The following is a 105,179-nucleotide window of genomic DNA, read 5'->3' as shown; positions in this document are numbered from 1 at the left end:
GGAATGGTGTGGAGCGTCATCTCCATCCCCGCATTGGTGATTTCGGCGCGGGTTTCATCCAGCGCTTCGTCGATCATCTGGGGCAGATCAAAGGGCGCGGGGTTCAGTGCCAGCTGTCCGCTTTCGGAACGGGCGACGCGGAGCAGGTCGTCAATCCGGCGGTTCAAACGCAAAGCACGGGACTCGATGGTGGCAAAGGCCGCTTGTGGATCGGGCCCACCGGCGCGGCCTAGTTGGGATTCCATCAAGATCACTGTCAGGGGCGTGCGCAACTCGTGGCTGACATCGGCAAAGAAGCGGCGGCGGTCTTCGTCGGTTTTGGCAAGCTTGGCGTTGGCATCGCTGAGTTCCTGCGTGCGGTCCGCGATGATGTCGTTCAGCTTGGCCCATTCAGAGGCGACCTCGGCCTTGCGATCTGACAGGGCGGCGGCCATGCAATTGGTTTCGGAAAACACGCGCCCGATTTCGTCGGTTTTGTTGTCGGGCAGGGCGACGGCGAAATCTTCGCGCCCGATGCGTTGGGCCGCATCGCGCAGCATGTCGAGCCTGCGGAACTGGGGCCGGATCAGCGCGAAATAGTAGGCCAGCAACAGGATGATGGTGACTGCGGCCACGACAGCGGCGATCAGGGTCAGGCGCTGGCGCAGGGTTTCGATGCCCGACAGGATCGTCTGACGGGCGCGCATTTCTTCGACCACGACCTCGTTCAGCAGGGGGTCAAAGCTGATCGAGAAGATATCAAGGAAGCCTTGCAGGCGATCAGGGTCTTGGGTGTCGGACAGGAACCCGTCGCGGGTCGAGGTGAACATCGCCTCCATCCGCGCGATGCCAAGGGATTGGGTGGCGCGGCGGGATTGTTCGTCGATCCCTAAGGCGCGGGCTTCAAGCACGGCGTTGTCGAGATCCTGCCGGATCTGGGTAAGGGTGCGCATGATGTTGCTGGTCACAGATTCCAGACGAAGGGCGCGATCATCTGGTGGCATGCGGGTCTGGATGGATTCGGCGGCGATGACGATGAAGGTCGACACCTGAGTCGAGAGGGCCGCGTAACGTTCGACCCGCTTTTCCGCCATGAGCGCGGCATCCAGCCGCTGGGATACGCGATCCATCGCGACCACCATCATGCCTGCCGTCACCAGCGTCACCAAGCCCAACAGCAACGCACCAAGGCCCAAGCGTACCTTCAGCGACAGGCTGAGCGCCTTGCGCGGTGGGGCATGTTGGGACAGATTTGTTGACATAAATTGCCGGTTTTTTGTGCAGACACGGAACAAACCGGTCGATTTCGCGCCGAAATGCTGCATTGCAGCAATCGGGCGTGCGTTGCGTTTAGGGAAAGCTACGGAGTTTGGCGCAATCCTAGCATTAAGACTTTAGTGGTAACTTAACAGGAGAAGAAAATGATCGAACTATTATTTGTCGCCTGTCTCAGTACAGCGCCGGACCAATGTGAAGAACGCAGTATGATTTTCACCGATGCCACGCCGATGGCCTGCATGATGGGCGCGCAGCCCCAGTTGGCCAAATGGGCGGCAACGCATCCTGCCTTTCGCGTAGCGGGTTGGAAATGCCAACAGGTGCGCACGGCCGAAAAAGAGGCCTGATTTACGAACCGACCCTGCCTTAGAGGAGGGGCAGGATCAGGCCGCTGAGTGCCATGGGCACACCCATCGGAACGCTTCTGGGGGTATTGATCGCGGCGAACCGCGTGGTTCCATGCCGGAACACAGCACGCACTGCCATCAAGAGCAGTGTGACGAACAGCAGACTGATCGCAAAGACCAGCACAAATTGGGACAATGATCCGGGCGGCACGAACAGCAGCAGCGCCGGGAACATTTTGGCGTCCCCCCCACCGACAATCCGCGTGATGAAGGCCAGAAAGCCGATGGCAAAGGCGATGCCTGCGTTGATCACGCGCGGAATGATTTCTTCCGACGGCACCCACGGCAGCATCAGAATGAACACCCCGATGGTGGCAAAGACCAGAAGGTTAGGGATGCGAAGGTGGCGCATATCGCCGTAGCCGAGAACCAGAAGCAATGGGGACAAAACAATCAGTGGCGTCATGCGCAGTAGGCCCTTTCCATATGGGATGCGGATCTGACCGGCTCGTTGCCGCTCATGAGGAAGAAGACGAGTTCGCGTTGGCCGGTGCAGCCGGTCTTGGCGTAGATGTTGCCCAGATGGGTGCTGAGGGTGGATTGGCTGATGCCCAGCTCTTCTCGGATGGCGGCGCTGTCCAGACCACGGCTGAACATCACGCAGATGCGGTATTCGGCGCGGCTGAATTTGCAGGGATTTTCAAAGCTGAGCGCCATGGGCTGATGGGCCGCGTCACGCTTGGGTTTGGAGTGGCGCAGCAGGCTGTCGGTAAAGGTGCCTGCGGCGCGGGTTTGCCATGTGGCGGCCAGCGTCGGCGCGATCATGTTCAGGTGGGCAAAGGCGTTCGACGATGTGGCGCGGGGGAAGTGGAATTCCAGAAAGTCGCCGTGTTTGTCGGTGCTTTGCAGCGGGATCAGAGCGAGTTCGTGAAACTGGCGCATGCGCTGGAAACGGGCGAGGTCTTCGTCGTGGTCGGGGGCGACCACGGATTGCACCCAGACCGAACCCGGTTTCGCGCCGGTCAGGTAGCCGCCCATGATGTTGCGGGCAAAGCTTCGGGCGCTGGCAGAGCCGTAGTTGTCCGGGCGTGTTTCGGACGACAGCGCACGGCTTGGCATGTTGGGGTCTTTGGGAACGCGGGTCAGCAGGACCAACCCTGCGCCCATTGCGTTGGCCAGTTCGTCCAGAATGCGCAGGATCGGTTTCTGCCCCTGAAGGCAGCTGCACCAGTTGGCGGTTGTTTCGATGAAATTGGCGCTGTTTACCAATGTCTGCCCCTGTGCGTAGGGGGCGTAACTTTCAATAGGTTGTTGTATCTGTTGGACCACGACTTGCTCCACCCGTGAAATGATTTTCACGGATGGTCATTCAAGTTCCGCGCCATTTGCGCGGGCGGTCACGAAGCCGTGTAATGGGGATGCTTTTGGGTGGGGTCAGTCGCCTCCGAAAAAGCGGATGTAGCGGATGAGAACGGGGCCGACGGTCAGCAGGATCAGTGCGGGCAACATAAGCGAGGCCAGAACAGCAGACATTTTCACCGGCAGTTTGTTGGCCATTTCCTGCGCGCGCAGTTCACGGGTTTCGCGCAGTTCTTCGGCGTAGGTGATCAGGGCTTCGGACATGCCTGTGCCGAATTGCATGGATTGCTGGACCACGTTGGCAAAGGCGCGGACGGTTTCGACGCCGGTGCGATCGGCCATGTCACGAAGGGCTGCTTCGCGGGCGCGGCCTGCCTGCACCTGACGCTGGACCGACAGGAATTCAAAGGCGATGTCGGGGGACACATCGGCCAGTTCGTTGCCCACACGGGTCATGGCGGCGTCAAATCCCAAGCCCGATTCCACCGAAATCTGCATCAGGTCGAGCGCGTTTGGAAAGCCCTCTTCGATGCGTTGTTTGCGTTCGGCCACGCGGGATGCCAGCCAGCGCACAGGGCCGAAAAAGCCGATGGCGACAGTGATGGTCAGAAGCTGGAAAACCTGCATCGACGTCAGACTGCCCAGCCAGATCAGAATGGGCAGCGGGGCCTGTAGTTCGGGCATGCGCGAGAGCATGATCATCACCAGAAGCGTCGAGGGCAGGCCGAAACCCAACATCGCGCGGATCAGGGTAAAATCGCGCAGCGCATTGCGTCCGCTATAGCCAGCTTGGGCCAGTTGTTTTTGCAGCTTGGTCCGCTCGGCCTCGTCACTGGGCAGCAGGGTTTTCATCAACCCTTTGGGCGCAGTGGTGGGCGACTGCAGGAATCCGCGGTCGCGGCGGTCGATCTTGGTTTTTGCAGCAGCTTCGATCCGCGCGGCGGCGGCGTCGCGGTTGGTGACAAAGGTCACGAGCGCAAAGAAGATCAACAGAGCACCCGCACCGATCCCGTAGGGCAGGATCGTGGTGGCTGTCATACCTTGAAGAAACGCGAGTTGGGTCATGGGCGCGGACTTTTACTAGATGCGGAAGTTGGTCATTTTCCGCAGGACAAGGAAATTGAGGACCGTGAACAGAACGATCCCGGACATCATGGGAATGAACAGGGGGTCTTCGGACACGCCGCCGTAATAGTCGGGTGACGAAATCGAGGTGATCACGAAGATCGCCACAGGAAGGCCGGACAGAAACCAGGCTGTCAGGCGTCCCTCGGACGAGATCGCGTGGATTTTGCGGCGCATGGCGATGCGGTTGCGGATGACTTTCGCCAGAACCGCGATCACCCGTGCCAGATCACCGCCGGTGCCGTACTGGATGCCGATCGAGGCGGACAGATAGTGCACGTCTTCGATATCGACACGTTCGGCAAATTCAGAGAAGGAATCTACCAGATCATCGCCATAGCTGATGCTGTCAAAGACGATGCCGAATTCGCTGCCGATGGGATCGGGCATCTGTTCGGCAACGCCCTTGATCGAGGTGGACAACGGGTGCCCGACCTTCAGGCCACGCGCCATGATATCCAGCGCATCGGGCAGCTGGTTTGTCAGCGCCTCGGTCCGTTTGGAACGACGTTGGCGCAGAACCGTGACGGGCAGGATCCACCCCACGGTCAGGGTCAGGGCAAGCGCAGGCAGCGGATCGAAGAACCGCAGGCCGGCGGCCAGACCGGCGGCGGCAAGGGCGCCGCAGATGATCAGGAACCGCGTGGGCGACATGGTGAGGCCCGCTTGCACCAGAAGCGAGGGCAGATCGCCCGAGAAGGGCAGGTTCGGCAGGATGCCGTTGGCCTTTTTGGGCTTGAGTAGAGCCAGAAGTTCAGAGGTGGACTTGCCGTCGGACAGCATCTTGATCCGGCGGTTGCGGACCTCGTCAAAGTTTTCCCGCCGGCCCAGCATCTGGGCCAGACCCGAGAGCGCAAGGAACACACCCAAGGCAACGCCGATGTAGACGACGTAGCCCATCATGCGTGTGTCGACGGCAAGTTCCATGATCAGTTGCTCCGGTGGATGAAGGATTCAGGCGACAGCTGGCAGCCTGCGGCGATCAGCTTGTCCCAGCAGGCGGGGCGGATGCCGGTGGCAACGAATTCACCCAGAACCTTGCCATCATCCGTTTTGCCGTTTTTGCGGAAACAGAAGATGTCCTGCATGGTGATGATGTCGCCTTCCAGACCGGTGATTTCCGAAATCGACATGACCTTGCGCTGACCATCGGCCAGACGGTTCAGCTGGACGACAAAGTTCAGACCCGAGGCGATCTGAGACCGGATCGCAGACAGCGGGAAGTCGATGCCGATCATGGTGACCATCTGTTCCACACGGCCGATCGCGTCGCGCGCGGTGTTAGCGTGGACTGTGGTCATCGACCCGTCGTGACCGGTGTTCATCGCCTGAAGCATGTCGAATGTTTCGGCGCCGCGCACCTCGCCTACGATGATGCGGTCGGGGCGCATACGCAGGGCGTTTTTCAGCAGGTCGCGCTGATCGACCGCGCCGCCGCCAGAAGGCGTGGGGGTCTTGGTTTCCAGACGCACCACGTGGCGCTGTTGCAGCTGGAGTTCGGCGGCGTCTTCGATGGTGACGATGCGTTCGGTTTTGCCGATGCTGGCGGACATCGCGTTCAGCATCGTGGTCTTACCAGAGCCTGTACCGCCTGAAATCAGGATATTCATACGCCCGGCCACGATGGCCTGCAGGAATTCGGCGGCAGCACCGGACAGCGCGCCGTGACCGACCAGCTTGTCCATCGTCAGCGGCGATGCCGAGAATTTACGGATCGACATGGACGGTCCGTCGATGGCACAGGGGCGGATGATGGCGTTGACACGGCTACCGTCGGCAAGGCGGGCGTCAACCCACGGGTTGCTTTCGTCGATACGGCGGCCAACGCGGCTGACGATCTTGTCGATGATGCGCAAAAGGTGCTTTTCGTCGCGGAATCGTGTCGAAGTCACCTCGAGCATGCCGCCGCGTTCGACGAACACATCGCGGTGGCCGTTGACCAGAATATCGCTGATCGTGGGATCTGCCAGAAGCGGCTCCAGCGGGCCGAGGCCCAGCACTTCGTCGATCAATTCATCGATCAGTTTCTTGAAGGCGTCCGACGACATGGAGGGGCCATCCTTGGCCAGCTCTTCGCTGACCAGAGCGGCGACTTCCTGTTTCAGCTCGCCCGGCTGGATTTTGTCGATAACGGCAAGGTTCATCCGGTCCAAAAGCATGTCGTGCAGACGGCTTTTCAGTTCGAGGTTCTGTTTGTGTGCGGTGTCCTCGGGGCTGGGTTCGCGCGCGGCTGCGGGGGCCGCAGGCGGCGGTGTCATGCCCTTCGGCTGAAGAGGAACGACATTCCCGTTTTTGGGGCTTTGGGCACGTGTGAAATTACCGAACATGGGGGCTCCTTTCAGCTGGATTGGGTTTGGGCTGTGTGTTCAGCCGGAAGAGATGTGCTGATCGACGAGGCGATCTTGCGGATGGATTTGCACAGGCCCGAACGGGGGGCGCAGGACAGAAGGGATGCGCCGCGATCGCAGGCCTCAAGCGCGGCCTTGCTGTCGGGGGGCAGCCAGTGCGACAGGGGCATTTCCAGAAGGCGGGCGGCGGCGCGGTGGTGACGCTTCAGCGAGAACGGTTTGCGTTCCTGGCTGACAACGATTTCCACCGGCAGGTTCATGGCGTCTTCGCGGTAGGCGTCCAGCAGGCGGCGGGCCTGACGGATCGAGGGCACAGTGGTGTCTGTGACCAGAAGCAGGCGGTCGCTTTGGGCCAGAAGCGGGCTGATCCAGTCGACCAGCAGGTGGGGCAGGTCGATGATCACATAGTCAAAGCGCGCTTTCAGAAGTTCGATCAGGCGTTCTGTCTGGCTGCGGTCCATCGACTCGAACGGAACCATCTTTTCAGGCGCGCTGAACAGGGTCACGCCGTTCGACATTTCGCAGGCCCAGTCTTCGAGAATGCGGTCGTCGGGCATGGTGCCTTTCATCGCCAGATGGAACAGCGTGTCCGAGGCATTCTGGTCATAAAAGCTGGCGATGGCGCCGAACTGCAGGTCGAGATCGACCAGAGCCACGCTGGGGGCGGCATCACCGCCTTTGCCTGTATCGACCAGCGCGTGGGCCAGATTGACGGCCACTGTGGTCGCGCCGATCCCGCCACGGGATTTGGTGATGGTGATGACCTTGCCTGTTTTGCGCGGGGCAGGGGCCACGGGCACCAGCGCGTGGTGCTGGGCGATGTAGCGCTGGATCACCTGCCAGAGATCTTCTGATGTGATGATATCGGCCAGCACATCGTCGGCGCCCGCGCGTTTGTAATCCATCACATCGGTCAGCGTGGTGTTGCTGCTGGAAATCGCGATCACTGTGCAGGTGGGGGACAGCCCCTTGCGGATGGTCGAGATGGCCGAAGCGGGATGCGCGCCTTCGCCGGACAGCGCGATGATCGCACAGTCGAACCCTTCAGGGCTGCTCAGATCGGTTTCCTCGGTCAGACGGGTCACCTTGGCCCGTCCGTCGATACCCTTCAACGACGGGACCGTTTCTGTGTCACGGTCTGTCACCAGCAGGATGCGGGCGGATTGGGTGGAGGGGATCATCTGGTTCATCGAGTACATCATTTCGGATCACAAGCTAATGCCGCCGGACAGGTCTTCGGCAGGCATCGAGACACTGAGGGGCGGGAACGGAAGGGATTGTTCGGGCATGGTTTCGGCGGTTGATCCGGTCAGGGACAGGATCGATCCAAGCGGCGAGACAAAGGTGAACCACGCATCTGTCAGCGTGATGGTTACGATCGGCACATAAGGACCGCCAAGGAATCCAAGGTTCGGATCGTAGGAGTAGGTGATTTGCAGATTGGCGGGTGTGGTACCCATAGGCAGGGCGCCATCGATCATTGGCCAGATTTCGGCCATGGTGGGGTTCGTTAGGCTGCCCGTGCAGGTGATATCGCCCGGGTTCGAGCAGATATTCGATCCTTGGTTGCAGTCGATGCCAAAGGGAACAGGCGCCGATCCGTTGGTCGAGGGGCCGCGCGTGTTGACGGTGGGCACATTGGGGCAAAGCGTGCTGCGCACAATGGCCACGCGGGTCGCGTTATACAGCGCCTTTTCCGTGGTCACGAGGTGGAAGGCCAGACGCCCGAAGTCGATCAGGCCGAAATAGAGCAGCAGAAAGATCGGCATGACCACAGCCAGTTCGACCAGAACGGTGCCGTCTGTTTTGCGGGCAAAGCGCGACAGGAAGGGAAGGGGACGTTTCATGTTCCGAACACCCTGCTGCTGTCTGAAATGGTGGTGGTGCGGGTGGCCAGCGTGTCGCCCGATCCGAAGAACAGCATGTTTGCAAAGATCGGGGTCACTTCGAGCCGCGCGCTGACACGGGCAATGGGCAGAACCGCGCCGCGGTAGTTGCCTGTTGTGCAGGTCAGACCGGCGCTGACGCTGAGAAGGGTGATCTGGCCTGCGGTGACGGGATCGCCGTTCAGGCGGGTGCGCACGATGGTTTCCAGTTCGGACTGATAGCTGCTGAGCGATGCGCTTGTGTCGCAGATGTCATAGGGTGCGCGGCGGGCGATATAGCGTGTGGCATCGCGAATGCCGGCCTCGGCCACCTGATAGGCCCAAAGCAGGCGCGCGCCTTCGATGATCACGGCGAACAGCAGAACCATCATTGGCAAGAGGATCGCGAATTCGACCAGCGCCGCGCCGCTTTCGTCTTTTCTGAATTTATGAAAACCGAAGCGCATGGATCACCTGTACAGCTGGACAAAGTCGCGGACGTTGCCGGACGACATGCCGGTGCCTGCGCCACCGTCGTTTGCAGGGCCGATGATTTCGCCCCAGATATCGAGCGTCGGCGGTGACAGACCGTCAGAGGCGACAGGTTCGGTCAGGAAGATTTTGACGAATTCGTGGACGGGCACGTTGGTGGCGGCACCCGCGATAGCGTTGCCGACGCAATCGATGCCAGCGGCCACCACGACGCGACGGTTGGGATCGTCGCTTTGATGCGGGCTGCACTGCGGGCGGCCCGTTTCCGAGCGGCGGGTGAGGATCGAAGTGGTCGAGGCGCCCCCGCCTGCGGCTTCGATTTCGGCCTTGTAGTAATCAAATCGTGTGACCGCCTCGGGGTGCGGATCAACCACGCCGTAGTTGGCCGCGACATAGGCCAGACGGCCCAGCGTCCATGTGCCATCGCCATAGCGGGTGCACAAACCGGTGGAAAAGCAATCGTCGCGGGGCAGGCCCACGGTGTCATTGGACAAGGACGGGTTCGGTGCGGTGCAGCCGTTGTTGCCCAGCTCCAGCCCGCGGATGACGTTCGGGGCGGGCGCATAGGCGGGGTCGTTTTTGGCCCCGTTCATGATGGCTGAATACATGTCAAAGCGGACGTTGAACGACGCGTCTTCAATGCCGACCTTCTGGCCCGGTTCGATATCGACACCGTTGATCGAAAAGCACTGGGTGATCGTGCCGGTCGCGCCGATCAGGCAGGCGTCAAGGTTGACACCATTCAGACCAGCGCAGGGGCCGGTGGCATCGACAAGGTTCTTCGATGGGTCAAGAAAGCCAAAGTCGCCGGGGCCCCACATCGACCCGACACCACCCGAACGCAGACGGACCATGTGGCCTTCGGCGTCTTCGGCGGAAAAGGACGGATCGGGGATGCAGAACATCAGCGGGCTGATGTCGCAGGCAAGCTGGGCGAAACCCGCTGTTGCGCTGGCTTTGACACTGCCTTCGGGGCCTTCTTTTCCTGTGAGTGATGCAAAGGCCGCTGCAAATGTCATGGGCACTTCGCCCGGCGTCATGGTGGCTTTGACATAGCGCGCAAGGCGGGGGTCAGTGGTGACCGCGCCCATGGCGGTTGTGTCGTTTTCCGGCAGGTCGCTGTAAAACGTCAGCGTCACATCGGCCGAGGTCAGCGCCTTATCGCCCTGCGCGTAGGTCTGGATGTCGGTCAATTGGGCGGCGGCGTTTGTGGCGCGGGTGATCGCATCGCTGCGGCCGTCCAGTTCGCCAGCGGCGGTCAGGGCGACCTGATCGGCATAGGCCTGAAATTCGCTTTGCGTGGCACCGACGCGGCCCAGATCAAAAGACAGGGCCACGATGCCGAAGAAGACAACAAAGGTCACCGCCCAAACGGGCAGAAGTGTGCCTGTTTCGTCTGTGATGAGGGTTCGGGCGGTGCGGTTCATTTTTGGGGTCCGTTAGCGGATTTCTTCTTTGAACATGACATTGGCGCGGCGGACCTTGATGGTCTTGACCGGCTCGGTGACGGGTACGGGAGAACGTTCGATCAGCAGATCCGACAGGCGGATGGAATCGAGCGGTGCATCTTCGCTGGCTTCCAGCGTGCGCAGCGTCAGGGACAGGGTGCCTGCCTCCTGCGCAAGGGCCAGACGCTGGCCTTGCTCGGGCGAGACCTCGACAGTCACGGTGCGCGCGACCTCGGGCATGTCGGATTGTTCGTCCGAGTCCTGATCAACGCCGATGACGCGGATGTTCTGAAGGATGGTGACGGCCCGCAGGCTTTCTTCGCGGCCCTGGGTCAGCAGCACGTCGACATAGTCGCCCGGCGTGACAAAGCCGCCAACGGCGGTTTCGGCATCAACCTTGATCGCCATAGCGCGGCGGTTCGGGCCGAGCGTTTGGACGATGGTGACCTTTTCGCCGAAGTTCGACACTTTGCCCGCAAGGACCAGTTCGCCCTTGCCGATGGCGCGACGGGCGCGGCGGCCTTCGTCTTCGCCTTTGGGCAGAAGATCGGTGAATTCTGTGTACACACCCGGCGGAAGGGAATCTTCCGGCCATTTTATGGTGCTTAGCATGGTGCGTTCGATTTCCTGACCAAAGCCGATATCGCTGGCCGCAATAACGACCGGAACCAGCCGGACGGCTGGGGCGGGCGAGGATTCGGCTGCGCTTGTGTTGATCAGGGTTTGAGCGATGTAGGCTGAACCACCTGCGACTGTCAGGCCTGCAGTGGCCAGCATAAGGGCTTTGATACGCATGGGTCAGCTCCTGCTGTGTTAGGTTGGGGGGAAGGCTGCATTCCAGACTGTGGAGGTGCGGAATGCAGCCTTTGGTGATCCGGTAGGTGGATCAGTTCGGCATAGCTGTGCCGGCTGCGCCCATTGCGCCGCTGACTTCGCCGCCCAGCGTGGACAGGGCTGCAACGCCCAGAGTCACCGCCAGCGCCAATGCGATACCGTATTCAACAAGCGTCACGCCCCGCTCATCGGCTTGGAACGCAACCATGGTCTTCAAAATCATGTCTTTCATCGTTTTTTCCTCGGAATAGATGGCTCAAGGCCGACCAAATCGGTCCTGCGGATTATCCGGCAGGTTGGAACAGGCTATTCCTTGGGAAAAATTCGCGTATCAGGGCGATCTGCCAATTTTTCAACTAGAAGGAGAAAAAACAGCAGAGGACCTGCTTGGACGCAGGGTTTTGGCGGGATTATGGAATCGATTCCGGTGTGATTCTGCGGATCAGAGAAACAATCCGGCCAGAACGAACAGGCCGATAAACACCGTCTGCGAGGCAATCATGATCATCGGCGCAGGGCCGACGAATCTGAGCTGTTCGAGCGAGGTTTTCATGCCGACGGCGGCAACGGCCACCACAAGCGCTGCGCGGGAAATGACGTTGGCGGCATCGGTGACAGGCGTTGGGACCAGATCGTAAGAGTTCAGCGCGGCCAGTATCAGGAACGCCAGAATGAACAGCGGCAGAAGCGGCGGGCGGTCTGCGCCGTTGCTTTGATGTTTCCGCAGGATCAGCGCGCCGATGAACACGACGGGGGCCAGAAGCGTGACGCGGAACAGTTTCACGACGGTCGATACGTCGCCTGTTTCCTCGGAAATCGAATAGCCCGCGCCGACGACCTGCGCCACGTCGTGGATCGTGCCGCCCATAAAGATGCCTGCCTGTTGCGGATCAAGGCCCAAGGTGTTGGCAAGGATCGGGTAGAGGATCATCGCGACCGTCGACAGGACCGTGACCGAGATCACGGTGAAGGACAGGTTCTGGTCGCGCTCGGGCGATTTCGGCAGGATAGAACTGATCGCCAGCGCGGCGGACGCCCCGCAGATCGCGACGGAGCCACCGGTCAGGAACCCGAACAGACGGTCTTTGCCCACCAGCGGCGCGATGGCGACGGACAGGAGGATCGTTGCGGCCACTCCCGCGGTCAGGATGGCGACTTGGGTCCAGCCGATGGCGGCGACCATGTCGACACTGATGCGCAGCCCCAGAAGGGCGACCCCGACGCGCAAAAGGACCCGCGCGGCAAAGTGGATGCCGGGGGCGGTTTTAGGATCTTCGGACAGGAACTGAAGCGGGATTCCCAGAAGGATCGCCATCAGCATCACCGGCGCGCCGTAGTGATCGGCGATGAACTGCGCCGCCATCGCGACCGAGGCCACGATCAAAAGGCCCGGCATCAGCGTGCGGGCGTGGGTGGCGGCGACGGCGGGGCTCATGCGGCGAAGGCGGGAACCGCCAGACCGTTGTCGCGGCGGAACAGGTGGATGCCGTCCGTGTCCGGTGTCAGCGCGATCTGGTCGCCTGCTTTGACGGTGGTTTGACCCGCCATGTGGACGGTCAGGGTTTCGCCCGTCGCCAGCGTGCCGAACACATAGCTTTCGGTGCCAAGCTGTTCGACCTCGGACACGGTGGCCTTGATCGGGCCTTCTGGATCGATCAGCAGGGAACGGGGGCGGATGCCCAGTTCGAAGTCTGTGCCTTCGTCGTTCAGGTGCGTGTGGCCTTTGGACACGACGGTGCCGTCTGCCAATGCAAGGCTGTCGCCCGTCCGGGTGACGTTGACAAAGTTCATGGCGGGCGAGCCGATGAAGCCCGCGACAAAGCGGTTGCGGGGATTGTTGAACAGCTCAAGCGGTGTGCCGAATTGTTCGACGCGGCCCGCGCGCAGAACGGCGATCTTGTCGGCCATGGTCATGGCTTCGACTTGATCATGGGTGACGTAGATCATCGTGTTGCCTAGGCGGCGGTGCAGCGAGGCGATTTCACGGCGCATGGTGACGCGCAGTTCGGCATCGAGGTTGGACAGTGGTTCGTCGAACAGGAAAATCTTAGGCTCACGCACCACGGCGCGGCCAATGGCGACGCGCTGGCGCTGGCCACCCGACAACTGGCCGGGGCGGCGGTTCAGATAGTCGTCGATCTGCAGCATGGTGGCGGCGTCGTTCACGCGCTTGGCGATTTCGGCCTTGGGCATGTTCAGGTTCTCAAGGCCGAAGGACAGGTTCTTTTTAACCGACATATGCGGGTAAAGGGCGTAGGACTGGAACACCATCGCCAGCCCGCGCTGTGCGGCGGGGACGTGGTTGACCACATCGCCGTCAATCACGCAATCGCCCGATGTGATTGGCTCAAGCCCCGAGATCATGCGCAGCAGCGTGGACTTGCCGCAGCCCGACGGCCCGACAAACACACAGAATTCGCCGGATTTGATCTCCATATCGATGCCGTGGATCACATCCACATCGCCATAGGATTTCTTGACGTTTTTCAGGGTCAGATCGGCCATTATTTCAGTCCTGTATTGGCGATGCCGGCGGTGATGTATTTCTGGAGGAACACAAAGACGAGCGTGGACGGGATCAAGCTGACCATAGTCATCGCAAGGCGGTAGTGTTCCTGACTGATGTGTTCGCCGCGGAATTCCAGCAGGCAAAGCTGGATGGTGTAGGCCTCTTTCGTGGTGGCGATGGCGACCAGCGGCAGGATCAGATCGTTCCAGCGCCAGATCACCGACAGGATACCGAGCGCGGCGAGCGCGGGCAGGGTCAGGGGCAGCATGATGCGCCAGTAGACCTTCCATTCTGATGCCGCGTCCATACGCGCGGCTTCGATCAGCTCGTCAGGGATCGACAGCATGTATTGCCGCAGAAGGAAGACGCCTGTGGGGGTGGCGGCACCCGGAATGATGACGCCCCAGATTGATCCCGACAGGCCCGTGGCGTGGATCGCCTTGAACACGCCCACCAGAGTGATTGTGGGCGGCACCATCAGGGTTGCGAGGATGACGATAAAGAACAGCACCTGACCACGGAATTTGTATTTCGCCAGCGCGAAGGCGGCCATGGAGTTGATCAGCAGCGTCAGGATCGTGGCGATCACGGTCACAAGGACCGAGTTGGTAAAGCAGGTGGCAAAGTTGACGTTCACGCCAAAGGCCTGACCTGAAAGCGGTTCGGAATAGTTCGACCATGACGGGGCGAAACGGCGTTCGGCGGTGATGGTGTCGGTGGGCAGTTTGACGACATCGGTGCTGCGGTTATCGACGTAACGTGCAGGGGTGATGTCGCGGTTGGGGCGGATGTTCGACACGGCGAACTGTGTTTTCTGGCCGGTCTCCGGATCGGGCGCGGTGACAAGGATTTGGGTCGCAAAGCGCGATGCCTCATACGGGGGCAGGCCAAGGTATTCGGACAGCAGGCGCTGATCGTCGGGGGACAGGCGCGACAGGATCGCGTCCACATCGTTTTCCGCCTTGGCATCGTCGGACATGGTCACATAGCGGGTGATCCAGTCGGGCAGGTTTTCGCGGGCGATCAGATCATTCACTTGCACCTGCAACTGCCCCAGATGGGTGCGCAGGGCGTAGTAGGTCAGACCGTCAAAGCCTTCGATAAAGGCGGCGGGGTCATGTTTGGCCTGTTCTTCCTCGCTCAGGTCCTGCCAGTTCAGCACCCATTCCGGCAGATCGCCGATGATAAAGATTTCCTTGCCGTCGGCTGTATTCACCGTCGCCCGCGCCACGCGTTTGTATTCAGTGGGCAGCAGGGCGAGGTCCTGCTTTTCCAGCTGCGATTTGGTTTTCAGCGAATTCAGACCCAGCCACGCGACGGGGATCACGATCATCAGGAAACCGAAGGCCAGATAGGCGTAGGTCAGATAATCCAGCCAGTTCGCCCGCTGTCCGCCGGACTTGCGCGTCAGGAATGTGAGGATACCGCTCATTTGTTGGCCCTTGACGATAGATAGACCTGCAACAGCGACAGGATGATCAGAACCACAGCCACCAAGAGAGAGGCCGTCGCCGCGATGCCCAAACCGTTCGCCGTGGGCTGGCCGCGCAGGCCCGAGGTGTCGAAGATATAGGACACCAGCGAAATCCAGCGGACAGACATCGCGTAAAGCTCTTCAAAGGCCTGAACGGCTTTGATCAGCGACAGGACCGTGACCACCAACAGGGTGGGGGCGAGAAGCGGAATGGTGATGCGGGTCAGTTGGCGCCATGCAGGGGTGCCGTCCATTTCGGCGGCTTCATAGACGTCGCGGGGGATCGCCTGAAGGCCTGCCAGCAGGATCAGCATATAGAACCCGAGGTGCGCCCATGTGTAGACAAAGACAGACCAGAACATGGTCCAGCTTGGGTCGGTCAGCCATTGGATCGGCTCTGATATCCAGCCCCAGTTGATCAGCGTCTGACTAAGCGCGCCTTGGCGCTTCAGGATCAGGGTCCAGAGGAAACCGACGACCACGGGCGACAGCATGACGGGGTAGAAGAACACCGCCCGCCACAGACCACGACCCTTGATATCGCGGTTCAGCGCAAGCGCGGTCATCAGCGCCACAACGATCATGATCGGGACCTGGAAGATCACAAAGATCGCCGTGTCATAGACGGCGGCCATGAACTTATCATCTTCGCGGTTTTCGCCGCCCGTATCGATCTGGGTTTCAGACAGCAGACGTTGCAGGTTGTCGTCCCCTGCCCATGCGCGGTCTGCGAAATTGATGGACTGCCCTTCGGTCACCGAGAAACCCATGTTGATGAACAAGGGTGCAAAGGTGAACAGGCCGAAGACGATCATGTTCGGGATCAGGAAAATGTAGGGAAGGCCCGTTGCGCCGGACAGACGCTGGACCATTTCCACGGGCCAGCCCACGACGGTGGCCAGTCGTCCCCAGAAAGGTCCGGTCGGGCGAAGGATCGCCCAACCGATCAGCAGGTAGATCAGAAGCGCAAGGGGCCACGAAGACCCTGCGAATGCAGCAACTAAAGCGTCATGCATAATTCGGGTTCCGTGGCCTTGTGCGTTTCGACTTTATTCTGCGATCTTCGCGGCAACATCCGCGTCGATGGCTGCAAGCGCTTCGTCCAGCGTGATTTCACCGGTGATTGCCTGTGTCAGGTAATCGGGGATGACGCCGTAGATGACAAAGTTCTTGTTGTAGCCTTGGAACGTGTAGGCCTGCGGTGTGGTTTCTGCCGCTTTGCCTGCGTTGGACGCGAAGGTGGACAGGGCCGCAGCCACAGCCGGATCGGCTTTGGCATAATCGATGCCGGAGGCCTGAAGCGCCTGGTTGGCCGAGATGTTGTTGGTTTCAACCGCGAACTTTTCGGCGTTTTCGGTGCTGGCCATAAAGTCGATGAAGGCTGCTGCGGCCTCGGGCGACTTGGTGGATTTGAACGCAGTCAGTGCCGCGCCGCCGGGCATCGCGCCACAGCCACCGTCACCACAAGGCGCAGGGACGGCTTTCCAGTCGAAATCGGTGATGTTGGCGGCGTAGTTGTTGATCATCCACGACCCCGACATGTGCATCGCGACGTCACCCGACTGGAACAGCGGGGCAGCGTTGCGGTACTGGGTGCCGGACCCTGCAGGCCAGCCTTCGGCAGGCATCAGGCCGGATTTGTGCCAGCCGACGAATGTTTCGGCGAACTTGCGGAAGCCGTCATCGACCAGAATGGGGTTGCCTGCGTCGTCAAAGAACTTGGCACCATAGCTGAACGCCGGACCCGCGATGCGGTGTGCGGTGCGGTCGATCGCCAGACCACCCAGAATGCCGGTGGCGTCTTTGACTTCCATGAGCGCTGCCGCCCAGTCATCCCATGTGGCCCCTTCGCCCGGCATGTCGACGCCAGCGTCGTCAAACAGGGACACGTTCACATAAGGGCCAGTCACTGTCAGCTGTGTCATCCAGCCGTAGACGCCTTTGTCTTCGCCACCCGGTGCGCGGAACCACGGCAGGGTCGCGCCATAGTTGGCTTCCCATGCGGCTGTGTCCACGTAAGGGGCCAGATCAAGGTAATACTGGTTCAGACCGCCAAGGTTTGTAACGCGTGCCACATCGGGTGCGGCGTCTGTCTGAAGCTGGTTTTCCAGCTGGTCACGGATCACGTCATAACCGACGGTGTCCATTTTCACGGTGTGGCCTGTGGCCTCGGTGAAGGCGGGGATCATTTCGCCGATCACGTCGCATTCATTGCCGTCCTGATAGCACAGGAAGGTGATTTCATCTGCCTGCGCAACCGATGCGCCCGCAAGGATCGTGGTTGCAAGCGCAACCGTCTTGGTCGTTTTAAATGCGCCTTTCATGGTGTCCTCCTCTGTACACGTGTAGGCCCTCTTTTCCGTCTTGTTCTTGCCCTGCCGTCCCCTCCCAGAGTGGCAGGGAAGGTCTTAGTCGGGTTTCGGGGCGAATGTGCCGATTTGGCCCCCGAAAAACCCCAACGCTTGTCGTTCTTTGGCGAAAGAGGCGCGTTTGACCCTGCCCACAACAATGGCATGGTCGCCCCCTTCGAACACTGCGTGTTGTTCACAATCGAACCGCGCAAGGCAGTCTGTCAAAACCGGAATGTCGTCCCCGTCCAAATGATAATCTTCGGAACGTAATCCATATGCGTCCCGCGCGATGCGCCAGCACAGGTCTTCCTGATCTGCCGCAAGTACATGAATGGCATAGGTGCGGGCCGAAGCGAAATGCCCAAAACGACGGGAATTCTTATCTGGCGACCACAGGACCAGTGGCGGGTCCATGGAAACGGACGAAAACGAATTGGCCGTGGTGGCCACAGGTCCGCTGTCGGTCAGGGTGGTGATGACGGTGACGCCGGTGGCAAAACGGCCGTATGCATCGCGAAGCAGGCGGCCGTTGGTGGCGTCCGGTTCGAAGGCGGTGTGCTGTTTTGCCGAAAGCGCGTTCATCACGGCACCTCGGTTCCAAGGGCGGCCTCGTACAGCATGAACCAGCTTTCGCGATCCAGCTTGACCTTCAAGGCATCCGCCAGTGTGGCGATGCGGTCCAGATTGTTGGTGCCCATCACCGGTAGGATTTTGGCCGGATGCGCCAGAAGGAAGGCAACCGCAATCGCGGCGCGGTCCACGCCATGTTCCTTGGCAAGTGCAACCATCCGGTCGGCCAGTTGTCCGGAAGCGGTCATCAGGTTGCCGCCGCCAAGGGGCGACCATGCCATGATCGGATGATCGTGCTGTTGGTGGAACGCCAGATCGCCGTTGGTGAAGGGGCGGATTTCGGCCAGCGAGATTTCGATCTGGTTGGTGACCAGCTGGTTCTTCATCGCCGATTGCAGCAGCGACCAATCCCACGGGCGGAAGTTCGACACACCGACGGTGCGGACCTTGCCCTCGGCCACCAGTTCATCCAGTGCTGCTCCGGTTTCGTGGTGGTCCATCAGCGGATCGGGGCGGTGGATTAGCAGCAGGTCGATCACATCCAGCCCCATCACCTGAAGCGAGTTTTCGACCGACGCGCGGATGTGCGCGCGGGATGTGTCGTAGTATTTGACAGGCTTGTCCGAATACTTGCCGATGGGCGCAACGATATCGCATTTCGTCACGATTTCCATCTGCTGGCGCAAACCCGGATTGGCGCGGAGCGCATCGCCCAGCACAGCCTCGGCCCCGTAGTCGCCATAGATGTCGGCCTGATCGAAGGTGGTGATGCCCTGATCCAGACAGGACCGGATTTTGGTCGCGACATGTTCGGGCGATGTGTTGGCATCATCGGCCACACGCCACATGCCGTAGACAATGCGCGAAAAGCTAAGGTCGGATGTAAGGGCGACGCGATCCATCAGCGACGTTCTCCTACGCCAAGAGGGGTTGCAGGGGTTGAGGAGGGGACACGACCATATTCGTGCGGGAGGGAACAGGTTTTCATAGTTGGCAGGATGTGCTTTCCGACGTGAAGCGCCTCTTCCTTGTGGGGGTAGCCCGAGAAGATAAAGGCGCGGATGCCCATTTTCTGATAGGCCTCGATTTTCGACATAACCTGATCGGCGGACCCGACCAGTGCCGCGCCGCAACCGGACCGGGCACGACCCACACCTGTCCAGAGGTTGGCTTCGATAAAGCCGTCGTCATCGGCCATATCGCGGTTCTTGGCCTGATGGCTGACACCCAGCGATGTGGAATCTAGCGCCCGTTCGCGGATCGCGCGGCCCTGTTCATCGTCCAGTTTGGATACGATGTAATCGGCGTATTCGCGGGCCTCGGCCTCGGTATCGCGAACGATCATGTGAACGCGCAGGCCGTAATCCAGCGTGCGGTTGTAGCGGTCGGCCACGGCATGAACGGCTTTCATCCGGCCTTCCAGCATGTCCATCGTTTCGGGCCACATCAGATAGACGTTGCAATGCTGGCCACAGAGTTCCAGCGCGTCGGGTGAATAGCCGCCGAAGTACAGCAGCGGTCCGCCGGTTTGATAGGGGCGGGCGGGATCGGTGCTGAGGCCGGTGAAGTTATAGATCTGGCCGCGATGGTTGATTTCGTCCTGCGTCCACGCCTGTTTCAGGATTTCGATGACCTCGCGTGACCGCTGGTACCGGTAGCGGCTTTCGTCCTTTTCACCGGGGAAGTCGGACGAGATGATGTTGACCGTCAGGCGGCCTTCCAACATGTGATCCAGCGTGGCAATGGTGCGGGCCAGCATGATGGGCTGCATTTCACCACAGCGCACGGCGGCCAGCATGTTGATCTTATCGGTGATCGGTGCGCAGCCCGCGACAAACGACAGCGTGTCCTGTCCAACCTGATAGGACGACGGGCAGAGGATGTTGCGAAATCCTTGGTCTTCGGCGGTTTTCACAAGGCTTGAACAATGCGACCACGATGACCGCAGTGACCCGTCCGGCACACCCAGAAACTGGTAGTCGTCCGAGCAGAGCGCTGCGAACCAGGATACCTCGGCTGCATCCAGATCTTCGGATGTCACGGGGACGACGCCCATACGATTCCTCCACTAAATCGTCTGTCGATTTCCTCTTGCGTATCAAGCGCATTGATGTAGATCAATGGTGTATCAATAATTTTTGCGACAAAACGACCCGACACACGATGCAAAGACGCGAAAGCAATACTGCGCTGCCGATATACCTTCAGATCAGTGAATCGCTGATGCGTGACATCGCGAGCGGTCGCTATGTCGTGGGCGAACGCCTGCCGCCGGAACGGGAACTGGCCAAGACCTATTCGACGACCGTTCGGACCTTGCGCAAATCGCTGTCCGAGCTTGAAAACAAAGGCATGTTGGAGCGGATTCAGGGGTCGGGCAACTATGTGCGCGACAATACGAATGCGCGGTCGGTCTATTCGATGTTCCGGCTGGAATTGCCCGGTGGTGGTGGCCTTCCGACGGCGGATATTCTTGGGGTCGACTATATGGCGAAACCCGATGATCTGCCGCGCTTCGGGACCTCGGATCATGCATCGCGAATCCGTCGTCTGCGCTATCTGGACCAGACGGTCATCGCGGTTGAGGAAATCTGGCTGGATGGTGATTCCGGTCGTGTTGATCCGGCGGCTTTGTCCGATTCGCTGTATTTCTACTATCAGAACAAGCTGGGTTTCTGGGTGTCCCACGCCGAAGACAGCGTTTGGGCGGCACCCGTTCCCGATTGGGCGCCTGAGGCCTTTGGCCCCAACGCGGGCGACACCGCAGGCTATATCGAACGGTTCAGCTGGGCGCAGGTGCCCGAACCGGTCGAATTTTCACGCACATGGTTTGACACGAACGCCGCACGCTATGTGCAGCGGATGAAATAGGATCGCTTATGTCAGAGCTTACGCGCTACGGCGTCATCGGTTGTGGAATGATGGGGCAGGAGCATTTGCGCAATATTGCGTTGTTGCCGGACACGCAGGTTGCAGTGATCTTTGAACCGGACGCCGATATGCGGACTGCTGCGTCTGAGTTTGCGCCCGAGGCAGTGTTTGTCGAGACGCTGGATGAATTGCTGGCCTTTAATGGGTTGGACTGTCTGATGATCGCCAGCCCGAACCACTGCCATGTGGAACAGCTGGAACGGATCGCTGCGGCGCGGCCCCTGCCGGTGCTGGTGGAAAAGCCGCTGTTCACCGCTTTGGACGATCTGACCCGTTTGGCCGATTTCGCCGCCCGCTATCCCGCGCCGGTTTGGGTCGCGATGGAGTATCGCTATATGCCGCCTGTCGCCGCGTTTCTGAAACAGGCGCAGGGGGCGACCGGCGGGATCAAGATGCTGACGATCCGCGAACACCGCTTTCCGTTTCTGGATAAGGTCGGGGCGTGGAACCGGTTCAATGCCCAGTCCGGCGGGACGTTCGTTGAAAAATGCTGCCACTTCTTTGATCTGATGCGCCTGACGCTTGGGTCCGAGCCTGTGCGCGTGATGGCATCCGGTGGGCAGGACGTGAACCATATGGATGAAGCCTATGACGGGCAGGTGCCGGATATTCTGGACAACGGCTATGTCATTGTCGACTTCGCCGACGGCACCCGCGCAATGCTGGATCTGTGCATGTTCGCCGAAGGGGCCGAGTATCAGGAAGAAATCAGCGCCGTGGGTCCGGCGGGCAAGATTGAGGCGTTTGTGCCCGGTCCCGGACGGTTCTGGCCCGATGATCTAGGCGCGCCGCCTGTGCCGAAACTGGTGGTCAGCCCGCGCAGCCCCAAGGGGCCTATCACGCATGATATCCCAGTGGACCCGACCCTGCTGGATGCAGGGGACCACAACGGATCGACGTTTTACCAGCACCAGAAGTTTCTGGAACTGGTGCGCGGTGAACGGGATGTGCCCGAGGTCAGCATGGCGGACGGACGCATGGCTGTTTTGATGGGAATCGCCGCACAAATCGCCATGCAGGAACGGCGCGTGGTGGAAATTTCGGAATTTCTTTGACGGGTGTCTTGACCTTCCAGTGACTGGAAGGCCCATGTATGATCCAAACTCCGGCTATGGGGACTCGGATCATGTCACAAAACCAGTCAGCAACCTTAATCGTTGATCGTATGTCCTGCGCGTCTTGCGCAGGTCGGGTCGAGGCCGGCGTCGGCACGCTTGAGGGCGTGTCCGAGGCATCGGTGAACCTTGCCGCCGAAACGCTGCGCGTGGCGGTGGACGACAGCGCGCGCCTGCCTGATATCAACAAGAAGCTGGATGAGCTTGGCTATCCAGCGCGCAAGGCGTCGGTGGAACTGAGCGTCAAATCCATGTCCTGCGCGTCCTGCGTGGGCCGCGTGGATAAGGCGCTGGCTGCCGTGCCGGGTGTGATTGATGTGGCGGTGAACCTTGCGTCCGAGACGGCCAAGGTGACCTACTTACAAGGCGTGACCACGCCGAACGCCTTGGCGCAGGCGGCGACCGATGCAGGCTATCCCGCGTCTGTTGCGGGCGCAGATGCGGCGCTGGATCGCGAGGCGGAAAAGGAAGAAGAGGCCAAGGGCCTGACGCGGCAGGTGATCATCGCGGCCTGTCTGGCGGTGCCTGTCTTTATTCTTGAAATGGGTGGGCACATGTATCCTCCGTTTCATCATTTCATCGGACAGACCATCGGCCATCAGGCCAGTTGGATCATTCAGTTTCTGCTGACCACCGCCGTCTTGGTCGGGCCCGGTCGTGCGTTTTACACACGCGGCATCCCCGCCTTGCTGAAAGGCGGGCCGGATATGAACAGCCTTGTCGCGGTCGGCACGCTGGCGGCCTACGGGTTTTCGGTGATCGCAACCTTTGTGCCGTCGCTTTTGCCCGACGCCGTGCGCGCCGTGTATTTCGAAGCCGCCGCGGTGATCGTTGTTCTGATCCTGATCGGTCGTCTACTTGAGGCCCGCGCCAAGGGCCGGACCGGCGCGGCCATCCGCAAGCTATTGCGCCTGCAATCGCGCGAGGCGCGGGTGGAGCGCGACGGTCAGGTGATCGAAGTGTCTGTCGATGACCTGAAGGTCGGTGACGTGGTCATCGTGCGCCCCGGTGAACGGATCGCGGCGGATGGCGTGGTGCTGGAAGGGGCCAGCCACGTTGATGAAAGCATGATCACCGGCGAACCTGTGCCAGATGAAAAGACAGTGGGTGCCAAGGTGACGGCGGGCACTGTGAACGGGGCAGGAGGCCTGCGTATTTCGGCGACCCATGTGGGGGCCGATACCGTTCTGTCCCAGATTATCCGTATGGTGCAGGACGCCCAAGGGGCAAAGCTGCCGGTGCAGGGCTTGGTCGATAAAATTACCATGTGGTTTGTGCCTGCGGTGATGACGATTGCCGCGTTGACCGTGGCGGTCTGGCTGTTCTTTGGCCCTGATCCGGCGCTGACCTTGGCTTTGGTGGCGGGTGTGTCCGTTCTGATCATCGCCTGCCCTTGTGCCATGGGTCTGGCCACGCCGACCTCGATCATGGTGGGTACGGGGCGTGCGGCGGAACTGGGTGTGTTGTTTAGAAAGGGTGACGCGCTTCAGGGATTGGCGGACGTGGATATCGTGGCGGTCGACAAGACCGGCACAGTGACCCAAGGGCGGCCTGAGCTGACCGATCTGGTGCTGGCGGATGGCTTTGACCGCGCCGGGGTTCTGGCCAAGGTCGCAGCGGTCGAGGCGCAATCGGAACATCCTATTGCCGACGCGATTGTTCGTGCGGCCCGTGCCGAACTGGGTGGCTTTGCGGATGTGGACCAGTTCCAGACGGTAACCGGCCATGGTGCCATGGGTCAGGTCGATGGCGTGACCGTTCTGGTGGGGGCGGACCGTTTCATGGCGCGTGAGGGCGTGGATATCTCGGGCCTGACCGCGCAGGAAACGGCCTTGGCCAAAAGCGGTCGAACCGCGCTTTATGCGGCGATTGGCGGAAAGCCCGCGGCAGTGATAGGTGTGGCCGATCCGGTGAAACCCAGCAGCAAGGCGGCAATTGCGGCGCTGCGGGCGAAGGGCTTGAAGGTGGCGATGATCACCGGTGACAAACGCGAAACCGCCGAGGCGATCGCGCGGGAAACCGGCATTGATCAGGTGATTGCGGGCGTTCTGCCCGATGGCAAGGTGGCTGCGCTTCAGGCGATGACCAAGGACGGTGAAAAGGTTGCTTTTGTCGGTGACGGGATCAATGATGCGCCTGCTTTGGCGGTGGCCGATGTGGGTATCGCGATTGGGACTGGCACAGATGTGGCCATTGAATCGGCGGATGTTGTGTTGATGTCGGGTGATCTGGCGGGCGTGGTCAACGCGCATGAGGTGTCGGCCCGCACGATGCGCAATATCAAGGAAAACCTGTTCTGGGCCTTTGGCTATAACGTGGCGCTGATCCCTGTGGCGGCGGGTGTGCTGTACCCTGTGTTCGGCATCTTGCTGTCGCCGGTACTTGCGGCAGGGGCGATGGCGCTGTCGTCGGTTTTTGTTCTGTCGAACGCGCTGCGCCTGCGCTGGATCGAACCGGCCATGGCGGATGAAAAACCTGCCACGCCCGTCCCTGCATTGAAGGAGGCACACGCATGAATATCGGTGACGTAGCAACAGCATCCGGCCTGCCGGCAAAAACGATCCGTTATTACGAAGACATCGCGCTGGTGACACCCAAACGCGAGGCCAACGGGTATCGCGTGTTTTCGGAAAACGATCTGCACAAGCTGCGCTTTCTGGCCCGTGCCCGTGCGTTGGGGTTTCCCATTGAAGACTGCCGAACCCTGCTTGCACTTTATGAGGATAAGGGCCGCAGCAGTGCCGAGGTCAAGGAGTTGAGCCGCAAGCATCTGGATGAGATCGACCAGAAGATCGCGCAGTTGCAATCCATGCGGAACACGCTGGCGCATCTGGTCGAGGCTTGTGCAGGCGATCACCGCCCCGACTGCCCCATTCTGAATGATCTGGGGCAGTAGCCTGTCCGTTTGCGGTGGTTTTCATTTCCCGCGCCAGACCCTAAGAAGCGCCGGAATTGACGACATCCTCATGGTGCTGCCCGTATGAAAGAGATGATCCCGACGTGGGTTGATGGCGATCTGGTCGCCGTCGAAAAGCTTGAGGCGCATCAGCGCGGGCTTTTGCACAAGGCGATTTCTGTCTTTGTGATCTGCGATGGCGCAGTGCTGATCCAGCGCCGCGCGATGGGCAAATACCATACGCCGGGTTTGTGGGCGAACACCTGCTGCACCCATCCCCATTGGGGGGAAAGCGCGCTGGATTGTGCAAACCGCCGTTTGCAGGAAGAGCTGGGGATCACCGGCCTGACGCTGAAACACCGCGATCAGCTGACCTACCGCGCCGATGTGGGTGGCGGGCTGATCGAACATGAACGTGTCGATATTTTCCTGTGCGAATTGGCGGAACGGATCGAGGTTGCGCCGAACCCCGATGAGGTGATGGACACAGCCTGGGTCGATATCCGCGAACTGACCGTTCTGGTGCAAAAAGCGCCTGAGAATTATACACCGTGGTTGCGGATTTACCTGACCGAACACGCCGCGCGGATTTTTGGCGAAAACGACTGACGCGCGTCGCTTTCAGGCATTTCCCCAGTCGCTGGAACTGCTATCTTGATCGCTAAGGGGCAGGCGATGGCGTCGCCCTCGGCCAGCGGGCCGATACCCCCTGATCACCCATCCTGAACGCCGGGATCTTGCTTTGCTGCCTTCGGGCCGCGGGGGAAGGTTTCTGCCTTTGCCTTGTGGTCCCTGTCGCAGCCCAAGATGCGAAGGAGTCCTTTGATGGATCGTCCCCAGTTTTACCGTTTTCACCAAGGTGAAAAGACACTTCCTTTTTCAGACGCGGAATATGAGGCGCGCCTGAGTGGCCTGCGCCGGATCATGGCCGATCAGGGCGTTGATGCGGTTGTGCTGACCTCGATGCACAACGTCGCCTATTATTCCGGCTTTCTGTACTGTTCCTTCGGGCGGCCCTATGCGCAGGTCGTGACCGCGACGGAAACGGTGACGTTCAGCGCAGGCATCGACGCCGCCCAGCCGTGGCGGCGGGGCTATGGCGACAACATCACCTACACCGATTGGCAGCGGAACAATTACTGGCGCGCGATCCTGTCGGTGACGGGCGCTGGCAAGGTTATCGGCTATGAGGGCGATCACCTGACGCTGACCCAGATGGGGTTGCTGAACGACATGCTGTCGCCGTCAGCCACCGTCGATATTGCGCCCCTGACCATGCAACAGCGGTTCCGCAAATCAGAGGCCGAGATCGCCCTGATCCGTGCAGGTGCCGCTGTGGCGGACGTGGGTGGATACGCGATCCGCGAGGCCATTCGCGAAGGCACGCGTGAAATTGATGTGGCCATGGCAGGGCGCGACGCGATGGAACTGGAAATCGCACGCCGTTTTCCCGATGCGGAATATCGTGACACGTGGGTGTGGTTCCAATCGGGCATCAACACCGACGGGGCGCACAACCCTGTCACGGCGCGCACCTTGCAGCGTGGCGACATCCTGAGCCTGAACACCTTTCCGATGATTTCGGGCTACTACACTGCGCTGGAACGCACCCTGTTTGTGGGCGAGGTTGATGAGGCTTCGCTGGCCATCTGGCAGGCCAATGTGGATGCCCATGAATACGGGATGAGCCTGCTGAAACCCGGTGCGTCCTGCGCCGAAGTGACCGAGCAGATCAACGCCTTCTTCGCCGAACGGAACCTGCTGCAAAACCGCACCTTCGGCTATGGCCATTCGTTCGGTGTGCTCAGCCACTATTACGGGCGCGAGGCGGGGCTCGAGCTTCGTGAAGATATTCCGACGGTTCTGGAACCCGGCATGGTCATCTCGATGGAGCCGATGCTGACCATCCCAGAAGGGCAGGCGGGGGCGGGGGGTTACCGTGAACATGACATCCTGATCATCACCGAAGACGGCAATGAAAACATCACCGGCTACCCCTATGGGCCGGATCACAATGTGATCGGTTAATCCGGTTTGGGGCCTGTTTGCAGGGGCACGCGGGACAGCGTGTTTCCTGCCTCGGCGATCTTGCCCGCCAGACGAATGAATTCGGCCTTTTCGCTGTCGGTCAGGCCGGGAAGGATGGCGTCCTGACAGGCCTCGACCACGGGGATCAGACGGGTCAGGGCGGCGTCGCCTTCGGGCGTCAGGGTCAGAACTTTGGCGCGGCGATCCTCGGGGTTAGTGGTGCGGGCGACAAAGCCCTTGGCCACCAGACGATCCACCACGCCACCAATGGTCGGGCGGTCATAGGCGATCAGACCGGCAAGCGTGGCCTGATCAATCTCGGGGTGGTCCCGCAACATCGCCAAAGCGGCAAACTGCGGTGAGGTCAGATCAGACCCCGCCGCCTTCATCTGTTCGGCAAAGACCGAGACCGAAATCTGCTGAAGCCGCCGGATCAGGTGCCCGGGCATGGTGTAAATAATCGTCATGCGCGCAAGATAGGCGAGCGTTCGGCCCAACGCCATAGGCCAGCGTTAGAACAGCACCGACAAAGTCAGCGTCACGGTGACGGCGCCCAGCAGCGTGGTCAGCACGATGGATGAGGCGGCGACGTCTTCGACCTCGTGGCGGCTGGCGAAGGCGACGAAGCTTAGGAACAGGGGCATGGTGGCAAAGACGATGGCCCCTTTGGTTGCATCTCTGTCCCAGCCGATCAGCAGGCCAAAGGCCACGGCGACCAATGCAGGTTGCAGGAAGAGTTTGGCAGCGGACACCGCCAGAACGCGGGGACCCGAGCGGGTCAGGCGATTTTGCAGCATGGTGCCGCCGACGACAAAGAGCGCGATGAACGGTGCGGCCGAGACAATGGATTTGATGACCTGGGACGTCCAGTCGGGCAGGTCGAGCCCCGTCAGGCGGAACCCGAAACCGGCGAAGAGGCCGACCGCGACAGGGCTGCGCAGGAAGGCCATCAGCAAGGGGCCGACAGACGTGTCATCGCGGTCTTCTGCCATCAGGGCCAGCGTTGTCATGATCGGGATGATGAAGGCGATCTCGGCAATTATGATCCACGCAAAGACCTCGTTCGCGCTGTCGGGCATAAAGATGGTCAGGATTGGAAAGCCCAAGAACACGCTGTTTGCGGTGGCCGCGCCCATGGCCAGAATGACGCTTTGCGCGCCGTGCCCTTTCAGGACGAGGCGCAGAACGACCCAGAGCAGGAAGCTGCCCAAAAGCGAGGCGCCCGCATAAAGCGCCGCATTGCGCCAAGCCTCGGCCCCGAAGCTGTCGCTGCCGGTGACGGCGGAAAAGAGCAGCGCGGGGATACAGGCGTTCATGACGAACTTGTTCAGGATGGGCAGGCCTTCGGACGGGAACCAGCCTTGGTGCAGAAACAGACTGCCGATCGCGATCATCGAAAAGATGGGAAGCATCAGGATGATAATGTCGATCATAGGCCTTTGGTCCGCGTGGTACTGTTTGGTTTTGTTATGTGGGGTAAGGCCTTGGGGCGGTGCGGGCAATGGGTTTGAGATTGTGCGGGATGAAAATTCTTGCGTTGAAAGGGCTGGTGTTGCGACGTGTAAGCAGCTCGAAACTGATCCGGAGTCTGCAATAGTGCTGTGCCTAGGTCATTCCAAACGGGTTCGACTGTCCACGTAGCAGACGAATGACGGCCTTGCCTGATAGGTTCTGGCCAGATCGTCAGAGCCTCGTTTTTCGAGGTAGCCTGCCGGATCCTCATGAATTGAGGCGACCTGTCCATCCGTGTTCACAAAGGAATGGTTGTGTACCTTTGCCACGTCGCCGAACGTATACCCCTCGGGCAGTTCAAAGAAATCAAAGGAAAACGACGAGCCGTAGGAAAAGACGGAACCATCGGACATTTCGAATACCCAACCCGTCCAGCCCATCATGGTCTCGCCCTTGATTTGGCTCATGACTTCTGGTGGGAGTGCGAAAGGGCTTGGGTGGACGGATTCCACATAGAAATCGTCGATCGATGAACCAGAGGTCACGAAGTGCCGGACAATCTGCTGTTAAGGCTTTTTCGATTTGCCGAAAACACCTTTGCCATGCTTTTCGTCGTCAAACCGGCGCAGCGCGAGATCAACCGTGGGTGCGGCCTGCCTTAGGATGACGCACGGCAGAACAAGCCCATCTGTCAGGGTGACAGAGCAACGACATTGCGGCCCATAGATCGGGTCGGTGCGTTCTACGTTCTCGTCCAGATAGTTCTGAAGTTCATTGCCACCCATTAAAACGCATCTCAAAATTTCGCCGAAAAAGTCGTCTTCGAACGGTACACATCAACGCCGGTTTTGAGCAACGTTCGAGTTTGGCTAGTTGAGCTTGATCTGATCAGGCTCACTGATGACGAACCAAACAAACAATGCGACGATGGCACCGAAGCCCATAAAAACGGCTGTTAATTGAGCCAGCAATAGCCAACCGGCACCAGTAAAAATTCCGTTTGGGCCGTTTGAAACAATCCGGTCAACGACGCGTGCTGCGATGTATAGGAGTGAAAGCACGAGCGCGATGCCCGCGCCTGTGGCTGCGGCTTTTGGTGCGCTGACGGGTTTGCGCATAATCTGCTTCAATATCGGAGCTCCGACCAGCCAGCGGCAAATAAACGATGTCGGCAGGCGGAAAATGGCTGCGTAGGCCAGCATCGATAGTCCCGTTGCGGCAGATAAAGGCAGCGAGATGAGCGCCCATGCCGTCAACGCAGAAAGGTTCACCGCATGAACCCATTGTTTTCGTGAGTATACGGACCATTGTGTCATGAAACGAAGGTACGTCGTAAAGTGAGGGTTTTCTAACGGTAGCCTTCCTGTCGGTTCCTCGTGTTCTTTCAAAAAATTTAAACGGATGCGCGTATTCCTAGTCGTGCGCCATTTGCTGAGAGGGGTTGACCCACAATTATAGTATGTATACTTATTAATATAGTGTCGCGACAGGAGGAGGTGCCGCATGCAATTTTATCTGGACGGGTTTCGGACTGGTGATCCGCTGAAAACGCCGGAGGCGGACAAAGCGCCCAAAGCCAGTGATCATGTGGATGTCGCGATCATCGGATGTGGGCCTGCCGGTCTGACGCTTGCTGCGCAACTGGCGGCGATTGGTGGCATGTCGGTGCGCATCTTTGACAAAAAGGACGGGCCGCTTGAGGTCGGGCAGGCCGATGGGATCGCCTGCCGGTCGCTTGAGATGTTTGAGGCCTTCGGCTTTGCCGAAAAGGTTCTGAAAGAAAGCTATTGGGTAAACGAGGTCGCGTTCTGGCGACCTGATCCCAGTGGTTCGGGCTTGCATCGCGCGGACCGTATTCAGGATGTAGAAGACGACCTGTCCCATCAGCCACACGTCATTCTGAACCAGGCGCGAGTGCATGATTTCTATCTTGAGATGATGGAGAATTCGGCCATGGGGCTGGTGCCGGATTATAACCGTGATCTGGCCGGACTGGTCTGTGATGACAGTGCCGAGCATCCCGTGACGCTGACGTTCGACTGCCTTGATGCACCGGGTCAGCAAGAAGTGGTTCACGCGAAATATGTCGTCGGTTGCGACGGTGCCCGCAGTAAGGTGCGCGCGGCCATGGGCTATGCGCTGAAGGGAGAGGCCGCGCGGCAGCTTTGGGGTGTGATGGATGTGCTGGCGGTGACGGACTTCCCCGACTACCGCCTGAAATGCGCGATCCAGTCAGCCGAGGCGGGCAGCATCCTGATCATCCCGCGCGAAGGCGGCTACCTGACGCGGCTGTATATCGAGATGGACGCTTTGCACGGGGATGAACGCGCCGCGGATCGTGGCGTGACCGCCGAAATGCTGGAAGGAAAGGCGCGCGCCATTCTGGCACCCTACCATTTCGAAGTGAAAGAGGTTGCTTGGTTCTCTGCCTATGAGATCGGCCAGCGGGTCTGTGACTCGTTCGATGATCTGCCGTCGGACATTCGGGGTGGGGATATTCCTTGCATCTTTATTGCCGGTGATGCCTGCCACACCCATAGCCCCAAGGCGGGGCAGGGGATGAACGTGTCGATGGCGGATACGTTTAACCTTGGCTGGAAACTGGCCGCTGTTCTGAAAGGGCGCGCACAACCCAAACTGCTGGCGACCTATTCCGAGGAACGTCATGCCAAGGCGAAAGAGCTGATCGACTTTGACCGTGATATGGCGCGGCTGTTCAGTGAAAAGCCAAAGACAGCCGAGGAAAGCGCGCAGTTCCAGCGGTATTTCCAGAAGCACGGGCGGTATACTGCAGGGGTCGAGACGACCTATGATGCATCGCTGATTATCGGCGGGACGGCGCATCAGGATTTGGCCAAAGGTCAGGTTGTGGGCAAGCGTTTCCATTCGGCCCCTGTGATCCGGCTGGCCGATGCCAAGCCGATGGAACTGTCCGAGTCCCTAACGGCGAACGGGCGGTGGCGCGTGATCTGTTTTGCGGATGCGTCTGACACGGGTGGTCCGGGTGGCAAGGTCGCGGCTTTGTGCGATTATCTGTTGGAGGATCCGCAGTCGCCCCTGATGAAATTCGGGCGCGATGGCGAAGACCTTGATGCGCTTCTGGACGTGCGGGCGGTGTTCCAGCAGGCGCATCGCGATCTGGACTTGTTCACGATGCCGGAATTGTTGGTGCCGAAGAAAGGCAAGTTGGGACTGACGGATTATGAGAAAATCTTTTGTCCTGATCTGAAATCCGGCGTGGATATTTTCGATATACGTGGAATTGACCGTACCAAAGGGGCGATGGTTGTCGTGCGACCCGATCAGTTTGTGGCGCAGGTTTTGCCGTTGGACGCCTATGATGAGCTGAGCGCGTTTTTCGCTGAGTTCATGATGTGAACGAGCGATCATGTTAAACATTGACCGTCCGGTCGGTTACACATAACCTTTCCTCCAAGCCCCGCGAAAGGGGCAGGGAGGACATGACTAATGACATCATCCGACACCGTGCTGTCGCGGTTGGACGCGGGCGTTCTGTGTATAACGCTGAACCGTCCGGACCGGTTGAACGCCTTTACCGAAGAGATGCACATCGCTCTGCGGGCCGAGTTCGAGCGCGCACGGGATGACGATGCGGTGCGCGCTGTTCTTCTGACCGGTGCGGGGCGTGGTTTTTGCGCGGGGCAGGACCTTGGGGATCGTGATCCGCGCAAGGGCGAGGCACGCGATCTGGGGCAGACCTTGGACATGTTCTATAACCCAACGCTGCGGTTGATGCGGGATTTGAAGAAACCCATCGTCTGCGCGGTGAACGGCGTGGCGGCGGGGGCAGGGGCCAATGTGGCCTTGGCCTGTGATATCGTTCTGGCCGCGAAATCCGCCAAGTTCATTCAGGCCTTCAGCAAGATCGGGCTGGTTCCCGATGCCGGTGGCAGCTGGACATTGACGCGCATGATTGGTGAGGCACGGGCAAAAGCGTTGACCATGACGGCGGAGCCTTTGATGGCGGAAACCGCTGCGGACTGGGGTTTGATCTGGAAGGCCGTCGATGACGACGCACTGATGGATGAGGCGACCGCTTTGGCGGAAAAGCTGGCGGCGGGGCCGACCTTTGGATTGGGCCTGACCAAACAGCTGATCCATGATGCGGCGAGCAACGATTTCGATGCGCAGCTTGATCGCGAACGGGATTGTCAGCGCGCGGCGGGGGCGTCGGACGATTACAAGGAAGGCGTCATCGCGTTTCTTGAAAAGCGCGCGCCCAGTTTTTCGGGGCGCTGATCGTGGCACAGGAGATGACAGATCAGGAACTGGCCGAAGCCTGCGCCAAGGCACTCTGGTCCACGGATAACGCAACGCAGCAGTTGGGCATGGAGTTGGCGAGTGTCGGACCGGGCGAGGCGGTGATCGAAATGGTCGTGACCGAGCGGATGACCAATGGACACGGCACGGCCCATGGGGGCTATCTGTTCACACTGGCCGACAGCGCCTTTGCCTTTGCGTGCAATACCTACAATCAGGCCACCGTCGCGCAGCATTGTTCGGTCACCTACATCACGCCCGGCGCTTTGGGGGATCGTCTGACCGCCCACGCGCACGAGATTTCGCGCAAGGGCCGGTCGGGCATCTACGACGTCACGATCACACGACAGGACGGCACCGTAATTGCCGAATTCCGCGGGCATTCGCGTAGCTTGGGCCAGCCGCTTTTGCCGGACGTAGGCGCATAAGGATCAGTGGAGGAGAGACCATGAAAGACCTGACACCACCAAAGGACATCCTTGACCCGATCGAGATTGCAAGCCGTGATGAAATCGCCGCGCTTCAGGAAAAGCGGATGGCGTGGTCCTTGCGCCATGCCTACGACAACTCGCCCTTCTTCAAAGCGAACTTTGACAAGCACGGCGCGCATCCGGATGATTTCAAAACGCTGGCCGATCTGGCGAAGTTTCCCTTCACGATGAAGCAGGACCTGCGTGACACCTACCCCTTTGGCATGTTCGCTGTGCCGCAGGATCAGGTGGCGCGGGTGCATGCGTCGTCCGGCACCACAGGTAAGCCGACGGTGGTCGGTTATACGCAGAACGACATAAGCAATTGGGCCGATTGCGTTGCGCGGTCGATCCGTGCCTCGGGCGGGCGGGCAGGGGACATCTGTCATATCTCCTACGGCTACGGGTTGTTCACCGGCGGCCTTGGCGCGCATTACGGGGCCGAACGTTTGGGCTGCACAGTGGTGCCTGTCTCCGGCGGGATGACCGAACGGCAGGTCACGCTGATCCAAGATTTCAAACCGCAGATCATCATGGTCACCCCCTCCTACATGCTGGCCATTCTCGATGAGTTCCGCAGGCAGGGCATTGACCCGCGCGAGTCTTCTTTGAACGTCGGGATTTTCGGCGCAGAGCCGTGGACGAATTCGATGCGCGGCGAAATCGAACAGGCGTTCGATATGCATGCGGTGGATATTTACGGGCTGTCCGAGATCATGGGGCCGGGTGTTGCCAATGAATGCGTCGAAACCAAAGACGGGCTGCATGTCTGGGAGGATCACTTCTATCCCGAAATCATCGACCCCGCGACGGGCGAGGTGCTGCCGGATGGCGAGATGGGCGAATTGGTGTTCACCACGCTGACGAAAGAGGCGCTGCCGATGGTGCGCTACCGGACCCGCGATCTGACGCGCATCCTGCCCGGCACGGCGCGGTCCATGCGGCGGATCGAAAAGATCACGGGGCGCAGCGACGACATGATCATCCTGCGCGGCGTCAACGTGTTCCCGACCCAGATCGAGGAACAGATCCTGAAATGCGCGGGCCTTGCGCCGCACTTCCAGATCGAACTGATCAGCAAAGGCCGGATGGATGCGATGGTGGTGCATGTGGAATGTACGGCCGATATGTCATCGTCGGACGCGCGCGATGCTACGGCGCGGGAACTGGCCCATCACATTAAATCGGTTGTTGGCATCACAGCGGCAATCACCGTGCATGATCCCAACGGCGTCGCCCGATCCGAGGGCAAGGCCAAACGGGTGGTGGACAACCGGACCGGCTGACGCTGGTCCGTCCGGGGTGGCGAAGAGGATCGCCGTCGTTTAAGCCAGCGATGGAGTATCAGGGAAGGGCCGATTGGTATGGCCAGAACACGCGCCAAGGATTTCGAGGAAAAGCAGCATCAGCTTTTGCTGGTAGCCGCCCATGTCTTTGCCACCGACGGGATGGAAAAGGCGTCGATGTCCGGTATCGCGAAACTGGCGGGCGTGTCGAAATCGCTGCTGTATCATTACTACCCTTCCAAGTCTGAGCTGATCTTTTCCATCATTCAGGCCCATCTGGTCGAGCTTGAGGCCGCCTTAGCCGAAGCGGATGATCCCACTTTGCCGCCGCGCGACCGGTTGCAGAAACTGGTGAAGGCCACGCTGGATGCCTATGAGGGCGCCGATGATATGCACAAGGTGCAGCTGAACGCAGGCGAAGCACTGGACGAAGATCAGCTGGCCCAAGTCACCGCAATGAACCGCCAGATCGTAAAGCGCATTGCGGATGTGATCGCGGAAATCCACCCTGAACTCGCGGCACCGTCAGGATCGCTTTTGATGCCGGTGACCATGTCGCTGTTCGGGATGATGAACTGGGCCTATCTGTGGTTCCGCGAAGATGGCCCCATGACGCGCGAAGATTACGCGCGCATGGCGACCACGCTGATTTTGGATGGCGTAAAGGGCGTCGCCTGACGCCCCTTAGGCATCGTCTGGTAACGGCCAGCTTTTCGCGACCATCGTCAGAACATCGTATTGCGCGACGACCTCGTCGTTCTGGTTGGTAACGCAGCAATCCCAACGGACCTCGCCGTAGACCGAACCTTCGCGCGGACTGATTTCCTTACATGTCAGCTGCACGCCCAGACTGTCACCGAAATAAACCGGCGTCAGAAAACGCAGGTTGTCGATGCCATAGTTTGCCAGAACAGGGCCCGGATCGGGCTGTACGAACAGGCCTGCGGCCAAGGACACGATCAGATAGCCATGCGCGACGCGGTCGTCGAAGAACGGGTTCGCCTTGGCCGCGACTTCGTCCATATGGGCGTAGAAGGTGTCGCCGGTGAACTTGGCAAAATGTTCGGTGTCTTCCAGCGTGATCGCGCGTCGGGCGGTGACCAACTGGTCGCCAATGCGCAAGTTTTCCAGTGATTTCCGGAACGGATGCGTGCCGGATTGCGCAGGGGCACCGGCAACCCATTGGCCGGTGATCTTGGCCAGCATGCGGGGCGTGCCCTGAATGGCGGTGCGCGCCATAAAGTGTTTGACCCCACGCATGCCACCCATTTCTTCACCCCCACCAGCGCGGCCGGGACCGCCGTGGATCAGAGGCGCAAGCGGAGAGCCGTGACCGGTTGACGTTTTGGCGCTGTCGCGGTTGCCGACCAGCACCCGACCATGCTGCGGCGCAAGGCCCAAGGTCAGCTCGGCAGCGAGAGTGTCGTCATTGGTAAAGACCGACGACACCAAGGACCCGCGGCCTTTCATGGCCAAGGCGATGGCTTCGTCCACGCCGTCGTATCCCATGATTGTTGCGGCTGGGCCAAAGGCCTCGGTGTCGTGGGGCGCGGTTGCGGTCATCGGGTTGGCGCAATGCAGCAGAACAGGGTTCATGAACGCGCCTTTGTCGGGATCGCCCGACGAGGTGCTGACCACGTCAGGATCGCCAAAGACGATTTCGGCGTCGGTTGCGATGCGTGCGATCTGGGCGCGGACGGTGTCGCGATCAGAAAGCGAGGCCAAGGCCCCCATGCGGGTTGCGGCATCTGATGGCAGTCCCGGTTGTACCTTGGTCAACGCCGCAGACAGCGCGTCGATCACGGCCTGTTCTTGGGATTTCGGCACAAGGACGCGGCGGATGGCGGTACATTTCTGGCCCGCTTTCGACGTCATCTCGCGCTGAACTTCTTTCACGAACAAATCGAACTCGGGCGTTCCCGGCTCCGCATCGGGCGCAAGGATCGAGGCATTCAGGCTGTCGGCCTCCATCGTGAACCGGACCGAGTTTTTGACGATGGCCGGATGGCTGCGCAGCTTGTGCCCTGTCGCGGCCGAGCCGGTGAAGGTGACCACATCCTGTTCGGCCACATGATCCAGCAGGTCGCCGACGCTGCCGCAGACAATCTGCAACGCGCCGTCAGGCAGAATGCCCATGTCGATGATCCGGCGCGCGACCAGTTCGGCCAGATAGGCACCGGTCGAGGCGGGTTTCACAAGGCAGGGCATGCCTGCGATCAGGGCAGGGGCGACCTTTTCCAACATGCCCCAGACGGGGAAGTTGAAAGCATTGATATGAACCGCGACGCCCAGCATGGGGCTCAGGACGTGCTGACCCACGAAAGAGCCGTCTTTGGACAGCTGCTCGACCGGACCTTCGGGAAGAACGCGGGCGTTCGGCAGTTCACGACGGGCCTTCGAGGCGAAGGTCAGCATGGTGCCGATCCCGCCGTCGATATCAGGCCATGCATCACGGGGCGTGGCCCCTGTGTGAAGGCTTTCGCGGTGGAAGTCGTCTTTCATCTCTAACAGCTTCAGACCGATGGTCTTCAGCATCATGGCACGTTCGTGGGTGGTGTGGCGGCGCAGGGCAGGGCCGCCCACGGTGCGGCCCCAGTCCAGCGCGGCGGCCATGTCCAGACCTTCGGACCCGATCAGGGCATGGATGTCGCCGGTTGCGGCATCAAAAAGCGGTTTGGGTTCACCCGCGCCGGTGCGCCACGCGCCGCTCAGGTAGCTTTCCAAGCGGCGGGGAGTTTCATTCGTCATAGGTCAGCACCACTTTGTCGGACAGGGGAATGCACTGGCACGACAGGACGTAGCCCGCGCGCACTTCGTAATCTTCCAGCGCGTGGTTGACTTCCATTTCGACCTCGCCCTCCAGCACCTTGGCGCGGCAGGTCGAACAGACGCCCGCTTTGCAGGAATAGGGTGCGTCCATGTCGTGTTGGAGTGCCGCGTCCAGAACGGCGGTTCCGTTGCGCGGCATCTGGAAGCTGCGGGTCACGCCATCGATGGTGACAGACACGTCGCAGGCATCGGCTGTCTGGCTGTCCGCCTTTGCGCTGGCCTTCTGTTTCGCACGGCCCGGCTGGGACGAGGCGAAAAGTTCGAACTTGATCTGGTCATCGCCCAGACCGTGTTTGCGCAGGCCTTCGGCGATGGTCAGCATCATCGGCTCGGGCCCGCAGATAAACGCGGTGTCGATGCTGTCGGCGTCGATCCAGAGGCGGAACAGCGTATCCAGTTTCTCGGCATCGACGCGGCCCGAGAACAGATCGATATCCCCACCGGTTTCCAGAATATGGATGACCGAGAAACGCCCCAGATAGGTGTTTTTCAAATCCTCCAGTTCCTCGCGGAACATGATCGAACTGGCGTGGCGGTTGGCGTAGACCAGCGTGATGTTTGCGTTCGGTTCGCGCGCGAGGGTGGTCTTGATGATCGACAGAACAGGCGTGATGCCGGACCCGGCTGCAAAGGCCAGATAGCCACGCGCGCTGTCGGGATCGAGCGGGGTAAAGAACCGCCCCTGCGGTGTCATTGCCTCGACCGTGTCGCCGGGGCGCAGGTTTTCGTTGGCCCAGGTTGAAAATGCGCCGCCATCGACCCGCTTGATACCGACACGCAGCAGATTGTCATCCAGACCTGCGCAAATCGAATAGGACCGGCGCAGTTCCTGCCCGTCAAAATCGCGGCGGAAGGTCAGATACTGGCCTTGGGTAAAGGTGAAATCGCCGTCCTGCGGTTTCAGTGTGACAACCACGGCATCACGGGTGTCGTGGTGGACATCGATCACATCAAGGGTGTGGAAGCGGGGCATTATCGCGTCTCCTGTTCCAAGTGCTCTGAGGCCAGCGTTAATGGCATTTGAAATAGTCAAAGGGTTCCAGACAGTCGCGGCAGACGTAGGCCGCTTTGCAGGGTGTCGATCCGAACTGGCTGACTTTGTCGGTATGTGTCGATCCGCAACGGGGGCATTCAATTGTCAGGTTCGATCCCGCCAATCGCGCCGCGCGGCCCATGCGGCCATCCGATGCTGTGCCGTTCACGGGTGGCGCGATCCCGTAGGCGCGCAGCTTGTCGCGGGCGCTGTCGGTGATCCAGTCGGTGGTCCACGGGGGCGACAGGCGTCGTTCCAGCGCCAGCTTTGCGATACCCTTTTCGCGCAGTTTCTCTTCGACCATCATGTCGATCACTGCGGTGGCTGGGCAGCCGGAATAGGTGGGCGTGACCGCGACGCGCAGGGTGTCGTCGTCCCAGCGGACATCGCGGATGATGCCCAATTCGGTGACGGAAACGACGGGGATTTCGGGGTCGGGCACCTCGGCCAGCCATTCCCATATCTGGTCGGTGCTGGCTGTCACCACTCGGCCCCCGGATAGGCGCGTTGCAGGAACTGCATTTCGGCCAGAAGGTAGCCCAGATGTTCCGTGTGCCGTCCTTGCTTGCCACCTGTGTGCACGTCGAAACGGCGTTCAGGCAAGGTCAAAGTGGCCTCGTCCAGAATGTCTTTCACCGTTGCAGTCCAGCGTGTTTGTAGATCATTCAGATCAGGGGCGATGCCAGCCTCTGTCATCGCGGCGTCCACATCGTCGGCTGTGAACATCTCGCCTGTGTAGGGCCAGAGGTGATCCAGCGCGGCCTGCATGCGGGCGTGGCTTTCTTCGGTACCGTCGCCCAGCCGGACAACAAGGTCCGAAGCACGGTCCAGCTGATAGGCAACCTCCTTCAGCGCCTTTGCCGCGATCTCGGCCACGCGGGTGTTGGGCGAGGTGGACAGCTCTGTCAGTAGTTCGAAGTGGAAGGCATCGAACAGGAATTCGCGCATGATCGTCTGACCGATGTCGCCGTTGGGCAGTTCGACCAGTTTCACGTTCCGGAAGGCCATCGCATCGCGCAGATAAGCCAGTTGGTCAGCCGTGCGGCCCTGGCCCTCAACCTCGGCGGCAAGGCCCAGCCACATCTGGCAGTGCCCGATCAGATCCAGCGCGGTATTGGCCAGCGCGATGTCTTCTTCCAGCGCAGGGCCATGACCGCACCATTCCGACGTGCGGTGTCCAAGGATCAGCGCGTTGTCCCCCAGCCGGCAGAGCCAGTCGAACATGGCGGGGCGCAGGGTGTCATCGATCTGCACAGGATCGCGTCCGTCCAGAGCCATCACATGTGCCCCACTTCATCGGGGATGTCGTAAAAGGTCGGGTGGCGATAGACCTTGTCTTCGGCCGGATCAAAAAGCGGGCCTTTGTCAGACGGGCTTGATGCCGTGATCGCGGTTGAGGGCACGACCCAGATCGACACGCCTTCCTTGCGGCGGGTGTAGACATCGCGGGCGTTGTTGATCGCCATTTCGGCGTCTGGGGCGTGCAGGCTGCCCACGTGCCGGTGGTTCAGGCCATGCTGGCCACGGATAAAGATTTCCCACAGGGGCCATTCTTTTTTCGACATAATTTTTCCTCCCCTCAGTGTATCTATTCCGCCGCTGTCCGGCGGGTGGCCTGTTTGTCGGCGTAGGCCGATAGTCCTTCGCGGAACCACTGGCCGTCGTCCCATGCTTTGCGGCGGGCCCCAAGGCGTTCTTCGTTGCACGGGCCGTTGCCTTTCAGAACCTCAAAGAATTCATCCCAATCCGGTTCGGAAAAATCGTAGCCCTGTTTATCGTCGTTCCAGCGCAGATGTTCATCGGGCACGGTCAGGCCCAGATATTCGGCCTGCGGCACGGTTTCGTTCACAAAGCGCTGGCGTAATTCGTCGTTCGTATTGATCTTGATTTTCCACGCCATGTTCTGAGTCGAATGGACGGACTCGGCATCGGAGGGGCCGAACATCATTAGCGACGGATACCAGAAGCGGTTCAGCGCATCCTGCGCCATTTCCTTTTGCGCAGGCGTGCCTTGGGCCATCTTCATCATGATGGAATAGCCCTGACGTTGGTGAAAGCTTTCTTCTTTGCAGATGCGGACCATCGCACGGGCGTAGGGGCCGTAAGACGTGCGCTGAAGCGGCACCTGATTCATGATCGCGGCACCGTCGACCAGCCAGCCGATCGCACCCATGTCGGCCCATGTCAGCGTCGGGTAGTTGAAGATCGAACTATACTTCATCGCGCCGGAATGCAGCTTTTCGAACAGCTCATCACGGGTGACGCCAAGCGTTTCACAGGCGGAATAAAGGTACAGCCCGTGGCCTGCTTCGTCCTGCACTTTGGCCAGCAGGATCTGTTTGCGCTCAAGCGTCGGGGCGCGGGTGATCCAGTTGCCTTCTGGCAGTTGTCCGACGATTTCCGAATGGGCGTGCTGGCCGATCTGGCGGATCAGCGTTTTGCGATAGCCCTCTGGCATCCATTCCTTGGGCTCGATCCGTTCGCCACGGTCGATTCGCGCCTGAAACTCGGCCAACGCCTGCGGGTCGTCATTGGACGATTCCGACTTGATCATCTGTGCATACATGGTCGTGCCTCCCATCGCGACAGGTCAGCCATCTTATTCGTTGACCGACCGGTTGGTGAATATTTAGCGCAAGATGGGCCAGTGGATCAAACAAAATTTAAAGCGGGCTGGAAATTCGGTTATTCCAATGCGCGCCTTAGCGCCGCTTGGCCAGTTCGCGGTAAAGGGCTTCTCGGGAAACGCCCAGAATGTGCGCCAGATCCTGAAGCTGTCCTTTCGGGGGAAGGGCAGGGTTGTCGACCAGCCATGCATCAAGCCGCTCGGCCACTGTTTTCAACGTCCGGATTTCGGACTGCATCCGCGATTTCTGAAGCGTTCGGGCCAATTGTGCGGCCCATGCCTGCGTTAAAGGGGCAGAGGCATGAAGTCGGTCGAGAAAGTCGGCGACAGGCAGACGCAGCAGGGTGGCTTTTGTGCTCGCCTGACCATCGCAATGATAGATCGGCGAATAGGCCGATGCCTCGGCCAGAATCGCGCCCGCGTTTGCGCGGTTCAGGATCAACCGCGTGCCCGAGGGGCTGACGCGCACCAGATCAATTTGGCCGCTATCGACTAGATACATCGATGCGACCTGATCGCCCGAATGAAACAGGTATTCACCTGCATGTGCGATGGACGACGGGCAGTCGTGAAAAAGATCGTTCAGGGAAGACGACATGATCATGATCATATAGAACGCACCAGTCGGATGCTACGGCTGGTGACAGAACTTGAGTACCGGAGGGAAACAGGATGGATCAGGTCATACGGGTCATTGCGCTGGCGCTTTTGCCGACCGGCCTTTGGGCGGCAGGGATGGACCATGCCACGCCCTACGCAGGCTTTCAGGATCGTCCGATCAAAAGCCTGTCGGATGACGACATTGCCGAGCTGCGGCGTGGGGGTGGCTGGGGTCTTGCGCTGCCAGCGGAGCTCAGCGGGTTGCCCGGACCTGCGCATCTGTTGGAACTGCAGGACGAGATCGGGCTGAGCGAAGATCAGGTCGCGCGGATCACGTTTATCTATGACGGGATGAAAGCCGAAGCCATTGAGGCAGGCGAAAAGTTTATCGCTGCAGAAGCCGCGCTAAGCGAGGCTTTTGCCGCCAAGGATATAGATCCAGACAGCCTTCGCGCCCTTTTGGCGGCCTCGGCAGAGGCCCGTGCCGCGCTTCGTTTTGTGCATCTGTCGCGCCATTTGATGACGCCCGATGTGCTGAGTGAGGACCAGATCGCAGCGTACCAGCGGTTGCGCGGCTATGCGGATGATCCCTGCCAAGCGATACCGGAGGGGCATGATCCCGACATGTGGCGCCGCCACAACGGCTGTACGGAGTGACCTTGGTTAGCTCGACGAACCCTGCGCCAGTTCCACCATCGCGCTGGTGACGCGGGTCAGTTCGTCGGGCGTGATGATGTAGGGCGGCATCGTATAGATGTTGTGGCTGAAGGGGCGCAGCCAGACGCCTGTTTCTGGCGCGCGCGCATGGGCGATGCGTGTGTCCACAGGGTCGTGCATTTCAATAACGCCGATTGCCCCAAGAACCCGTACGTCCCGAACGCCCGGAAGGGCGGCGGCAGGGGCGAGGCCGTCGCGCAACTGCGCCTCGATCGCCTGAACGTTTGTCTTCCAATCGCCTGAGGCGAGCAGGTCCAGACTGGCGCAGGCGGCTGCGCAGGCCAGCGGGTTGGCCATATAGGTTGGCCCGTGCATCATAACGCCAGCGGCGCTTTCGCCGATGCCGCGCGCGACATCTTCGCTGGCGATGGTCGCGGAGAGGGTGATGTGCCCGCCGGTCAGCGCTTTGCCCAGACACAGAATGTCCGGCACGATATCCGCGTGATCCATAGCAAACAATTGCCCGGTCCGGCCAAAGCCTGTGGCGATTTCGTCAAGGATCAGAAGCACGCCATGGGCGCGACACAGGGCCTGTGCCTGACGCAGATATTCGGGGTGATAAAAATACATGCCACCCGCACCCTGAACGACCGGTTCAAGGATCAGCGCGGCGATAGATCTGGCGTTTTTATCCAACAGATCAGAGAGCGCACCAATGCCGTTTAACGCCGGATCATCACTCCAGTCGTCGCTCAGGCCAACAGGCGGGCGGGGCAGGAAATGCTGTATCGATAATGCACCGGCAAAAAGCCCGTGCATGCCGGTGACAGGGTCGCAAACGCTCATCGCTTTCCACGTGTCGCCATGATAGCCGCCGCGGATGGTTGCGAACTGGGTGCGACCGGTCTCGCCCTTGGCCATCTGGTATTGCACGGCCATTTTCAGTGCGACTTCAATCGCCACCGACCCGCTGTCGGAATAGAAAATCCGGTCCAGTCCGTCAGGCAGCATCGCCACCAGCTTACGGCCCAGCTCAATCGCCGGATCATGGGTCAGCCCGCCGAACATGACATGAGGCAGCGTGTCGATCTGGGCATGCATCGCGCTGGTGATCGCAGGGTGCCTATGGCCATGGACGGCACACCACCACGACGACATCGCATCAATCATCTGTCCGCCGTCATCGCGGGTCAGCCAGACGCCTTCTGCCTTGGTGATCCGGTGCATCGGGCCGGGGGCCAGAACATTGGTGTAGGGATGCCAGAGGTGACGGGCGTCAAAATCTAGCGGGGTCATAGCGCGGCCTTGATCGTAGCGGTGTCGATCTGCGCAAAAGCTGTGGCCAGTGTTTCGGGGGTCAGTGGCGACAGATGGGGCAGGCGGCCAAGGTGCGTGGTGGCGCACATCTGGACGATGGTGTCTTCGACATCGGGCTCCGGTGCGCCGACAAAGGCCACGCCGAGCACAGAACAGCCCGCGTCACGCAGCGCCATCAGGGACAGGGCCGTGTGATTGATCGTTCCCAACTGGGTACGCGCCACGAGCACGACAGGAGCCTGCCATCTGGCAAACATATCGCGGTAGAACAGCTTGCGGGTCAGGGGCACCATCACGCCGCCCGCTCCTTCAACAACAAGCGGGCCGTCGGTTGCGGGCAAGGCGAGACGGTTCGCGTCGATTTCCGCGCCTTCGGCCTCGGCCGAAAGATGCGGTGAGGCCGGCAGTTGCAGGCGGTACGCTTCGGGCAGAACGGGGCGAGCTGACAGACGGGCGACCTGTTCGGTGTCGGTTGCCTCTTCGAGCCCGGATTGGACGGGCTTCCAATAGGTGGCATTCAACGCGGCGGTCAGACCCGCCGCAAAAACGGTCTTGCCGATGCCGGTGTCGGTACCTGTGATGACAATCGCGCTCATGCGGCGGCCTGCCGGTGGTGCGTCAGGGCCTCGAACAACGCAGTGATGTCGGTGTTGCTGACGTTTCCGGTGATCGATATCCGAAGCCGCGATGTCCCCTTGGGCACGGTTGGCGGGCGGATGCCGCGCACGTCGAAGCCCTGTGCCTGAAGGCCTGTCGCAATGTGCATGGTCGGGGCGTCTTCGCCGATGATCACCGGAATAATCTGGCTTTTCAGGGCATTGTCCGAAATGCCATGGGCGCGTGCCGTGGCATGGGCATGATCGATGCGCGCGCGCGCGGATGTGACCAGCGTGTCGTCTGCCGCCAAATGGTCGATCGACGCACGCACCAACGCGGCGGTGATGGGGGCAGGCGCTGTGGCAAAGATAAAGGGGCGTCCGCGATTGACCAACATGTCGATCAAAACGCGCGCACCACAAACCAATCCGCCAGAGACACCCAGACCCTTGCCACAGGTGTGCAGTGTCAGAACCTCGGCCTTCAGCCCGTGGGCCAGTCCGCGACCACCCGGTCCGTAAAGGCCCGTGGCATGGGCTTCGTCCACCACAAGGATCGCGTCGGTTTCGACCGCCAAGGCATCAAATTCGGCGAGGGGGGCAAAATCGCCCTCCATCGAATAAAGGCTTTCGACCGCGATCCAGATGGACCCTCTGCCACTCTGTGCGCGCCAGTCACGCAGCACGCGACGGGCGTCATCGGGGTTGTTATGGGCAAAAGACCGGGTTTCGGCGCGACCCGCGCGCATGCCGTCATGGGTGCTGGCGTGAACCAGTTCATCATATAGAACCAGATCGTCCGGCCCCGGAAGTGCGGCAAAAATCGCCTGATTGGCCTGAAACCCGCCAACGACAAAAAGCGCGGCTTCGGTACCGAAAAAGGCGGCGGCTTCTGCTTCAAGCGCTTCGTGTTCAGCGTGATTGCCGCGCAGCAACCGTGATCCGCCGGACCCCAAAGGCACGCCACGGGCCAGCGCATCGGCAGCGGCGGCGCGCAGGACATCAGAGTTTGCAAGGCCCAGATAGTCGTTGGATGCGAAATCCAGACCCGCCTGCGGGATCAGGCGTCTGCGACGGTGGCGCATGTCAAGATCGTCCAGCGATGCAGCCAGTCTGCCAAGGGCGGTCATTCTGCGGCCTTTGCGCTTTGTCCGGCGGCGGTTTCCGCCTGAATGCCCAGTTTGGCAAACAGCAGTGCATCCTTGTCTTCTTCGGGGTTTTCGGCGGTCAAAAGCGTTTCGCCTACGAACATGGAGTTTGCACCGGCAAAGAAACACATTGCCTGCATCTCTTCGCTCATGTCGGAACGGCCTGCGGACAGGCGGACATAGGACCGCGGCATCATGATCCGCGCCACGGCGATAATCCGGACGAAATCAATGGGGTCAACGGGGGCTGCATCGGCCAAAGGCGTGTCCGCCTGAGGCATCAGCATGTTGACCGGAACACTGTCGGGGGCAGGGTCAAGGTTGGCAAGCGTGACCAGCATATCCAAACGGTCCTGCGTTTCTTCCCCCATACCCAGAATGCCGCCAGAGCAGACCTTGATCCCTGCTTCTTTCACGCGGTTCAGCGTGTCGATGCGGTCGGCGAAGGTGCGGGTGGTGATGACCTCGGAATAGTAGCGTTCGGAGGTGTCGATGTTGTGATTGTAGTAATCCAGACCCGCGTCCCGCAGGCGAACGACCTTCGTGTCATCAAGCATGCCAAGGGTCATGCAGCTTTCCATGCCAAGGGCCCGCACGCCTTCGACCATGGCAACAAGGCTGTCCATGTCGCGGTCTTTCGGTTCACGCCACGCGGCCCCCATGCAGAACCGTGTCGCGCCGCCATCACGGGCGCGACGGGCCTCGGCCAGAACCCGTTCGACCTCAATCAGTTTCGAGGCGGGGAGCGTCGATCCATTTCGGGCCGACTGAGAGCAATACGAACAATCTTCGGCGCAGCCGCCGGTTTTTATCGATAAAAGCTTCGAGGTTTGCACTTTGTTCGGATCAAAGTTCTGCCGGTGGACGGTTTGTGCCTGAAACAGCAGGTCCATGAGTGGCTGGTCGTACAGGGTCTGGGCGGCCTCTCGGCTCCATTCTTTGGACGTGCTTGTCATTTTATCGATAAAATCCATATGATTTTCTGTTTGGATATTTTTTTATCGATTATGGTCTGACTGACAAGTCCATTTATGGTCGCAGCCCCTTGCTCAACAGTCCACGATTTTTCGCCCCTTGCCAAAAACCCAGGCCGGACATAGCGTTACGTCGAATCCGTTGGGGTGCCCGTCATCGGGCTGAGAGGCGTCAGTCAACCCATCGAACCTGATCCGGACAATACCGGCGTAGGGAACGGAAGCGCGCTAGATGGCTCTCCATGCCGTTTTGCCTTTTGTTTGCTGTGCCGTTCCCTTGATGGAGGCACAGTTGGGAACGATCGCAAAATTATTGATTATCGCAGGCTCTGACAGCGGCGGTGGTGCGGGGATTCAGGCCGATCTGAAATCCGCATCCGCGCGCGGTGTCTATGCAATGACAGCCGTCACTGCGATCACCGCGCAAAACACCCAAGGGGTGCAGGCGGTTCAGATGATGTCGCCCGAGATGGTTGCCGCACAAATCCGGTCGGTCCTGTCGGACATTCCGCCGGATACCATCAAGATCGGCATGTTGGGCACTGCCGAGGTCGTCGAAGCTGTCGCTGATGCGCTGGCGGAGTATCGCGGCCCTATCGTTCTTGATCCGGTGATGGTGGCGAAGTCCGGTGATGCCTTGCTGGATGACACGGCGGTTGATGCGCTGACGAAATGCCTTCTGCCGCGTGCTGCGCTGTTGACGCCGAACCTGCCCGAGGCCGCACGGTTGCTGGATGGTGCAATGGCTGGCGACCCGCAGGCGCAGGGTCAGGCGTTGCGGGCGCTTGGGCCGCAGGCGGTTTTGATGAAAGGCGGCCACGCCGATGGTCGGCTGTGCGAGGATTTTCTTGTTGCAGCGGATGACATGACCCGCTTTGCCGCGCCGCGCGTGGATACGCGCAACACGCACGGCACGGGGTGTTCGATGTCCTCGGCCATCGCGTCCGAGCTGGCAAAGGGCCGTGACATGAAAACGTCGGTGCAGGTGGCGCACGACTGGTTGCATCAGGCGATCCTAGCGGCGGATCAACTGGACGTCGGGCAGGGGCACGGGCCGGTTCATCATTTCCACGCGATGTGGCCATGACCGAGGTCACAATCCTTGGGGCCGGTGTTGCGGGGTTGTGCGTCGCACATGAGCTGACGACGCGCGGGGCATCGGTGCGTCTGATCGACCCGCAGGGCGGTTTGACGGGATGTTCGCGCTATGCCGGCGGCATGCTGGCCCCGTTTTGCGAAGGCGAAACCGCCGTGGCCGAAGTTGTCACCTTGGGGCAGGGGGCTGCCGACTGGTGGGCGGCAGCGGGCGTTCAGGTTGAACGGCGCGGCACATTGGTAGTGGCTTTGGGCCGTGACCAGCGCGAACTGGTGCGGTTCGGCCGTCGTGTGCCCCAACATCGCGCCTTGTCCGCCCCTGAGATTTCCGAACTGGAACCGGCGCTGGCGGAGCGTTTTCAAAAGGCCCTTTTTGTTCAGGACGAGGCCCATCTTGACCCGCGCAAAGCCCTGTCCGTTTTGCGCGACGGTCTGGCGCGGCGGGGTGTATCCATCTTCACGGATGGTCCGATATCGGGTCGGTTGATCGACTGTCGCGGTTTGGCGGCACGGGATGAACTGCCGAAGCTGCGCGGCGTTCGGGGCGAGATGGTGATCCTTCGCACCCCTGATGTGACCCTGCACCGGCCCATCAGGATGCTGCATCCGCGCCACCCCATTTACATCGTGCCCCGCGGCGAAGGCCTCTACATGCTGGGGGCGACCCAGATCGAAAGTGGCGATCAGGGGCCAGCACGGTTGCGCGGCATCGCCGAGCTCTTGAATGCCGCCTACGCATTGCACCCGGCCTTTGCCGAGGCCGAGGTGCTGGAAATCGGCGCCGACGCGCGCCCTGCTTTTCCCGACAACATGCCGCGCGTGGTGAAGGCGCCGGATCGTATCCACGTCAACGGCCTGTTCCGCCATGGATTTTTGATGGCCCCCGCGTTGGCCCAAGAGGCGGCGACGCTTGTTTTGAACTCATAAAACCGGAGCACATTGAATGAAGATCACAGTGAACGGAACCGTGCAGGAGGTGTCTGCACAGACGCTTGATGCCGCCCTGGCTGAACTTGGCTATGGCGATGCACGTGTGGCCACCGCGTTGAACGCCAATTTTGTGCCTGCCGCGATGCGCGCGTCGCAAAGCCTTGAGCCGGGGGATCAGCTTGAAATCCTCGCCCCGAAGCAAGGGGGCTGAGATGCCGGTTTTCTATGGAACAGAGATCGCGTCGCCCCTGATGCTGGGCACGGCGCTATATCCGTCACCGGATGTTTTGGCAGATGCTTTCCGCCGGTCCGGAGCGGGCGTGGCGACAGTGTCGTTGCGCCGCGAGTCCGCGGGTGGCGGCGATTTTTGGGAACTGATCCGCGAACTGGATATCCCCGTTTTGCCGAACACGGCGGGCTGCCATTCAGTGCGCGAGGCTGTGACCACGGCGCATATGGCCCGCGAGGTTTTCGACACGGACTGGATCAAGCTTGAGGTGATCGGCCATGCCGACACGTTGCAGCCGGACCCGTTCGGTCTGGTCGAGGCGGCGCGCATTCTGTCCGAAGACGGATTCCGCGTGTTTCCCTATACCACCGAAGACGGCGTTCTTGCGGGCAAACTGTTGGACGCGGGCTGCGAGGTGTTGATGCCGTGGGGTGCCCCGATTGGCACGGGGCGCGGGTTGATGAACCCCTACGGTCTGCGCACGCTGCGGGCCCAGTTTCCCGAGGTGCCGATGGTGGTGGACGCGGGGCTCGGGCTGCCCAGTCATGCGGCGCAGGTGATGGAGATGGGGTTCGATGCGGTCCTGTTGAACACTGCCGTTGCGCAGGCCGGTGATCCAGCGGCGATGGCCGAAGGCTTTGCGCTGGCGCTGCGCGCCGGAAAGCTGGCCTACGACGCCGACCCGATGGAGCCGCGCGATATGGCGCAGCCGTCGACACCCCTGATGGGATTGGCGGTGCTGGAATGACGCTGGATCGTTTCTATCCGATTTTCGACCATCCCGATTGGCTGGAACGTGCGCTGCCTTTCGGGGTCAAGCTTGTGCAGTTGCGGGCCAAGGATTGTGCGCCCGATGACCTGAAACAGAGGATCGAACGGTCGCGTGATTTGTGTCGTGGGGCTGGGGCTGTGTTGGTGGTCAACGATCACTGGGAACTGGCGATCGAACTGGGATGCGATTGGGTGCATCTGGGGCAAGAGGACCTTGATAGTGCCGATCTGAACGCGCTTCGCGCCGCGGATATCCGGTTCGGCCTGTCGACCCATGACGAAGATGAACTGGACAGGGCGTTGGCCTGTGATCCGGGGTACATCGCGCTTGGGCCAGTATGGCCGACCATCCTGAAAAAAATGAAGTGGCACGAACAGGGCCTGGATCGTGTGACCGAATGGAAACGCCGGATCGGTGATCTACCGCTTGTTGCGATTGGGGGGGTGTCGGTCGAACGCGCGCCTTCGGCCTTTGCGGCGGGGGCCGATATCGTGTCGGTGGTGACGGATATCACGCTGAATGCCGATCCAGAGGCCCGCATCCGCGACTGGATCGAGGTCAAGCGATGATCCGCTATGCCCGTCAGCAGGCGGTGATCGGGGCCGAGGCGCAGGCGTGTTTGGCCAAGGCTTCTGTGCTGGTCGTCGGGGCAGGGGGCCTGGCCGCGCCGGTGTTGCAATATCTTGCTGGCGCCGGTGTCGGCAGCTTGCGGGTTGTGGATGCGGATGTCGTCAGCCTGAGCAACTTGCACCGCCAGACGCTGTTCCGCGCGGCTCAGGTCGGGATGCCAAAGGTGATTGCGGTGCAAGAGGCACTAAGCGGTCTGAACCCCGATGTCCGGATTATTGCGGAACACACGGCACTGATGCCCGCGAACGCGCATGCTTTGTGCGATGGGGCGACGGTTGTTTTGGATTGCGCCGACAGCTTTGCGGTCAGCTATATCCTGTCCGACGTTTGCAAGGATCGGGGAATTCCGTTGATCAGCGCATCGGTCAGTGGAACGGATGGCTACGTCGGCGGATTTTGCGGTGGAAAGCCGTCGCTGCGGGCCGTGTTTCCGGAACTGCCGGAACGTTTGGGGTCCTGCGCGGTCGAGGGTGTTCTGGGTCCCGTCGTTGGTGTGATAGGCAGCCTTCAGGCGCAGATGGCATTGACCGTTGCTGCGGGCGATCCTGCCCCGTTGGGGCAGATCACAACCTTTGACGCCGCAGGCCAACGGTTTGGCGGGTTCCGGTTTGATATGGCCCCCGAACCCTACCGGCAGGCCGTGTTCATCGACCCCGAAGCGTTGCGCGCCGACGATTGGCTTGTTGATCTGCGCGGCGCGGATGAAGCACCGCTTGTCCACCCTGAGGCGCGCCGCCTGACTGTTGACGCCTTCGGCCCCGATGGCCCTGTGCCCGAAGCAGGCCAACGCGCCGTGCTGTGCTGTAAATCCGGACTGCGCGCATGGACTGCGGCGCAGCGCCTTTCTCTTGTGTGGCAGGGCGAAATTGCCCTGATCGCGCTGCCTGATTTTCCGAATAATTCCTGAAGGAGACCTCTTGTGAAACCACTTGCCCTGTTGGCGTGCCTTTGTGCGACGCCCGCCTTTGCCGCTGACCAGATGTCTGTCGTGCTTGACTGGTTCGTAAACCCCGACCACGGCCCGATTATCGTCGCGCAGGAAAACGGCTATTTTGCGGAACAAGGCCTTGAGGTCGAGGTCATCGCCCCGGCCGATCCTTCTGATCCGCCCAAGCTGGCCGCTGCCGGAAAGGCCGATCTGGCGATTTCCTATCAACCGCAGCTTCATTTGCAGGTGGCAGAGGGTCTGCCGCTCAAGCGCGTTGGCACATTGGTCGCCACGCCGCTGAACTGTCTACTGACGCTGGAAGACGGCCCCGTTCAATCCATTGCGGATCTGGCCGGACGCAAGATCGGATTTTCCATCGCAGGCGTGGAAGAGGCGCTTTTGGGTGCGATGCTGCAGCCTGCTGGCATCGGTCTGGACGATGTGGAACTGGTCAACGTGAACTGGTCGTTGTCCCCTGCGCTGATGTCGGGTCAGGTGGATGCGGTGATCGGGGCCTTCCGCAATTTCGAACTGAATCAGATGGAGATCGAAGGCATTGCGGGCCGCTGCCTTTATCCCGAAGAACACGGCGTTCCCGCCTATGACGAACTGATCTATGTCGCCAACCCCGACACGATGGATGCCGACCAGATAGCCCGTTTCCTTGCAGCGACGGAAAAGGCCACGCAGTACATCGTCAACCATCCCGACGAGAGCTGGAATATCTTTGCAGCCACCTCGGCGGAACTGGATGATGCGCTGAACGCGATGGCATGGCAGGATACCTTGCCGCGCTTTGCGTTGCGTCCCGCGGCGCTGGACGAAGGCCGTTACGCACGGTTCGAGAAGTTCCTGCATGACCGTGGTCTGGTCCCCACCGTGCGACCTGTGTCCGATCTGGCCGTGACGGTGGCCCAGTGACCTACGGCAGCACCTTTCCTGTCTGGCGTGCCGCTGCTGGTGATCACTGGCACGCCTATACCCATCATCCCTTTGTCGAAGGGCTGAGGGACGGCACCCTGCCGCGCGAAAGCTTTCTGCATTATCTGGTGCAGGATTATTTGTACCTTGTGCATTTTGCGCGGGCTTGGGCCTTGGCGATGACCAAGGCCGAAACGCTGGAAGAAATGCGCCATTGTGCGGCGACGACCCAAGCTTTGATCGATGATGAACTGCGGCTTCATACCCGCATTTGTGCCGAGGCGGGGATTTCAGAAAGCACATTGCAAAGTGCCGAAGAACGACCCGCGACGCTGGCCTATACCCGCTACGTTCTGGATGCAGGCCACGCGGGCGGGTTTCTTGATCTGATGGCAGCATTGGCCCCTTGTGTGATGGGCTATGGCGAAATCGGAGCCCGTCTTTTGGCGTCGGATCCGGCGCCGGACTATGCAGACTGGATCGAAACCTATGGGGGTAGTGATTATCAGGAGCTGTGTTCCCGTGTCGGTACCTTGATCGACGAGGCGGTGCGCTTGCGTCTGGGGGAGGGGGCCGAGGCATCGCCAAGCTGGCCGCGTTTGTGTCAACGGTTCACCACGGCAACACGGCTCGAGGTCGGGTTCTGGGATATGGGGCTTGACCCGTGACAGCGCGGGCACCTGTCCCTGGACTATCCTTTGAAGGATCGGTGTTTGCCGATGCAAGAACGGGTGCGCGGCGATTGCTTGGTCCATTGTCGTTGACTGTGGCGGCGCGGCGTTGGACCTGTCTTTTGGGGCCGTCCGGCGTTGGAAAATCCACGTTGTTGCAGGCGTTTACTGGTCTGCCCGACGGGTTGCGGATGGATGGATCGGCGGTGCTTGATGCAGGGGCGCAGCCTTTGGGTCAGGTAGCCCTTATGGCGCAGGATGCGGGGCTTTTGCCGTGGTTGAGTGCGCTTCAGAATGTCTGGATCGGGTCGCGTCTGCGCGGAGAGAGGCCGGATCACGCCCGCGCAAAGGCCCTTCTGGAACAGGTCGGACTGGGCGCGCAAGGGGCGCAAAACTGCACCCGTCTTTCCGGCGGCCAACAACAGCGTCTGGCCCTTGCGCGCACGCTTTACGAAGACCGCCCGGTTGTTTTGCTGGATGAGCCGTTTTCCGCGCTGGATGTGGCGACGCGGTTGCACGTGCAGGACGTCGCCGGTGATCTTTTGCGCGGGCGCACCGTGCTGCATGTCACTCATGATCCTGCCGAAGCCGCGCGCATTGCCGATGACATTCTGATCCTTGATCACAGCGGGCTGACACCCGTGTTTGTGCCGCAGCATTCAAAGCAGGCTGACGATCCGAAGATTCAGGCGCTGACGTCCGATCTGACACGGCTGCTGCTGGAGGCTGCATGAAATACCTTTTGCCTGCAGCTTTGATCCTGTGCCTTTGGCAGAGTGTCGTCTGGGTGACGGACGTGCCGGCCTTTATTCTTCCGCCGCCCGCAAAGGTCGCTGTGACGTTGTGGGGCAATCGGGCGCTTTTGGCGGAACATGCCATTGTGACCCTGTCCGAGGTGATGATCGGGCTTATGCTTGGAGCGATACTGGGTATGATGACGGCGCTTGGCCTTGCGATGGCGCCGCGCCTTGATCGTTGGCTGAAGCCTGTGTTGGTGCTAAGCCAATCCATTCCAGTTTTCGCGCTGGCGCCGATCCTGACGCTTTGGTTCGGCTACGGGCTTTGGTCAAAAATCATGATGGCGCTTTTGATCATCTATTTCCCTGTGACATCTGCCTTTCATGACGCGTTGGTTGCGACCCCGCCCGCCTGGTTGCGGCAGGCAAAGGTCATGGGTGGAACGCGCTGGCGTGTTCTGTGGTTTTTGCGGGTGCCCGCGGCGTTGCCCGGCCTGATGTCGGGTCTGCGGCTTGCGGCTGTTTATGCGCCGATCGGGGCGATTATCGGGGAATGGGTGGGGGCGTCTCGGGGGCTGGGCTATCTGATGTTGTTGTCCAACGGTCGGGCGAAAACGGACCTGATGTTTGCGGCTGTTCTGGTCGTTGCGGTGATGACAATCCTGCTTCATGCCGCTGTGAATCGCCTTGCATGCAAGATCGAAAATAAGAGTCGCGGGCAGGCGGAACCGTCGCTCTGACCCCCGTTTTCTAACCGCTCATAAATTGAGCAACCTCGCACTGTATGCCTGATATTATCGCGTCCGCCATGATGGCGGTTCATTTTGTGGGCAAAAATCGCGCGAAGGCTTGGACCTTGTGGCGCTTTTTCAGGCACTCGGCGCGCGAAGCTTATCCGCAGAGTGACAACTCGGCCTAATCTGGTTGTTCTGGTTCTGCGTGCCTACGAGTCGAAAAGGACAGCCTATGAGCCAGCCATTAGCCCCAGCGGCAACCTTTACCCGCATCGCCGAAGTGTGGATTCCCGAAGGGGATCGTTTGGTGCATGGCGGTGGTGCCTATGACGGTGCCGAAGGCCTGAGCGATCTTTCCGGACAGATGAGCTTTGCCAAGCGCGAAGGCCTGCCGGGCAAGGCGTGAGCCGAAGCGCGCCCTGTCGTTCTTAAGGATTTCGACGGATCGTATTTCAAACGGACAGAGGCCGCGAAAGAGGCCGGTCTGACCTGTGCCGTGGCCGTTCCTGTCTTTGCTGGAAAAACGCTGAAGGCCGTTCTGGTTATCCTGTGTGGCGACGATGCGGACCATCACGGCGCAATCGAAGTCTGGGAAGACGAAGGCAGCAAGCTAGCGCTGACAGACGGCTACTACGGTACCGCCAAGGATTTCGAAGCGATTTCTCAGGATATCTCGTTCGCCTACGGACAGGGCCTTCCGGGGGGTGTTTGGGCGGCGTCCACGCCGATCCTGATGCGCGACCTGTCCCGTATCGGCGCGTTTATCCGTGCCGAGGCCGCAGGCGAGATCGGGTTGAAGAACGGTTTGGGTGTGCCTGTGCCGGTTCCGGGCGACAAATCCTATGTGCTGACACTGCTGTCCTCTGAAAACACACCGATCGCGCGCCGGTTCGAGATCTGGGACGCGCGCCCCGAAATGGTTGGCGCCGAGAAAAAAGCGCTGCGCATGGACGGGTTATGCGCAGTTGAAGGGCCGCTTTGGCCCAAGGAAAACCCGCCTGTCGATGCGGTATCGGCAAGCGCATGGCAGGGACCTGTCGGTCAGGTTCTGGGGTCGGGTCTACCCGAAGTCCATCAAGGCGCGACCGGCCTTCCCAAGGGCTACACCCTGATGGTGGCCCTTCCTGTCTACAAAGACACCGAGCTGACCCACGTGGTCGCCTGGTACCTGTAAGAAAGGCAATGACGATGCAGAAACTTGTGGTTATCGGGGCAGGCATGGCCTCAGGACGGGTGCTAGAACACCTGTTCGACACAGCGCCAGAGGCATTCGACGTCACTCTGTTCAACGCCGAGCCGCGTGGCAACTACAACCGGATCATGTTGTCGCCTGTTCTGTCGGGGGAAAAGACATTCGAAGAAATCGTCACCCATGACGATGCCTGGTATGCAGACAATAAGGTGACAACGCGGTTTGGCGAAAAAGTCACCAAAATCGATCGCGACCGTAAGGTGGTTGTCGGTGAAAACGGCGAAGTCGCTTATGACAAGCTGATCATCGGCACAGGCTCTGCCCCGTTCATCATCCCGATGCCGGGCCATGATCTTCCGGGTGTCGTGGCCTACCGCGATCTGGAAGACACAAACGCCATGGTCGATGCTTCGTCCAAGCCGGGCGGCAAAGCTGTTGTGATCGGCGGCGGTCTGCTGGGTCTTGAGGCTGCGGCGGGCCTGCGCCTGCGCGGCATGGACGTGACTGTACTGCACATCATGGGTCACCTGATGGAGCGTCAGCTGGACGAAGCTGCGGGTTACCTTCTGAAACAGGATCTGGAAAAGCGCGGCATCAATGTGATGCTGAAGGCGCAGACCAAGTGCATCGAAGGGGATGGCAAGGTCGAACGCGTTCTGCTGGAAGATGGCACTGTGCTTGAGGCAGATATCGTCTGTATGGCGGTCGGTATCCGTCCGGCCGCAACACTGGGTCAGGATGCTGGTCTTGAGATGGGTCGCGCGATCAAGGTCGATGCGCAGATGCGCACCTCGGACCCTGATATTCTGGCGGTCGGTGAATGCGTCGAATTCGACGGCAACCTGTTTGGTCTTGTTGCCCCGCTTTATGATCAGGCCAAGGTTCTGGCTAAAACCCTGTTGGGCGAAGACGACGCGTTCAAAATGCGCGAACTGTCGACCAAGTTGAAAGTCACAGGCTGCGACCTGTTCAGCGCAGGTGATTTCGCCGAGGGCGACGCACGCGAAGACATCGTGTTCCGCGACCCCAAGCGCGGCGTTTACAAACGTCTGGTCATCGAGGACGACAAGCTGGTTGGCGCCGTGATGTACGGCGACACGGCGGATTCGAACTGGTTCTTCGGATTGATCAAAGATGGCTCGGACATATCCGAGATGCGCGACACGATTATCTTTGGTCCGGCATTCCAGGGGGGTGGCGCTGCCGCCGCGGACCCTCTGGCAGCCGTTGCAGCATTGCCGGCTGACGCCGAAATCTGTGGCTGTAACGGCGTTTGCAAAGGCACAATTGTTACCGCCATCGAAGGCGGCGCGACCACGCTGGACGATGTGAAGGCCATCACCAAGGCATCGGCATCCTGCGGGACATGTACCGGTTTGGTGGAACAGGTTCTGGCCGTCACGCTGGGTGACAGCTTTGAGGCGAAGGCCGAAAAGCCGATCTGTAAGTGTACCGATCTGACCCACGAAGACGTGCGCCGTCTGATCAAATCGCAAGAGCTGAAATCGCAGCCTGCGGTCTGGCAGCAACTGGCGTGGAAAACGCCGAACGGCTGTCATGTGTGCCGTCCGGCCATCAACTATTACCTGCTGGCGGACTGGCCGCTGGACTATCAGGACGATTTGCAGTCGCGCTTTGTGAACGAACGCAACCATGCGAACATCCAGAAGGACGGCACCTATTCCGTAATGCCGCGTATGTGGGGCGGGATGACTGACCCCGATGAGCTGATCGCCATCGCGCAAGCGGCGAAAAAGTTCGACGCCGTGGTCAAGGTGACAGGCGGTCAGCGGATCGACCTTTTGGGCATCAAGAAAGAAGACCTGCCAGCGATCTGGTCGGATCTGAACGATGCGGGCATGGTTTCCGGCCACGCCTACACCAAGGGCCTGCGGACGGTGAAAACCTGTGTGGGTTCGGACTGGTGCCGCTTTGGTACGCAGGATTCGACTGGTCTGGGCATCAAGCTTGAAAAACGCCTGTGGGGGTCTTGGACACCGCACAAGGTGAAGCTGGGTGTATCGGGATGTCCGCGCAACTGTGCCGAAGCGACCTGTAAGGACGTGGGTGTGATCTGTGTCGACAGTGGCTATCAGATCGGTGTTGCCGGCGCTGCGGGTATGGATGTGAAAGAAACCGAACGTCTGATCGATGTGGCGACCGAAGAGGAAGCGATCGAATGGACCGTGGCTTTTGTCCAGCTTTATCGCGAGAACGCCAAGTATCTGGACCGCGCCTATAAGTGGGTTGCGAAAGTCGGGCTGGATTGGGTCAAGGAAACGCTGGACGATCCGGCGACCCGTGCCGCACTGATCGAACGTTTTGATATCTCGCAAAACGTCTATCAGCACGACCCGTGGGCCGAACATGTAGAAAACCGTAAGGCGCAATACGCGCCGCTTGCCGACCTGACGACGGAGGCCGCAGAATGAGCTGGACCGATATTGGCGCCCTGACGGACATCCCCCTGCGCGGCGCGCGCATCGTAAAAACCCCTGCGGGCTGCATTGCTGTGTTCCGCACTGACGAAGCCGAAGTCTTTGCGACATCGAACAAATGCGCCCACAAGGGCGGCCCTTTGGCCGAAGGCATCGTACATGGAAAACAGGTGACATGCCCGCTGCATAACTGGGTTTATTCGCTGGAAACCGGCGAAGCCCAAGGTGCGGACGAAGGCAGCATTGCGACCTATCCGGTTAAGATCGAAGACGGTCGTCTGCTGCTTGATACGGATGCGGTTGCCGCGCGGAATGCCGCCTGATGACTGCCGCCACGACGCGATCAACCTGCCCCTACTGCGGGGTGGGTTGTGGTGTTTTGCTAACGCCTGACGGGCAGGGTCGCCTGACCGTCAAAGGGGATCCGGACCATCCGGCGAACTTTGGGCGTTTGTGTTCCAAAGGATCGGCTCTGGCCGAAACGGTGGGTCTGTCGCACCGGTTGATGGCCTCGCGCGTTAACGGGACCGATACCGATTGGGACAGCGCGCTGGATCATGTGGCTACGAGGTTCTCGGAAACGATCGCGGAACACGGGCCGGATTCGGTGGCGTTCTATGTATCGGGCCAGATGCTGAGCGAAGACTATTACGTCGCCAACAAGCTGATGAAGGGTTTCATCGGCTCGGCCAATATCGATACCAATTCGCGTCTGTGTATGTCGTCGACCGTGGCAGGGCACAAACGAGCCTTTGGCACCGACACGGTGCCCGGCACCTATGAGGACCTTGAAAACGCCGATCTGATTGTTCTGACCGGTTCGAACCTTGCTTGGTGTCATCCGGTTCTGTACCAACGCATTCTGGCCGCGCGGAAATCCCGTGGCACCAAACTGGTGGTCATTGATCCCCGTCGCACGGCAAGCTGCGATGGCGCGGATTTGCACCTTGCTTTGCGGGCGGGCAGCGACGTGGCGCTGTTCAATGCCTTGCTGGCGGAAATTGACCGGCGCGGGCTTTTGGACCGCGCTTATATCGACGCCTATGTCAGCGGTGCGGATGACGCGATAGCAGCGGCCAAGGCCAGCGATCCGGCGATCACAGGCCTGTCCGATGGCGATCTGAAGACATTCTTCGATCTCTGGATTGGCACGGAAAAGGTCGTGACCATTTTCAGTCAGGGCGTGAACCAATCTTCGTCCGGCACGGATAAGGTCAATGCGATCCTGAACTGCCATCTTGCCACTGGCCGTATCGGTCGGCTTGGCATGGGACCGTTTTCCGTAACCGGACAACCCAATGCGATGGGCGGGCGCGAGGTGGGGGGGCTGGCCAATATGCTGGCTTGTCACCTTGATCTGGAAAATGCTGACCACCGCGAGGCCGTGCAGGGGTTCTGGGCGTCGCCTGCTATGCCCGATAAGGCCGGTTTGAAAGCGGTCGATATGTTCCGCGCCTTGGGCGAAGGCCGCATTAAGGCGCTGTGGGTGATCCATTCGAACCCTGCCGTGACCCTGCCGGATGCCGACCGTGTGCGCGGTGCTGTTGAAGGCGGCGATTTTGTTGTGGTCAGCGATATCACCGAACGCACCGACACCGCGCGTGGCGCGGATGTGTTGTTGCCTGCGGCGGCATGGGCCGAAAAATCCGGCACGGTCACAAACTCTGATCGTACCGTGTCGCGGCAGCGCGCGGTTCTGGCCGCACCGGGGATTGCCCAGCCCGATTGGTGGATTCTGGCCGAAGTTGCAAAACGCATGGGCTTTGACGGTTTCGATTGGACTAGTCCGGCCGAGATTTTCCGCGAATATGCGACGCTTTCGGGTATCGCCGGGTCATTCGGGCGCGACTTTGATATCTCGGATTTCAAGGACATTTCCGACGCCGACTATGACACGCTGTCGCCATTCCGCTGGCCCCAAAGCGCGGCCAAACAGGGTGGCCGGTTCTTTGCTGACGGTGGTTTCTACCACGCGGATGGCAAGGCCAAGATGCTGGCGCTGACGCCGCGCGATCCTGCGTCTATGCCGGATGAGAAGCGCCCGTTCAGGCTGAACACGGGGCGTCTGCGCGATCAGTGGCACACCATGACGCGGACAGCTCTTAGCCCGCGACTGTCGGCGCATCTGCCCGAACCCTTTGTGGATATGCACCCCAAAGACGCGGATCGACTTGGCCTGAAGCCCGCAGACCTTGTACGCCTGACAAGTCCGCACGGAACCTCGGTCTTGCGGTTGCGGCGCACCACAGATGTGGCGCCGGGGGATCTGTTTGTTCCGATGCACTGGACGGGCGAAACGGCCCCCTCTGCACGGATTGATGCGCTGGTCGCACCTGTGACCGACCCGATTTCGAGGCAACCGGAAAGCAAGGCCAGCACCGTCGCGGCCGAAGCCTTTCCTGCGAAATGGTATGGCTTTGCGATCTCGGCCACGTCGTTTGATCCGGATTGTGCCTATTGGGCGCGCGCGCGGACCGGTCAGGGCTGGCGCGCGGAACTGGCGGGCGACACGATGCCCGATGATTGGGAAGCCTACGCACGTTTGTTGCTGAAACAGCCCGAGACCTCTGCTCAGGTTCTGAAGGATCCGAAACGGGGCACGTTCCGGATTGCGTTCTATCAGGACGAAATCCTGATCGCAGCGCTGTATATCGGCCCTGAACCTGTGGACCTGATGCGTGATTTCCTTGCGGGATTGCCGGGAACGGAAACACTTTGGGCGCTGGCGGGCAAGGCGCGGGGCGATATGCCCGATCCCGGTCCGGTGGTTTGTTCCTGCTTTGCGGTTGGTCGCAACACCATTCTGCGCGAGATCGAGGAAAAGGGCCTGACCACGGTCGAGGAAATTGGCGCCTGCCTGTCAGCGGGCACCAATTGCGGGTCGTGCAAATCTGAATTGGCGGGGCTTCTGGCCTCGGTCGCGGTCAGCGAACCAGCAGAGTGATCAGCAAGACAGCCGCCACACTGGTGGCTGTCAGTGCCCATGTGCGCCAGAAGTTGCGTCCCCCGCGCTGCAACAGCGGCACAAAGTCACCGCCTGCGGCGGCTTCGGCCCGTGCGCTGCGCAGCTCGCCCAGAAATTCGGTCATCACCTGCGGGCGTTCTTTGGGTTCGAAATCAATGGCACGCAGAATTGCGGCGCTTGCGGTTTTCGGCAAATCAGGGCGCGCGTCGGTCAGCGGTTTCGGCACCCAGTCTTTCTGGTTGACGGATAGGCGATTGCCACGTTTTTCGTGATCGAAAGGCACTTTGCCGGTCAGCATTTCAAAGGCGATCACGCCGATTGAAAACAGATCCGACAGGCTGGACGCGGGCTTTCCGGCCAGCACTTCCGGGGCGATGTAGTTCAGCGATCCTTCCGGCAGGTCTTCGTCGGCGCCCGCAAGAAGGCCCTTGAAACCAGCGACCTGAACCGAACCGAAATCGATGATTTTCGCGGTGCCATCCGCAAGGATGATGACGTTCTCAGGTTTCAGATCACGGTGCACCATGCGCAGGCGATGAAACACCCGCACGGCAGAAACGAGCGAAGTAAGGACAGGCAGCACATCGCGCAAACGGGGCGTCGGATGCCGTGTGATCCAATCGCGCAGGGTTTCGCCTTCGACCCATTCGGCAACGAAATAAAGAAAACTTGTGTCTTCATGCGGCAGGATTTTCATCACTTGAGGATGTGAAATCTTGCGCCCGACCCATTGTTCGAGGGTGAAACCTTCGAGGTACTGAAGCGTTTCGGCAAAGTTGCGGGACGGGGCCTTGAGCACATATTCGCCATCGGGTTTATCCGCGCGACGCACCTTGTAGACATGGCTGCGGGTCGAGGCGTGCAGCACTTCGGTGACCTGCCAACCGTCGATCCGGTTGCCCGGCTTCATAACCGGCGGAATGACCAGATCGGTCAAACGGCGATGCGCCTCGGTCACGCTTTCCGAGGGCAGGGATTCAACCGCCATCAGCATGGCAGACACGTTATCGTCACTGCCCGCCGCAAGCGCCGCGTCGCACAGGGCGCGGGCCGCTTTTTCCAGATCGCGTTGCGTTTTCAGGGGCTCTGACAGCTGTTCGAGCAGGGCGTGTTCGGGCAGGGCGCTGTGGACCCCGTCGGACAGCAGGATAAAGACATCCCCTGCGGCCATTTCGTGTTCGGCATAATCCACACTCAGGCGCTGATCGATGCCAAGCGCCCGTGTCAGGACCTCTTTCTCGCCCATGTACATGCTGGTGTGGTCTGTGGTCAGACACTTCAGACGACCGTTCCGCAGCAAAAGACAGCGCGTGTCGCCCACATGCACGATATGCGCCGTGGTCGACTTGGCGATCATAGCGGTAAAGGTTGTGACTTGTCCCTCGGCCTCGTGCGAACCGCTGCGGTTCTGCGCGTAGAAGAAGGTGTTCAGCGCCTGAATAAGACGACCCGAACAATCCGCCACTGTCCAGCTTTCGGGGGCCGAGTAATAGTCCTGCGCGAATTGCATCACCGACGTTTGCGCGGCCTTCCATGAATTGCGACCGGTGCTGATGCCATCGGCAATACAGATCATTGCGCCGCGCGCGTGAAGTTCATAAAGGCTTTCCGGAATGCGGCCCGAGATCGCGTCGTCGTTACGCGGTTTGACACCTGCAGCAGAATAGCCCCCCATCGCGGCCTTGAGCGGATGGGTCGGAAACTGACCTTTGACCAGCGGTTGTTCTGAATTTGCAGGCATCGTCTTCCTCATGATGCACGAAAAGGCGGGACATGCCCGCCTGATCGTTTTGAACCGATTCCGGTCTGATTAGGTCACTTTGATCATGGTGACCGCGCCGTCCTCGTCAACCTCGGCGATCTCGCCCGAGGGTTCTTCAAGGAAGAGCAAGGCGATGAAGCCCAAGACGGCAGTACCGGCGATGACCATGAAGAAAGTCGAGGCGTCCACCACCGAATAGATGATCAGGTAAATCACCGCGCCAACATTGCCGTAGGCACCGGTCATGCCTGCGATCTGGCCTGTCAGAGACCGTTTGATCAGCGGGACCACAGCGAACACGGCGCCTTCACCGGCCTGTACAAAGAACGAACAGGCCATGGCTGCAACAACCGCCAGCCAGATCGGCCATGCCGCATCGACGACGCCCATCAGAGCATAGCCAAGCGCAAGACCCGCGGTCAGGATCAGCAGTGTCTTTTTGCGGCCGAACCGGTCAGAAATCCAACCGCCACCGGGGCGCGACATCAGGTTCATAAAGGCGTAGGCCGAGGCCACCATACCCGCGACAACAGGCGTGAGGTCGAAGGTTTCCAGAAAGAACAGCGGCAGCATGGAGACAACAGCCAGTTCCGAGCCGAAGGTGGCGAAGTACAGGATGTTCAGAATGGCGACCTGCTTGAACTTGTAGCGCTGGAATTCAGGGACATCTTCAGTCAGGACATTGCGGTTGGCACGCACTGCCAGCATCGAGTCATAGAGGTACAGAAGAAGCAGGCCGAAATAGACAACGTTCGTTGTCATGGGTGTGAAGATGTCGACGTTCTTCAGGCGCCATGCCAAAGCACCCAAAGCGATGTACAGCGGCACTTTCATGACCAGCAGGAAGAACAGATCGCCTTTCGACGTGACCTCCATCGCGGTGGCGTTCTTAGGGCGGAAATACTTGGACCCTTTCGGCACGTCCTGAACGCTTGCGTAGTAGATAAAGCCGAACACAAGCGCCATTGCACCGGTCAGACCGATCGCCCAACGCCAGCCGTCTTCACCGCCGAACCAAAGCGCGATGGTGGGCAGGGTGAAGGCCGCTGCCGCCGAACCGAAGTTGCCCCAGCCGCCATAGATGCCTTCTGCGGTGCCCAGTTCGTTGGCGGGGAACCATTCCGAAACCATCCGGATGCCGATCACGAAACCGGCCCCGATGAACCCAAGCGCGAAACGGGCCAGCGCCAGTTGGGTAAAGTTTTCAGCGACAGCAAAGATAAAGCAGGGGATCGACGCCAGAATAAGCAGCGCCGAATAAACGCGACGGGGGCCATACTGGTCGGTCAGCATGCCGATAATGATCCGCGCCGGAATGGTCAGCGCGACGTTCAGGATCAGCAGCGTGGTGATCTGCGGCTTGGTCAGGCCAAGGCTTTCTTTGATCGCACCCAGCATCGGGGCAAGGTTGAACCAGACCACGAAGGTCAGGAAGAAAGCGAACCAAGTGAGGTGAAGGATTTTCATCTTCCCCGAGAACGAGAAGATATTAAAATTGCTCGAGGACATGACGGTCTCCAAAGTCTTCCGTTGCGCCATGCGACGGGTCGATGAGCGATTGGATCGTGTCTTGGTCGAATGCATGCATTTTATACGTAGTGCGGCGAATGGCGGCGTGTTTTTGGGCGTGCGCCTAAAAAGTGGGCGATATGGTGCGAACGGTTTGAATGTTTGGGCATTCTGTAAAATCATCAATTCGGTGATCTCGGGCATTCGCGAATGCTTTGTCTTTTGGGATGGTTGCCCTGTTCCGGCGGTCGGGCTAGGTTTGCCGCCCAAGCCTCAGGGGATCTCGCGTGCTGGACCAGACGCCTAAAAAATCCGACGACATAGCCCAGCAACTTGCTAGTCGCATTGTGCGCTGCGAAGTGTTGCCGGGTGAAAAACTGCGTCAGGATCTGGTCGCCCGCGAATTCGGTGTCAGTCAGGTAACGGTCCGTGAGGCGTTTCTGCGACTGGAAGGTCAGGGCCTTGTGATCAGCTTGCCGCGTCGCGGGACCTGCGTTGCGTCGATGGATCAGAAGACGGCTGAAGAGTTGAAAGTGATGCGCGTGGCGTTAGAGCCTGTCGCGTTGGACCTCTCGGTGCCGAACCTGACACATGAACAGGTGCAAGATATCGAAGACGCGCAAGACGCCTGCGACTTCGCCGAAACGGTCGAGGATTGGGAAGACGCGAACCGACGCTTCCATCTTGCGGTGATCGCCGGATGCGACATGCCGCGATTGGTGGCCGAGATCGCTGAGCTGCAGGTTTTGTATTCGTGGCATTACAATATGCACTACGCAGGCCGCTGGAAAAAACGCGCGGACCGCGACCATGCTGCGATCCTTGCAGCAATCAAGGAAGGCGACGCTGCCACAGCGCGTATCGTGATGCAGCGGCATTTGTCCCGTCTGTCCTGAGACGTAAAGTAAATTAACATAAGATAGATTATCGGATTTATGTGCTATCCGCTCAATCTGCCTCCAGCCCCGCCAAAAGCTTCATATGCCATGCCAATGCGTGGTTCGAACTTAGAACCGGCATATTCAGGTCGAGCATCATTGGTTGCAGGATATCCAGCGTGCGCAGGTTTGTGCAGGACAGGAAAATAGCGTCGCAGCCACCCTCTTGGGCGATATGGAGGGCTGCTTGGGCGATGGAGGCCGGGGTGATACGCGCGACCTGCGCCTCGATCTCTTCTCCGAACGACAGCCTTTGCGACACGGTGATACCGCGTTCGGTGAAGGCATCACATAAGGGGCCAGAGACACTGTCGACATAGGGGGAAACGACCCCGATGCTGCCCACGCCCAAGGCTTTCATCTGTGCCACAGCGGCGGTCAGCGGGTTGGTGACATGCTGCGCTGTGCTGTTTTGACGGACCACGTCTGTCACGCGGTCTTCTCCGATTAACGCCGTGCCCGAGGTGCAGGCATAGCCCACCACCGACAACGGTCCGCCGGACGGCAGAAGCGCCGCAGAGGTCGCAAGATTGCCAGCCATATGCGCAATGCTTTCCGGTGACAGCGTATCGCCGGACTGAACGCGCGACACATAAAGCCGCGCCGTATCGGGCGGGATCATGCGGTGGAACTCTGGTTCCAGTGTTTCATCCACACGCAGCGCGATCAGGCCTAAGGCGGGTAAATCGGGTTCGGATGTTTCGTATGGAACCTTGGTCATGTCCCCTACTCCGCCAATGTCATCAGGGTTTGCGGCGCGCGGGTTGTCAGCAATTCAGGCCCGTCATCGCGCAGTACGATGTTTTCTTCGTGCACAAGAATGCGATCCCCTTCGACCACAGCGCCCGGTTCCAGCGTCAGAACCATTCCGCTGCGCAGTTTGGTGTCATCCAGTGGGGTCAGCGATGGCCATTCGGTCAGCGTGATGCCCAACCCGTGACCAAACCTGCCGCCGCATGGGGTTGCGCCCCTGCTGGTCAGGCCGTTGCTCAGAATGGCCCACAAATCGCGGGCGGTCATGCCCGGACGCAGCTGTTCCAAGGCGTCCTGCGTCGCGTGCCAAAGCGCGTCGTGGCAGCGGGCGGTGGCGGCGTTGGCTGTGCCGATGGCAAAGTTCCGGTCAAAGTCGCAGAAATAGCCGTCTTTCACAGCACCTGTGTCGAGCATCAGAATGTCGCCTTGGGCCAAGGGGGTTGTAGGCGCAGGCGAGATGACGTCGCCATAGCCCCCCTGCCCTGCGCCGCCTGCCACGTAACTGACCCAATCCGCGCCTTCAGCCAGCAACGCGATCTGGAAGTCGCGGAAGATCGCGTCGATGCCTTTGCCTTCCATGGCGAATTCAGGCACGCGGGCAAAGGCGCGGTCGGCAATCTGGCAGATGTCGCGGATTTGGGCGATCTCGGCAGCAGATTTGATCTCGCGCACCCGTTGGATCACGTTGGTGCCGTCGACGAATTGGCGCGGCGCGATGTTGTGCTGCACCGCGTGGTAGTCGGCCAAGGGCATCCGCAGGTGGGTTTCCAACCCCATGGGGGTGGCGATGCGGCCTGTTTCGGGAGTGATCTCGCGCAGGGTGTCTGACAGCAAAGTGACCCCGTCATCGCGCGGGTCCGGCGCGTTCCATGTGCGGATGTCGGGCATCCACGTGCGCCCCATCAGGTCCGCACCGATGGAGGGGATGACGGAAATCGGGTCGCCCTGCGCGGGGACAATGACGAACCACGGGCGTGCGGGGCTTTCCCAGAAGCGAGTCAGAAATCCAGTGGTGTAAAAGATGTCCGCAGCGGATGTGAGCAGCAGAGCGTCGCAGTCTTTCGCGGCCAGTTGTGCCTGCAAGCGCGCGATTCGCTGGCGGTATTCGCTGGCCGGAAAGATCAACGACCTGTCAGACATCCTCGGGACCTTCACTGAGGAACGTCAGCACCCGCGCGTCAGGCGGCAGGTTCAAACCCGCCAATAGCGCTGCAAGCCCTGCACCGCCGGATGGCGTGGTCTCGAACCCATGCACGGCAAGTGTGGGCATCGCGTCTTTGGCTTCGTCTTCGGTGATCAGCGTGAACTGGTCGGCATCACGGGAAAGACCCGCCAACGCGATGACCGAGGGCGTTTTGCAATCCAACCGCCCCATCGATGACACAAGGCCTGTCGTGTCCATCAGTTCGCCCTGCCGGATGCTTTCATAAAGCGCGGGCGCAGCGTCGGGTTCGACAATGATGATCTGTGGGGCATCACCCCATGTCTTGCGGGCGTGGGCGGCAACGGCCCCAGCCAAACCACCGACACCAGCCTGTAGCAGGATATGAGTGGGTGGTTCGGAAATGTCCTGCGCCGCTTCGTCCGCCATTTGAACGTAGCCTTCCATCACGCGCAGTGGCAGTTCGAAATAGCCTTCCCAGCTGCTGTCGGACAGCAGGGTCCAGCCCTTGTCCTCGGCGGCCTTTGCGGCGGCGATCATGCTGGCCTCGTAGTCGTCGCCGTCGATGACGACCTCGGCGCCGAAAGACCTAAGGCGGTCGGCAAAGGCGGCGGGCACGGTTTTGGACAGATAGATCACCGCCTTGGCCCCGAACACGCGGGCCCCTGCGGCGACGGACAGGCCGTGGTTGCCGGCGCTGGCGGTGACAAAGACCTGCCCGTTCAGGGCGGTGGACCAATCGTCAGGCGCGGTAGCAGCCGCTTCGCGGGCAATGGCATGGGCCGCGCCAAGCGCCTTGAAGCTGCCCAATCCCATGCGGCTGCGTTCATCCTTGATCCAGACCTCTGCTACACCAGCCAGTTTCGCCAGTTCAGGACTTTGGCTCAGCGGCGTGGGTTGGTGCGCAGGGCATTGCGCCAACAGGGCGGCCACGTCATCGGCGTTATCAATCGGGTGGATCGCATCGGGCAAAAGTCCCTTGCCGCGCCACGGGTTTTGAATGTGCTGGGGCATGACATACCTGACTGCTGACTTCTGTTTCGCCATTAGGATCAGGCAGTCGCGGTCTGGTAAAGAAAATTCGGGATAATCTGGCGGAAATTCTGATGTGTTCAGAAACTTCCGAATGTGCTGCCCAGAACAAGAACTGCGACCAGCGCGATCAGGGGGCACAGGACAGCCACAACAAAGATATCAAAGTAGGCATGCCTGTGCGTCAGCCCGCAGATCGACAAAAGCGTCACGACCGCCCCGTTATGCGGCAGCGCATCAAGCCCGCCAGTCGCGATCGAGGTGACGCGGTGCAGTAAGGCAGGGTCAATCCCGTGCTGTTGCCCAAGTTCAAGATAAGTCGCGCCAAGTGTGTTTAACGCAATGCTCATCCCGCCCGAGGCCGATCCGGTGATGCCGGCCAGTGCATTGACGGCAAGCGACAGGGAAATCAGCGGGTTTTCAGGGAACAGGTCAAGCAAAGCAAGGCGAACGGTATCAAAGCCAGAAAGCGATGCGATCACTGTTCCAAAGCCCACAAGCGAGGCTGTGCTTGCAATGGGAAGAAGCGCGTTTTGCGCCCCTTCTGACAGCGATTGTTTCAGGGGTTTTAGGCGTTTTGCTTGCAGTAAAATGATGACAAGGCAAGCCGCCGCGAGCGCTACAAGAATGGCCCAAATGCCAGAGACTGACGCGACGGTCGTGGCCCCGTAAGTCGGGGACGCAAGGTAATCGGTGTTGGCCATCGGCAGAACCACATAGACCATCAGCGCGTTGCCCAGCAGCACGACGATGATAGGCAAAAACCCGATGGCCCAGTGCAGGGTCCGGCCGGACGCCGCGCCGCTGGAATGATCGGTTGGCTGGGGGTTTGACGTCAGCTCGGCGACTGATGTGTCGTGTTTGCGGCTTCGCACTTGAAGCCACGCCATGCCGAACCCCAACATGATCACGCTTGCGATCAGTCCCAGCCCGGGAGCGGCGTACAGCGTTGTGTCGAAATAGGGCATCGGGATCGCGTTCTGGATAGCAGGCGATCCTGGCATCGCGGTCATGGTAAAGGTGAACGACCCAAGCGCGATGGCGGCTGGAATGAACCGGTCCGATGTGCCGCTTTCTTTGAACAGTTGGCGCGCGATGGGGTAAACCGCGAAGGCCACAACAAACAACGACACGCCGCCATAAGTCAGCACCGCGCAGGCCAGAACCACCGAATAGATCGCGCGTTTGGGCCCCAGAAATCGCGCTGCGGCTTGGGCGATGGCGGCGGCCGAACCAGAGTCCTCCATCAGCTTTCCAAAGACCGCACCGAACAGGAAGATCGGGAAATAGACGACAAGAAACCCGCCAAGCCCTGACATGAATATCTGGGTATAGGTTCCAAGTGGTGGTCCACTGCTAAACACAGCAGCAAGGATCGCCAGAAGCGGAGCCAGAATAAGGATGCTGTGGCCGCGGTAGGACAGATAAATCAGCAGTCCAAGCGAGGCCGCAATGCCAAATAAGCTCATGTCAAAATGCTATCTCTGGACAGTGCCGGTGTCTAGCGACGGTGCGCCGTCAGAGACAAATTTCGACTTCGCCAGATCCAGCTGTTCCAAGATCGGCTTAAGCTGTTTTTCGCGCTCCGAGATGGATTGCTATAAGATGAAGACTTCTACAACTTGAAAGTGGGACTAGTCCTAATCGGGCAGTTGGGGAAATGAGATAACACCAAGCGAACAAGGTGGGACGCAATGAGCATATATGCAGTGACAATCCCCTATGTGGCGATTTCAGTTTTGTCTTTTGGCGCCATATTGCTGATACGACCGAAATATTTTTATCTGTTTCTTGTCTTGTCAATTTTGGTTCCGAGTCTGCTACCGGCGCTGGCTATATTCGTCGGCGAGAACCGAAATGATCCAAACGCACCTTGGGGCATTTTTGTCGCCGCGCACGCTCTATTTTTGTCGATCATTTTGAACGGCGTAATGTTCGTTGTTCGACGGATAGTCTTAAGAGTGTCCGAAAATTGGAAGGTCGGATGTAATGGGGCTATATGAAGTTGCGATCCTCTATGTGGTGATATCAGCCCGCAGGTATCGGTATTTTGAATAACTCGTCCGAGCGTTAACCATTCTTGCGACCAGGCGGCGGTCTATTGCGTCCATTCCAAGGGGTCGAGCTGCAAGAGCTTGGACAGTTCGGCGTAGACCTCGGGCTCTTCCTTTTTGAAGCGTTCGGGCTTTTCGAAAAAGGTCTCGATCGCGACGGCGAAGAACTCTTGATGGTTTTCCGCGCCGTAAGGGTCCATTGCGGTTTTGCGGCCGCGTTCGGTGTTGGCGACGTGGCGGTCGAATGCATCCAGAATGACGCGTTCCCAGCGGGCAAATGTTTGGTCTTTGCCCAAGATCGGAACGCCGTTGGTGTGGCCTGTCAGATCGTCCAATTGATGGGCAAATTCATGGAAGACCACGTTGTGTCCATCCTTGTCGTTCGCGGCCCCTTGGACAACACAGTCCCATGACAGGATCACCGGCCCCCGTGACCAGCTTTCACCGGATCGGGTCTCGTTCACCTCGGTCACGACATAGCCGTCTTGATAAGCCTGTTTGGCACGGAACGCACCGGGATAGACCATCACGCTGGTCAGGTGGTCGAACCATGCATCGGTGTTCATCACCAGAATGCAGGCTTGGGCAGCGATGGACAGTTCGATCTCTTCGGTGATCTCAAGGCCGTTGTAGCCGTAGAAATCGAATTCGCTCAAGAATAGGTTGATCTTGCCTTCCAGCTTTTGTTGCAGGTGGTCGGGCAAGGTGCGGACCAAGGGCACCTGTTCATGCACAATTGCCCTTTCGTAATCTGTCAGCGGGGTGGCCAGCCAGTCTTTTCGCAACTGCGCTTTGGCCCTGCGTCGGTAGAGCCAGTAACCAAGTCCGAGAATGACAATCGTTAAGACAAGAATGGGCATGCGCGTGGCCGTGTGTAGGGCGATGTACTGCCCTACAACCTATGCATGCAGGGCAGGTTTTACCACCTGCCCTGCCCAGTTTCGCGCGAACCGTTACGCCAAGGCCGCCGCGACGGCCGAGGATAGCGGCGTCGCGGGGCGGCCGATCAGGCGTTCCAGTGTCCCGCTTTCATCCGTCAGCCATCCATTCTGCGCCTGTGCATCGGCGTCGGCGATGACGGTGGCCAAGGCCTCGGGCAGTTGGAAGCTGATCAGGATGTCTTTGTAGGTGGCTTCGGGCAGATCGTTATAGGGGATGTCCTTGCCGGTTTGTTTGGACAGCTCAGCCGCCAGATCGGACAGGGTGAAGGCCGCGCCGCCCAGTTCGTAGACCTGACCTTCGTGCCCCTCACCTGCGGCTACGGCAGCCAATGCTTCGGCGTAATCCTGACGGGTGGCTGGCGTGACTTTTGCGTCACCGGCAGAGCCGATCAGCGCGCCTGCCTCGACGGCGGCGGGCAGTGAACCGGTCCAGTTTTCGGTGTACCAGCCGTTGCGCAGGAAGGTGTAGGGAATGCCGGATGCTTTGATCGCGGCCTCTGTCACCTTATGATCCTGCGCGATGATCATGGGGGAGGCGTCGGCCTTCAGGATCGATGTGTAGATCAGATGTCTCACGCCTGTTTCCTGGGCGGGGTTGATCACGTTCTGATGCTGGCCTGCGCGGTCGTCAAAGTCGCTGGAGGAAATCAGAACCAGACGGTCGATGCCTTGCAGCGCGGCGGTCAGGGTTTCGGGCTTATGGTAATCAGCTTCCCGCGCCTCGATACCCAGATCGGCGACTTTGGACGGGTCGCGCACCAAGGCAACGATATCACCTGCGTCCACGCGGGTTTTCATGTTTTCGATGGTAAGGCGACCCAGTTGGCCGCTGGCCCCTGTGATGGCGATTTTCATGGTTGTTGTCCTTTTGGTGTTTCATTGACAACAGTCCATCTACTGCCTAGCTAACAAAAAGGAAGTACATACAAAAATGTAAGTATGGAAAAAGTCATGGATACGCTGGAAAAAGTTTTCGAACCCGATGTGCTGAGCGCGAATTGCCCGTCTCGGACGCTGTTTAATCACGTCACCAGCCGCTGGGGTGTGTTGGTATTGATTGCGCTGCAGAACGACACGATGCGGTTCAGCGAGTTGCGCCGCAAGATCGAAGGCGTCAGCGAACGGATGTTGTCGCAGACGCTTAAGCTGTTGGAAGAAGACGGATTTGTGGACCGCAAGGCCTTCGACGTTGTGCCGCCGCATGTCGAATACAGCCTGACCCCGTTCGGACAGGAAGTGTCCAAACGGGTCAGGGAATTGGCTGCGTGGATCGAAGGAAACCTTGGCGATATCCTTGCGGCGAAACAGCCCTGAGGGTCAGAGGTTTTTGGTCAGACGGTCGATGGCAACAAGACCGCGCAGCACGCGTTCCAGATCATCGACGGGCACCATGTTCGGGCCGTCGCAGGGCGCTGTGTCTGGCGCTTCGTGCGTTTCCATGAACACAGCCGCCGCACCAACGGCAAGCGCCGCACGGGCCAGAGGTTCAACGAATTCGCGCTGACCGTCGGTTGAGGTGCCTTTGCCGCCGGGCAGCTGTACCGAATGCGTCGCGTCCATCACCACCGGATAGCCCGTCTGCGCCATGATCGGCAGCGACCGCATGTCAGAGACCAGCATATTATAGCCAAACGACGCCCCGCGTTCGCAAAGCATGATGTTTTCGTTGCCTGTGGACGCGATTTTATCGGCCACGTTCGTCATATCCCAAGGGGCAAGGAATTGGCCCTTTTTCACGTTCAACGGCTTGCCCGTTTCGCCCGCAGCCAGCAGCAAATCGGTCTGACGGCACAGGAATGCAGGGATTTGCAGGACGTCCACGGCCTCGGCCACGGTGGCGCATTGGTCGGCGTTGTGGATGTCGGTCAGAACCGGCACGCCGAATTCTTCGCGGATTTTCGACAGGATCGACAGGCCTTCATCCATGCCGACACCGCGTGCGGCGTTCAGCGACGACCGGTTCGCCTTGTCAAAGCTGGATTTATAAATCCAGCGCACGCCAGCGGCATCGGTCGCCTTGGCGATCTTTTCGGCCATCATGCGGGCGTGATCCAGCCCTTCGATCTGGCAGGGCCCTGCGATCAGGGTAAAGGCGGCGTCGTTCGCGACAGTGATATCGCCGATCTTGACGGTTTTCATGACAGTCCTTCCTGCTTCAGAACGGCTTCGATCCGTTCCACATCGATGGGGTTGTTCAGTTCCCAGAACACGCGGCCACGGCCTTCGACCGGCACGCAGGTGATGGGCCAGCCGTTTTCCAGAAAACGCAGCTGTTCCAGACCTTCGGCCTTTTCCAGCGGGCCTTCGGGCCAAGACCCATAAGCGGCCAGCGCCTTGGGGCGGTAGGCGTAAACGCCGACGTGGTGCCAGACCTCGGGCGGATTATCGAGCGATCCGACGTAAGGTAGCACCTCTTTGGAGAAATAGAGCGCTTTGCCATCGGGGCGGATGGCGGCGGTGGTGCCCCCTACCCGACTGTTCAAACGGTCGGTGACAAAGTTGGTCAGCGTTTCCTTGTCACAGCGTAGAACGGGCGTTGCCATCTGCACCTCTTCATCAGCGGCGACGGCGGCCAGCAGGTCTTCGATGAACCAAGCGGGCGTCAAGGGCGCGTCGCCCTGCAGGTTCACAACCACATCGGGCTGTTCATCCAGTTGCGCCAGACCTTCGGCACAGCGTTCGGTGCCATTGCGGGCGTCAGACGAGGTCATCAGCACATCTGCACCAAAGGCCAGCGACGCGTCGCGGATACGGTCGTCATCGGTCAGGACATAGACGGCATCGACACCGTCAACGGCTTTGGCCGCTTCCCATGAGCGTTGGATCAGGCTTTTCTTGACGCCGTCCGCGCCGGTCAGTTCGACCAGCGGTTTGCCGGGATAGCGCGAAGATGCGTAGCGCGCGGGGATAAAGATAACCGATTTCATGCAACACCTGCCCGAAGCGCGTCGTGGATATGGATCAGACCGCACAGGCGGTTGTCCTGATCCACAGCAAAAAGCGCGCTGATTTTTTTGTCATTCATGATGCCCAGTGCTTCGACCAGCAGGACATCGGGTTCAATTGTACTGGGGTTCGGGGTGGCCACGTCGCGGGCCTTACACTCCATCAACCCGTTCAGATTCCGGCGCAAGTCACCGTCGGTGATGATGCCGACCAATTTGCCGTTCTCAACCACAGCCGCAACGCCAAAGCCCTTCTGGCTCATGACGACCAGCGTTTCGCCCATGTCAGTGTCAGGGCTGACGATGGGGAGTTCGTCATCCTTGTGCATCACCGCTGACACCTTCAACAGCTGCGCCCCCAACGTGCCGCCCGGATGGAACACGCGGTAAGCATCACGGTCAAAGCCGCGTGCCTCCATCAGCGCGACCGACAGCGCGTCGCCCAATGCCATGGTCAGTGTGGTTGATGTGGTGGGCGCCATGCCGATGGCGCAGGCCTCGGGCGCATCAGGCAATGGCAAAGTGTAATCCGCCTGCGCGGCCAAAGTGCTTTCCGCGTTCTTGGTGATTGCCACCATCGGGATCGAAAACCGGCGGGTGTGGGCGATGATATCGGCCAGTTCCTTGGTCTCGCCGGAGTTGGAAATCAGGATTACCGCATCGTCACGGGTGACCATGCCCAGATCGCCATGGGATGCCTCGCCCGGATGAACGAACTGTGCGGGCGTGCCGGTCGAGGCCAGGGTCGCGGCGATTTTCGCGCCCACGTGGCCGGATTTGCCCATGCCCGACACGATCACACGGCCCTTCAGGTTCAGGAACAGATCGACGACCGCATCGAACTGGTCCGATAGTTCGGCGATCATACGATCCAGCGCATCGCGTTCGGTTTCCAGAACACGGCGGGCGATTTGGGACGGCGTGGATGTCATTGGCATCATTCCGGTTTGAGTTTTCTGGGTCATATCCCGCCTATTTGCTGCTGTCCAACCCGCCCGTGCGTTGACAGCGATTGTCTGCTACAGCATGACACCCTTTAAACAGTACAAGAAGGCATGAGCATATGAAGATTGCGATGATCGGCACCGGCTATGTTGGGTTGGTTTCGGGGGTTTGCTTTTCCGATTTCGGACACGAGGTTGTCTGCGTCGACAAAGACCCGCGCAAGATCGAGATGCTCGAACGTGGCGAAGTGCCGATTTATGAGCCCGGTCTTGACCTGCTGATGGCGAAAAACGTCGATGCGGGTCGTCTGACCTTTACGCTCGATCTGGCCGAGGCGATCAAGGATGCGGATGCGGTGTTCATCGCCGTGGGCACGCCCACACGTCGCGGCGATGGCCATGCGGACCTGACCTATGTGATGGCTGCGGCCGAAGAGATCGCGAAGGCTGCGGACCATTATATGGTGATCGTCACTAAATCGACGGTTCCTGTCGGCACCAACGCCAAAGTGCGCGAAGTGGTTGCTGCAGCAAACCCCGATCTGGATTTCGACGTGGCCTCGAACCCTGAATTCCTGCGCGAAGGCGCGGCAATTGATGACTTCATGAAGCCTGATCGCGTCGTGGTTGGAGTTGAAACAGATCGTGCTGCGCAGGTGATGGCCGATATCTATCGCCCGCTGTACTTGCGTGATTTCCCGATTGTGACGACTGATCTGGAAAGCGCCGAGATGATCAAATACGCCGCCAACGCGTTTCTGGCGACCAAGATCACCTTCATCAACGAAATCGCGGCCCTTTGCGAAAAGGTCGGCGCGGACGTAAAACAGGTGTCGAAGGGTATGGGGCTGGACGGTCGGATCGGCAACAAATTCCTGCACGCAGGTCCGGGCTATGGCGGTTCGTGCTTCCCCAAGGACACCAAGGCGCTGGCCCGCATCGGTCAGGACCACGCCAGCCCGATGGTGATCACCGAGGCGGTGATCAAGATCAACGAAGACGTCAAACGCCGCATGTTCGACAAACTGCTCGATCTGGTCGGTGGGTCATTCAACGGTAAAACCGTGGCCGTTTTGGGTGTGACATTCAAACCCAACACCGATGACATGCGCGATGCGCCGTCCCTGACAATTGTGCCCGCCATGGTGGGTGCCGGTGCCGAAGTGCGTGTGACCGACCCGCAAGGCAAACGCGAAGGCGAAGCCCTTTTGCCGGGTGTTCAGTGGTACGATGACCCCTATGCCGCGGCCAAAGATGCCGATCTGTTGGTGATCCTGACCGAGTGGAACGAGTTCCGTGCGCTTGATCTGAAACGGGTCAGCGCAAGCATGAAAGACGCCCGCCTTGCTGACCTGCGCAACATCTATTCTTCGCGGGATGCGAAAGATGCCGGATTTGTTGCCTATGACAGCATCGGACGCGCGGGATTCGGCATATAGTTTGCATAGCGGTCACATGCCGTTTCGGCATGCCGTTATTCAAAAGGTAGCCTTTTTCCGCCATTAGACTCTCGCGCTTTCTAGGACCGAAAACATGCCCATACGTTTTAGCAACTCGATTTTCCAAAGCTGGATAATAAATTTGTCCGGCGACAATCGTACGGTCGATCCTGAGTTGTCGCGCACATTGACCCCGACACAGGAAGTTGGGCAAACCATTGGGACGTCGTACGAAATTCTGGTAGGTGACACCGTTAACAGTTCCATCGAAACCGGTGGTGATCAGGATTGGTATGCGGTCGACCTAACGGCAGGGCAATACATTCAGGTCGACCTTGGCAACGGAACGCTCGAAGACAGCTATCTGACGATTTATGACTCGAACGGAAATGTCCTGGCTCAGGATGACGACTCGGGAACCAATCTGTGGGCGTCGACAAGCTACTACTCTGACACCAACCAGACCGTGTATATCGCTGCGCGCGGTTATGACTCCTCCTACGTGGGTACGTACCAACTGTCCGTTGAAGAGGTTTCTTTTTCTGACGTTGATCTTTTGGCAACCTTGGATTGGGGCACATCGCTGTCGTCGAACACGATCACGGTCTACTTCGCCCCAAGCGGATACACCGCAGACGGTTTCACGTCCGAGGGTGTGAACAGCTACGAACGTCAGCAGTTCCTTGAATCTCTGGAACTGATGTCACAAGTGGCGGATGTTACTTTTGTTGTGACGACCAATGCATCGCAGGCAGATTTTCGCATCATCGTTGATACCAACGAGGTTAACGGCGCGTTTCTCGGCTATTTCATTCCGCCCGGTGGTACGAATTCAGGCGTGGGCGTTTTTGATGCAACCCAATGGGATCGAACAGCGGGCGGCGATCTGGAACTCGGTGGCTACGGCTTTGTCACCATCACGCACGAATTACTGCATGGCATGGGCTTGGCTCACCCGCATGACAATGGCGGTACATCGACCATTATGCCGGGCGTCACAGCTCCGTTTGGCAGCTATGGCATTTTTGACCTGAACCAAGGCATTTATACGACGATGTCGTACAATACGGGTTTTCCGACTGAGGGTAATCCGAGCACCTACGACTACGGTTATGAAATCGGACCTATGGCGCTGGATATTGCCCAGCTGCAGGCGACCTATGGCGCGAACATGACGCACGCGACCGGTGACAACAGTTATACACTGGCGTCTGTGAATGCGACGGGCACCGGCTATCAGGCGATCTGGGATGCCGGTGGCACCGATGAAATCGTTTACACAGGTTCGGCCAGTGTCACCATCGATTTGCGCGCAGCCACGTTGAACGCTGAACTTGGTGGCGGTGGTTTTGTTTCCAAGGCGGATGGTATCTACGGCGGCTTTACAATCGCGAACGGTGTGATCATCGAAAACGCCACAGGGGGCAGCAATGACGATATCCTGATCGGGAATGACGCCAACAACATGTTCACAGGCGGCTATGGCGATGACGTCGCGAACGGTGGTCTGGGCAATGACACTTTTGTTGTCGCTGTGGCGCGTGCGGATGCGACAGTGACACAAACTGCCGACGGCTATCAGCTTGTGTCCAGCTTTGGCACCGACAGCTTGACCGACATCGAATTCATCGCGTTTTCTGATGGTACAGTGACAGTGTCTGACGCGGTATCCGGTGGTACGGGTGGTGGTGGAACTGGTACGCAGCCTACGGGCCTTGGCCGTCTTTTTGCATCGCAGCACAACCTGCTTGAAAGCTTCCTGAGCCTCGACAGCTTCAGCTTTGTTCGCACGTCACAATCGACAACAACTTCGACGACGACGTCCACAATCGGCCTGTTCTCGGGACTATCACTCACGACGCGTGTGCCCAACGCGCAGGAAATCGAAGAGCCGACGGACGCGACAGCCTATTCGATTGACTGGCTGTATACGGATACCGTATTTGATTTCCTCTGATCGCAAACCGGCGCGTCATGCGCCGATTTGAACCTGCTTTTAACCTGTGTCGGGGCAAAACCATCTGACACAGGAAGGGAACAGGAATGCCATCTTCTAAACAGCCGGTCTTGCGCTCGGTCCACGGGCAGACACAGGGGGCCACTTGGCGTGTGATTGCCGCGCTGGTGTTACGCGAAATGGCAACCAGCTACGGGCGGTCCCCGGGCGGGTATCTTTGGGCTGTGCTAGAGCCTACCGTGGGCATTGCAGCGTTGGTGATCCTGTTTTCGATCGGCTTCCGCGCCCCGCCCTTGGGCGATGACTTCGCGCTGTTTTACGCCAGCGGCTTTCTGCCCTTTGTCATGTTTCAGGCCGTCAGCACCAAGGTGTCACAGGCTATCAACCAGTCAAAACCCTTACTGGGCTATCCGCGTGTGACGCTGCTTGATACGATTTTGGCGCGCTTCCTTCTGGCCGTTCTGACACAGACAGTTGTGACGGTGGTTATTCTTGCGGTCATTATGCTGGCCTTCGATCCAGCACAAAGACTGGATCTGGCGATCCTAATCCCCTGTTACGGCGTGGCGGCGGCGCTGGGGTTTGGTGTCGGGTGCCTGAATTGTGTTCTGATCACACGATACGTGATCTGGCAAAGCATCTGGTCGGTGTTGATGCGGCCTATGGTCTTGGTTTCTGGTGTGATTTTCCTGCACGATATGGTGCCGCAACCTTACCGCGACTGGCTGGAATGGAACCCTTTGGTACATATCACCGGCCTGTCACGTAAGGCGACATATGCCTTCTATTCGGCCGATTACGCGGGCTATCTTTACCCCTTGGGATTTGCGCTGTTCACGGCGGCTCTCGGCCTGCTGATCTTGCAGGCGTTCCGGCGGGATTTGCTGGAACTGTGATCAGGCCATGCCAAGATCGTTTTCCAGCGCTGTCGTCGTTCCGACCCCTTCGATCACAAGGCGTCCGTCCGGCCCGAAATCAAAAACAACTGTGCCGTCCTGAACATAGGCGAGGGCCGCGATTTCATCGGGCTCCAATGCGGTGCCACCCCACAATGCGGGATCAATCAAAAGATGGTCCACATCGTTCTGGAAATCTTCGATCCGCACCGATCCACCGCGGAACACAAAGGTATCGGCCCCCAGACCACCGTTCAGAATGTCCGTGCCGCCGCCGCCTTCCAACCGGTCATCACCTGAGTTTCCAAACAGCGTGTCATTGCCGCTGTCCCCGATCAGGCTGTCGTCGCCATTGCCGCCAAACAATTGATCATCACCGGCCCCGCCTGACAGCTGGTCATGGTTGATCCCGCCAGAAAGGATATCGGCCCCGTTCCCGCCCGCAAGCTGATCTGTCCCTGCGCCACCTTCGAGACTGTCGTTCCCTTCCCCGCCATCCAGCGTGTCGTTTCCTGATCCGCCGTCCAGGGTATCATCGCCCCAATCGCCCGCCAGAACGTCGTGGTTCAGCCCGCCCAGCAGGACGTCGTGATCAAGCCCGCCATCAAGCTGGTCCGCACCGGCATTGCCGTTCAACGTATCCGCGCCTGATCCACCGAACAGCCGGTCGGGCCCCGCATCCCCCGACAGATCATCGTTTGCCTCGCCGCCCTCAAGAAGATCTGCCCCGAGGCCTCCGAATAAAATGTCATCCCCCAGATCGCCGAAAAGACTGTCGTTGCCATTGTTCCCGCTGATGAGGTCGTTACCGGTGCCGCCTTGGATATGATCATAGCCGTTGGCGCCGCTCACGGTGTCATCGCCAGCACCCCCCATAATCCGGTCGCTTCCTTCGCCACCTGCGATGCTATCGGCCCCTGCCCCGCCATCAATCAGATCGATACCGCCGCGGCCCAGAATAACATCATCGCCATCACCGCCCTGAAGCGTGTCGTTGACGGTGGTCCCATCCAGCTGTTGGCCGGGGATGACTTCATCAGGGCGGCTGCCGGTCAGCCACCAGGGCATATACCGGTCGGGTCCGGTGGTTAGGGCCGCCGTCAAAAGATCGGGGTCGATCGGTTGCAGGTCATTCGAGGTGATGACCAACACCTCTTCGCCGATCAGGCTTTGAAATCTGATTTCGGCGCCCGTCGCAGTGGGATTGATCACCAGTTGCGTTGGGCTGCGATAAAAGGCCCAAGCCGTCAGGTCGAGCATGTCCTCGGTAATGTCGAAGCCGGTGATCTGATCGCGGGTGGCGTCGGCGGTCATAACAAACAGATCCTGCCCCACGCTTCCTGCCAACTGCGTCTCGCCGTCGCTATCCCCGACAATCGCGGCCGTTTCCGAAACAGAAAACAGGCTGATGCCGCTTTCGCTGCTACCCATGGTCAGTAGCCCAAGATCGCCATCCGCGCGGCTGAACAGATCCAGTGTGACCGATCCGGCAAGCGACCTATCCAGTTCGTCTACAAGGGTGGCGACCTGAACCAGTTGTCCGTCCGGCATCATGCGAAAAAGGCTGACGCCGCCGTCTGAACCTGCGGCTGCCACATAGATCGCATCGCCTATCACCTGCACATCCAGCGATGACACGCCGTCAAACCGGCTATTGCGTGAATCGATGATGTGATCGCGCAAAAACAGACGCCCGTTCTGGTTTTGCGCATAAACGCTGAGTGTGCTGCTGTCCTGACCGGCAATGATGACAAAACGGGTGCCGTCCGCCTCAACCGTGGCCAGATGTGTGGTTCCTGAAATACCCGGCGTGTCGCTGCGTTCGATTTCCTGATGCGCAATCAGCGTGCCGTCCGATGCTATGTCGTAAACCGTAATCGCGCGCGTGCCAGTAGAGCCGGCAACAAGATAGCCCCCTGCGATCAGAAGGCTGTCGTGATAGGGGGAGGTCACTGTCACGCCCGCCTCAACCAACGTCGCCTGCCCTGTGGCATCCACCGCCCAGACCGAGGGCCGCGCAGAACCGTCCTCGATCCCGTAAAGATAGGTTGTGCCGCCGGTTGCGTGCATGACGAAATGCGTCAGATCGGCATCAATCCCGCTTGCGAAACTGCCTTCAAGTGTCAAGCTGTCGGTGTCATAGCCCGTCAGCCCGATCTGGGAGGTTCCCGAAAGAACGGCAAAAGTATCGCCATTTGACGTCGTCGTATGGCTGACGACCGGATCTTCGCCAACAGATGCGGTTCCCACCGCTTGCGCTGATGACGTCAGGGACAGGCCGGTGTTTCCCACTGTCCACTGGGACAGCCAGATCCCCTCGGTTGGGGTGGCCACAAGATATGCAGTTATCCCGTTCGGCCCTTCGACAACCTGCAAATCGCGTGCGCCCAGCAAAACAGGCTGGGCGTCGCTGAAGACAGAACCAAGATGAACCACAGACGCAAACATGACCGCAATTTTTGCTGTCAGGTCGGGCAAATCTCACGGAAAGATTAAGGCTCGCTGGTGGCGATTTTCACGAATTTTACGTGAATACCCTAGGCCCAACGCCCGATGGCTATGGCAAAGACTTCGCAATTGTCCGAGACACCGAAATCCGATTGTCCCGCGACGCGTTTCAGGCTGATGGTGGCCGAGGCCCCGTCCGGCACAGTTGCGCCCACGCCCAATAGGGTATCGTCATTCGGGGTCAGGCCCGAAGTGCTTGCCATATCCAGCGTCGCCTGCACCATCGGGGCGGTGATAAACGACTGGCCGAAACTCCACGCGGCCGACACTGTGGCGGCATCGCTTTGGACCAATATCAGCTTGGCTGTCGCGATCTGCGTGCCATCGGCAAAACGCACATAGCCTGTCCCACTTTCGATCACCGCGCCCGTCGGCGTTCCACCCGACAATGATACCGCGCCCAAAAGATTACCGGGACCGTAACCATAATCGGCCCGCATCAAACGGCCCGCCGTGGTGTCGTCGGGCGTGGCCTGCACCGCGGCGCCGCTGGCCGCACCTGTCGCGGGATCGAACTCAAGCGCGGTGATCCACGCACCGCCATCGGGGCTGACCTTAATGGAAAACGCGTCGCTGCCCGCCAAACCCATTTCGGCCCGACCTGACCAGTTTGTCTGGAACAACAGGCTGTTCGTATCGCCCGCTGCTGCCTTGTTAATCTTCAACTGATGCCCTGCACCGGCATGGGTCAAAAGCGATGCCTCGGACGCGACGGCCAAACGGTTGATGCTGTCGGATGATGTCATAATCCCGAGACCGTCAATATTGGATAGCGATGTCGGGAACGTAGCCCAGCCGGTACCATCAAAAACAACCTCGGCGTTCTCGGCCACGACCCATCCGCGCCACCCTGTTTTGGGTGTCTCGAAGCGCCAATATGTGTTTTCGAACACGGCGATGTCCTGATCGTGCCCCGCCCAGTCACCAGTGGCAGACGCCGCCACAATGTAACAATCGCCCGTCGCGGGCTCTGTCGGCGGCACGGTCAGCGCCCAGTCCAGCACGCTCAGTTGTGTCAGCACATCCAGCACGCGAAGCGCTTCATTGTGGGTGACATGCTTCTGGGCTTGGGAAGGTTCGATGTAAGGCATTGAAAGAACGGCGGAAACGGACGGCATGATCACCTCGGCGGTCTAGATTGCGTTGACCGGACCTTGGTGAATAGCCCCTTAATTTTCGACGACCGTGGCGGGCGTTGCGCTGTGGCTGGGCACCAACCGAAAAATATCTCGCATTTGATACAACCGGCTGTTTTACCGTTTCACTTAAACCGGTCTTAAAAGTCGCCATGGCACCAAAAGCTATCACCAGCAGGAGGTCCCATGTTCCGCCAGATCGCAGCCCTATATTCCCGATACGCGCACAGGCATTTGGGTTTGTCCGCGTCCGGCCCGTCTTTAACAGACAGCAGTGGGGCGGTGATCGGGCATATTGACCGGATCGCCTATGAAAACGGGTGTTTTCGGGTTGTGGGATGGGCCAAGGCCGAAACCGTTTCGCTGGTTCTTGCAGGTCAACAGGCGGTCGCAAAACCCTCGATCTGGCGCAGTGATGTCTTTGCTGCAGCCGGAATTTCCGGCCCTCAGGGGTTTGATCTGTCGCTTCCAATCGGGTTTTCCGAACTACCGAAATGCGCGCCGCCGGGCCTGAAGGTCACACCTGCCAGTGATGCGCCAAAGGTGGGTCCCGTCAGCCTCCCCTCCTTTTCACCGCGTCAGATCAAACGCGCGCATCGCCGATGCCTTCTAGGCTTTCTGCGCGACGGCATTGCAGCGCTGCCCGCGATCATTGGCTGGATGACGGAACGACGGCCGAAATACCGCGAACAGGTCAAACGACACTTGGGCCTTTGCCATCCCGTCCCACGGGCGGGCGGAGTGCCCTCTTTGGGCCCCGTTGGCGCGATGCATCCTGCGCTGGCAGCATTGCGCAGGTCTCGTAAACCCGGGGTGCTGATTGTGCTGCCGGTTTACAACGCACTGGCGTCCTTGAAAGAGGCGCTAAGGCGGGTTGAGGCGCACACAGATATTCCGTGGCATCTTGTTTTGATCAACGACGCATCCCCTGATCCCGACGTTCAGCCCTTTTTGAACGCGTGGACAGCGCGCAACAAAAGCCAGACGACATTGCTGCAAAACGCTGAAAATATCGGGTTTGTCGGCACGGTGAACCGTGGCCTTGATCACGTCGCAAATATGAAAGCAGAACGGCACTGGCCCGTGGTTTTGCTGAACTCGGATGCATTTGTACCGGACGGCTGGGCCATGCGCCTGATTGCGCCGCTGCTGACAGATCCCGGTATTGCCAGCGTCACACCGATGTCCAATGCGGCCGAGGTCATGACCGCGCCCATCCTGTGCCAGAACGTCGGTTTGAAGGCGGGTCAAGCGGATCGGATCGACCTTGCCGCGCAGCGCCTGAATCCTCTCGACTGGACAGCGACCCTGCCAACAGGCGTCGGCTTCTGCATGGCGTTTTCGCGTGAGTGGCTTCGCCACGTACCGCAGCTGGATACCGCATTCGGGCGCGGCTACGGGGAAGAGGTCGACTGGTGCCAGAAAACCCGCGCCCTTGGCGCGCGTCACGTGGGGCAACCGGCGCTGTTTGTCGAACATGCAGGTGGTCAAAGCTTTGGTGACGCGGCCAAGTCCGCTTTGATAACCGCACATCACAACATCATTCTGAACCGCTACCCTGACTACGACCAGCAGGTACAGGATTTCATCGTGGCCGATCCGCTCAGCTCGGGCAGGCTCGCACTTGCATTTGCATGGGCCGGTGCGATTGCGACAGAACATCCCCCTGTGTTTATTGGGCATTCCATGGGCGGCGGTGCAGAGCATGCCCTGCAAAAGGACATCCAGAGCGCGTTGGAAACGAACCCAGCCGCGATTGTTTTGCGCCTTGGGGGCACGCATCGTTGGCGGCTCGAACTCTGGACGTCGCACGGGCAAACAAGCGGTGAAACCAATGAGCTTGAGGACGTCCGCAGCCTTCTGTCACTGATCCCCCGCAAACGCGTGATCTACTCTTGCGCTGTCGGTGATCGCGACGTTGCTGGGCTGCCGGACGTTCTTTTGTCGATGCTGAACCCCCATGATCTGTCCGAGCTGAAGTTTCACGACTACCTGCCTCTTTCTCCGTCCTACACGTTGCTGGGGCAAGACGGCCGCTACACCGGTCCGCCCATGGCAGATACACAGGATCGCGCGCATTTTTACACGCGACCGGATGGGACGATCACACCGCTGACCGACTGGCAAAACGCGTGGCATCGACTGGCCAAGCGGTCCAAGCTGACCGTTTTTTCCAAATCGAGCAAAACCATCGTCTCTCGGGTCTGGCCCGATCTGGAGAAAACGATCCGCGTCGAGCCCCATGTCGCCCCCACGTTTCCGCGCGTGATGCAACACGGAAACACAGGCATCACCATCGCCGTTCTCGGTGCAATCGGCCAGCAAAAGGGGGCAGAGTTTGTGCGTGCGCTCTCACTCCAAATGCCGCGCAATCCGAACGTTCGCCTGGCCGTAATCGGACAAGTGGACCCGTCGTTCGGTCTGCCCCCGTGGGTCACAGTCCACGGTGCCTACGACCGTCGGGACATCGCGAAGCTGGCTCAGAAATACAATGTCACCCACTGGTTGATCCCGTCAATCTGGCCAGAAACGTTCTGCTTCACGGTTCATGAGGCTGTTTCGACGGGCCTGCCCTGCCTAGCTTTCGATCTTGGCGCTCAGGGCGAAGCCGTAAAGAACGCACCGAACGGCGTCGCACTGCCAGCAGAGCTATTGACCCGTCCCAACGCACCACAACAAGCGGCGAAATTGATCCTTGAGACAGTCCAAATGCACGCATTGAAAGGGGCCGCGTAATGAAGCCCGTCGCCATTGACCATCTACACGCACTTGGGATCGAGGTTCTGCCCCGCGGCAGCGCCACCATCAACCTTCCCGATCAATGCGAAATCGAAGCCCCCTGCAGCTTGAAATGGACGCAATACGAACATTCCCTGTGTCTCGGGGCCTTTTCCTATCAGGTGTCCGGCTATTGTTTCGGCGCGCGGATCGGCCGGTACTGTTCGTTTGGTGAAAACGTTCAGATCGGACGCCAGAACCATCCGATGACCTGGGCTTCAACCAGCCCCGCCTTTTATCAGGCGCAGGCTCTGATTTCGCTCGATCCGCAAAACTGGGCAAACGGGGCGACATGGCCCCCGCATTTCAACATCCGGAATGGGCCTGCAACACACGTAAAACTCACCACGATCGGCAATGATGTCTGGATCGGGCATGGGGCGTATATCGCGGCTGGCACGACCATCGGGGATGGCGCTGTTGTTGCCGCTGGTGCTGTCGTGACGCGCGATGTCCCGGCCTATGCGGTCGTCGGCGGCAATCCGGCGCAAATTCTGAAAATGCGCATCCCTGCCCGACAACAATCGGCCATGCTGAACCTGCGGTGGTGGCGCTTTGCGCCTTGGCAGCTTCAGCACCTCGACCCCTCAGATCTGGACGGATTTATCGCCGGACTGCGCGACATGAAAGACGTGCAGCCGCATGTATTCGACTGTTTCAGCACGCAAGGCTTGGCCGCATGACACGTCCCACACTGGTCTTTCTGCACATCCCCAAAACCGCTGGCCAATCCATTCATGCCGCGCTGACCGAAATCGCAGGGTCGGAAAACGTGTCGCCAATACGGGTGCACACTCAGGTGCCGGAGAGCCAAACCCAAATGCCTGTCGGCTACCAAATCTATTCCGGCCACATCGACTGGGTCGACTTGGAACATTTGCCCGACCACCCAAAGGCGTTCACAGTTTTACGGGACCCGTTAGAACGGATTGCATCGTTCTATTTCTATCTGCGCAGAAAGGCCGACCTGATCGGGCCCAACGCTCTGACCCTGCCCGAAAATATAGGCATGCAGCGGGCGGCGGCGTGGTCTGCAGAAGATTACTTTTTTGCCGGAAACACCATGTGGCAGGCCTTTATCCGTGACCACTATTGGAACCCTTATTGCAGCTATCTGGTCACCAAACGCATTCGCGGCGCGGCGCAGGCGATCCATATGCCGTCCGAGGTTCTTCTGGCCAGGGCCCAAGTCGCGGCTCGTGACCTGTCCGGACTTTATCACACCAATGACCTACGGCCCCTTGAAAGAGACCTGAAACGCTGGACAGGCAAATCTGTGTCCATCGTCGACAAACGCGTCAACGTTGGGCCGTCAGACGGCTTCAGATGGCCGAAACTGGCGGCCCTTCTGTCAAAGGAGGCAGTGCAAAAGCTTGAACAGATGATCGCCGTTGACCAGCGACTTATGCACGCGCTTGGTTTTGCGCCTGCTGGGGCATCATACCGGATGGTCGGCTAAGCCGGCCCGTTTTCGCGAGTAACAACAAAAGGTGATCCCCCATCGCGCTTTGACGATGAACGGATTGGGGAAGCTCCGCGTTTTTCCGCGCCACGATGAATTCGCCCAAACATTGCATCGCCTCAGAAGTTAACGACCCTTGGATGGCTTCCAAGGCCCGCAAGTTCCGGTCGATCCATTCACCGTAAGCCCCACTGACCAACAGGCCAAACCGCGCCCATCGCCCGCGCAATTGGCTGTGGTGGCCCAATTGGTTTCCCTTGTGCTGGCGATAGAAAAGCCCGGGCTTTTCGTCATTAAAGATCGTGGCCCCTTGGCCGGTCAAAGCAAGGTAGACCCACCAGTCATGAAATGGCACATCCGCAGCGATCGCGGCAGGAACGGTACGCGCCACAGCGGCGGCCGCACGCGGGGATAAAACCGTCGCGTTGCCCGGCAATATGTTCTGGACCAGCGCATTTCCGAAAGACGCGCCCCGTGGCGGGAGAGACGACGTGCCCGTTTCATTCAGTTCGGCATCTGTCAGAATTGCCCGACAGCAATAGGCCATTGCCTGTCGATTCCAGCCGGACTGGCTGGCGAACCAACGGACGGCATTTGTCAGCTTGTCCGGCATCCAGACGTCATCCTGATCGGTACAGCTGATCAGTGCGTCGGGCCGTTCCCGCACCGCACGCGCCAAAAGAAACAGGAAATTCGCCGCCACACCCCGCCCGGGCCCGTAGAAATACCGGATTTGCGGATATTCTGCCGCGTATTCGCGTAAAATCTTGCGCGTCTCATCCCGCGATCCGTCATCGGCCACGTCCAGCGACCAATCCGTGTGGGTCTGGGCAATCAAACTGTCCAACTGCGGTCGCAAATAAGCGGCCCCATCCCGCGTGGCCATCAAAAGACGAACATGTTTCGGCGAATTTGGCACGACGGTCCTTTCTGGATTCAGCTTCTCTTCACTCCATGACCCTAAGGTCGGTCTCGTTACGTTTTGCTAAAGATTCCCATAATGAAAGGTGAACAGAGGTGTCGGCACAGTCTGATCCAATCCCGCTTCGTCCCGCACAGAACGGCGCTTTTCAGACGGGGCACGCCGCCCATCATCAACGAATGGCCGGACATCATTGGGCGCTGATCGGCACGTTTTTGCTGATGTTCATCGCGCCTCTTCTGGTCAGTGCATGGTACCTGTGGACGCGCGCCGCCGATCGTTACGTGTCACTCTCGGGGTTTTCCGTCCGCACCGAACAAACCGGCTCTGCGCTGGAACTTTTGGGTGGCGTTGCGGAAATGCCCGGCGCTGCGGCCTCGGACGCAGACATTCTCGCACGCTTTATCGAAAGCCCTGCTTTGGTTGCCAAGGCTGACGCCGTTCTCGACCTACGCACGCTCTGGTCCCTGCCCGGAACGGATTGGCGACACCCCGCGTCTGATCCGATCTTCGCCTATCACGCACCCGGCCAGATCGAGGATCTGACGAAATACTGGAACCGTCGCGTGACGATCAACACCGACACAGGCCGCGGTCTGATCGAGGTGCAGGTTCAGGCCTTTACCCCCGAAGATGCCCGCGCGCTGAACCGCCTGATTTATCAGGAAAGCGCCGATATGATTAACCACCTATCGGCCATCGCCCGCGAAGACGCGACACGCTACGCCCGTGCAGAACTTGACCGCGCCAAGGCCGATCTGAAACGCGTGCGCGAAGACATGACCATGTTTCGAAACCGAACCCAGATCGTTGATCCCGAGGCCAGCGTTCAGGGCCAGATGGGCCTTCTGTCTTCGCTTCAGGAACAGCTGGCACAGACCCTGATCGATGTGGACGTGCTCCGCCAATCCGCCAGAAGCGCGGACCCACGGATCAAACAGGCCGAAGCCCGCGTTATGGTGATCGAAGCACGGATCGCCGAGGAGCAGGCAAAGCTCGGGTTGGGCAGCAATCAGGACGGCGGTCAGGACACCGCTTTTGCCGATCTGATCGGCGAATACGAAGGCCTGATGGTCGATCTGCAATTTGCCGAACAAAGCTATGCCGCCGCGCGCGCCAGTTTCGAAAATGCCCTGGCCGAGGCGCAGCGCAAAAGCCGCTATCTTGCATCACACATCGACCCGACCCTGCCCGAGGCAGCGCTGCGCCCACATCGCTGGGGCCTGCTTACGATGGTCGCGTTCTTTGCTGGGCTCGCATGGATGCTCAGCACATTGATCCTTTACGCATTTCGGGACCGGCGATGATTGTGCTGAAAAATTTAAGTAAATTCTACGATGGCCCGACGGGGCGCGTCTGGGCCGCGAACAACATCTCGGCGGTGTTCCCGACCGGCCAATCGGTAGCTTTGCTGGGGCGGAATGGCGCGGGGAAATCCACGCTGTTACGCATGATAGCAGGGGCATCGCGCCCGAACTCTGGCGACATTCTCAGCGACGGGCGCATATCCTACCCTGTCGGCCTCGCCAGCGCGATGCATCCCGATCTGACAGGTGCGCAAAACGTCAAATTCGTCGCCCGCATCTATGGCGCAGACACCCGTAAGGTACTCGGGTTTGTCGCCGGATTTTCCGATCTGGGCAGACAGTTACATCAGCCCGTGCGCCAGTATTCGTCAGGCATGAAGGCGCGCTTGGCCTTCGGGATCAACATGGCGCTGGATTTCGACACCTACCTGATTGACGAGGCGACGGGCGCTGGCGACAAATCCTTTGTCGAAAAATCCCGCGCTGTTTTTGCGTCTCGTGTTGCTGGGGCCAGCGCAATTTTTGTCAGCCACTCGATGCCGATGCTGCGTCGGATGTGCACTGCGGGTGCTGTGCTGCATGACGGCCGGCTTGATTATTTTGACGATCTCGAAGCCGCAATTTCGCGGCACGAGAAACTGCTTAAAAGGAACTGCGCATGATCCAGATGCCCATCGCCAAAGAGTTTGCGAACGCGGTCACTTTTCCCGACACAGCGCGCATGTTCTACTGCATCGGCGCGCAGAAGGCGGGCACAACATGGCTTTATCAATACCTGTCCCGCAGCACCGAGGTCCATTTTCCACCCGCGAAAGAGGTGCATTATTTTGATATCGAAACCGGTCAGAACACGTTGAGCTACGACATCCGCCTCAAAGCGCTGCGCCAGATCGTGGAAACGCTGGAAGCACAGGGCAATTCCCCGAAACAGGAAACGTTGGACCGGCTTGAAAATCTGGTCTCGCTTTTGTCGATCCATGGCGGGCAAACCGCGACGGACCACGCCCGCTATATCCGGTATCTTTGCAAAGGGTATGCGGGGCAAAAGGTGATTGCCGACATTACCCCCGCCTATGCCATTCTTCCAAAACGGAAATTTTCGGAAATGGCCGAGATCGGCAATGCGAAGTTTCTGTTCATCATGCGCGATCCCGTCGCGCGCATGTGGTCGCAAATCCGCATGGGTGTATCCGCGCGGCTTGGCCCTGACGTCACACAATCGGAACTGCAACTGGCCTGCATCACCCATGCCGAAACGCTGATTGCGTCGGGGCGCATGGCGCGGGTTGAGCGTGCTGACTATCTGTCCACGCTATCACGCCTTGAACAGGCTGTTCCGGACGACCATTGGCGCACGATTTTCTATGAAAACCTGTTCAACCCGAAAAGTTTGGACAACATCTGCCGGTTTCTGAACATCAAACCGGTTCAGGCCCCATTGTCGGACCATGTGAACCGCGGGAAGCCGGTGAAATTGCCCACCGACCTGCGGGAAAAAATGCGCAGCGTGTTCGCATCGCAGTACGACGGCATCCGAAAACGCTACGGATCAGAGGTCCCCGCTGAATGGCGCGTATAGCGTCAGTTCAGCAGCGCCAGAAGATAGGCACCATAGTCGTTCTTTCCGAAGGTTTCGGCCCGCTGGCGGAGCTGATCGGCGTCGATCCACCCCTTCTGGTATGAAATCTCATCGGGATTGCCGATTTGAAGGCCTTGCCGCTGGACCAGCGTCCGCACAAAATTGCCCGCATCCAGAAGCGACCCGTGCGTGCCGGTATCCAGCCAGGCATAGCCTCGGCCCATACGCCGCACGTCCAGCGATCCTGCATTCAGATACATCTCAAGAAGCGATGTGATCTCAAGCTCTCCACGATCCGACGGCTTTACGGCCCGCGCCTTTTCCGGCGCAGTGCCATCAAGGAAATAAAGCCCCGTCACCGCATAGTTCGATGGCGGTTTGGCTGGTTTTTCAATGATTTGCGTCGCCTGGTCGTTTTCGTCATAGGCCACGACGCCATATCGTTCGGGGTCAGCAACACGGTATCCGAACACCGTGCCGCCCACTTCCTTCTGATCCGCCTCGGCCAGCATTTCCGGCAGGCCATGACCGAAAAACACATTGTCCCCCAGAACCATCGCCGACGGTGCGCCATCCAGAAACTCTTCTGCCAGCAAATAGGCCTGCGCAAGACCATCGGGACTGGGCTGCGCGACATAGGTCAGCGACAATCCCCACTGCGAACCGTCGCCCAAGGTGCGCTGGAACTGGTCCTGATCCTGAGGCGTCGTGATCACGCAAATTTCCCGGATACCCGCCAACATCAGCACCGACAGCGGATAGTAAATCATCGGTTTGTCATAAACCGGCAGCAGCTGTTTCGACACACCCATGGTGATCGGATAAAGCCGTGTGCCGGAACCGCCAGCAAGGATGATCCCTTTGCGCTGTGTCATGAGAAAACTCCAAGATCGTTCAAAACAAGGTCCAGTTCCGCCAGCCAATCTGGGCGCGACACGCCGAAAACCGCTTCGGTGCTGGAACAGTCCATCCGCGAATTCAACGGGCGGGCCGCTGGTGTCGGGTAGTCCGAGGTTGGAATATCCGTCACCGCACAGTCCAAACCGGCCCGTTCGAAAATCGTCCGCGCGAAGTCGGCCCAGCTGACGTCCGGGGCCCCGCTGAAATGATAGGTGCCGCTTTTGCTTTGGTCACACAAAAGCTGGTCCGCGATTGTCATGCAGGCCGCCGCGATTGATCTGGCCGAGGTCGGACCGCCGATCTGGTCCGCAACGATCGTCAGACTGTCCCTCTCGGACCCGAGCCGCAGCATCGTTTTCACAAAATTCGCGCCATGCGCCGAAAAAACCCAAGACGTCCGCAAAATCGCATAAGGACAGCCCGCACTGCGCACCCCGTCTTCGCCTGCAAGTTTTGTGCGCCCGTAGTCCCCCAAAGGCGCGGTTGGATCATCCGGTTTAAACGCGGTCGTGCCGCTGCCGTCAAAAACATAATCGGTCGAGATATGGACAAGCGGAATACCGAGTTCAGCACAGGCAGCCGCCATCGCTGCCGGTGCATCGCCGTTCACAATCTGCGCCGCCGCTTCTTCGCTTTCGGCCTTGTCGACGGCTGTCCAGGCGGCCGCATTGATCACAACGGTTGGATTGGCATCACGGATCGCGGCGGCACAGGCCTGCGGATCCGTCAAATCAGCCCGATCGCGCCCCAACGCGGTAACCAGTGGGCCGCCAAGCGTCTGCAGTTCTGTCGCGACCTGACCGGTTTTGCCAAAGACAAGAATGGTCATGGCACCCTACCCTGTTCCCAACCGTTTGCCGACGCCATCGCGATCCAACAACGCCTGCCACCAGTCGGTGTTTTCAAGATACCAGGTCACGGTTTTCTCAAGGCCTTCCTCAACCGTCACCGAGGGGTGCCAGCCCAATTCGGTACTGATGCGTGTCGGGTCGATTGCATAGCGCAGGTCATGCCCGGGACGGTCGGTGACAAAGGTGATCAGGTCAGCATGGGGCGCGTTTTCGGGGCGCTTTTTATCCAGAATGGCACAGATCGTTTGCACCAGTTCCAGATTGCTGCGCTCGTTTTCGCCGCCGATATTGTAAGACCGTCCCAACTCGCCCTTTTCCAGCACCAGCAACAGCGCGTCGGCGTGGTCTTCGACGTACAGCCAGTCACGGACGTTTTCACCCTTGCCGTAAATCGGGATCGGGCGACCGTGAAGCGCGTTCAGGATCACAACTGGCACCAGCTTTTCCGGAAAATGGTAGGGGCCGTAGTTGTTCGAACAGTTGGTCAGGACGACCGGCAGATCGTAGGTTTCATGCCACGCACGAACCAAGTGATCCGACGATGCCTTGGACGCGGAATAAGGCGAACGGGGATCATAGGGCGTCGTTTCGGTAAACTGGCCATCAGCGCCGAGCGATCCGAAAACCTCGTCGGTCGAAATATGATGGAAACGGAAGCCCTCCGGTCTGCCTTGGGCGACCCAATAGCTGCGCACCGCTTCTAACAGATTGAACGTTCCGATGATGTTGGTTTCCATAAAATCGGCCGGTCCGTCGATGGACCGGTCCACGTGGCTTTCGGCCGCCAGATGCATGATGGCATCCGGTTTGTGATCGGCCAAAATCCGGTCCAGCGCCTTGCGGTCACGGATGTCGGCGTGAACAAATGTGTAATTCGGCCGGTCTGCTACGGGCGCCACGTTCTCAAGGCAGGCCGCGTAAGTCAGCGCATCAAGGTTTACCACCTCGTGCCCGCGCTCGACCGCCTGTCGCACCACCGCTGACCCGATAAAGCCCGCACCACCTGTCACCAGAATTTTCATGCCGTCGCTCCAGCTACAAAGGGGCTGTCGAACCCTGCCAACCCGGGCGCAGCAGCGTCCTTGTCAGATAGCACGGGCGCGATATCCAGCGGCCAGTCGATCCCGATGTCGGCGTCATTCCACAAAAGCGCGCCTTCCTCTTCCGGCGCATAGGTATCGGTGCATTTGTAAATGATTTCGGTTTCGGGAACGAGCGTCATGAATCCATGGGCAAATCCCGCCGGCACCAACAGTTGTTTGCCGTTTTCTGCGGTCAGTTCCACGCCGACCCACTGCCCGTAGGTCGCGCTACCCTTGCGGATGTCGACGGCCACATCAAAAAGCGCCCCGCGACCGCACCGAACCAGTTTGTCCTGCGCACGCGGAGGTGCCTGAAAGTGCAGCCCCCGAACAGTGCCGGGCGTCATGGAGAGCGAATGGTTGTCTTGCACAAAGTCATAGGACAATCCGGCGGCATCCATCGCTGATTTGTTCCAGCTTTCGGAAAAGAACCCCCGATGATCCCCGAACCGTTTGGGCGTGATGATCATCACACCGTCCAAAGCGGTCTTTTCAATGTCCATACCGGAATACCCATGCACAATCAGTCGTGGGTTTCTGTTAACAGTCCGATTGTGGTGAAGTCACGGCGAAATAGGAGAATTTTCTCAACCGTGTTTCGGCGGCCAACGGCCAAATTTGCGGTACAATCAGAAAACCAGATCAGCCAATCCCTTGATCCGGCTGTCCCATTCCTCTTCTTCATCGTCGGAGATTTCATGGCCGATATCGATCAGGGACGCTTGGGTCAGGTCCGAAACCGAGGTCTGGCCCGTCAGGTAGCCGATCATCAATTCGCCATCGATCCGCTCTTCATCCCAGTGTCGCTGGGCGGTAAAACCTGATCCGTGCTGTTCCAGCGGCACTCCGGCGGGATCGTCGTCGGCTCCCGTCATCTCGGCATAGACGGCGGTTGCATGGTCCCCTGTAAAGACAGCGTTGCCTTCGCTGTCTTCGCCAATAAGCCCCAGTCGTTCCCAAGACACACCGAAGCCGACAGCATGCAGCATTTCGTGCAGTACGAGACTGTCCAGATCGCCCCGTTCGGCCAGCGCCGCGATGTCATCCTCGTCAACGAAAATGTCCACATCAACAGGCAGGTCGTCCGCGCCAAATTCATTCACCAGCGTGCGGGCAACCGATGCCCCCTGCCCGTCAATCGCCGCCATCTGGATACGGACCTGCAAATCATCAATCGTGTCCGTGCCCGCGACATCGCCTGTGATTAGGGTTTCCAGCGTTTCCTGCGCGCGCAGAACGGACTCTCGCAAAGCCTCTGGCACGTCGTCGTCGAAAACAACGTCGATGGTATAGCTGTCGTCTAATTCTGCCTCGGACGCGGTATCGACCGTATCTGATCCCAACTGCCTTTCCACAAGATTGGACATTTCGTTATATTCGGGCTCAGCATCACGTTGATCATTGTGATCTGACGACCGGTCAGAGCCCGCGTTTTGCCCCTGACCTAATCCCCAGATAGAAAAGAATGCCATGAATGCAGTGAAAAAGCCCATTTGGTTTCTGCCGCTCTGCCCTTTGTTCTGCTCTCGTCACATGACAACGGATCAACTGACGGGTTCTGTACCCCGACAATGAAATCATCGTCACGTTTCCCCACATTGCGCGCGGAAACGTTGCGACGGGCTAAACTCTGGAAAGGATTCAGCAGACAAATTGATTTGAATTTTGCAGGATTTACTGCGCGCGTTTCAAAACACTCGGACTGAACAAATCGGAGGCAAAGCTCAGCACTTCGTCCATGTTCAACGGCTTTTGCAAGACCAGTTCCGCGCCCACTTCGTGGAAACGGTCCATATCGTTGCCCACAGCCGCAGCAGTCAGGCCAACCGTGGGAATATCAAAGCCATCCTGCAGCATCTCGCGGATCAGCTCATCGCCTTCAAGTTCGGGCATGAACAGATCGGTGATCACCAGATCGGGCGGGTCGTTGCGAATGTATTCCAGCGCGATCCGGCCGTTCTGGGCAAGATCGACACGGCCAAAGTGCCGCTCTAGCTGTTTCTGCGTGACTTGCCCCATCAGCACGTGATCTTCGATCAGCAGAACACGGCAATCTTCAAAGCGGGTCGTGGCCGAGGGCGCCGGAGCAGAAGACGCCCGCGCAGGCGCCATGTCTTCGGGAACGGTGAACTGATAGGCCACGCCTTTGATCTGGGGCAAATACTCGATCTTGCCGGACAGCGCTTCGACCGTCAGCTTGGCGATAAACAGGCCAAGCCCGCTGCCGTCCGGTCGACTGCCCGCTTCGACACCGCCGCGTTCAAACGGCGCGAACAGGCGATCGATGTCTTCTTTCGGAATGCCTTTGCCGTCATCCGAAACCGTCCAGCGGCTATAGGTTCGCCCGTTCGCAATCAGCTCTTCGAACGCGATTTTCACGTAGGTGCCACCGGAATGGACAAGTGCGTTCTTGACCAGATTTCCAAGCACCTGCTTAACGCGAAGCTGATCCCCAATGCGGTTGTTTTCTGCACCCGCCGCTAGGGAAAACACAATCTCCATCTGCTTTTCTTCGGCCAGATAGTGCAGCGTGTTGCGCACCGACTGGGCCACCGTCGCAGGGGCATAGGCACCCTTTTGGATGGTCATGTTCTGATCGGGGTTCACGGCCTGACGCATGTCGGCCAGAACACCCAACAGCTGTTCCGACCCTTCCTGAAGCTGGGCCTGCGTTTCTTTGACATTTTCTGCGGTCAGGTCATCGGCCAGCAGTGAAATCACCGACGCCGGCGTGCGCAGTTCGTGCGAGATGATCGAGAACATGCGCCGTTGCTTTTCATCCTTTTCCTGAAGTTCCGACAACGTCCGGCGCAGTTTGGTGGCCTGTGCGTTCTGCTCGGTCACATCCAGCACCAGACCGAAAGCAAGGATCAGCCCGCTGTCGGTTTGTTCGGACCAGACATAAATCATCAGATCGCGGATATCGTCTTCGTGCCGCGTGATGCGGATGTTCAGGTTGGCGTTTTTGCCTGCCTCAAGAAAGTTGATGCTTTCAAGCGCCAGCCGGTCTTCGGGCCGCATCCTTTGAAGAACCGTCTCAAGGCTCATGACCGATTGATCGATGCCCATGACGCGCATGCCGGTTTTGTCCAGACGGATCAAACCACGGTTCAGGTTCACCGCGAAAATACCCACGTCGGCAAAGTCGCGCGCCGCATCCAGACGATTGATATTGTTTACGTGCTCCTGTTCGCGCGTCTCGAAATAGCTGCGCAGGGCCAGAACGAACGTTCCGATTTGCAAAACGATGATCGAATAGGTGTCAAGCAACGCCTCTTCGGCGGACGCAAAGACCTGATCGTTCAGATAGGTGCCCGTGGCCGCGGCATAAATCGCAATCCCCAATGCCAACGACAGTGTCGCGATCGAGCTTGGCAAAACCACAGCCAGAAAGACCGCCACGACAGAGGCATCAAGCGACGGAAAGCCGCCCAATCCGTTCGTGTGCAAAAAGGCAAGCGCGATGAACAGAAGAATGGTCGCAGCCAATGACCGGAAATCACGGCGTTTCGGGCGCTGCAAAATGATCAGGAAGAACGCCAACATAACCGAGCCGCCGCGCAACGAACGACGAATGGCAAGCTCGACATAGTTGTCGCCCAATCCGGCCATTGCCCGAATGTCCGGATCAAGCCCCTGAAAGACGACCGAGGTCGTCAGGATAAAGGTCACGTTCACGATTATGAAAATCGCCGCAGACAGCATCACCTGCGCGATATCCGCGCCATAGGGCGTGAACCGCTGCGGACCAAAATTGATGCTGGCCACGGAAAGGCCGATGATCGTGCCCATGACCATGTTGGAAATCAGGAAATACAGCACGATCTCGGGCGCTTGTTGCAGCGTAAACTGCCATGCATCGTTATTCAGCGCCGGGATCATGATCGGAACAAGGAAAATGGCACCCGCCGCCAAGGTCGGCATCCAGAACAGACGCACCGGATAGACAAGAATGCCCAGAATGATGGAATAGAGCGAGATCGCAGGCGAATACTGAACGGCAAAGTCGTTCCGGCCGTGCACCAGCGACCCGTAGGTCATCGCAAGGGTCCAGAACAGCACCAGCGGAGCAAAGTAGATCAGCCCTTTGACGGGGTGTTTTTTGATCGCCCGGCGCAAACGGAAAAGACGCGAAACCGAAAAGGTTTCACGCAAAGGCTCGGGTACACCCAGATCGCTTCTGAAAGGTTGGCCGTCCGTGTGCTCAGTCATTTCTTATGGCGCTTCAATCGGCTTACACTTGATATCGTTTCGTTACTTGCAAATTTAGATGTCGCCCATATTCACCTTATCCCATGGGATTTCGACGATTTTTGGGCGCAACAGGCTTCCAAACACATAGCACTCGCCCTTTTGTTGCTAGCTATCCGAAAGGTGACAGTACTGCCCGATCTGCTAGGCAGCTCTGCGGCCGAACCCGCTGCGCCACACCAAGCTTAGTACGAAAAGCCCCGAAAAAATAAGGATAATTGTCGGAGCTGGGGCGCTATCTATCCAAAAGCTCAGGTAGATGCCGGATATGCACGAAAGAAGTGCGACTAGTACGGAATAGATCAACATTAGCGAGAACTTCTCGGTCATCAGATACGCGATTGCGCCCGGTGCAATCAGCATGCCAATCGCCAGAACCAACCCCACAGACGACAGCATTGCTACGATCATGCCCGACAACATTGCCAGCAATCCGTAATGGATCACCCGAACTGGCAGTCCCGCAATGCGGGCGTGCATCGGGTCAAACGCATGGGCCAGAACCATCCGCCATGTCGCCAGAAGGATGACCGCGATTGCAATAGAAATCGCCCCTGCCGTCCACAAATCCTCGGGTCCGACACCCAGCATGTTGCCGAATAGGATGTGATCCAGATGCACATCGCTTTCGATTGCCGTGTAAAGAACGATGCCAAGTCCGAACATGCCGGAAAACACGACGCCCATCACCGTATCCTGTTTGACCCGTGATGTGTTTGCCAGAAATCCGGTCGAAACGGCACAAAATAGTCCCGCCAGAAACGCCCCAATGATCAGCGGCGCGCCAACCACATAGGCCAGCACCACACCCGGCAAAACCGCGTGGCTGACCGCGTCGCCCATCAGCGACCAGCCTTTAAGAACCAGAAAACATGACAGCATCGCAGCGGCTGGTGCGATCAGCACCATGATCAGAAAGGCGTTCTGCATGAACGGAAACTGGAACGGCAGCAGCAGCTCTTGGATCATTCCACCACCTCTACCGCGACCCGCCGTTTCGCCGCCAACAACCCGTGCTTAGGCGCAAACAGATAAGCCATCAGGAACATCGCTGTTTGCAGGCAGACGATAATGCCGCCAGTCGCGCCGTTCAGGAAATAGCTCAGGTACGCCCCCACCGCGCAGGTCACCGCGCCGAAGATCACCGAAATAAGGATCAGACGCGGAAAATGATCGCTTAGCAGATAGGCCGTCGCCCCGGGCGTCACCACCAGCGCAATCACCAGAAACGCGCCCACGGTCTGCATCGCAGCCACCGTACAGGCCGCCAGAAGTGTAAAGAACACAACACGCAGGCCCGTCACCGGCAGGCCAATGCTGCGCGCATGGTTTTCGTCGAAAAACACCGCCATCAGATCGCGCCACTTGGCCAGCAGCACCACCATCGACACCGCCCCGATGATGACCAGTTGCACAGTATCTTCGACCGAGATCGCCAGAATGTTGCCCATTGTTATGGTCTGCACAGACACCGACATCGGGTTCAGCGACACCATAAACAGGCCCAGCCCAAAAAAGCCGGTAAAGATCAACCCGATGATCGCGTCTTCCTTAAGCCCCGTCCGGCTGCGCAAGAACAACGTCGACAGCGCCGCCAATCCGCCCGCCAGAAACGCACCCAAGGCAAAGGGTAAGCCCAGCATATAGGCCCCTGCCACGCCGGGCACGATCGAATGGGACAGCGCGTCGGCAATCAGCGACCAGCCCTTCAACATCAGGTAGGATGACAGAAACGCGCAAACAGCGCCCACCAACGCCGACACCCAGATCGCGTTGGTCATGTAGTTATAGGCAAAGGGTTCCAGCAGGACCGACATGGCCTATTCCGCCGCATCCAGAAAGATCGCGTTGCTGCGCCCGCCACCAAAGGCACGGCGCAGTTTTTCCGGTGTGAATGTCTGCTCCAACGGCCCCGCATCCAAAACAGTGCCATCCACCAGAACCGCATGATCGCAGAACTGCGGCACAGTGTTCAGGTGGTGCGTCGCAACAAGGATCACGGCACCTTCATCACGCAAAGCGCGCAACAGGTCCATGATCTGCTCTTCGGTCTTAACGTCGACCCCCGCAAAGGGTTCGTCCAGTAGAATAACCTGCGCCTCTTGTGCCAGCGCACGGGCCAAGAAGACCCGCTTTTTCTGACCACCGGACAGCTCACCAATCTGGCGGTTCTGATAGTCCAACATGCCGACACGGCTTAGCGCGGCCTCGACCGCCAGTTTGTCAGCCGCCTTCGGACGACGAAGAAACCCCATGCGGCCATAGCGGCCCATCATGACCACATCCTTGACCAGCACGGGGAAAGACCAATCGACCTCTTCCGACTGGGGCACATAGGCAACCATCTGTTGATCCAGCGCCTGTTCGGCGGGTTTGCCCAGAAATTCGACCGTGCCTGATGTGACCTTAACAAAGCCCATCAGCGCCTTGAACAACGTGGACTTCCCCGCACCGTTCACGCCCAATAGCGCAGTGATCGACTTTTCAGGCAGCTCGAAACTCGCGTCACGCAGCGCAACATGGCCGTTGGGGTACGTCACCCCGATCCTGTTTGCGCGCAGGCCGGTCATGATTGCAGCCCTTCCAAGATGGTCTCGGACGTGACCCGCAGCAAATCCAGATAGGTCGGCACGGGGCCGTCAGCCTCGGATAGGGAGTCCACAAAAAGCACCCCGCCATAGGCCGCGCCGGTTTCACGGGCGATCTGTTTGGCCGGACGATCCGAGACTGTGGATTCCGAGAACACGGCAGGCACGCCATTCGCGCGGACCGCGTCGATGACATCCTTGATCTGCTTCGGCGTGCCCTGCTGATCCGCATTGATCGGCCAGAGGTACAGTTCCTTCAGGTCAAAATCCCGCGCCAGATAGGAAAACGCGCCCTCGGACGTTGCCAGCCAGCGCTGGTTTTCGGGCAGCGCACGCACGGCATCCCGCAACGGGCCAATCGTGTCGGCAATCTGGGTTTTGTAGACCTCGGCGTTGGCGGCATAGGCCTCGGCATTCGCTGGATCGACCTCGGACAGGGCATCGCGGATGTTGTCCACATAGATCAGCGCTGAATCCAGCGCCATCCACGCGTGCGGGTTCGGCTTGCCTTCATACGACCCGCTGCTGATCGGCATCGGATCAACGCCATCCGATAGAACAGCCGCAGGCACATTTCGCAGGTTGCGGAAAAACTGTTCGAACCACAGTTCAAGGTTCATCCCGTTCCACAGGATCAAATCGGCGTCTTGCGCCGCCAGAATATCGCGTGGGGTCGGCTGGTAGCCGTGAATTTCCGATCCGGGCTTGGTGATCGACACCACATCGGCCAGATCACCCGCCAAGTTCTGCGCCATATCCGCGATAATGGTGAAGGTGGTCGCCACCTTGATACGGCCGGATGCAAAGGCCCCTGCCCCCGTTCCGGCGAAAGCCGCGAAACCGGTGGTGCCAGCAATAAAGCCACGTCTTGTGAACATGAAATGCTCCCATCTTGTCCCTTTATGCATTTGCAACTGATTTGCATCTTGTCAAGCTTGTTGCGAACGATTTGCAAGAAGGCTTGATGATTTTTTCGACCCATGCCAAAGAATAGGACATGACCAAAGCAGATGACCTGACCCAAGCCCTGCGCGACGCAGGTGTGCGCATCACCCGCCAGCGGGCGGCTTTGCTGACCGTGATCGCAGGCGCAGATGACCACCCCGACGCCGTGGAACTGCACCGCCGCGCGTCCAAGGATATGCCCAGTCTGTCGCTGTCCACGGTCTACCGCACCCTGACCGCGCTTGAGGATCAGGGCGTCATCCAGCGCCACCAGTTCGACGGCACCCCGTCCCGTTTCGAAAAGGCCGAAGATGACCACCACGATCACATGATCGACGTGGACACCGGCGAAGTGATCGAATTCTGCTCGGACCGCATCGAACAGTTGCAAACCGAACTGGCTGCCGAAATCGGCTATGAAATCGTTCATCACCGTATGGAGCTCTATGTCCGGAAAAAGGACGGCTGACTTTTTCCGCCGATAGGCGCGCGGGCTCTTTTCCCCGATTTGTCCTGCGGCTAGAACGAACCTCCAACACTTTCGGAGGCCTCCTTGGACACCAACGCACGTATCGCCCAGCTGATCGCCACTGACATTTCGGCACAACCCCGTCAGGTGGATGCCGCCGTCAAACTGCTGGACGAAGGATCGACCGTTCCTTTCATCGCCCGCTACCGGAAAGAGGCCACTGGCGGTCTGGACGATTCCCAACTGCGCACCTTGGCCGACCGGCTGTCTTACCTGCGCGAACTGGAAGCCCGCCGCGCGACCATCCTTGAATCCGTCAAATCCCAAGACAAGCTGACCGACGAACTGGCGCGCTCCATCGTGAACGCGACAACCAAGTCCGAGTTGGAAGACATTTACCTGCCCTACCGCCCCAAACGGCGCACTAAGGCGACCATCGCCAAGGAAAACGGGCTGGAACCATTGGCCGACGGCATCCTGAACGATCGCAGCGTCGACCCCGAGGCATTGGCCGCGACCTACCTCACCGAAAACGTGCCCGACGTGAAATCGGCCCTGAACGGCGCGCGCGACATCATCGCCGAACGCCTGTCCGAGGACGCCACACTTCTGGGCCGCCTGCGCGATTTCATGCGCGCCGAGGCTTGGCTGACCTCCTCTGTCGTCGCAGGGAAAGAGGCTGAGGGTGCCAAATTTCAGGACTATTTTGACAAGCGGGAAAAATGGGCAGACGTTCCCGCTCACCGTGCATTGGCCATGCTGCGCGCTGCCAATGAGGGTATCGTAACGCTCGACATCGCCCCCGATCCCGAAACCGGCGCACCCCGCGCGGCGGGCATCGTGGCGCAGGCGCTGAACGTCGGTCAGGGCGGCAAAGGCGACGACTGGCTGCGCACCATGGCGGGCTGGACGTGGCGCATCAAACTGTCGCTGACCATGATGGTCGATCTGATGGGCGAAATGCGCGCCCGCGCCCATGAAGAGGCCATTCAGGTCTTTGCCCGCAACCTGAAGGATCTGCTGCTGGCCGCCCCTGCCGGTGCGAAATCCGTTCTGGGCCTCGACCCCGGTATCCGGACAGGAGTGAAAGCGGCCGTTGTAGATGCGACGGGCAAGGTCCTGGCGACAGACACGCTCTACCCCTTCCAGCCCAAGAACGACGTGAACGGCGCGATTGCCGCGATCCATCGTCATATCGCCCAACACAACGTCGCCCTGATCGCCATCGGCAACGGCACAGCCAGCCGTGAAACCGAACGTCTGGTCGCGGACGCGATCAAATTGCTACCCAAGGGCATCCCCGCCCCCACCAAGGTCGTCGTGTCCGAGGCTGGCGCATCAGTCTATTCGGCCTCGGAACTGGCGGCCAAAGAATTTCCCGATCTCGACGTGTCCCTACGCGGCGCCGTGTCCATCGCCCGCCGCCTACAGGACCCGCTGGCCGAACTGGTCAAGATCGAGCCCAAAGCCATCGGCGTGGGCCAGTACCAGCACGACGTCGACCAATCCCGCCTGACAAAAGCGCTGGATGCCGTGGTCGAAGACGCCGTGAACGCGGTTGGCGTTGATCTGAACACCGCCTCAGCCCCGCTTCTGGCGCATGTGTCGGGCCTTGGCCCTGTGTTGGCCGAGGCTGTCGTCGCCCATCGCGACTCCAACGGCCCCTTCAAGGATCGCAAATCCCTTCTTAAGGTCGCGCGCCTTGGGCCCAAGGCGTTCGAACAATGTGCGGGCTTCTTGCGTATCCGCGACGGCGAGGAACCTCTGGATGCCTCTTCGGTTCACCCCGAAGCCTATGGCGTCGCGCGCAAGATCGTTGCCGCCTGTGGCCGCGATCTGCGCGAGGTGATGAAGGACCCTGCCCTTCTCAAACGCCTGAACCCTGCCGATTTCGCCGATGACACCTTCGGCCTGCCCACCGTCCGCGACATCTTTGGCGAATTGGAAAAGCCCGGACGCGACCCGCGCCCGAGCTTCAAGACAGCGCAATTCACCGACGGCGTCGAAACCATCAACGATCTGCGCGAAGGCATGGTTCTGGAAGGCACCGTGACCAACGTCGCCGCCTTCGGGGCCTTCGTTGATATCGGCGTCCATCAGGACGGGCTTGTCCACGTCAGCCAACTGGCCGACCGGTTCGTGAAAGACCCGCATGAGGTGGTCAAAACCGGCGATGTCGTCAAAGTCCGCGTGACCGAGGTCGACGTCCCCCGCAAACGCATCGGCCTGTCCATGCGCAAAGACGGCGGTACATCCGCGAAAGAGGCCCGCACCGAACGCAGCGCCGGTCCGTCCCATGGCAAAGGTCGCCCACAGCGGCACAACGGCAAATCCGCGCCAAAGTCCAAACAGGACAATTCACAGGGCGCACTGGGTGCTGCCCTGCTGGAAGCGATGAAAAAGCGCTAAACGTCCACGTTGGACAGGATATGCTCGGCTGAGAACGCGATATGCGTTTTCAGCGCCTCTTCTGCCTGAACAGCATCGCGATTGCGCAGCGCCCGCACGATTGCCCCGTGCTGGTCGTGCGAGGTATTCAGCCGCGCAGGCGTGTCCACCTGACGGGCCACCAGCCCGATCAACCGCCCCCGCACGCCTGTGCGCATCACAACCAGATCGGGGTTTTTGGTGCTGCGGCAGATCATATCGTGAAAACGCGAATTAGCACTGTCATAGGCATCGTAATCCTCGGCCTCGACCATCGCGCCCATCTGGCGGTGCAGTTCTTCTAACGCCCAAACTTCGCCAAGCGTCATCCGCTCGGCCGCAAGCTTAACGCACAGCAGATCAATCTCGCTCAGCGCCTCGAACATCTGCGCAATCCGTTCTCGGGTGATCTCGGCAACCACCAGACCTTTGGAATAACTTCGCTCCGCCAGATTGCGCGACACGAGCGTATGCATCACCGATTGGATATCCGCCCGTTCAACTCGGTATTTTTCGGACAACCAAACTTCGTCCAAAACAGTGCCAGCGGGAAGTGCACCGCTGACAATATCAGATTCAAGAGCGGCCGAAATCGCCGCGATCTGCGAAACATGTTCGCTATGAATGAATGTGCCTGTGGTGTTCATGGATCGACAATAATCACCTACACGCAACAGGCGAATGACAATCAAACTGACAGTATCTTTTGCCCACTCACATCCAGCTTATCCGCTCAATCCTTGGGCAAACGTCCAATTTTCAAGCAATCGGTGATTTTGAACGAAAACAGGGGGGCGAAAAACTTCCCGTTTCGCCCCCCTGTTTCCGCTTATCGAACCAATCCAACAGGTCACTATATGTTTGCAGGACAGACCTACTGGCAGCGCGTGCCATCGCCGGTTCTTGGGTATTATTTCGTCAAAATCAGTTTGCCCGCGCGGGTGATCCGCAGCGTGTAGACTTGGTCGTTCAAACGGATGTGGGCCAGTGTGCCGCCCGAGGTCAGAAGCTCGGCTTCATGCGTGGGAACGATTTGCGCGCCTTCGACGCTAACTTCACGGTTCATCATTGTGTGTGCCCTCAGTCAGGGTTGGCCATTTCGGCAAATTGCAGGAACGCCAAGGGCAGCCCCCTGGCACAGCGATCTGATCTGGCTGACCCTGTGCGGGGTGGCTGAGTTAT

At 59.4% G+C, this 105,179-nt stretch carries 103 protein-coding genes and 1 riboswitch; of the genes, 41 read left to right on the top strand and 62 right to left on the bottom strand.

Features of this window, described 5'->3' with window-relative positions; all coding sequences use genetic code 11:
- Window positions 1-1,241 (bottom strand): sensor histidine kinase (locus AC4FIA_RS12070; protein ID WP_490366056.1); only part of this gene is annotated, 1,241 nt, incomplete at its 3' end.
- Window positions 1,242-1,400: 159 nt separating this feature from the next.
- Here AC4FIA_RS12070 and AC4FIA_RS12065 point away from each other — a divergent pair.
- The gene (locus AC4FIA_RS12065) at window positions 1,401-1,604 is read left to right on the top strand and encodes a hypothetical protein (RefSeq protein ID WP_103911627.1); all 204 of its coding nucleotides are present in this window, start codon (window positions 1,401-1,403) and stop codon (window positions 1,602-1,604) included.
- A gap of 19 nt (window positions 1,605-1,623) precedes the next feature.
- On the opposite strand, the gene AC4FIA_RS12060 is transcribed toward AC4FIA_RS12065, so the two are convergent.
- The 19 genes from AC4FIA_RS12060 to AC4FIA_RS11970 form a co-directional block, all read right to left on the bottom strand.
- Window positions 1,624-2,070, bottom strand: a complete 447-nt coding sequence (locus AC4FIA_RS12060; protein WP_490366055.1) for an A24 family peptidase — start codon at window positions 2,068-2,070, stop codon at window positions 1,624-1,626.
- Complete coding sequence (locus AC4FIA_RS12055; RefSeq protein WP_490366054.1) at window positions 2,067-2,933, bottom strand: helix-turn-helix transcriptional regulator; 867 nt, start codon at window positions 2,931-2,933, stop codon at window positions 2,067-2,069. Before AC4FIA_RS12055 ends, AC4FIA_RS12060 begins: the two co-directional genes overlap by 4 nt.
- Window positions 2,934-3,038: 105 nt before the next feature.
- A complete protein-coding gene (locus AC4FIA_RS12050; RefSeq protein ID WP_490366053.1) occupies window positions 3,039-4,028 on the bottom strand; it encodes a type II secretion system F family protein in 990 nt (329 codons plus the stop codon).
- A 15-nt stretch (window positions 4,029-4,043) separates the two neighbouring features.
- Window positions 4,044-5,015 (bottom strand): type II secretion system F family protein, encoded by a 972-nt coding sequence (locus AC4FIA_RS12045; RefSeq protein ID WP_103911631.1) that lies wholly within the window; start codon window positions 5,013-5,015, stop codon window positions 4,044-4,046.
- Between the two features lie 2 nt (window positions 5,016-5,017).
- The gene (locus AC4FIA_RS12040; protein WP_490366052.1) at window positions 5,018-6,415 is read right to left on the bottom strand and encodes a TadA family conjugal transfer-associated ATPase; all 1,398 of its coding nucleotides are present in this window, start codon (window positions 6,413-6,415) and stop codon (window positions 5,018-5,020) included.
- Between the two features lie 11 nt (window positions 6,416-6,426).
- Window positions 6,427-7,626 carry a CpaE/TadZ family protein gene (locus AC4FIA_RS12035; protein WP_490366051.1) on the bottom strand — a complete coding sequence of 400 codons (1,200 nt, stop codon included), beginning with the start codon at window positions 7,624-7,626 and terminating at the stop codon, window positions 6,427-6,429.
- 18 nt (window positions 7,627-7,644) lie between these two features.
- Window positions 7,645-8,283, bottom strand: a complete 639-nt coding sequence (locus AC4FIA_RS12030) for a TadE/TadG family type IV pilus assembly protein (protein ID WP_490366050.1) — start codon at window positions 8,281-8,283, stop codon at window positions 7,645-7,647.
- Window positions 8,280-8,768, bottom strand: coding sequence for a TadE/TadG family type IV pilus assembly protein (locus AC4FIA_RS12025; protein WP_287477001.1), 489 nt, complete (start codon window positions 8,766-8,768; stop codon window positions 8,280-8,282). The genes AC4FIA_RS12030 and AC4FIA_RS12025 overlap by 4 nt, the downstream gene beginning before the upstream one ends.
- 3 nt (window positions 8,769-8,771) lie before the next feature.
- A complete protein-coding gene (locus tag AC4FIA_RS12020) occupies window positions 8,772-10,220 on the bottom strand; it encodes a TadE/TadG family type IV pilus assembly protein (RefSeq protein ID WP_490366049.1) in 1,449 nt (482 codons plus the stop codon).
- A gap of 12 nt (window positions 10,221-10,232) precedes the next feature.
- Window positions 10,233-11,036: a Flp pilus assembly protein CpaB gene (gene cpaB, locus AC4FIA_RS12015; protein WP_490366048.1), complete on the bottom strand. Its 804-nt coding sequence runs from the start codon at window positions 11,034-11,036 to the stop codon at window positions 10,233-10,235.
- A gap of 91 nt (window positions 11,037-11,127) precedes the next feature.
- Window positions 11,128-11,307 (bottom strand): Flp family type IVb pilin, encoded by a 180-nt coding sequence (locus tag AC4FIA_RS12010; RefSeq protein WP_490366047.1) that lies wholly within the window; start codon window positions 11,305-11,307, stop codon window positions 11,128-11,130.
- A gap of 210 nt (window positions 11,308-11,517) precedes the next feature.
- Window positions 11,518-12,510, bottom strand: a complete 993-nt coding sequence (locus AC4FIA_RS12005; RefSeq protein ID WP_490366046.1) for a YeiH family protein — start codon at window positions 12,508-12,510, stop codon at window positions 11,518-11,520.
- Window positions 12,507-13,580, bottom strand: coding sequence for an ABC transporter ATP-binding protein (locus AC4FIA_RS12000; RefSeq protein ID WP_490366045.1), 1,074 nt, complete (start codon window positions 13,578-13,580; stop codon window positions 12,507-12,509). Before AC4FIA_RS12000 ends, AC4FIA_RS12005 begins: the two co-directional genes overlap by 4 nt.
- Window positions 13,580-15,016, bottom strand: coding sequence for a carbohydrate ABC transporter permease (locus AC4FIA_RS11995; RefSeq protein WP_490366044.1), 1,437 nt, complete (start codon window positions 15,014-15,016; stop codon window positions 13,580-13,582). The genes AC4FIA_RS12000 and AC4FIA_RS11995 overlap by 1 nt, the downstream gene beginning before the upstream one ends.
- The gene (locus AC4FIA_RS11990) at window positions 15,013-16,074 is read right to left on the bottom strand and encodes a carbohydrate ABC transporter permease (RefSeq protein ID WP_103911641.1); all 1,062 of its coding nucleotides are present in this window, start codon (window positions 16,072-16,074) and stop codon (window positions 15,013-15,015) included. Before AC4FIA_RS11990 ends, AC4FIA_RS11995 begins: the two co-directional genes overlap by 4 nt.
- A 33-nt stretch (window positions 16,075-16,107) precedes the next feature.
- A complete protein-coding gene (locus tag AC4FIA_RS11985) occupies window positions 16,108-17,382 on the bottom strand; it encodes an ABC transporter substrate-binding protein (protein ID WP_103911642.1) in 1,275 nt (424 codons plus the stop codon).
- Between the two features lie 84 nt (window positions 17,383-17,466).
- Window positions 17,467-17,991, bottom strand: a complete 525-nt coding sequence (locus AC4FIA_RS11980; protein WP_490366043.1) for a flavin reductase family protein — start codon at window positions 17,989-17,991, stop codon at window positions 17,467-17,469.
- Window positions 17,991-18,881, bottom strand: a complete 891-nt coding sequence (locus tag AC4FIA_RS11975; protein WP_490366042.1) for an aldo/keto reductase — start codon at window positions 18,879-18,881, stop codon at window positions 17,991-17,993. The genes AC4FIA_RS11980 and AC4FIA_RS11975 overlap by 1 nt, the downstream gene beginning before the upstream one ends.
- Window positions 18,881-20,035: an LLM class flavin-dependent oxidoreductase gene (locus AC4FIA_RS11970; protein ID WP_490366041.1), complete on the bottom strand. Its 1,155-nt coding sequence runs from the start codon at window positions 20,033-20,035 to the stop codon at window positions 18,881-18,883. Before AC4FIA_RS11970 ends, AC4FIA_RS11975 begins: the two co-directional genes overlap by 1 nt.
- Before the next feature lie 107 nt (window positions 20,036-20,142).
- Between AC4FIA_RS11970 and AC4FIA_RS11965 the strand changes: the two genes are divergently transcribed.
- The 6 genes from AC4FIA_RS11965 to AC4FIA_RS11940 all read left to right on the top strand — a co-directional run bounded on the left by AC4FIA_RS11965 (window position 20,143) and on the right by AC4FIA_RS11940 (window position 26,949).
- The gene (locus tag AC4FIA_RS11965) at window positions 20,143-20,850 is read left to right on the top strand and encodes a GntR family transcriptional regulator (RefSeq protein WP_490366040.1); all 708 of its coding nucleotides are present in this window, start codon (window positions 20,143-20,145) and stop codon (window positions 20,848-20,850) included.
- An 8-nt stretch (window positions 20,851-20,858) separates the two neighbouring features.
- Entirely contained in the window at window positions 20,859-21,965 is a 1,107-nt protein-coding gene (locus tag AC4FIA_RS11960) for a Gfo/Idh/MocA family protein (protein WP_490366039.1), read from the top strand.
- Window positions 21,966-22,036: 71 nt separating this feature from the next.
- Window positions 22,037-24,541, top strand: coding sequence for a heavy metal translocating P-type ATPase (locus AC4FIA_RS11955; RefSeq protein WP_490366038.1), 2,505 nt, complete (start codon window positions 22,037-22,039; stop codon window positions 24,539-24,541).
- Window positions 24,538-24,921: a Cu(I)-responsive transcriptional regulator gene (gene cueR / locus AC4FIA_RS11950; RefSeq protein WP_490366037.1), complete on the top strand. Its 384-nt coding sequence runs from the start codon at window positions 24,538-24,540 to the stop codon at window positions 24,919-24,921. The genes AC4FIA_RS11955 and cueR overlap by 4 nt, the downstream gene beginning before the upstream one ends.
- A gap of 84 nt (window positions 24,922-25,005) precedes the next feature.
- Window positions 25,006-25,530, top strand: a complete 525-nt coding sequence (gene idi, locus AC4FIA_RS11945; protein WP_490366036.1) for an isopentenyl-diphosphate Delta-isomerase — start codon at window positions 25,006-25,008, stop codon at window positions 25,528-25,530.
- Window positions 25,531-25,746: 216 nt separating this feature from the next.
- Window positions 25,747-26,949 carry an aminopeptidase P family protein gene (locus AC4FIA_RS11940; RefSeq protein ID WP_490366035.1) on the top strand — a complete coding sequence of 401 codons (1,203 nt, stop codon included), beginning with the start codon at window positions 25,747-25,749 and terminating at the stop codon, window positions 26,947-26,949.
- On the opposite strand, the gene AC4FIA_RS11935 is transcribed toward AC4FIA_RS11940, so the two are convergent.
- From AC4FIA_RS11935 to AC4FIA_RS11915, 5 genes are all read right to left on the bottom strand, one after another.
- On the bottom strand, window positions 26,946-27,416 hold the full coding sequence (locus AC4FIA_RS11935; protein ID WP_287476941.1) for a MarR family winged helix-turn-helix transcriptional regulator: 471 nt from the start codon (window positions 27,414-27,416) through the stop codon (window positions 26,946-26,948). The two genes, AC4FIA_RS11940 and AC4FIA_RS11935, sit on opposite strands and share 4 nt — an antisense overlap.
- A gap of 45 nt (window positions 27,417-27,461) precedes the next feature.
- Entirely contained in the window at window positions 27,462-28,382 is a 921-nt protein-coding gene (locus AC4FIA_RS11930; protein ID WP_490366034.1) for an AEC family transporter, read from the bottom strand.
- Between the two features lie 177 nt (window positions 28,383-28,559).
- Entirely contained in the window at window positions 28,560-28,868 is a 309-nt protein-coding gene (locus AC4FIA_RS11925) for a hypothetical protein (protein WP_490366033.1), read from the bottom strand.
- A 99-nt stretch (window positions 28,869-28,967) separates the two neighbouring features.
- Window positions 28,968-29,186: a hypothetical protein gene (locus AC4FIA_RS11920; protein ID WP_490366032.1), complete on the bottom strand. Its 219-nt coding sequence runs from the start codon at window positions 29,184-29,186 to the stop codon at window positions 28,968-28,970.
- A gap of 84 nt (window positions 29,187-29,270) precedes the next feature.
- The gene (locus tag AC4FIA_RS11915) at window positions 29,271-29,603 is read right to left on the bottom strand and encodes a hypothetical protein (protein ID WP_490366031.1); all 333 of its coding nucleotides are present in this window, start codon (window positions 29,601-29,603) and stop codon (window positions 29,271-29,273) included.
- Between the two features lie 301 nt (window positions 29,604-29,904).
- Here AC4FIA_RS11915 and AC4FIA_RS11910 point away from each other — a divergent pair, with 301 nt between their 5' ends.
- The 5 genes from AC4FIA_RS11910 (at window position 29,905) to AC4FIA_RS11890 (ending at window position 35,116) form a co-directional block, all read left to right on the top strand.
- Complete coding sequence (locus AC4FIA_RS11910) at window positions 29,905-31,779, top strand: FAD-dependent monooxygenase (RefSeq protein ID WP_490366030.1); 1,875 nt, start codon at window positions 29,905-29,907, stop codon at window positions 31,777-31,779.
- Between the two features lie 90 nt (window positions 31,780-31,869).
- Window positions 31,870-32,661: a 2-(1,2-epoxy-1,2-dihydrophenyl)acetyl-CoA isomerase PaaG gene (paaG, locus tag AC4FIA_RS11905; RefSeq protein ID WP_490366029.1), complete on the top strand. Its 792-nt coding sequence runs from the start codon at window positions 31,870-31,872 to the stop codon at window positions 32,659-32,661.
- 14 nt (window positions 32,662-32,675) lie between these two features.
- Window positions 32,676-33,110 carry a hydroxyphenylacetyl-CoA thioesterase PaaI gene (paaI, locus tag AC4FIA_RS11900; protein WP_490366061.1) on the top strand — a complete coding sequence of 145 codons (435 nt, stop codon included), beginning with the start codon at window positions 32,676-32,678 and terminating at the stop codon, window positions 33,108-33,110.
- Window positions 33,111-33,130: 20 nt separating this feature from the next.
- The gene (gene paaK / locus AC4FIA_RS11895) at window positions 33,131-34,438 is read left to right on the top strand and encodes a phenylacetate--CoA ligase PaaK (RefSeq protein ID WP_490366028.1); all 1,308 of its coding nucleotides are present in this window, start codon (window positions 33,131-33,133) and stop codon (window positions 34,436-34,438) included.
- 78 nt (window positions 34,439-34,516) lie between these two features.
- A complete protein-coding gene (locus AC4FIA_RS11890) occupies window positions 34,517-35,116 on the top strand; it encodes a TetR/AcrR family transcriptional regulator (RefSeq protein WP_490366027.1) in 600 nt (199 codons plus the stop codon).
- Window positions 35,117-35,122: 6 nt separating this feature from the next.
- Here AC4FIA_RS11890 and paaZ read toward each other — a convergent pair whose 3' ends face one another.
- From paaZ to AC4FIA_RS11855, 7 genes are all read right to left on the bottom strand, one after another.
- Window positions 35,123-37,186, bottom strand: coding sequence for a phenylacetic acid degradation bifunctional protein PaaZ (paaZ, locus tag AC4FIA_RS11885; RefSeq protein ID WP_490366026.1), 2,064 nt, complete (start codon window positions 37,184-37,186; stop codon window positions 35,123-35,125).
- Entirely contained in the window at window positions 37,176-38,240 is a 1,065-nt protein-coding gene (gene paaE, locus AC4FIA_RS11880; RefSeq protein WP_490366025.1) for a 1,2-phenylacetyl-CoA epoxidase subunit PaaE, read from the bottom strand. Before paaE ends, paaZ begins: the two co-directional genes overlap by 11 nt.
- Window positions 38,241-38,277: 37 nt before the next feature.
- A complete protein-coding gene (paaD, locus tag AC4FIA_RS11875) occupies window positions 38,278-38,784 on the bottom strand; it encodes a 1,2-phenylacetyl-CoA epoxidase subunit PaaD (protein WP_490366024.1) in 507 nt (168 codons plus the stop codon).
- Window positions 38,781-39,578: a 1,2-phenylacetyl-CoA epoxidase subunit PaaC gene (gene paaC / locus AC4FIA_RS11870; RefSeq protein WP_490366023.1), complete on the bottom strand. Its 798-nt coding sequence runs from the start codon at window positions 39,576-39,578 to the stop codon at window positions 38,781-38,783. The genes paaD and paaC overlap by 4 nt, the downstream gene beginning before the upstream one ends.
- Window positions 39,578-39,865, bottom strand: coding sequence for a 1,2-phenylacetyl-CoA epoxidase subunit PaaB (paaB, locus tag AC4FIA_RS11865; protein ID WP_490366022.1), 288 nt, complete (start codon window positions 39,863-39,865; stop codon window positions 39,578-39,580). The genes paaC and paaB overlap by 1 nt, the downstream gene beginning before the upstream one ends.
- 23 nt (window positions 39,866-39,888) lie before the next feature.
- Window positions 39,889-40,866, bottom strand: a complete 978-nt coding sequence (gene paaA, locus AC4FIA_RS11860; RefSeq protein ID WP_103911663.1) for a 1,2-phenylacetyl-CoA epoxidase subunit PaaA — start codon at window positions 40,864-40,866, stop codon at window positions 39,889-39,891.
- 136 nt (window positions 40,867-41,002) lie between these two features.
- Complete coding sequence (locus tag AC4FIA_RS11855; protein ID WP_490366021.1) at window positions 41,003-41,536, bottom strand: Crp/Fnr family transcriptional regulator; 534 nt, start codon at window positions 41,534-41,536, stop codon at window positions 41,003-41,005.
- A gap of 62 nt (window positions 41,537-41,598) precedes the next feature.
- On the opposite strand from AC4FIA_RS11855, the gene AC4FIA_RS11850 reads away from it, so the two are divergent.
- Entirely contained in the window at window positions 41,599-42,183 is a 585-nt protein-coding gene (locus AC4FIA_RS11850; protein ID WP_490366020.1) for a Spy/CpxP family protein refolding chaperone, read from the top strand.
- 6 nt (window positions 42,184-42,189) lie between these two features.
- Here the strand turns inward: AC4FIA_RS11850 and bioA are convergent, their stop codons facing one another.
- From bioA to bioB, 4 genes are read right to left on the bottom strand one after another with little or no spacing between them, the layout of a single operon-like run.
- On the bottom strand, window positions 42,190-43,479 hold the full coding sequence (gene bioA / locus AC4FIA_RS11845; RefSeq protein ID WP_490366019.1) for an adenosylmethionine--8-amino-7-oxononanoate transaminase: 1,290 nt from the start codon (window positions 43,477-43,479) through the stop codon (window positions 42,190-42,192).
- Window positions 43,476-44,096, bottom strand: a complete 621-nt coding sequence (gene bioD / locus AC4FIA_RS11840) for a dethiobiotin synthase (RefSeq protein WP_490366018.1) — start codon at window positions 44,094-44,096, stop codon at window positions 43,476-43,478. Before bioD ends, bioA begins: the two co-directional genes overlap by 4 nt.
- Window positions 44,093-45,226: an 8-amino-7-oxononanoate synthase gene (locus tag AC4FIA_RS11835; protein ID WP_490366017.1), complete on the bottom strand. Its 1,134-nt coding sequence runs from the start codon at window positions 45,224-45,226 to the stop codon at window positions 44,093-44,095. The genes bioD and AC4FIA_RS11835 overlap by 4 nt, the downstream gene beginning before the upstream one ends.
- A complete protein-coding gene (bioB, locus tag AC4FIA_RS11830) occupies window positions 45,223-46,200 on the bottom strand; it encodes a biotin synthase BioB (protein WP_490366060.1) in 978 nt (325 codons plus the stop codon). Before bioB ends, AC4FIA_RS11835 begins: the two co-directional genes overlap by 4 nt.
- Window positions 46,201-46,351: 151 nt before the next feature.
- Window positions 46,352-46,452, top strand: a riboswitch (TPP riboswitch).
- A gap of 58 nt (window positions 46,453-46,510) precedes the next feature.
- Here bioB and thiD point away from each other — a divergent pair.
- The 15 genes from thiD (at window position 46,511) to AC4FIA_RS11755 (ending at window position 60,439) form a co-directional block, all read left to right on the top strand.
- A complete protein-coding gene (gene thiD / locus AC4FIA_RS11825) occupies window positions 46,511-47,305 on the top strand; it encodes a bifunctional hydroxymethylpyrimidine kinase/phosphomethylpyrimidine kinase (protein ID WP_490366016.1) in 795 nt (264 codons plus the stop codon).
- Entirely contained in the window at window positions 47,302-48,240 is a 939-nt protein-coding gene (locus tag AC4FIA_RS11820; protein ID WP_490366015.1) for an FAD-dependent oxidoreductase, read from the top strand. The genes thiD and AC4FIA_RS11820 overlap by 4 nt, the downstream gene beginning before the upstream one ends.
- A gap of 16 nt (window positions 48,241-48,256) precedes the next feature.
- Window positions 48,257-48,454 carry a sulfur carrier protein ThiS gene (gene thiS / locus AC4FIA_RS11815; RefSeq protein WP_490366014.1) on the top strand — a complete coding sequence of 66 codons (198 nt, stop codon included), beginning with the start codon at window positions 48,257-48,259 and terminating at the stop codon, window positions 48,452-48,454.
- A 1-nt stretch (window position 48,455) separates the two neighbouring features.
- The gene (locus tag AC4FIA_RS11810) at window positions 48,456-49,220 is read left to right on the top strand and encodes a thiazole synthase (RefSeq protein ID WP_287476719.1); all 765 of its coding nucleotides are present in this window, start codon (window positions 48,456-48,458) and stop codon (window positions 49,218-49,220) included.
- Window positions 49,217-49,813, top strand: coding sequence for a thiamine phosphate synthase (locus AC4FIA_RS11805; RefSeq protein ID WP_490366013.1), 597 nt, complete (start codon window positions 49,217-49,219; stop codon window positions 49,811-49,813). Before AC4FIA_RS11810 ends, AC4FIA_RS11805 begins: the two co-directional genes overlap by 4 nt.
- The gene (locus AC4FIA_RS11800) at window positions 49,810-50,781 is read left to right on the top strand and encodes a ThiF family adenylyltransferase (RefSeq protein ID WP_490366012.1); all 972 of its coding nucleotides are present in this window, start codon (window positions 49,810-49,812) and stop codon (window positions 50,779-50,781) included. Before AC4FIA_RS11805 ends, AC4FIA_RS11800 begins: the two co-directional genes overlap by 4 nt.
- Before the next feature lie 72 nt (window positions 50,782-50,853).
- On the top strand, window positions 50,854-51,723 hold the full coding sequence (locus AC4FIA_RS11795; RefSeq protein WP_490366059.1) for an ABC transporter substrate-binding protein: 870 nt from the start codon (window positions 50,854-50,856) through the stop codon (window positions 51,721-51,723).
- Window positions 51,720-52,391, top strand: a complete 672-nt coding sequence (gene tenA / locus AC4FIA_RS11790; protein ID WP_490366011.1) for a thiaminase II — start codon at window positions 51,720-51,722, stop codon at window positions 52,389-52,391. The genes AC4FIA_RS11795 and tenA overlap by 4 nt, the downstream gene beginning before the upstream one ends.
- Before the next feature lie 74 nt (window positions 52,392-52,465).
- Window positions 52,466-53,128 carry an ABC transporter ATP-binding protein gene (locus tag AC4FIA_RS11785; RefSeq protein WP_490366010.1) on the top strand — a complete coding sequence of 221 codons (663 nt, stop codon included), beginning with the start codon at window positions 52,466-52,468 and terminating at the stop codon, window positions 53,126-53,128.
- Entirely contained in the window at window positions 53,125-53,871 is a 747-nt protein-coding gene (locus AC4FIA_RS11780) for an ABC transporter permease (protein WP_490366009.1), read from the top strand. Before AC4FIA_RS11785 ends, AC4FIA_RS11780 begins: the two co-directional genes overlap by 4 nt.
- A 226-nt stretch (window positions 53,872-54,097) precedes the next feature.
- Entirely contained in the window at window positions 54,098-54,271 is a 174-nt protein-coding gene (locus AC4FIA_RS11775; protein ID WP_490366008.1) for a hypothetical protein, read from the top strand.
- Between the two features lie 90 nt (window positions 54,272-54,361).
- Complete coding sequence (locus tag AC4FIA_RS11770) at window positions 54,362-55,039, top strand: GAF domain-containing protein (protein ID WP_490366007.1); 678 nt, start codon at window positions 54,362-54,364, stop codon at window positions 55,037-55,039.
- A 14-nt stretch (window positions 55,040-55,053) separates the two neighbouring features.
- The gene (nirB, locus tag AC4FIA_RS11765) at window positions 55,054-57,489 is read left to right on the top strand and encodes a nitrite reductase large subunit NirB (RefSeq protein WP_490366006.1); all 2,436 of its coding nucleotides are present in this window, start codon (window positions 55,054-55,056) and stop codon (window positions 57,487-57,489) included.
- Window positions 57,486-57,818, top strand: coding sequence for a nitrite reductase small subunit NirD (gene nirD, locus AC4FIA_RS11760; RefSeq protein WP_103911676.1), 333 nt, complete (start codon window positions 57,486-57,488; stop codon window positions 57,816-57,818). The genes nirB and nirD overlap by 4 nt, the downstream gene beginning before the upstream one ends.
- Entirely contained in the window at window positions 57,818-60,439 is a 2,622-nt protein-coding gene (locus AC4FIA_RS11755) for a molybdopterin-dependent oxidoreductase (protein WP_490366005.1), read from the top strand. The genes nirD and AC4FIA_RS11755 overlap by 1 nt, the downstream gene beginning before the upstream one ends.
- Here the strand turns inward: AC4FIA_RS11755 and AC4FIA_RS11750 are convergent.
- Both AC4FIA_RS11750 and AC4FIA_RS11745 read right to left on the bottom strand, forming a co-directional pair.
- On the bottom strand, window positions 60,420-62,201 hold the full coding sequence (locus tag AC4FIA_RS11750; RefSeq protein ID WP_490366004.1) for a bifunctional protein-serine/threonine kinase/phosphatase: 1,782 nt from the start codon (window positions 62,199-62,201) through the stop codon (window positions 60,420-60,422). The genes AC4FIA_RS11755 and AC4FIA_RS11750 overlap by 20 nt on opposite strands.
- Before the next feature lie 69 nt (window positions 62,202-62,270).
- Window positions 62,271-63,731: a NarK family nitrate/nitrite MFS transporter gene (locus tag AC4FIA_RS11745; RefSeq protein ID WP_490366003.1), complete on the bottom strand. Its 1,461-nt coding sequence runs from the start codon at window positions 63,729-63,731 to the stop codon at window positions 62,271-62,273.
- A 287-nt stretch (window positions 63,732-64,018) separates the two neighbouring features.
- Here AC4FIA_RS11745 and AC4FIA_RS11740 point away from each other — a divergent pair, with 287 nt between their 5' ends.
- The gene (locus AC4FIA_RS11740) at window positions 64,019-64,627 is read left to right on the top strand and encodes a GntR family transcriptional regulator (RefSeq protein WP_490366002.1); all 609 of its coding nucleotides are present in this window, start codon (window positions 64,019-64,021) and stop codon (window positions 64,625-64,627) included.
- 52 nt (window positions 64,628-64,679) lie between these two features.
- On the opposite strand, the gene AC4FIA_RS11735 is transcribed toward AC4FIA_RS11740, so the two are convergent.
- The 6 genes from AC4FIA_RS11735 to AC4FIA_RS11710 form a co-directional block, all read right to left on the bottom strand.
- Window positions 64,680-65,390, bottom strand: a complete 711-nt coding sequence (locus AC4FIA_RS11735) for a maleate cis-trans isomerase family protein (protein ID WP_490366001.1) — start codon at window positions 65,388-65,390, stop codon at window positions 64,680-64,682.
- Between the two features lie 5 nt (window positions 65,391-65,395).
- Complete coding sequence (locus AC4FIA_RS11730; RefSeq protein WP_490366000.1) at window positions 65,396-66,562, bottom strand: M24 family metallopeptidase; 1,167 nt, start codon at window positions 66,560-66,562, stop codon at window positions 65,396-65,398.
- Window positions 66,555-67,598 (bottom strand): pyridoxal-phosphate dependent enzyme, encoded by a 1,044-nt coding sequence (locus AC4FIA_RS11725; protein ID WP_490365999.1) that lies wholly within the window; start codon window positions 67,596-67,598, stop codon window positions 66,555-66,557. The genes AC4FIA_RS11730 and AC4FIA_RS11725 overlap by 8 nt, the downstream gene beginning before the upstream one ends.
- A 98-nt stretch (window positions 67,599-67,696) precedes the next feature.
- Window positions 67,697-69,085, bottom strand: coding sequence for a GntP family permease (locus AC4FIA_RS11720; RefSeq protein WP_490365998.1), 1,389 nt, complete (start codon window positions 69,083-69,085; stop codon window positions 67,697-67,699).
- Window positions 69,086-69,714: 629 nt separating this feature from the next.
- Window positions 69,715-70,530, bottom strand: a complete 816-nt coding sequence (locus tag AC4FIA_RS11715) for a M90 family metallopeptidase (protein ID WP_490365997.1) — start codon at window positions 70,528-70,530, stop codon at window positions 69,715-69,717.
- Between the two features lie 93 nt (window positions 70,531-70,623).
- Window positions 70,624-71,466 (bottom strand): SDR family oxidoreductase, encoded by an 843-nt coding sequence (locus AC4FIA_RS11710; protein ID WP_490365996.1) that lies wholly within the window; start codon window positions 71,464-71,466, stop codon window positions 70,624-70,626.
- A gap of 96 nt (window positions 71,467-71,562) precedes the next feature.
- Between AC4FIA_RS11710 and AC4FIA_RS11705 the strand changes: the two genes are divergently transcribed.
- A complete protein-coding gene (locus AC4FIA_RS11705; protein ID WP_490365995.1) occupies window positions 71,563-71,925 on the top strand; it encodes a winged helix-turn-helix transcriptional regulator in 363 nt (120 codons plus the stop codon).
- A 3-nt stretch (window positions 71,926-71,928) separates the two neighbouring features.
- Here AC4FIA_RS11705 and kdsA read toward each other — a convergent pair whose 3' ends face one another.
- The 3 genes from kdsA to AC4FIA_RS11690 are packed head-to-tail and all read right to left on the bottom strand — an operon-like array spanning window position 71,929 to window position 74,521.
- A complete protein-coding gene (gene kdsA / locus AC4FIA_RS11700; RefSeq protein ID WP_490365994.1) occupies window positions 71,929-72,750 on the bottom strand; it encodes a 3-deoxy-8-phosphooctulonate synthase in 822 nt (273 codons plus the stop codon).
- Window positions 72,747-73,538, bottom strand: a complete 792-nt coding sequence (locus AC4FIA_RS11695) for a 3-deoxy-manno-octulosonate cytidylyltransferase (RefSeq protein ID WP_490365993.1) — start codon at window positions 73,536-73,538, stop codon at window positions 72,747-72,749. The genes kdsA and AC4FIA_RS11695 overlap by 4 nt, the downstream gene beginning before the upstream one ends.
- Window positions 73,535-74,521, bottom strand: coding sequence for a KpsF/GutQ family sugar-phosphate isomerase (locus tag AC4FIA_RS11690; RefSeq protein WP_490365992.1), 987 nt, complete (start codon window positions 74,519-74,521; stop codon window positions 73,535-73,537). Before AC4FIA_RS11690 ends, AC4FIA_RS11695 begins: the two co-directional genes overlap by 4 nt.
- Window positions 74,522-74,619: 98 nt before the next feature.
- On the opposite strand from AC4FIA_RS11690, the gene AC4FIA_RS11685 reads away from it, so the two are divergent.
- From AC4FIA_RS11685 to AC4FIA_RS11675, 3 genes are all read left to right on the top strand, one after another.
- The gene (locus AC4FIA_RS11685) at window positions 74,620-75,939 is read left to right on the top strand and encodes a UDP-glucose dehydrogenase family protein (protein WP_287476597.1); all 1,320 of its coding nucleotides are present in this window, start codon (window positions 74,620-74,622) and stop codon (window positions 75,937-75,939) included.
- Between the two features lie 94 nt (window positions 75,940-76,033).
- Window positions 76,034-77,896 (top strand): M10 family metallopeptidase C-terminal domain-containing protein, encoded by a 1,863-nt coding sequence (locus AC4FIA_RS11680; RefSeq protein WP_490365991.1) that lies wholly within the window; start codon window positions 76,034-76,036, stop codon window positions 77,894-77,896.
- A gap of 86 nt (window positions 77,897-77,982) precedes the next feature.
- Window positions 77,983-78,792 (top strand): ABC transporter permease, encoded by an 810-nt coding sequence (locus AC4FIA_RS11675; RefSeq protein WP_490365990.1) that lies wholly within the window; start codon window positions 77,983-77,985, stop codon window positions 78,790-78,792.
- On the opposite strand, the gene AC4FIA_RS11670 is transcribed toward AC4FIA_RS11675, so the two are convergent.
- Both AC4FIA_RS11670 and AC4FIA_RS11665 read right to left on the bottom strand, forming a co-directional pair.
- Complete coding sequence (locus AC4FIA_RS11670) at window positions 78,793-81,240, bottom strand: calcium-binding protein (protein WP_490365989.1); 2,448 nt, start codon at window positions 81,238-81,240, stop codon at window positions 78,793-78,795.
- Window positions 81,241-81,329: 89 nt separating this feature from the next.
- The gene (locus AC4FIA_RS11665) at window positions 81,330-82,418 is read right to left on the bottom strand and encodes a DUF2793 domain-containing protein (RefSeq protein WP_490365988.1); all 1,089 of its coding nucleotides are present in this window, start codon (window positions 82,416-82,418) and stop codon (window positions 81,330-81,332) included.
- Window positions 82,419-82,622: 204 nt separating this feature from the next.
- Here AC4FIA_RS11665 and AC4FIA_RS11660 point away from each other — a divergent pair, with 204 nt between their 5' ends.
- Genes AC4FIA_RS11660 through AC4FIA_RS11650 form a run of 3 tightly spaced genes read left to right on the top strand, consistent with a single transcriptional unit; the run spans window position 82,623 to window position 86,673 of the window.
- Window positions 82,623-85,172 (top strand): glycosyltransferase, encoded by a 2,550-nt coding sequence (locus tag AC4FIA_RS11660; RefSeq protein ID WP_490365987.1) that lies wholly within the window; start codon window positions 82,623-82,625, stop codon window positions 85,170-85,172.
- Window positions 85,172-85,897, top strand: a complete 726-nt coding sequence (locus AC4FIA_RS11655) for a CatB-related O-acetyltransferase (RefSeq protein WP_490365986.1) — start codon at window positions 85,172-85,174, stop codon at window positions 85,895-85,897. Before AC4FIA_RS11660 ends, AC4FIA_RS11655 begins: the two co-directional genes overlap by 1 nt.
- Window positions 85,894-86,673 carry a sulfotransferase family 2 domain-containing protein gene (locus AC4FIA_RS11650; protein WP_490365985.1) on the top strand — a complete coding sequence of 260 codons (780 nt, stop codon included), beginning with the start codon at window positions 85,894-85,896 and terminating at the stop codon, window positions 86,671-86,673. The genes AC4FIA_RS11655 and AC4FIA_RS11650 overlap by 4 nt, the downstream gene beginning before the upstream one ends.
- Here AC4FIA_RS11650 and AC4FIA_RS11645 read toward each other — a convergent pair.
- The gene (locus tag AC4FIA_RS11645; protein WP_490365984.1) at window positions 86,618-87,595 is read right to left on the bottom strand and encodes a glycosyltransferase; all 978 of its coding nucleotides are present in this window, start codon (window positions 87,593-87,595) and stop codon (window positions 86,618-86,620) included. The genes AC4FIA_RS11650 and AC4FIA_RS11645 overlap by 56 nt on opposite strands.
- A 182-nt stretch (window positions 87,596-87,777) precedes the next feature.
- On the opposite strand from AC4FIA_RS11645, the gene AC4FIA_RS11640 reads away from it, so the two are divergent.
- From AC4FIA_RS11640 to AC4FIA_RS11630, 3 genes are read left to right on the top strand one after another with little or no spacing between them, the layout of a single operon-like run.
- Window positions 87,778-88,905: a KpsE/RkpR family capsule polysaccharide export protein gene (locus AC4FIA_RS11640; protein ID WP_490365983.1), complete on the top strand. Its 1,128-nt coding sequence runs from the start codon at window positions 87,778-87,780 to the stop codon at window positions 88,903-88,905.
- Complete coding sequence (locus tag AC4FIA_RS11635) at window positions 88,902-89,567, top strand: ABC transporter ATP-binding protein (protein ID WP_490365982.1); 666 nt, start codon at window positions 88,902-88,904, stop codon at window positions 89,565-89,567. The genes AC4FIA_RS11640 and AC4FIA_RS11635 overlap by 4 nt, the downstream gene beginning before the upstream one ends.
- Window positions 89,564-90,484 (top strand): sulfotransferase, encoded by a 921-nt coding sequence (locus tag AC4FIA_RS11630; protein WP_490365981.1) that lies wholly within the window; start codon window positions 89,564-89,566, stop codon window positions 90,482-90,484. The genes AC4FIA_RS11635 and AC4FIA_RS11630 overlap by 4 nt, the downstream gene beginning before the upstream one ends.
- Window positions 90,485-90,486: 2 nt before the next feature.
- On the opposite strand, the gene rfbA is transcribed toward AC4FIA_RS11630, so the two are convergent.
- The 10 genes from rfbA to AC4FIA_RS11580 all read right to left on the bottom strand — a co-directional run bounded on the left by rfbA (window position 90,487) and on the right by AC4FIA_RS11580 (window position 101,034).
- Window positions 90,487-91,359, bottom strand: coding sequence for a glucose-1-phosphate thymidylyltransferase RfbA (gene rfbA / locus AC4FIA_RS11625; protein WP_490365980.1), 873 nt, complete (start codon window positions 91,357-91,359; stop codon window positions 90,487-90,489).
- The gene (gene rfbD, locus AC4FIA_RS11620) at window positions 91,356-92,213 is read right to left on the bottom strand and encodes a dTDP-4-dehydrorhamnose reductase (RefSeq protein WP_490365979.1); all 858 of its coding nucleotides are present in this window, start codon (window positions 92,211-92,213) and stop codon (window positions 91,356-91,358) included. Before rfbD ends, rfbA begins: the two co-directional genes overlap by 4 nt.
- Before the next feature lie 6 nt (window positions 92,214-92,219).
- Window positions 92,220-93,257 (bottom strand): dTDP-glucose 4,6-dehydratase, encoded by a 1,038-nt coding sequence (gene rfbB, locus AC4FIA_RS11615; protein WP_490365978.1) that lies wholly within the window; start codon window positions 93,255-93,257, stop codon window positions 92,220-92,222.
- The gene (gene rfbC, locus AC4FIA_RS11610) at window positions 93,254-93,820 is read right to left on the bottom strand and encodes a dTDP-4-dehydrorhamnose 3,5-epimerase (protein WP_490365977.1); all 567 of its coding nucleotides are present in this window, start codon (window positions 93,818-93,820) and stop codon (window positions 93,254-93,256) included. Before rfbC ends, rfbB begins: the two co-directional genes overlap by 4 nt.
- 126 nt (window positions 93,821-93,946) lie before the next feature.
- A complete protein-coding gene (locus tag AC4FIA_RS11605) occupies window positions 93,947-94,810 on the bottom strand; it encodes a hypothetical protein (RefSeq protein WP_490365976.1) in 864 nt (287 codons plus the stop codon).
- 181 nt (window positions 94,811-94,991) lie between these two features.
- A complete protein-coding gene (locus AC4FIA_RS11600; RefSeq protein WP_490365975.1) occupies window positions 94,992-97,529 on the bottom strand; it encodes an ATP-binding response regulator in 2,538 nt (845 codons plus the stop codon).
- A 183-nt stretch (window positions 97,530-97,712) separates the two neighbouring features.
- Window positions 97,713-98,537: a metal ABC transporter permease gene (locus tag AC4FIA_RS11595; RefSeq protein WP_490365974.1), complete on the bottom strand. Its 825-nt coding sequence runs from the start codon at window positions 98,535-98,537 to the stop codon at window positions 97,713-97,715.
- The gene (locus AC4FIA_RS11590; RefSeq protein WP_490365973.1) at window positions 98,534-99,385 is read right to left on the bottom strand and encodes a metal ABC transporter permease; all 852 of its coding nucleotides are present in this window, start codon (window positions 99,383-99,385) and stop codon (window positions 98,534-98,536) included. The genes AC4FIA_RS11595 and AC4FIA_RS11590 overlap by 4 nt, the downstream gene beginning before the upstream one ends.
- Before the next feature lie 3 nt (window positions 99,386-99,388).
- The gene (locus AC4FIA_RS11585; protein WP_490365972.1) at window positions 99,389-100,138 is read right to left on the bottom strand and encodes an ATP-binding cassette domain-containing protein; all 750 of its coding nucleotides are present in this window, start codon (window positions 100,136-100,138) and stop codon (window positions 99,389-99,391) included.
- Entirely contained in the window at window positions 100,135-101,034 is a 900-nt protein-coding gene (locus AC4FIA_RS11580; protein WP_490365971.1) for a metal ABC transporter substrate-binding protein, read from the bottom strand. Before AC4FIA_RS11580 ends, AC4FIA_RS11585 begins: the two co-directional genes overlap by 4 nt.
- Window positions 101,035-101,153: 119 nt before the next feature.
- Here AC4FIA_RS11580 and AC4FIA_RS11575 point away from each other — a divergent pair, with 119 nt between their 5' ends.
- Both AC4FIA_RS11575 and AC4FIA_RS11570 read left to right on the top strand, forming a co-directional pair.
- Window positions 101,154-101,570 carry a Fur family transcriptional regulator gene (locus tag AC4FIA_RS11575; protein ID WP_103911713.1) on the top strand — a complete coding sequence of 139 codons (417 nt, stop codon included), beginning with the start codon at window positions 101,154-101,156 and terminating at the stop codon, window positions 101,568-101,570.
- Between the two features lie 84 nt (window positions 101,571-101,654).
- Window positions 101,655-103,979, top strand: coding sequence for a Tex family protein (locus AC4FIA_RS11570; protein WP_490365970.1), 2,325 nt, complete (start codon window positions 101,655-101,657; stop codon window positions 103,977-103,979).
- Here the strand turns inward: AC4FIA_RS11570 and AC4FIA_RS11565 are convergent.
- Both AC4FIA_RS11565 and hemP read right to left on the bottom strand, forming a co-directional pair.
- Window positions 103,976-104,644 (bottom strand): GntR family transcriptional regulator, encoded by a 669-nt coding sequence (locus tag AC4FIA_RS11565; RefSeq protein WP_490365969.1) that lies wholly within the window; start codon window positions 104,642-104,644, stop codon window positions 103,976-103,978. The two genes, AC4FIA_RS11570 and AC4FIA_RS11565, sit on opposite strands and share 4 nt — an antisense overlap.
- A 263-nt stretch (window positions 104,645-104,907) precedes the next feature.
- Window positions 104,908-105,063, bottom strand: a complete 156-nt coding sequence (gene hemP / locus AC4FIA_RS11560) for a hemin uptake protein HemP (protein ID WP_407703080.1) — start codon at window positions 105,061-105,063, stop codon at window positions 104,908-104,910.
- Window positions 105,064-105,179: the final 116 nt, after the last annotated feature.

The sequence above is a fragment of the Thalassococcus sp. genome (assembly GCF_982780845.1).
Note: the sequence above shows the minus strand (reverse complement) of the source record. Positions and strands in the feature narration are given on the sequence as shown.

Excerpts from the sequence above, each read along its gene's own strand:
- AC4FIA_RS12065 (WP_103911627.1), top strand. The coding sequence starts at position 1,401 with ATGATCGAACTATTATTTGTCGCCTGTCTCAGTACAGCGCCGGACCAA.
- AC4FIA_RS12060 (WP_490366055.1), bottom strand. The coding sequence starts at position 2,070 with ATGACGCCACTGATTGTTTTGTCCCCATTGCTTCTGGTTCTCGGCTAC.
- AC4FIA_RS12050 (WP_490366053.1), bottom strand. The coding sequence starts at position 4,028 with ATGACCCAACTCGCGTTTCTTCAAGGTATGACAGCCACCACGATCCTG.
- AC4FIA_RS12045 (WP_103911631.1), bottom strand. The coding sequence starts at position 5,015 with ATGGAACTTGCCGTCGACACACGCATGATGGGCTACGTCGTCTACATC.
- AC4FIA_RS12040 (WP_490366052.1), bottom strand. The coding sequence starts at position 6,415 with ATGTTCGGTAATTTCACACGTGCCCAAAGCCCCAAAAACGGGAATGTC.
- AC4FIA_RS12035 (WP_490366051.1), bottom strand. The coding sequence starts at position 7,626 with ATGAACCAGATGATCCCCTCCACCCAATCCGCCCGCATCCTGCTGGTG.
- AC4FIA_RS12030 (WP_490366050.1), bottom strand. The coding sequence starts at position 8,283 with ATGAAACGTCCCCTTCCCTTCCTGTCGCGCTTTGCCCGCAAAACAGAC.
- AC4FIA_RS12025 (WP_287477001.1), bottom strand. The coding sequence starts at position 8,768 with ATGCGCTTCGGTTTTCATAAATTCAGAAAAGACGAAAGCGGCGCGGCG.
- AC4FIA_RS12020 (WP_490366049.1), bottom strand. The coding sequence starts at position 10,220 with ATGAACCGCACCGCCCGAACCCTCATCACAGACGAAACAGGCACACTT.
- cpaB (WP_490366048.1), bottom strand. The coding sequence starts at position 11,036 with ATGCGTATCAAAGCCCTTATGCTGGCCACTGCAGGCCTGACAGTCGCA.
- AC4FIA_RS12010 (WP_490366047.1), bottom strand. The coding sequence starts at position 11,307 with ATGAAAGACATGATTTTGAAGACCATGGTTGCGTTCCAAGCCGATGAG.
- AC4FIA_RS12005 (WP_490366046.1), bottom strand. The coding sequence starts at position 12,510 with ATGAGCCCCGCCGTCGCCGCCACCCACGCCCGCACGCTGATGCCGGGC.
- AC4FIA_RS12000 (WP_490366045.1), bottom strand. The coding sequence starts at position 13,580 with ATGGCCGATCTGACCCTGAAAAACGTCAAGAAATCCTATGGCGATGTG.
- AC4FIA_RS11995 (WP_490366044.1), bottom strand. The coding sequence starts at position 15,016 with ATGAGCGGTATCCTCACATTCCTGACGCGCAAGTCCGGCGGACAGCGG.
- AC4FIA_RS11990 (WP_103911641.1), bottom strand. The coding sequence starts at position 16,074 with ATGCATGACGCTTTAGTTGCTGCATTCGCAGGGTCTTCGTGGCCCCTT.
- AC4FIA_RS11985 (WP_103911642.1), bottom strand. The coding sequence starts at position 17,382 with ATGAAAGGCGCATTTAAAACGACCAAGACGGTTGCGCTTGCAACCACG.
- AC4FIA_RS11980 (WP_490366043.1), bottom strand. The coding sequence starts at position 17,991 with ATGAACGCGCTTTCGGCAAAACAGCACACCGCCTTCGAACCGGACGCC.
- AC4FIA_RS11975 (WP_490366042.1), bottom strand. The coding sequence starts at position 18,881 with ATGGATCGCGTCGCCCTTACATCCGACCTTAGCTTTTCGCGCATTGTC.
- AC4FIA_RS11970 (WP_490366041.1), bottom strand. The coding sequence starts at position 20,035 with ATGGGCGTCGTCCCCGTGACATCCGAAGATCTGGATGCAGCCGAGGTA.
- AC4FIA_RS11965 (WP_490366040.1), top strand. The coding sequence starts at position 20,143 with ATGCAAAGACGCGAAAGCAATACTGCGCTGCCGATATACCTTCAGATC.
- AC4FIA_RS11960 (WP_490366039.1), top strand. The coding sequence starts at position 20,859 with ATGTCAGAGCTTACGCGCTACGGCGTCATCGGTTGTGGAATGATGGGG.
- AC4FIA_RS11955 (WP_490366038.1), top strand. The coding sequence starts at position 22,037 with ATGTCACAAAACCAGTCAGCAACCTTAATCGTTGATCGTATGTCCTGC.
- cueR (WP_490366037.1), top strand. The coding sequence starts at position 24,538 with ATGAATATCGGTGACGTAGCAACAGCATCCGGCCTGCCGGCAAAAACG.
- idi (WP_490366036.1), top strand. The coding sequence starts at position 25,006 with ATGAAAGAGATGATCCCGACGTGGGTTGATGGCGATCTGGTCGCCGTC.
- AC4FIA_RS11940 (WP_490366035.1), top strand. The coding sequence starts at position 25,747 with ATGGATCGTCCCCAGTTTTACCGTTTTCACCAAGGTGAAAAGACACTT.
- AC4FIA_RS11935 (WP_287476941.1), bottom strand. The coding sequence starts at position 27,416 with ATGACGATTATTTACACCATGCCCGGGCACCTGATCCGGCGGCTTCAG.
- AC4FIA_RS11930 (WP_490366034.1), bottom strand. The coding sequence starts at position 28,382 with ATGATCGACATTATCATCCTGATGCTTCCCATCTTTTCGATGATCGCG.
- AC4FIA_RS11925 (WP_490366033.1), bottom strand. The coding sequence starts at position 28,868 with ATGAGCCAAATCAAGGGCGAGACCATGATGGGCTGGACGGGTTGGGTA.
- AC4FIA_RS11920 (WP_490366032.1), bottom strand. The coding sequence starts at position 29,186 with ATGGGTGGCAATGAACTTCAGAACTATCTGGACGAGAACGTAGAACGC.
- AC4FIA_RS11915 (WP_490366031.1), bottom strand. The coding sequence starts at position 29,603 with ATGCTGGCCTACGCAGCCATTTTCCGCCTGCCGACATCGTTTATTTGC.
- AC4FIA_RS11910 (WP_490366030.1), top strand. The coding sequence starts at position 29,905 with ATGCAATTTTATCTGGACGGGTTTCGGACTGGTGATCCGCTGAAAACG.
- paaG (WP_490366029.1), top strand. The coding sequence starts at position 31,870 with ATGACATCATCCGACACCGTGCTGTCGCGGTTGGACGCGGGCGTTCTG.
- paaI (WP_490366061.1), top strand. The coding sequence starts at position 32,676 with ATGACAGATCAGGAACTGGCCGAAGCCTGCGCCAAGGCACTCTGGTCC.
- paaK (WP_490366028.1), top strand. The coding sequence starts at position 33,131 with ATGAAAGACCTGACACCACCAAAGGACATCCTTGACCCGATCGAGATT.
- AC4FIA_RS11890 (WP_490366027.1), top strand. The coding sequence starts at position 34,517 with ATGGCCAGAACACGCGCCAAGGATTTCGAGGAAAAGCAGCATCAGCTT.
- paaZ (WP_490366026.1), bottom strand. The coding sequence starts at position 37,186 with ATGACGAATGAAACTCCCCGCCGCTTGGAAAGCTACCTGAGCGGCGCG.
- paaE (WP_490366025.1), bottom strand. The coding sequence starts at position 38,240 with ATGCCCCGCTTCCACACCCTTGATGTGATCGATGTCCACCACGACACC.
- paaC (WP_490366023.1), bottom strand. The coding sequence starts at position 39,578 with ATGGCTCTGGACGGACGCGATCCTGTGCAGATCGATGACACCCTGCGC.
- paaB (WP_490366022.1), bottom strand. The coding sequence starts at position 39,865 with ATGTCGAAAAAAGAATGGCCCCTGTGGGAAATCTTTATCCGTGGCCAG.
- paaA (WP_103911663.1), bottom strand. The coding sequence starts at position 40,866 with ATGTATGCACAGATGATCAAGTCGGAATCGTCCAATGACGACCCGCAG.
- AC4FIA_RS11855 (WP_490366021.1), bottom strand. The coding sequence starts at position 41,536 with ATGATCATGATCATGTCGTCTTCCCTGAACGATCTTTTTCACGACTGC.
- AC4FIA_RS11850 (WP_490366020.1), top strand. The coding sequence starts at position 41,599 with ATGGATCAGGTCATACGGGTCATTGCGCTGGCGCTTTTGCCGACCGGC.
- bioA (WP_490366019.1), bottom strand. The coding sequence starts at position 43,479 with ATGACCCCGCTAGATTTTGACGCCCGTCACCTCTGGCATCCCTACACC.
- bioD (WP_490366018.1), bottom strand. The coding sequence starts at position 44,096 with ATGAGCGCGATTGTCATCACAGGTACCGACACCGGCATCGGCAAGACC.
- AC4FIA_RS11835 (WP_490366017.1), bottom strand. The coding sequence starts at position 45,226 with ATGACCGCCCTTGGCAGACTGGCTGCATCGCTGGACGATCTTGACATG.
- bioB (WP_490366060.1), bottom strand. The coding sequence starts at position 46,200 with ATGACAAGCACGTCCAAAGAATGGAGCCGAGAGGCCGCCCAGACCCTG.
- AC4FIA_RS11820 (WP_490366015.1), top strand. The coding sequence starts at position 47,302 with ATGACCGAGGTCACAATCCTTGGGGCCGGTGTTGCGGGGTTGTGCGTC.
- thiS (WP_490366014.1), top strand. The coding sequence starts at position 48,257 with ATGAAGATCACAGTGAACGGAACCGTGCAGGAGGTGTCTGCACAGACG.
- AC4FIA_RS11810 (WP_287476719.1), top strand. The coding sequence starts at position 48,456 with ATGCCGGTTTTCTATGGAACAGAGATCGCGTCGCCCCTGATGCTGGGC.
- AC4FIA_RS11805 (WP_490366013.1), top strand. The coding sequence starts at position 49,217 with ATGACGCTGGATCGTTTCTATCCGATTTTCGACCATCCCGATTGGCTG.
- AC4FIA_RS11800 (WP_490366012.1), top strand. The coding sequence starts at position 49,810 with ATGATCCGCTATGCCCGTCAGCAGGCGGTGATCGGGGCCGAGGCGCAG.
- AC4FIA_RS11795 (WP_490366059.1), top strand. The coding sequence starts at position 50,854 with ATGTCTGTCGTGCTTGACTGGTTCGTAAACCCCGACCACGGCCCGATT.
- AC4FIA_RS11780 (WP_490366009.1), top strand. The coding sequence starts at position 53,125 with ATGAAATACCTTTTGCCTGCAGCTTTGATCCTGTGCCTTTGGCAGAGT.
- AC4FIA_RS11775 (WP_490366008.1), top strand. The coding sequence starts at position 54,098 with ATGAGCCAGCCATTAGCCCCAGCGGCAACCTTTACCCGCATCGCCGAA.
- nirB (WP_490366006.1), top strand. The coding sequence starts at position 55,054 with ATGCAGAAACTTGTGGTTATCGGGGCAGGCATGGCCTCAGGACGGGTG.
- nirD (WP_103911676.1), top strand. The coding sequence starts at position 57,486 with ATGAGCTGGACCGATATTGGCGCCCTGACGGACATCCCCCTGCGCGGC.
- AC4FIA_RS11755 (WP_490366005.1), top strand. The coding sequence starts at position 57,818 with ATGACTGCCGCCACGACGCGATCAACCTGCCCCTACTGCGGGGTGGGT.
- AC4FIA_RS11750 (WP_490366004.1), bottom strand. The coding sequence starts at position 62,201 with ATGCCTGCAAATTCAGAACAACCGCTGGTCAAAGGTCAGTTTCCGACC.
- AC4FIA_RS11745 (WP_490366003.1), bottom strand. The coding sequence starts at position 63,731 with ATGTCCTCGAGCAATTTTAATATCTTCTCGTTCTCGGGGAAGATGAAA.
- AC4FIA_RS11735 (WP_490366001.1), bottom strand. The coding sequence starts at position 65,390 with ATGACCAAGGTTCCATACGAAACATCCGAACCCGATTTACCCGCCTTA.
- AC4FIA_RS11730 (WP_490366000.1), bottom strand. The coding sequence starts at position 66,562 with ATGTCTGACAGGTCGTTGATCTTTCCGGCCAGCGAATACCGCCAGCGA.
- AC4FIA_RS11725 (WP_490365999.1), bottom strand. The coding sequence starts at position 67,598 with ATGCCCCAGCACATTCAAAACCCGTGGCGCGGCAAGGGACTTTTGCCC.
- AC4FIA_RS11720 (WP_490365998.1), bottom strand. The coding sequence starts at position 69,085 with ATGAGCTTATTTGGCATTGCGGCCTCGCTTGGACTGCTGATTTATCTG.
- AC4FIA_RS11715 (WP_490365997.1), bottom strand. The coding sequence starts at position 70,530 with ATGCCCATTCTTGTCTTAACGATTGTCATTCTCGGACTTGGTTACTGG.
- AC4FIA_RS11710 (WP_490365996.1), bottom strand. The coding sequence starts at position 71,466 with ATGAAAATCGCCATCACAGGGGCCAGCGGCCAACTGGGTCGCCTTACC.
- AC4FIA_RS11705 (WP_490365995.1), top strand. The coding sequence starts at position 71,563 with ATGGATACGCTGGAAAAAGTTTTCGAACCCGATGTGCTGAGCGCGAAT.
- kdsA (WP_490365994.1), bottom strand. The coding sequence starts at position 72,750 with ATGAAAACCGTCAAGATCGGCGATATCACTGTCGCGAACGACGCCGCC.
- AC4FIA_RS11695 (WP_490365993.1), bottom strand. The coding sequence starts at position 73,538 with ATGAAATCGGTTATCTTTATCCCCGCGCGCTACGCATCTTCGCGCTAT.
- AC4FIA_RS11690 (WP_490365992.1), bottom strand. The coding sequence starts at position 74,521 with ATGACCCAGAAAACTCAAACCGGAATGATGCCAATGACATCCACGCCG.
- AC4FIA_RS11685 (WP_287476597.1), top strand. The coding sequence starts at position 74,620 with ATGAAGATTGCGATGATCGGCACCGGCTATGTTGGGTTGGTTTCGGGG.
- AC4FIA_RS11680 (WP_490365991.1), top strand. The coding sequence starts at position 76,034 with ATGCCCATACGTTTTAGCAACTCGATTTTCCAAAGCTGGATAATAAAT.
- AC4FIA_RS11675 (WP_490365990.1), top strand. The coding sequence starts at position 77,983 with ATGCCATCTTCTAAACAGCCGGTCTTGCGCTCGGTCCACGGGCAGACA.
- AC4FIA_RS11670 (WP_490365989.1), bottom strand. The coding sequence starts at position 81,240 with ATGTTTGCGTCTGTGGTTCATCTTGGTTCTGTCTTCAGCGACGCCCAG.
- AC4FIA_RS11665 (WP_490365988.1), bottom strand. The coding sequence starts at position 82,418 with ATGCCGTCCGTTTCCGCCGTTCTTTCAATGCCTTACATCGAACCTTCC.
- AC4FIA_RS11660 (WP_490365987.1), top strand. The coding sequence starts at position 82,623 with ATGTTCCGCCAGATCGCAGCCCTATATTCCCGATACGCGCACAGGCAT.
- AC4FIA_RS11655 (WP_490365986.1), top strand. The coding sequence starts at position 85,172 with ATGAAGCCCGTCGCCATTGACCATCTACACGCACTTGGGATCGAGGTT.
- AC4FIA_RS11650 (WP_490365985.1), top strand. The coding sequence starts at position 85,894 with ATGACACGTCCCACACTGGTCTTTCTGCACATCCCCAAAACCGCTGGC.
- AC4FIA_RS11640 (WP_490365983.1), top strand. The coding sequence starts at position 87,778 with ATGGCCGGACATCATTGGGCGCTGATCGGCACGTTTTTGCTGATGTTC.
- AC4FIA_RS11635 (WP_490365982.1), top strand. The coding sequence starts at position 88,902 with ATGATTGTGCTGAAAAATTTAAGTAAATTCTACGATGGCCCGACGGGG.
- AC4FIA_RS11630 (WP_490365981.1), top strand. The coding sequence starts at position 89,564 with ATGATCCAGATGCCCATCGCCAAAGAGTTTGCGAACGCGGTCACTTTT.
- rfbA (WP_490365980.1), bottom strand. The coding sequence starts at position 91,359 with ATGACACAGCGCAAAGGGATCATCCTTGCTGGCGGTTCCGGCACACGG.
- rfbD (WP_490365979.1), bottom strand. The coding sequence starts at position 92,213 with ATGACCATTCTTGTCTTTGGCAAAACCGGTCAGGTCGCGACAGAACTG.
- rfbB (WP_490365978.1), bottom strand. The coding sequence starts at position 93,257 with ATGAAAATTCTGGTGACAGGTGGTGCGGGCTTTATCGGGTCAGCGGTG.
- rfbC (WP_490365977.1), bottom strand. The coding sequence starts at position 93,820 with ATGGACATTGAAAAGACCGCTTTGGACGGTGTGATGATCATCACGCCC.
- AC4FIA_RS11605 (WP_490365976.1), bottom strand. The coding sequence starts at position 94,810 with ATGGGCTTTTTCACTGCATTCATGGCATTCTTTTCTATCTGGGGATTA.
- AC4FIA_RS11600 (WP_490365975.1), bottom strand. The coding sequence starts at position 97,529 with ATGACTGAGCACACGGACGGCCAACCTTTCAGAAGCGATCTGGGTGTA.
- AC4FIA_RS11595 (WP_490365974.1), bottom strand. The coding sequence starts at position 98,537 with ATGATCCAAGAGCTGCTGCTGCCGTTCCAGTTTCCGTTCATGCAGAAC.
- AC4FIA_RS11590 (WP_490365973.1), bottom strand. The coding sequence starts at position 99,385 with ATGTCGGTCCTGCTGGAACCCTTTGCCTATAACTACATGACCAACGCG.
- AC4FIA_RS11585 (WP_490365972.1), bottom strand. The coding sequence starts at position 100,138 with ATGACCGGCCTGCGCGCAAACAGGATCGGGGTGACGTACCCCAACGGC.
- AC4FIA_RS11580 (WP_490365971.1), bottom strand. The coding sequence starts at position 101,034 with ATGTTCACAAGACGTGGCTTTATTGCTGGCACCACCGGTTTCGCGGCT.
- AC4FIA_RS11575 (WP_103911713.1), top strand. The coding sequence starts at position 101,154 with ATGACCAAAGCAGATGACCTGACCCAAGCCCTGCGCGACGCAGGTGTG.
- AC4FIA_RS11565 (WP_490365969.1), bottom strand. The coding sequence starts at position 104,644 with ATGAACACCACAGGCACATTCATTCATAGCGAACATGTTTCGCAGATC.
- hemP (WP_407703080.1), bottom strand. The coding sequence starts at position 105,063 with ATGAACCGTGAAGTTAGCGTCGAAGGCGCGCAAATCGTTCCCACGCAT.